The organism is Herbidospora galbida (assembly GCF_005233835.1).
In the GTDB taxonomy this organism is placed as follows: Bacteria; Actinomycetota; Actinomycetes; order Streptosporangiales; family Streptosporangiaceae; genus Herbidospora; species Herbidospora galbida.
This window is the reverse complement of sequence record NZ_SZQA01000016.1, coordinates 1-112780: the sequence shown is the minus strand read 5'-3', so window position 1 is coordinate 112780 and position 112780 is coordinate 1. Positions and strand designations below refer to the sequence as shown.

The window sequence follows — 112780 nt, the reverse complement described above, 5'->3', positions numbered from 1 at the left end:
GGGCAGGTCGCCGATCAGGGCGGGCGAGGTCGACAGGGCCACCGGCCGCTGGGCGATCCACCCCCGCGGATCTCTCTGTACGTTCTCCTTCAGCGTCCCGAGCGTCTCGTCGGCGGCCCGGGGGCCGATGACGATGCCCTTGCCGCCCGCCCCGTCGACGGGCTTGAGCACCAGGTCGCCGAGGTTGCCGAGCACCCATTCGAGGGTGTCGGCGTCCTCCAGCCGGTAGGTCTCCACGTTGGTGATCAGCGGCGTCTCGCCGAGGTAGTACTTCATCAGGTCCGGCACGTACGTGTAGAGCAGCTTGTCGTCGGCCACCCCGTTGCCGACCGCGTTGGCGATGGCGACCGTGCCGGCGCGGGCGGCGTTCAGCAGCCCCGGGCAGCCGAGGGTCGAGTCGGGCCGGAAGTGCAGCGGGTCGAGGTAGTCGTCGTCGACCCGCCGGTAGATGACGTGCACCGGCCGCTTGCCGTGCGTGGTGACCATGTAGACGCGGTTGTTCTCGCAGACCAGGTCACGGCCCTCGACCAGCTCCACGCCCATCAGCCGGGCCAGCAGCGCGTGCTCGAAGTAGGCGGCGTTGTAGACGCCCGGGGTGAGCACGACGACCGTCGGGTCGTTGATCGCCGTGGGCGCGGCCCGCCGGAGGGCGGCCAGCAGCCGGGCCGGGTATTCGTCGACCGCCCGCACCCGCTGCTCGGTGAACAGCGCGGGGAGCGTGCGCATCATCGCCAGCCGGTTCTCCAGGACGTAGCTCACGCCGCTCGGGGTGCGGACGTTGTCCTCCAGCACCCGGAAGGCGCCCACCTCGTCGCGGATGATGTCGACGCCCGCGATGTGGACGCGGACCCCGTTCGCCGGTCTGATCCCGTCGGCCATCCGGTGGAAGTGGGGGGAGCTGTGCAGGAGCGACCACGGCACGACCCCGTCGTGGAAGATCTGGCGGCCGCCGTACACGTCGGCGAGGAAGGCCTCCAGCGTGCGCACCCGCTGCCGGACCGCGCGGGCGATCAGGTCCCACTCGGCGGCGTCGATGACGCGGGGGATCAGATCGAGCGGGAATGGGCGCTCCTCGCCGGCGTAGTCGAAGGTCACCCCCCGGTCGGTGAACACCCGGGCCAGCTGGTCGGCCCGGAACCGGAGCTCGTCGGCCCCGAGGGGTTGCAGGGCCGCGAACAGCCCTTGATACGGCGGCCGGGGCGTCCCCGGCCGCTCGAACATCTCGTCCCATGCTTCGGCCAGGGCATATGAGTCGAATATGTCCGCCATGTCCGGAGCGTAGGAAACCGATGTTTCGCGCGATGCCGCCGGATGTTACGGCCGGGCGTTCACGTAGCCCGGCCAGGAGCCGTAACCCGTGATGTCCGGGGCGTCCGCGACCGCGTGGGCCTCGCAGAGGAACCCGACGACGTGGGTCCCGTCGTCGAGCTCGACCGAGCCGAGCCCGAGGGGTGGCGGGATCCTCGTGAGCAGCCCGCCCAGCCCGGCCGCGTCGAGGTGGAAGAGCTCGACCTCGATGGACGCGCCGTCCGTCGTCCGGACCATGCCGGGGCGGTCGCCGAGATCGTAGAGCCGGTAGGCCCCGGCCGTATGGGCGAGGCCCGCCGAGGTGGCGCCGAGCGCCCGCAGCTCCGGATGCAGCGGATGGCCGGTCCGGTGCGCCCCCACCACGGCCAGCAGTGTCCTGCCGGTCCTGACCCGGTACGGCGTGGCCCCCGCCCGGCCCGTGTGGAAACGTTCGGCCGCGTCCGCGAGCGGACCGTCGGCGCCTGCGGGGGCCAGCAGGGTGACGCCGTGCGGTCTGCCCGCGGACGTGAAGCCGGCCGGGACGGCGATCCCGGCCAGATCGAGGAGGTTGGCGAAGGTCGTGTAGGTGCCCAGGACGGAGTTCCTGGCGATCGGGTCTTCGGCCATCTCGGCGAGCGTGAACGTCCTCGGGACGGTCGGCACGGCGATGGCGTCGACCGCGGCCCAGGTCCGGCGGGTTTCGGCCATGAGCGCCCTGAGCCGGTGCAGGCCCCGGAAGGTCTCCGCCCCGGTGACGCCGCTCCCGCTCTTCAATACCGCCGCGGTGACGGGGTGCAGGGACTCGGGATGGGCCTCGACGAACGGCCCGAGCACGCTCCACCGCTCGGCCACCCACGGCCCCTCGTAGAGCAGCCGCCCGGCTTCGAGGAACGGCGCGATGTCGACGTCGACGAGCTCGTAGCCGAGGTCTTCGAGTCTGGTCAGCACCTCGGTCCAGTTCTCGTCACCCCGGATGACGCCGATCTTCCTGATGGGCGTCGTGTCGCGGTCGAATCGCCGGGACCAGGGGTCGTCCTGCTCGTACCCCTGGATGATCTCCAGGACCGTCCGGGCGTCGTGGACGTTCAGCGAGAACACGCTCGGACAGTCGAGCGACGCGCAGGCCGGGACCACCCCCAGCGTGCTGACCAGCCCCTTCGACGGCTTGAGCCCGACGGTCCCGGTCATCACCGCCGGCACCCGACCCGACCCCGCCGTGTCGGTCCCGATCGAGAAACTGACCAGCCCCGCGCTCACCGCCACCGCCGACCCCGACGACGATCCCCCGGAGATCAGCCCCTTCACCAGCGGCGACTCCACCGAGCCGTAGGGGCTGCGGGAGCCCGACAGCCCCGTGGCGAACTGGTCGAGGTTGTTCTTGCCGATCAGGACCGCCCCCGCGCCGACCAGCCGGTCGACGAGCGGCGCCGACCGCTCGGGCAGGTAGGCGAAGTCGGGACAGGCGACCGTCGTGGGCATTCCGGCGACGTCGATGTTGTCCTTGACGGCGAAGGGGATGCCGTAGAGGGGCAGATCGGGATCGTCGGGCAGGCCGGCGAGGGTCTCCTCCTCCGACCGGAGACTGATCCAGACGCCGTCGTCACCCCTGGCCTTGATCCTGCGATAGACCTCGGCGACGACCTCACGGGGGTGCAGGCCGTTCGCGTACGCCGCCTTCAGCGCCGGAATCTGCAGATCCACTAGCCCTCCAGTGCCTTGAGGAACGCCTCGGAGGAGGCGATCTCGACGGGCGCGACCTCCGGGACGATCTCCCAGCCCGGTTCGCCGCGCACGAGGATCCGGCCCTGCGGCCCCGGATCACCGATCGGCGGGCAGTCGGACAGGTCCGCGCGATGGCCCTCACGCGTGTGGATCACGGTGAAGCCCTTCTCCCGCGCCTGCGCGAGCACGCGCGCCGCGGGTTCGAGATACATCGGCTCGCCTTCCGTCGATTGTCGACAAAATGTAACTCAGGCGAACTTCCGTGCAACGCGTGACGTGTTAATTCCGTGTAGCGATAGTGGGGTGTGTCGAAGTTCTGGCGGACCGTCCTGCTGGTCCTGGCCGCGGCCGATGGCCTGGTCCTCTTACCGATTGTGATCAATTACGCGACGGGCGGTGAGGCTCCGGCATGGCTCAAGCCCTATGAAGGCTGGATCTGGCCCCTGGTGGGGCTGCTGGCCGTGACCGCGATCGTCTTCACCGTGCTTCAGTCACTGGAGAAGCGGCCCGAGGGCAGGATCGCGGGTTACGTTCACCCGGACTTCCGCTCCCGCGCCATCGCCAACATCCGCCGCTACGTGACCCAGCGGCTCGACCAGTCACTGGTCCGCGTCGCCCGCGCCCGGCTCGACCTCGACGCCGTGTCCGACGCGGTCGGGGCGCCACCCCGTACCTGGCATGTCACCCGAGGCGAGGACCCGTGGGAGCCGCCGCCGGGCGCGAGCCCGCTCGACGTCTACGACCATCTCGACGGGTCGATGCTCATCCTGGGATCGCCCGGCGCGGGCAAGACCACGATGATCCTCGAACTCGCGGAGGCCCTGCTGGCCCGCACCGACCAGCCTCGCGTACCGCTGCCGGTCGTCGTCGAACTCGCCGACTGGGCCGTCAGCCGCCAGTCGCTCTTCCGGCGTTCGTCGCTCCCCGAACTGGGCGACTGGCTGCTGCGCAGAATCGACTCCCTCTACGGCATCGGTGACGGCGTGGCCGACGCGTGGCTCAAGGACGGTCGCCTCGCCCTGCTCCTGGACGGGTTCGACGAGGTGCCGGAGGAGTATCGGGCCCGTTGCGTGGCCGGCGTGAACGCGCTCTACGACCGCTATCCGCAGGTACAGATCGTCGTCGGCAGCAGAGCGGCCGAATACGAGGATCTGCCGGAGTCCCAGCGGTTCCTGCTGCGCGGCGCGGTCGTCATCCGCCCTCTCACCTCAGAGCAGGTGCTGAGCTATCTGTCCCAGGGAGAGGGCCGGCTGCGGCTCGCCCACCAGGCCGTCGACGACGACCCCGCCCTGCTCGGCCTGATCACGGCGCCGCTCTGGCTTTACGTCCTCATCGTCGCCTCGAACAGTTCCGGGGCGACCGCGCCGGACCGTGACGCGCTGCTGAGCTCCTTCGTCGACCAGGTACTGAAGCTGCGCCGCAATCGCCGGCGCCGGTACCCGCCGGCCCAGGTGCTCACCTGGATCACGCAGGTGGCGCGGCTGATGACCTCGACCAATCGGCGTACTCTCGCCGGGCCCGCGCTGGTGGGCACCGAGTTGAGCTGGTGGACCGCGTTGGACCGGCCGACCCAGAGGATGATCAACGGGGTCGTGGTACCGATCGCGGTAGGCATCTGGTCGGCGATCGTGGCCGGGAAGATGGTCGGGAGCGTCGGGATCGGGTGGAGTCTGGCGGGTGGGCTGGTCCTGGCCGGGAGCGGGGTGTTCGTGCTGGTCGCCTCAGGACTGGAGGGCCCTCCGCGGTGGACGGCCGGACCTCCCCTGAGCCGCGTGCGCGCGGGCGTCGCCGGTGTCGTGCTGGGGGCGGGGGGAGGGGCGCTGATCTACGCCGCCGACATCATGATGGCGTCCGTGGGCGGCACCGGCCAGAAGATCCTTTTCGGCGCCCTGGGCGTGGTGTCCGCAGGGTCCGCGATCTACGCTCTCGGGACCGCGGGCGACGATTCCGACGTCCGCGCCGCGGGAGTCGCCCTGGCGTTGGGGCTGGTCTGTGTGGTCTTCGCACTTCTCACCGGCGACCCCGCCGGGCACGCCTGTTTCATGCTCGGGCTCTGGATCGGTGTCCCGTTGGCCTTCGTGCTGGCGAACAGGGACGAGAGCTCGCCACCGACCGGCGAGGTGAGTGGCGGGGGAAAGGTCTTCGTCGTGACCTTGACCGGTGCCGTCATCGGGATCGCGATCGGAGCCGCGTATGCGGAGACCGGGACGGTGTCGTTCTTCGGCGGGATGGGCGCGGTGGGACTGCTCGCGGCCGGCGTCGTCACTTCGGTGGTCCCGAGCTACATGATCTTCTTCTGGGTCGCCGGGCTCGGCGGCTGGATCGTGCAGGCCGTTCTGGGGCGGTTGCCCTTCCGCTACCGGGCGTTCATCTCCCACGCCACCGACATCGGCCTCCTCCAGCGGGACGGCAAGAGCTACCGATTCCCCCATGTGATCCTCTCGGACCATCTGGCTAAGGGAGTCGTGCCTCCACCTGAGCGAAGCTCGACAGAGTGAGGTCCCAGAAGCGGTCCACGTCGATCGACCTCGCCACGTTCGCGTTCGGCACGCGGCCGCGCAGGTTGAAGTCGATCACCGTCATCCCCGACGTGAACCGGCCCGCCGTCTCCACGTCGACCACGCCCGGCGTGAACTCGAACAGGCTCGGGTCGGCGACATGGGCGACCGCCAGGGCGTCGTGGACCGCTGGGCCGTCGTGGGCCGTCGTCATGCCGTAGAACTCCAGGCTGGGGATCAGCAGCTCGCCGCCGAGCCGTCCGAGGTCCCGCATCCGGTCGAGGATCGGCCCGTTGGCCAGGGCCGTCAGGCTGACGTCCAGGCCGATCTGGTTGACCGTCCAGCCGGCGCCGAAGACGATCGCCGCCGCTTCCGGGTCGGCCGCGATGTTGAACTCGGCCGCCGGGGTGCGGTTGCCCCGCGTGTACGACCCGCCCATGATCGTGAAGTCGCGGGCCCACTCGGTGATCCGGGGTTCCCTGCGCACCGCCAGGGCGATGTTGGTCAGAGGGCCGACGGCGACCAGGGAGATCTCGCCGGGGGAGGCCGAGAGGGTGTCGACGATGAAGTCGACCGCGTGCCCGTCGGTCGCCTTCAGGCGGGGTTCCGGCAGCACCGCCGCGCCCAGCCCGCCGAAGCCGTGCACCTCCGAGGCGTCGATGCGGCTGGCGACGAGCGCCCCGGCGGAGCCGGCGACCACGGGGACCGACGGGAATCCCAGGAACTCCCGCAGTTTGAGCGCGTTGAGGGTCGTCAGTTCCAGGGAGACGTTGCCGCCGACCGTGGTGATCCCGACGAGGTCGAGCGCCGGGCAGCCGTGGGCGAGGGTGAGGGCCAGTGCGTCGTCGATCCCGGGGTCGCAGTCAATGAGGATCTTCTTTGGTGCGGGCACGCCTCAGAGCGTAACCCTCTGTCGAATCTTGAGTGCCGTGTCGATCTGCCGGTGCATGATCCGGGCCCGTTCGAACTCGCCGCGCTCCGCGCTGGCCTCGGCGAGATTTCGGACCACACCGAGCACGGCCCCGGCGACTTCCCGCAACTGCGTTTCCCTGGCCCAGTGGGCGCTCATCGGATCGAGGCCGAGCACGTCGAGCATCGCCCTTACCTCGGCGCATTTCCGCGCCGCCTTGAGAACGTCGCCGGAATCGTGGGCGGCGTTCCCCTCATTGACGGCCGCGTGAATCAGCGAAACGGCCTGCGGGAGATTCAGGTCGTGGTCCATCGCCTCTCTGAACTGCGGCGGAAGCTCGCCCGGCGCACCGACGGCCACGCGGTGAACGAAGCGTTCGATCCGCCGGTACGCCACCGCGCTCTCCTCCACCGCCCCCACCGAGAATTCCATCGGCGACCGATAGTGGGCGGCGGCCAGGTAATAGCGCAGTTCCACCGGCCTGATCCGCCGCAGTAACGTGTGCACCGCCAGAGGGTTCTTCGCCACCTTGCGAATCTTCTCGCCCCGGTGGGTGACCGGGCCGTTGTGAATCCAGAATCGCGCGAAACCGTCGCCGGCGGCGCGCGACTGGGCGATCTCGTTCTCGTGGTGCGGGAAAATGAGATTGGCCCCGCCGCCGTGGATGTCGAATTCGGCGCCCAGATATTTCCGCGCCATCGCCGAGCATTCCAGATGCCATCCGGGCCGGCCGTCTCCCCATGGCGCGTGCCAAACGGGTTCTCCGGGGCGGCCTCTTTTCCAGAGCGCGAAGTCGCGGGGATCGCGTTTGCCGTGACCGGGTTCCTCGCCGCCGCGCATCTGGCTCGGGCGCTGTCCGGAGAGTTCGCCGTAGCCCGGGAAGGAGGAGACCGAGAAATACACGTCGCCGTCGGCGGTGTAGGCGTTGCCGGAGGCGAGCAGTTGCTCGATCAGCTCCAGCATCTCGGGGATGTGGCCGGTCGCCCGGGGCTCCACGCTGGGCGGAAGGCAGCCGAGGGCCTCGTAGGTGCTCTCGAAGGAGCGGTAGACCGGGTCGGTGATCCGCCACCAGTGGACGCCCTCGGACAGCGAGCGGCTGATGATTTTGTCTTCGATGTCGGTGACGTTGCGGCAGAAGAGAACGCGATATCCGGAATATAAGAGCCAGCGGTGCAGAATATCGAAGTTCACTTGTGAGCGTATTTGCCCGACATGGGGTGGGACGACGACGGTGGGGCCGCAGAGATAAATCGATGCGATTCCCGGAATTCGGGGGGAGAAATCGCGGACCGACCGGCTGAAAGTATCGTATAGGCGAAGTCCCACCTAGCCGAGGGTAAGCCAGAAATCCGCGTCCTGTCGATAGAAACGGGCAGACGTGCGGTGCACATCATGAATGCCACATTGTGAGACAGGTCAAACGGGTTGTCCGAGTAATGAACCACGCGTCATGGCGGGCGATCGGCTATGGACAAATCGGTCGGGTGGAGGTACGGCCCGCGCCTCGGTGGGTGGGCGTGGGCGGCCGGCGACAGCTGGTCCGGTTCGGCTTGTGGGCCGCGCCCCTCTCTTTGACGAGAGACGGGCGCGGGTGCCGCCTGACAGTCGGCCGCCGGAGGCGCGAGCCGTACCGGCTGAGGGGTGTCCGAAACTATCGGCGGATCACGTGCAGAACCGAGGCGATGCGCTCGGCGGCGGTCACGACGTCCGAGGCGTGCCCGATGCGACCGGCCCAGGAGAGCCAGTACCACCACTCTCCGTCGTTGGCGTTGGACGCCAGCACGTCCTCGGCCATGGCCGGGGCCATCGGGTTCACCACACGCAGCCGGGGGTAGAGGCCGGCCGGCGCCGACAGGCGTACCTGGAACGAGTGCGCCTCAAGTTGGGCGGCGAGCCGTTCGAGGTGGTCCATCGCCTCGCTGCGATCTGCCTTCATCGCCATGGTGGTCTCCAGGGGACGTTGCGACCTTTCTCCGGAAAGGGTGAACCTGGGATGACTGCCCGGCAATCGGGCGTACTAGCCGAATACGTGCAATAACCAGGGAACCCGCTGGTATTCAGTGGAACAGCCACGGGTCCCGGGTCGCGAACCCATAACGACGCTGGCAGTTGGGTGCGTGTCGGTTAACCTCGGGGAAATATCCGTAATAGCCGATCACGGCGGGTCCGAGGCAGACTGGGACCGGCGGGGAAGTCAGCAGCGGAAGGGCAGGCGGGATGGCCCGAGGAGAGCACTCTCCGGCATGTGCTCGTCGCTGGCGCGAGCAGGCCGAGGCACGGCAGTGGTCGATGTGGCAGACGGTCCAGGCGATCCACGGCTGCTGCGGCGTCAGCATGCTGAAGGCGCACCGGCTCGGCCGGGGATGGTCCGCGCGGCAGGCGATCGAGGAACTCGAATACCTCTGTGAGCAGCAGTCGCTGGGCCTGCCGAGGGCCAGCATCGACCTGCTCAACGCATGGGAGAACAACCGGGCGCGACCGCGCCCCCAGACGATCGACCTGCTGGCCCGGCTCTACAAGGCCAACGCGGTACGCCTCGGCCTCGCCGCCGACTACTGCGACGACCCCGGCGTGAGCCAGAAGGTCGTGGTCGTGGCCAACGGGTCCTCCGAAGACTCCGTCCACGTCGAGGACCTGGCCGACGACGACACCGACCGGCGGGCGCTGTTCCACCAGGCGATGCTGATGGGCACCCCCAACGGCAGGTTCTTCGCCGAGGTCGAGGGCACCCGGCACGATTTGGACCGGTCCTTGGCCACCACGACGGTGACCGAAGACCAGCTCGACCGGCTCGACGAGCAGGTGCTGCGCTACCGGCGCGAATACATGACCACCCCGCCCACGCCCATGCTGTGCCGGGTGATGCTGGAGCTGGCCGACGTGCGCAAACTGACCGGCGCCCGCCAGCCCGCCGGCGTGCAGCGCCGCCTCCTGACGGCCACCACGATGCTGGCCCTGCTCTCGGCCGACGCCCTGATGAAGCTCGGCGACACCCGCCAGGCCCACGCCTGGTACGGCACCGCCCGCACCTCCGCCGACGACGTCGGCGACCTGCGCTTACGCGCGCTGGTCCGGGCCAACCAGACGATGCTGCCCTACTACTACGGCGACCTCACCGAGACCGTCCGGCTGGCCCGCGAGGCCCGCATGCTGGCCGGTTCGGCCCCCAGTTCCCCCGCGGCCCTCGCGGCGGCGGCCGAGGCGCGGGCCCTGGCCCGGATGGGCGACCGCAAGGCCGCCCGCATCGCCCTCGCCGAGGCCGAGCAGATCTTCGCCCGCATGCGCGGCATGAGCCAGGACGACCTCGCCTTCGTCTTCACCGAGAAGCGCATGAGCTTCTATCGCACCGGCACCCTGATCGAGCTCGGCGACGACTCGCAGCTCCAGAACCTGGAGATGGACTCGGGGTTCCAGACGATCGACCCGGCGCTGATCCTGCTCGACCAGGCCACCCACCTGGCCCGCCACGGCGACTACGAGGAGGCCTGCCGCCTCGCCGCCCAGGCGCTCAGCCAGGTCCCGGCCGAGCACCGCACCTCGATCGTCATCACCCGGGCGAAGGCGCTGCTGAACGAGGCCGATCCGCGGCTCCCCGCCGTCCGCAACCTGAACCAGGTCCTGTCGGAGTCGTCCCTCCGGCTGGCCATATGAGCGCCTCACACGTGACGATCACGCACCTCGCCCGCGCCACGACCGCCCGCCCGCTCGCCGACGAGGCCTTCACCGTCCTGCGCGCGGTCTGCGACCGCATCGGGCTCGACGCGGGCGGGGCGAGGCTGATGCGGCTGCGCAGCAACGCCGTCTTCAAGCTGCGGGGCGACATGGTGGTCCGGATCGCCACCGCCCCCGACGCCCTCACCCGGCTCCCGGCCGTGCTGGCGGTGGCCCGCTGGCTGGCCGACCGGGGCTTCCCGACGGTCCGCCCGGTCGACGAGATCCCGCACCAGCCGATCGTGCACGGCGGCCGGGCGGTCACCTTCTGGCGGTACGTCCGCTCCAACGGCTCCCCGACCACCACCGAGCTCGGCCACGTGCTGCGCGATCTCCACCGCGAACCGGTGCCGACGTCGATCCCGCTCCGGCGGCTCACCGACCCGCTGGCCGAGGTCCGGCACGCGGTCGAGCACCGGGCCGAGGTGCTCACCGCCTACCAGCGCCGCTGGCTCGGCGACCGCATCGAAGAACTGACCGATCGTTGGCACACTCTTGATTCGGGACCGCCGGTTCTGCTCCACGGCGACGCCTGGATCGACAATCTGCTCCGCTGCCGCGACGGTAATGCGATTCTTTGCGATTGGGACGGCGTGGCCGTGGGTCCCCGTGAGTGGGACCTGGTGCACACCTACCACGGACAGCGGAGATTCGGCCTCTCGGCCGGCGACGTCGACGCCTTCGCCCACGCCTACGGCTCTGACCTGCGAGATTGGCCCGGCTACGCGACTCTGATGGAGATCAGGGACATGTACGCCGTCGGAATCCACATCAGGAACGCCCTTGGCGATCCGTTCTCCCGGCAGGAACTTCCGCGCCGTCTCGACTCTCTGACCAGAGGCGATGGGCACGCGAGGTGGTACATGGCTGCCCCCGCGCTCGGGGTGCGCTAGGCTTGACGTGTTGCAGTGGTGTTTTGTAAAGAACGCCTCCGGCCGCAAGGCCGGTAGCGGGCGTACTGCTTTTCCGACGTAGGCGGATGCAGGGCTGGTCCGCTAAGCAGCCCGTTCCGTTGACCTGACGGGACGGTGAGGCTCCGCATAAGGAGAAGCAGTTGTCTGAAGGCACCGTCAAGTGGTTCAACGCCGAAAAGGGCTTTGGTTTCATCGCCCCCGACGACGGCACCCCTGACGTGTTCGTGCACTACTCGGCGATCAACAGCGGTGGCTACCGCAGCCTGGACGAGAACCAGCGCGTCAGCTTCCAGACCGTGCAGGGCCAGAAGGGTCCGCAGGCCGAGAACGTGACGCCGATCTAAGTTCCATCCAGCACGAACCCGAAGCCGACCGATTGCCTCGTGCAACGGTCGGCTTTTTCGTGCGCAAAAAGTGGGTAGGGGCGCTGTCCATGCGGCTGACCCAGACCTCCGAACTGTGGTGGAAGAACGCCATCGTCTACTGCCTGGACATCGAGACCTTCGCCGACGGTAACGGCGACGGGATCGGCGACTTCCGGGGCGCGATCCAGCATCTCGACCATCTCGACCGGATCGGCGTGACCTGCATCTGGCTCATGCCCTTCTTCCCGACCCCCGACCACGACGACGGATACGACATCGTCGACTTCTACAGCGTCGACCCCCGCCTCGGCACCCTGGGCGACTTCGTGGAGTTCATGCGGGTGGCCCGTGACCGGGGCATCCGGGTGATCGCCGACCTGGTCGTGAACCACACCTCCGACCAGCACCCCTGGTTCCAGGACGCCCGCTCCTCACGGGACGCCAAGCACCGCGACTGGTACATCTGGTCGGACGAGGCCGAGCCCGACGACCCCAAGGGCGTGGTGTTCCCCGACCAGGAGAACAGCCTCTGGCAGTGGGACGCCCAGACCGAGCAGTACTACTTCCATCGTTTCTACAAGTTCCAGCCCGACCTCAACACCTCCAATCCCGAGGTCCGGGACGAGATCGCCCGCATCCTGGGATTCTGGATGGAGCTGGGCCTGTCCGGCTTCCGCGTCGACGCGGTCCCGTTCCTGGTCGAACGGGTGCTGGAACAGGACGACGCGCTGCCCGACCCCCACGAGTTCTTCGCCGACCTGCGGGCGTTCATGAACCGCCGCGACGGGACGGCGATGCTGCTGGGGGAGGTGAACCTGCCGTACAAGGACCTGATGGCCTACTTCGGTGACACCCCGCTCGGCAACGAGATCACGATGTGCTTCGACTTCATCGGGATGCAGCGGATGTACCTGTCGCTGGCCCGGGAGGACGCCCGTCCGCTCGCCGAGGCCCTGCGGGAGCGCCCCGCGCCGCCGAAGGACAGCCAGTGGGCCTCGTTCGTGCGCAACCACGACGAACTGACCCTCGACAAGCTGACCGACGCCGAGCGGGAGGAGGTCTTCGCCGCCTTCGCGCCCGACGAGGACATGCGGATTTACGACCGCGGCATCCGGCGGCGGCTGCCGACCATGCTCGACGGCGACCAGCGGCGGATCCGGATGGTCTACAGCCTGCTGTTCGCGCTTCCCGGCACCCCCGTGCTCTTCTACGGCGAGGAGATCGGGATGGGGGAGAACCTCGCGATCGAGGGCCGCCAGTCGGTCCGGACCCCGATGCAGTGGACGTCCGGCCGGCACGGCGGCTTCAGCACGGTCGAACCGGCGATCCCGATGCCCGGCGGCGAGTACGGCCCCGACGAGATCAGCGTCGGCGACCAGCGGCGCGACCCCGACTCGCTGCTCTCGTGGATCGGGCGGCTCGTCGAGCAGTACCGCGAGGCGCCGGAACTGGCCTGGGGCGCCTACGAGGTCCTGGACGGGGGAGACGACGCGGTCCTCGTGATCAGGAACGAGGGGGTCGTGACCCTGCACAACTTCGCCGGACGGGCGTCGTCGGTCACCCTCGACCTCGGGGAGCAGGAGGGCAAGGTGCTGGCCGACCTGTTCTCCGACGACACCGTCGACGTCAAGAACGGCAAGGCCGAGGTCGAGGTGGGCGAGTACGACTGCCGCTGGTTCCGCCTCTCCGACCCGGAGACCGCACCGTAGCGGTTACGCGTGGCGGGCGGCCGTGATCCGGGTGCGCAGCACGTCGAGGAAGACGCTGCCCTCTTCGAGCGGCAGCAGGTAGGAGCTCGGATCGGCCCCGAACCACTGGGCGTGCACCCAGACGCCGCCGTCGGCCGCGCGCAGGTCGGCGCCGGCCAGCCGCGCGCCCAGGCGGACCGACTCCCCGTCGGGCCGCACCAGGACGATCACGATCAGGGCCGGGGTCAGCACCGCCGCCGACAGGAACCCCGACGGCGTGCTGCGGGTCTGGCAGCACATGACGACCCGATCGTCGAGGTCGCCGAGAAGGTGCTGGTCGGCGTATCCGTCGACCAGCACCCGCAGCCGGACGTCGAGGTCGTCGAACGCGACGATGGTCGTCTCCGTCATGCCGACACCCTAGGCGGGACGTGGACGTCGAAGTGGATCGAGGCCTGCCCCAGCACCGAATGGGGTTCCTGCCCCGGCTCGACCAGCCCCAGCTCCTCGAACAGCCGGAACCTGGCGTGCGTCGCCGCCAGGAACACCGGCTCCATGACGGGATGCCACACGCTGTAGGTCCCGACCGACCGCCGCCCCTGATACCAGCCCGTGGTGGGATGGGTGAGCAGCGGCAACCAGCCGTCTCCCAGCCCGTCGGGCCGGTACGGCGCCACGCCCGCCGCCCGGCACTCCGCGTCGTCGGCGTCGAGTTCCCAGCGGGGCTCCGCCCCCCAGTCGCCGGAGATCCTGATCCGGGTGCGCCGCCACGGCATCCCCCACAGGTGCCGCGGCACCGCGACGAGCGGGTGGTCGAGGGCGGTCCGGAAGAACCACACCCCGGGCTCGCCGTCGCGGGTGACGTAGGCGCGGTAGTTGACCTGGCCGCAGGCGATCGCGACGCGGGGGCAGAACCGGAAGTGGAAGTCCCGGTCCCGGAACCCGACCGCCGACACCAGCCCGCCCGACCCTCCGGCCGCCCAGTCGAAGCGCACGGGCGCGAAACCGGGCGGCAGCAGGGCGGCCAGCCGCTCGGCGGGCACCCGGAAGCTCACGATGGCGAAGTCGTCGAGCTCGCTTTCGGCGTGGTGCCACCGCAGGGCGGGGCGGGGGGTTCCGGTGAAGGCCACCGGGTGACACTAGATCACGGGCCGTCCTGGTTCAAAAGGTTCTTGAGCGCGTCTTCGATGCCCCGGTGGAAGGTCGGGTAGGCGTACATCATCGACCGCAGGGTCGGCACCGGCACCCGGGCGTGCACCGCCACCGCGAGCGCGCCCATCACCTCGCCGCCCGCCGGGCCGACCGCCGTCGCGCCGACCAGGACGTCGTCCGCTGCCACCAGCTTGATCAGGATGTCCTTCGTGCCGTGGATCCAGTCGCGCGCCCCGGCCGTGGTGACGCCGATCGTCACGGCCAGGCCCTCGGCGCGGGCCTGTTTCTCGGTCAGGCCGACCGCGCCGACCTCCGGGTCGGTGTAGGTCACCCGGGGGACCGCGCGGTAGTCGGCCCCGGCGACCTCCTCGCCCAGGATGTCGAGGGCCGCGATCCGGCCCTGATAGTTGGCCACGTGGGTGAACCCGCCGTGGCCGGTGACGTCGCCCGCCGCCCAGACTCCGTCGGCGACGCGCATGCGGGGGTCGGTGGGAATGAACTTCCCGGTCTCGTCGATCCCGATGACCGACAGGCCCGTCAGGTCGGTTCTCCGGCCGGCCACCACGAGGAGGTTGGCCGCCTCGATCACCTCGTCGCCGACCGTCACGGCGAAACGGCCGTCGTATCGCACCCGCGACGCGGACACGCCGGTCAGCACGCGGATCCCCTCGTCGCGGAAGACCTTCGCGATCAGCTTCCCGGCCTCGGGCTCCTCGCCGGGCAGCAGGTGGGGGGCGGCCTCCAGGATCGTGATCTCGGTGCCGAAGCGGGCGAAGACCTGGGCCAGTTCGAGGCCGATCGCCCCGCCGCCCAGCACGATCATCGACTCGGGCACGCTCTCGGTCGCGACGGCCTCGTGGTTGGTCCAATAGGGCGTGCCGGCCAGGCCGTCGATGTCCGGGATCGCCGGACGGGTCCCCGTGGAGATCAGCAGGCCGCGCCGGGCGCGCAGCACCCGGTCGCCCACGGTCACCTCGCGGGGGCCGGTGACGACGCCGTGGCCGCGTACGAGATGACCGCCCTTCTTCTCGAAGCGGTCGGCGGCGGCCTGGTCGTTCCAGTCGTCGGCGGCCTCGGCGCGGATGCGACGGGCCACCGGCGTCCAGTCGGGGGAGACGGTCGCGTCTCCGGCCAGGCCGGAGACGCGCCGGGCCTCGCCCAGGACGTGGGCGGCCCGGATCATCATCTTCGACGGTACGCAGCCCCAATAGGGGCATTCGCCGCCGACCAGGTCTGCCTCGACCCCGGCCACACTCAGCCCGGCCTCGACCAGCCGGCCGGCGGCGTCCTCACCACCAGGGCCCATGCCGAGCACGATCACGTCGAATTCGTCCATGCCCGGCTACCTGCCCATACGGCGTCAGATCAGGCCGAGCTCCTTGACCGCGTCGCGCTCCTCCTGAAGCTCCTTGACGGAGGCGTCGATCTTGCCCCGGGAGAAGTCGTCGATGTCCAGGCCCTGGACGATCTCCCACTGGCCGTTCCGCGAGACCACCGGGAACGAGGAGATGATCCCCTCGGGCACGCCGTAGGAGCCGTCGGAGACGATCGCGGCGGAGGTCCAGTCGCCCTCGGGGGTGCCGTTCACCCACGAGTGGACGTGGTCGATCGCGGCGTTGGCGGCCGAAGCGGCGCTGGAGGCGCCCCGGGCCTCGATGATCGCCGCGCCGCGCTTGGCGACCGTGGGGATGAAGGTGTCCTTCAGCCAGTCCTGGTCGACCAGCTCGGCGGCGATCTTGCCGCCGACCTCGGCGTGGTAGAGGTCGGGGTACTGCGTCGCCGAGTGGTTGCCCCAGATCGTCATCTTCTTGATGTCGGTGACCGGGACGCCCAGCTTCGACGAGAGCTGCGAGAGGGCGCGGTTGTGGTCGAGCCGGGTCATGGCGGTGAACCGGTCGGCCGGGACGTCGGGCGCGTGCCGCTGGGCGATCAGCGCGTTGGTGTTGGCGGGGTTGCCCACGACCAGGACGCGCACGTCGTCGGCGGCGTTGTCGTTGATCGCCCGGCCCTGCGGGCCGAAGATGCCGCCGTTGGCCGACAGCAGGTCGCCGCGCTCCATGCCCGCCGTGCGGGGACGGGCGCCGACCAGCAGCGCGACGTTGGTCCCGTTGAACGCGTAGTTCGGGTCGTCGGTGATGTCGATGCCCTTGAGCAGCGGGAAGGCGCAGTCGTCGAGCTCCATCGCGGTGCCCTCGGCCGCCTTCAGCGCCGGAGTGATCTCCAGCAGGCTCAGCTGGACGGGCACGTCCGGCCCGAGCAGGTGCCCCGAGGCGATGCGGAAGAGCAGGGCGTAACCGATCTGGCCGGCCGCGCCGGTGACGGTCACTTTGACGGTCATGACGATTCCCCTTCGGGCGGTGTACGTGTCCTGCGGATGCTACTCGCCAGTCGAGCCCCACTTATGCTCAGGCCACGGGTTTGCGGCAATTCATGGAGACGTAGGCCGAGAACCCGGCCCGCTTGGCGAACCTGACCGGCCGCCGCCGTGACTCGCGGAAGCCGAGCTTGGCGTAGAGGCCCAGCGCGGGGGCGTTGGTGTCCTTGATGTCGCGGAGCACGAACTCCTCGTACGGCAACTCCATCACCTGGCGCAGGAGCGCGGTCGCGACGCCGCGTCCCTGGAACCGGGGCGCGGAGGTGACGAATCCGATCTCGGCGAGACCGGGCCGCGCGCCGTCGTGGCCGCCGAGGAACTGGCTCCGGACGATCAACCAGCAGATCGTGCCGTGGACCGGCCCGAGATGCCGTCGCAGCTCCGCCCGTCGCGGGGCGAAGCACTCCTGATCGGCTTCGGTGACCGAGGCGACGGCCGCCGGTTCGCCGTCCACGAGGGCGACGTGGAAGCGGTCGAGCAGGATCATGTGGGCGAAGGCGTCCGTGAGGATCCGGGGGTCTTCGGAGAAGAACGCGAAGTCGTCGGCGAAGCCGCGCACCAGCACCTCGGTGACCGGACGCCGGTAGGCCTCGCCCAGCCGGTCGGCGCGGCTGACCTCGATCATGTGAGGCTCCTCAGGACGAGGTCGGCGTCGGGCAGCGCGAGGCGCATCGTGGTGAGGCCCGACAGCGTGGCGAAGTACACGACCGTCATGGCCTCGGGGTCGCCGCCGGCGAACTCGCCGGCCTCCTGGCCGCGCCGGACGACGGCGGCGAAGGCCCGCCACAGTGATCGGTGCGGCTCCATGAGGCGGGCGGTCGTCCCGGCCGGGGTGTCGGTGCCGAACGCCTGGTTGACGACCACGAAGAACTCGGCCGCGCCGTCGTCGCGGGCCAGATCGGCCAGGTACTCGTCGGTGAACGCGCGGACCAGGTCGATCGGGCGGCCCGCTCCCGCCAGCCGCTTCGCCGCCGCGTCGAGACCGGTGGCGGCCTGGTCGAGGAACTCGTCGAAGAGGTGATGTTTGGTCGGGTAGTGGCGGTAGATCGAGCCGACGCTCAGCCCGGCCTCCGCCGCGATCCCGCGCATGTTCGCGGCGGTGAAGCCGTCTCTGGCGAAGACGCGGATCGCGGCCGTCCGCACCGCCTCCCGCGTGGTCGCCCGCAGGGCCTCGTTCTGTTCGTCGGTACGGGGCATCGCGTCCTCACCGGATTTTGGATGAACCGATGTTCAGTCTACAGAAAACCGGGCAAACGTGGCGATAGAGCTGAAACTTTCACGTTACAAACGGGGTTTTCGGCCGGTGACCGGGTGGCGTGTGCGCTGGTCGCCGCCGGTGCTGGTGTTTCGGCGGACGCACGGGGGAGGCTGAGGGCCGACGGTCTTCCTGTACGGCACGGGACCGCGCACCTAAGGTCCGTGGGAGCGCTCCCAGCGCGCAGTGAATCATCGCAGGAGGACCCCCGCAATGAGATCCACCCCCCGATCCGGAGCCGCGCGCTCCCGACTGCGCCGCGGCCTCGCCGCGGTCGCGGTGGCCGCGCTCGGATCCACCATGGCCGTCGTCACGGCCACGTCCGCGCAGGCGGCGGTCACGTGTGACGTGACGTACACCACCAACGACTGGACCACGAGCCCCGGCCAGGGCGGCTTCACCGCGAACCTGACGGTCCGCAACACCGGCGACGCGCTCTCGAGCTGGAACCTCGGCTTCACGTTCCCGAACTCGGGCCAGCGCGTGAGCCAGGGTTGGTCGGCGAACTGGACGCAGAGCGGCTCGAACGTGACCGCGGCGAGCATGCCGTGGAACGGGAGCCTGGCGTCCGGCGCCACCCTGAGCCTCGGCTTCAACGGGACGTGGAGCGGTAGCAACCCCAAGCCGACGTCCTTCACCGTGAACGGCGTGACCTGCGGCGGCGTGAACCCGTCTCCGTCGCCTTCCCCCTCGCCTTCGCCGTCGCCCAGCCCGTCGCCGTCGCCTTCTCCCTCCCCTTCTCCGTCTCCGTCCCCTTCTCCCTCGCCCTCGCCTTCACCGTCGCCGAGCCCGTCTCCGTCGCCGTCGCCTTCCCCGACGCCGTCGCCCGGACCTCGGGTGGACAACCCCTATGCGGGCGCGACCGGTTACGTGAACCCGGACTGGTCGGCCAGCGCGGCCTCCGAGCCGGGCGGTTCGGCCGTGGCGAACACCTCGACCGCCATCTGGCTGGACCGGATCGCCGCGATCAGCAGCGGTTCGGCCGGCAACAACAGCAAGGGTCTGCGTGACCACCTGGACCTGGCCGTCCAGCAGGACGCGGCCAACGGTTCCGCCCCGGTCGTGATCCAGGTCGTGATCTACAACCTGCCCAACCGCGACTGCTCGGCCCTGGCCTCCAACGGTGAGCTCAAGGTCGCCCAGGACGGCATCAACCGGTACAAGACCGAGTACATCGACCCGATCGCCTCGATCATGTCCGACACCGCGTACCGGAACCTGCGCATCGTCGCCATCATCGAGATCGACTCGCTGCCGAACCTGGTCACCAACCTCAACCTGGCCGCGTGCCAGGAGGCGAAGAACTCCGGCGCCTACGAGCAGGGTGTGGCCTACGCGCTGTCCAAGCTGTACGCGATCCCGAACGTGTACAACTACGTGGACGCCGGTCACCACGGATGGCTGGGCTGGGACTCCAACTTCGGTCCGTCGGCCGACCTGTTCGGCTCCACCGCCGACCTCGCCACCGGCGGCAAGGCCACCGTCCACGGCTTCATCACCAACACCGCCAACTACTCGGCTCTGGTCGAGCCGCACTTCTCGGTGAGCGGCACGGTCAACGGCCAGCAGATCCGCTCTTCGCGGTGGGTCGACTGGAACTTCTACATCGACGAGCTGTCCTTCGCCCAGGCCTTCCGTCAGCGGCTGGTCCAGGAGGGCTTCTCCTCCAACATCGGCATGCTGATCGACACCTCGCGTAACGGCTGGGGCGGCCCGAACCGGCCGACCGGGCCGAGCACCTCGACCGACCTGAACACCTTCGTCAACAACTCCAAGGTCGACCGACGCGTCCACGCCGGCAACTGGTGCAACCAGAGCGGCGCGGGTCTGGGTGAGCGTCCGCGGGCCAACCCGGCCACCGGTATCGACGCCTACGTGTGGGTCAAGCCTCCGGGCGAGTCCGACGGCGCCTCGACCGAGATCCCGAACAACGAGGGCAAGGGCTTCGACCGGATGTGCGACCCGACCTACGGCGGCAACGACCGTAACGGGAACAACCCGAGCGGTGCTCTGGCGAACGCCCCGCTGTCGGGTCACTGGTTCTCGGCCCAGTTCCGTCAGCTGCTGGCCAACGCCTACCCGCCCATCAGCTAGTACCTGAAATACGCGAGCCCCGGTGTCGGAAGGCGCCGGGGCTCTCGCGTTGCGGTAGGGGGTGTCAGTGCTGGTTCACGACCAGTCGGGCGACTTGCTCTTGCCGCGGGTCAGCTTCATGACCCCCATGACGGCGAGGCCGATGACGCCGATGATCAGCGCCCACTTGAGGAGACCGAAGACCAGCCCGATGAGCCAGCCGATGACGAAGAAGGCGGCGACCGCGATGACGGCGTACAGAAGAATGCGTCCCATAGGCTTCACGGTAAGTCTCATTTGCCGAGAAATCGCGGGTCAGGCGGCAACATCAGGGACAACTCAGGGGCGTCTCAGGGACAGTCGTTGACCCTCACACGGTGTCAGCCGATAAACCCGGAGGCGTCATGTACAGCATCGGAGACTTCGCCAGAATCGGCCGCGTGTCGGTGCGCATGCTGCGCCACTACGACGCGCTCGGCCTGCTCGCCCCCGCCCGGGTCGACCCCCTGACGGGCTACCGCTCCTACGAGGCCGCGCAGCTCAGCCGCCTCAACCGGGTCGTGGCCCTGAAGGACCTCGGCTTCAGCCTCCAGCAGGTCCGCCAGATCCTCGACGAGAAGGTCGACGTGGCCGAACTGCAGGGGATGCTCCGGCTCCGCCGGGCCGACCTGGAAGCCCGGGTCGAGGCCGACCGGGCCCGGCTGCGGGGGGTCGAGGCGAGGATCCAGATCATCGAGAAGGAGGGCGTCTTGCCTGCCGACGTCGTTGTGAAGTCCGTCCCCGCCGTCCGGGTCGCGGAGTTGTCCGCCGTGGCCGAGAGCTACGCCAGCGAGCACATCGGGCCCGTCATCCAGCCGCTCTACCCGGAACTGCACGCCCGGTTGACCAAGGCCGGGGTGGAACTGGCGGGGCCGGGGATCGCCTACTACGAGGAGGCGCCGGACGGGGGCGTGAAGATCCACGCCAGCTTCCCGGTCAACGTCGCGCCGGACCCGGCGTACGACTTCGACGTCGTGGACCTGCCGGCGATCGAGCGGGCCGCGACGATCATCCACCACGGACCGATGGACGGCGTGGACGCGACCATCCAGAACCTGCACCGGTGGATCGAGGACCACGGGGAGCGGGGTGCCGGGTTCAGCCGGGAGGTCTACCTGGAATACGGGATGGGCGACCCGGAGAACTGGGTGACGGAGATCCAGGAACCGCTGGCCTGATCCTTCCCCTGACCCTCAGAGGCGTCCGGCCGGGGGCGCTCCCCGGTTGCCCAGGATGCGGGTCACCCAGGCGATGGACGCACCGGCCACGATCAGGGCGACGGAGCCGAACCGCATCTCCCACAGCCGCCCGGGGCAGGCGGGGTTGAGCTCGCCGCTGTAGGCCGCCGGGAAGGAGAAGGCCCCGCCGCAGGTCAGCTCGCTGTGGCCGTCCCAGCCGTAGGGGTTGTGGTAGAACGCCACCACCAGCCCGCCGAGGAGCAGCACCGCGGCCGCAAGCCAGCCGATCCATCGCATGAGGCGATCTTCGGGGGGGCGAGGGCGGGATGGCAACTTGAGCGGCCCGGTGGGTGCGGCCGCGGGCATGCGGAAGACCGCAGTCGACGAGCCGGGGGCGGCGCCGAAGAGGCGCCGCCCTTCGGGCTAGTCGTTGGCGTGGAGGGCCGCGTTGAGTTCGACCTTGCCGCCCGTGCGGGCCTTGGCGACGACCGCGCCGGTCACCGAGTCGCGCAGGAACAGCAGGCCGTTCTGACCCGACAGTTCCTTGGCCTTGACGACGGTGCCGTCGGGCAGGGTCACCTTGGTGCCCGCGGTGACGTAGAGGCCCGCCTCCACGACGCAGTCGTCGCCCAGGGAGATGCCGATGCCGGCCTGGGCGCCGATGAGGCAGCGCTGTCCGACCTGGATGATCTCCTTGCCGCCGCCCGACAGGGTGCCCATGATCGACGCGCCGCCGCCGACGTCGGAGCCGTCGCCCACGACGACGCCGGCCGAGATGCGGCCCTCGACCATCGAGGCGCCCAGGGTGCCCGCGTTGAAGTTGACGAAGCCCTCGTGCATGACGGTCGTGCCGGTCGCCAGGTGGGCGCCGAGCCGGACCCGGTCGGCGTCGCCGACGCGCACGCCGGTCGGCAGCACGTAGTCGACCATGCGGGGGAACTTGTCGACCGAGTAGACGGTCACCGGCCCGCGGGCCCGCAGCCGGGCGCGGACGTTCTCGAAGCCCTCGACCTGGCAGGGGCCGTAGTTGGTCCACACGACGTTGGCCAGCAGGCCGAAGACGCCGTCGAGGTTGGCCTGGTGGGGCTGGACCAGACGGTGGGACAGCAGGTGGAGGCGCAGGTAGACGTCATAGGTGTCGGCCGGCGGGTCGGACAGCTTGCCGATCCCGACCGAGACGGCCACGACCTCGACACGCCGCTCAGGGTCTTCCCTGACCAGGCTCGCCAGGTCGCCCACCTCGACCGCGGCCAGGCGCCGGACTCCCGGCTCGCCGGGGTCGCCGAGGGCGGGGTTGGGGAACCAGACGTCGAGGACCGTGCCGTCGGGGGTGACGGTCGCGAGCCCCACACCGTGAGCACCGGATTCGATGAAAGTCACGGTTCAAGAACCTACCGCCCCCGCCCCGGCCCAAACGACGCGGGAACCGGCCTGTGGAAAACCGCGTTCGGCAGCCGGATATCCACAGGTGGCAACGTCGTGTTCGCTCTCCGTTCATCCCTGTGGTCACGTTGGGTAGCCAGGTCCGGGCGAGGGTCGCCATCGGAATTCACACGACGTCAACGGGAGTTCGCATGCGTCGGTTAGGTTGCTTCGACACCCTGCCGAAAAGATCGCTCACAGAGGGTGATTAGGTGGACAGGGGGAGATGCCGGGCAGGGGGGACATCTCGGGCATCGGGCGTTCACTGGAGGGTCGCGGGAATGTCGGAGGGCGTCGTTAGGCTCGGTGGGGTGACCGATTTTCCGCCCGATCCGGTGATCGTGGCCGGGCTGCAAAGTGGTGACGAAGAGGTCTTCGCGCTGCTCCTCGACGAATGGTCACGGGGAATGCTGCGGCTCGCCAGGTCATACGTGTCGACGGCGGCGTCGGCCGAGGAGGTCGTACAGGACACGTGGCTCGCCGTGATCCGGGCCGTCGGCACCTTCGAGGGCCGCTCGTCGCTGCGCACGTGGGTCTACCGCATCCTGGTGAACACCGCGCGGAGACGGGGAGAGCGGGAGAGCCGTACGATCCCTGTGAGCAGCGTGGGCGGCGAGCGGCCCGACGGCGTCCCGCCCGAACGGGCCGAGGGCGGTCCCGAGGGGGCGGCGCTGGCCGGCGAGGTCAGGGAACTGATCGACAAGGCGGTGGGCACCCTCCCGTCCCGGCAGCGCGCCGTGATCACGCTGCGCGACATGGAGGGCTACGGCTCCGACGAGGTCTGCGAGATCCTGTCGATCTCTCCGGCCAACCAGCGGGTGCTGCTCCACCGTGCCAGGGCGGCCGTCCGCGACCACCTGGCCGCCTATTACGACGGGAAAGGAGGGCCATGAACTGCGACGAGTTCGCCGAACTCGTGACCGCCTATCTCGACGACGCGCTCGACGACTCCTCCCGTCCCCTCTTCCTCGACCACATGGCCCGCTGCTCCGGCTGCACCGGCTACTACGGCCAGTTCACCGCCGCGATCACCGCCCTCGGTGAGCTCCCCGCCCCCGGCCTGTCCCCGCAGACGCGATCCCACCTGCTCACGGCCTTCCGCGAAGCGAGTTCAGAAAAGCCGGAGTGAGGTGTAACGCCGGGGCCGGTCGCGGATCTGAGTGTTCATGGCCGATGTGCTGGCATACGCGGAAGGCTGTTTCACCGGGAGCCCCGGCGATCAGGTCGGAGTCGAGCTGGAGTTCCTCGTCCACGATGTGTCCGACCCGGCGCTGACCGTCCCCATCGCGCGGACCACCGGCGCCCTCGCCGGGCTGACCCTCCCCGGCAAGAGCGTGATCACTTTCGAACCCGGGGGTCAGGTCGAACTGTCCGCCCCACCGGGCGCCCTCCCATCGGCCGTGGCCGCGCTCCAGGAAGACGTCGATCAGGTACGTTCCGCGCTCGCCGCCGCCGGCCTCACCCTCGGCCGGTCGGGGCTCGACGGCCACCGGCGCCCGCTGCGCCAGCTCCACACCCCGCGCTACGACGCCATGGCGGCCTGCCTGGGGGAGCCCTACGGCGCGTTGATGATGTGCTCGACCGCGTCGATCCAGGTCAACCTCGACTTCGGCGCCGACCCGTTCACCCGGTGGCGCCGGTCTCACCTGTTCGGGCCGGCGCTGGTGGCGGCGTTCGCCAACTCGCCGGGGCCGGTGCCGTGGTTCGGCTCGTGGCTGTCGGGCCGGCAGGCGGTCTGGCTGGCCCTCGACCCGTCGCGCACGGCTCCGGTCGCCGACGTGGCGCAAGCGCCGAAACCGCTCGCCGCGTGGAACGGCTCGGGCTCCCCGTCGACGCCCGGCCGGGGGCATCCGCCCGCCGACTGGGCGGCCTATCTCCAGACCGCGCGCCTGATGGGCGTCAAAGATCCCGACGGGTCCTACCGCCAGACGGCCCGAGGGCCGCGTTTCCGTGACTTCCGGCTCACCGCCGGGCGGCCGCCGACCCACGACGACCTCGCCTACCACGCCACCACGCTCTTTCCGCCCGTCCGGCCGCGCGGGTTCATGGAGATCCGCTACCTCGACGCCCTCGGGCCCGTCGCCTGGCCGGTCGCGGTCGCCGTGTCCTACGCCCTGATCGTCGACGACGAGGCGGCCGCCGCTGCGGCGCGAGACGCGCTGGCCGTCGCCGGGCAGTGGTCCGAGGCCGCCCGGTGCGGTCTCGCCGCCCCCGCCTTCCGGCAGGCCGCCGTCACGGCCTTCCGGGCCGCCGCCGCCGTGCTGCCGCGCTGGGGCGCGCCACCGAGCCTGATCGACCAGGTCACCGACTACGCCGTGCGGTTCGTCGAACCCGGCCGGTCCCCGGCCGCCGACCTCCTCTTGGAGACGCGATGAAGGAACAGATCGCCGCGCAGCTCCTGGCTGTGCGCGACCGATCGCTCAGCTACACCGACGCCGACGACCACCTCCTCGTCCGCCAGCACTCCCCGCTGATGTCGCCACTGGTCTGGGACCTCGCCCACGTCGGCAACTACGAGGAGCTCTGGGTGCTGCGCGAGGTCGGCGGCATCACGCCGCTGCGGCCCGAGATCGACGACATATACGACGCGTTCAAGACCCCGCGCCGCGACCGTCCGTCGCTGCCCATGCTGGGCCCGGCGGAGGCCCGCAAATACATCGAGGGTGTACGTGGCCGCGTGCTCGACGTCCTCGACAAGGTCGACTTCGACGACCCGAACCCGCTCAAGTCCGGCGGTTTCGTGTTCGGGCTGGTCATCCAGCACGAACACCAGCACGACGAGACCATGCTGGCCACGCTCCAGCTGTCCCGCGAGCCCGGCCTCGTCAGCGACGGCGACCTGCCCGCCGGGCGGCCGGTGGCGGGTGAGGTGTTCGTTCCTGGCGGCCCCTTCACCATGGGCACCGACGTCAACCCGTGGGCCTACGACAACGAACGCCCCGCCCACACCGTCGACGTGGCCGCGTTCTGGATCGACCGCGTGCCCGTCAGCAACGGCGACTACCTGGCCTTCGTCGAAGACGGCGGCTACCGCGACCCGCGCTGGTGGCACCCCGAGGGCTTCCGGCTGGGCCTCCAGGCCCCGTTGTTCTGGACCCGCGACGACGGCGGCAGCTGGTGGCGCACCCGCTTCGGCCGGGCCGAGCTGATCCCGCCGAACGAGCCGGTCCAGCACGTCAGCTGGTACGAAGCCGACGCCTACGCCCGCTGGGCGGGCAAGCGGCTGCCGACCGAGGCCGAATGGGAGAAGGCCTGCGCCTGGGATCCCGCGGCAGGCCATGCCCGCCGCTACCCGTGGGGCGAGGAGCCGCCGGCCCCCGGCCTGACCAACCTCGGCCACCGCGCCGCCCGACCGGCGCCCGTGGGCGCCTACCCGGCCGGGGCGAGCGCCTACGGCGTCGAGCAGATGATCGGCGACGTCTGGGAATGGACGTCGTCGACGTTCCAGCCCTACCCGGGCTTCCGCGCGTTCCCCTACCGCGAATACAGCGAGGTCTTCTTCGGGCCCGACTACCGCGTGCTGCGCGGCGGCTCGTGGGCGGCCGACCCGGCGGCCGTGCGCGCGACCTTCCGCAACTGGGACTATCCGCAGCGCCGCCAGATCTTCGCCGGTTTCCGCTGCGCCCGCGACGCTTCGCCGGGGGAGGCCCGCTGATGTGCCGCCACGCCGCCTGGCTCGGCGAACCCCGCCCGCTGTCGTCCCTGATCCAGCAGCCCGACCACGGCCTGCTGAAACAGTCCTACGTACCGAGACGCCAGCGCTGGGGCACCGTCAACGCCGATGGTTTCGGCATGGGCTGGTACGCCCACGACCGCGTCATCCGCTATCGCCGATCCATCCCGATGTGGGCAGACGCCAACCTCGAAGGCCTGGCCGCCTCGGCGATCTCCGGCTGCCTGATCGCGGCGGTCCGCTCCGCCACGGTCGGCATGCCGATCGAGGAGACCGCCACCGCCCCCTTCATGGAGGGCAAGTGGCTGTTCAGCCACAACGGCCGCGTCCCCGGCGAGGCGCTGACCGGCCTGAAGGCTCACGAGGCCGAGAGCACCTGCGACTCGGCCAAGCTCGCCGCCGGGGTGTTCGCGCTCGGCCGGCTCGGCTGGAGCCTCGGCGACGCCATCGCCGAGGTCACCATGGCCGCCGGGGGCGCCGACGCGGAGGCGAGGGTCAACCTCCTCGCCACCGACGGCCAGACGATCGCGGCCACCACGTGGGGAGACACGCTCTTCGTGCGGTCACTCCCCGAGGGGGTGCTGGTGGCCAGCGAGCCGCTCGACGACCGCGACGACGGCTGGGTCAGCGTGCCCGACCGGACGCTCGTGATCGTCACGCCCGACGGAATCGACTGGAGGGACCTGTGAACCTGATCGACGCTGACTACCTGCGGCAGGCGCTGGAGCACGACGTCCGCGCCGGCCTCACGGCGGCGCCGAAATGGCTGCCACCCAAGTGGTTCTACGACGCCTGCGGAAGCGAACTCTTCACCAAGATCACCCGCCTGCCCGAGTACTACCCGACCCGGCGCGAACTGGCCATCCTCAAGGCCCACGCCCGCGAGATCGCCACGGTCAGCGGCGCGGCGACCCTGGTAGAACTCGGCTCCGGCACCTCGGAGAAGACCGAACTGCTCCTCGACGCCCTGGCCTCGGCCGGGACCCTGCGCACCTACATGCCGGTCGACGTCGACTCGGTGACCCTGAAGGCCGCGGCCGACCGCCTGTCGGAGCGCTTCGAGGTGGTCGGCGTCTGCGCCGACTTCGAGAACCACCTGTCGCAGCTGCCGCAACGGCAAGGCCGGATGGTCGCCTTCCTCGGCGGCACGATCGGCAACCTGGAGCCACCGGCCCGCGAGGTCTTCTTCAAGGAGCTCCGCTCGACCCTGACCGACGGCGAGACCTTCCTGCTCGGCGCCGACCTGGTGAAAGACACCTCCCGGCTGATCGCGGCCTACGACGACTCGGCCGGGGTCACGGCGGCGTTCAACCGCAACGTGCTGCGCGTGATCAACCGGCGTCTCGACGCCGACTTCGTCCCGGCCGACTTCGCCCACGTGGCGATCTACGACACCGACAACGACTGGATCGAGATGCGCCTGCGCGCGACCAAGGACATGGTCGTCCACGTCCGGGCGCTCGACCTGACGGTGATGTTCGCCGAGGGCGAGGAGATGCGCACCGAGATCAGCGCCAAGTTCCGCCGATCGGGGCTGACCCGGGAACTGGCGATGGCGGGGTTCGAGGTGGAGCGGTGGTACACCGACCCTGACGACGACTTCGCCCTGGTGCTGTCGCGCGCGGTACCGCGCTGAGTTTTTATTGCGGAGGGTCGTCAACGCGGCCACGGCCGGCCGGACATTCGACGGCCGGCCGCCTGGGCCCCGCACATCCACGTCAACGCGGTCACCCAGCGTCGCTCGGCGACGGTTGGCAGGAACAGATCCCCTACCCTCGGCTGATCATGGTGGATGCGGATACGGGTGAGCTGGAGCCTGGCCCCCGCTCGACGGAGGCGGACAGGTCTGTCCGGGACGTGCGCGACAAGGTGCGGGGATTCCAGAACGGGCAGGTTCGCCGTGGCGTGGTGTCCGCCATCACGCGGTTCGGCATCTTCGTGGACATCGGCGGTGTGGACGGGATGGTGTCAGCGGCGAATGCGTCCTGGCTGCGCTTCGAGCGTTTCGAGGATCTCGTCCGGGTCGGACAGGACGTCCTGGTGATGGTCCTGGACGTCGATCCCGTCCGTCTGAGGGTCTCCGTGTCGTTGAAGGCGGTGCAGGAGGATCCTCTGATCGAGTTCGCCCGGACGCGGCTGGGTGAAGTGTTCACCGGGCCCGTGACGTTGATCACTCCACCGGGGGTGTTCGTCGAGCTGGCACCGGGCGTCGAGGGTCTCGTGCCCACCGGGGAGTTTCCGGACGGCTCACGCCCAGCCGAAGGTCAGGACCTCCGGGTCCGGTTATGTGACATCGATCTGGAGAATCGTCGATTGACGCTAGGTCTCGCCTGAAATAGACGTTTGTGAAAAGCAGGGATGTCTTTCCCGTCCGGCCCGCGGTTCGAATTCGGCGCCCCGTGCTCGTCCTCAGGCCGGGTTCTCTTCGATCGTCGGGGTCAGGCGGGTCCACGCGATGTGCGCCTCCGCCGCGTTCCCCCCGCGCGTGCCCATCACCCAGTGGCTCAGTTGGGCGGCCTCGCCGCTGTCCTGGATCACCCATGTCACGCCGGTGTCGGCGCCGTCGCGGAACAGGCGGGCCACGCCCGCGCTGTCGGTCACGACCTTCCACACCGCAGGCGCGGGCGACGTCGCGAAGACGCGTTCCCAGGTCGTCGATCCCTTCCGCATGGTCCAGACGCCGCCCTTCTGCACCGTCAGCATGAGCCGCCTCGCCCCGTTGCACACCTTCGTCCCCAGGCAGACGCCCTGGCCGGTCGCGGGGTCGAGCGCGCTGTCGTCCACGACCTGGCCCTGGAACTCCACCGTGAAGTCGCACATCTCGGCGATCGCCTTCCTGGCCCCGACCGCCCTGGCCGTCGTCGAGCGGAGGCGCAGGCCGCCGTCGGAGCCGACGGTCGCGCCCGCGTCCAGAGCCCAGCGGCCGGGGGCCAGGTCCTTGGGCAGGGGGGTGTTCAGGGTCAGGCGGGCGACCTTGATCTCGATCTGGTTGTGCTCCCAGACCACGGCGAGGACGCCGGGGGAGATCTCGGCGGCGCTCGGGTAGACGTCCCAGCCGCGCGCGGTCGTCTTCGTCAGGCGGGGGCCGTCGGCGAACAGGCGGCCGGGTTGCCAGGGTTCGCCCGGGTTGGCGACCTTGTAGTGGAGGACCTCGCGGAAGCGGTCGGGGCGGGGTTCCCTGATGGGGCCGGCGAAGGTGTTGTAGAGGGCGATCTCCCGGCCGGCTGAGTCGATCATGTAGAAGGTCTTCACGTAGTAGTTCGGCAGGTCGGGGTGGAGCCGCATCGGCGCCCAGGTCAGGCCGCCGTCGGTGCTCGTGGTGGTCGCGCAGTGGGCGGCCGAGACGCGGTAGTGGGGCTCGCGGTCCTCCGGCCGGGCGCGGCGGACGAGCGCCCGGGTCACCATCACCAGCGTGCCGTCGCGGCGCAGGGCGATCTGGGGTTCCTCGACGCCGATGCCGGGCGGGTTGGCCGCCAGCGCGCCCGCCTTCCACGTCTTCAGGTCGGTCGAGCGGAGCATCGCCGCTTGGGAGGCCCCGGCGCCCTGACGCCAGAACGGGACCGTCCACACGTCTCCGACCTTGACCGGTTTGCCGGCCACCACGACGCCTCGGGTGTTGGGCGGGACGTCGACCGTGATCGGCTGGTCGACCCAGGTCGTGCCGCCGTCGGGGGAGCGCTTCAGGGTCAGGTGGACGGGGAATCCATCGACGTCGGATTCCTCGCGGTCCTCGGCGACGGTGATCCGGCCGAGGAGGGCGTACACGAAGGAGCCCTCGGCGAAGAGCATCGCGTAGTGGTAGCGGTGGGTGGCGGTCGCCGCCGCGAGGGTGCCCTTCTTCCAGGTGGCGCCGCCGTCGCCGGTGACGGCGAACTTGATGGCGCCCTGGTCGGTGGGGGTGCGGTCGTGGGGGTCGGGTACGCCCGAACGCCAGCAGACGATCCACCGGCGCGCGTCGAGGGCGACGATGTCCGGCACCCGGTTGCCCTCGCGGGCCAGCTCTCCCGCCGCGTCGCGGACCACGGTCGCATCGACGACGACCGGGCGGCTCACGCCCGCGCCCACCATTTCACTCATGGGACACCACCGAAGCGAACTGTTTGTCTGCTTTCAATAGACAGAAGATGAAATATATGGCTTCGACCTGCTGATCAGTCGGGCGGCAAGCGAGCTGCAAGCGATGCCGAATACAACTAACTCACGCAAAACAGCGTTTTATCGGGGGATATTGACATGCGTACTACCCGGCTCACCATGCAGTGGACCGACCTTCTCGACGGCCCGCGCCGCGACGAGGAGTTCGACCGGACCGGCGAGTTCCGCCGTCCCTCAGCCGGCCACCGGCTGAAGGGAAGTCGGCGCGTTCGCGATTGATCGTCGGAGGCTCGGGAACTGGTCGGTCCCACGGTCAGTTCCCGCGCCGACGGCACCAGAACCAAACGGGAACAGGTATACCGTCCCGCCACCCGGCGGGTGGACGGGATCGTCGCGGATCTCGGCGAGTTTGGCGCACAGCTCGCCGAGATCCACCCGTTTTCCAGGTCTTTCGTGGACGAAATTCCGCGCGTCCCCGATACACCCTGCCCGCCGGGAAAGTCGATCGGCCAAATACGAAGAACGGCCAAGTCTGGGACCTGGCCGTTCTCTGCGTTCGCAGGGTCAGTGGTGTCCCGCCGGGATGGTCCCCAGGCGTCCTGCCTGGAAGTCCTCGAACGCCTGCTGCAGTTCCGCCTTCGTGTTCATCACGAACGGCCCGTAGTGGGCCACCGGCTCGCCGATCGGCTTGCCGCCCAGGATGATCACTTCCAGGTTCGGCGACCGCGTGTCCTGCGTCTTCGCCGCCGTCAGGGTGATCGTCTCGGCCTGGGTCGCGCCGAATCCCTCGTACACGGCCAGTTGCCCCATCTCAAGAGGCTGGCCGTCGCTCCCGGCGGTCCCCCGGCCGGACAGCACGTACGCGAGCGCGTTGAAGTCGGACCGCCACGGGATCGACAGCCGCGCCCCGGGTGTGATGCTCGCGTGGATGAGCGTGATGGGCGTGTGGGTGGCTCCCGGGCCCAGGTGCCCGGCCACGTCGCCGGCGATCACGCGGACCAGCGCGCCGCCGTCGTGGCTGCTCAGCAGGACCACGTTGGATCGCCCGATGTCCTGATATTTCGGTGCGAGCATCTTCGACTTGGACGGCAGGTTCACCCAGAGCTGGATGCCGTGGAACAGGCCGCCCTTCTGGACCAGCCACTCCGGCGGCGCCTCCTTGTGGAGCAGGCCGGATCCGGCCGTCATCCACTGCGTGTCGCCGTTGGTGATCGTTCCGCCGCCGCCGTGGGAGTCGGTGTGGTCGAAGACGCCGTCGATGATGTACGTCACCGTCTCGAAGCCCCGGTGCGGATGCCACGGCGTGCCCTTCGGCTCGCCCGGCGCGTAATCCACCTCGCCCATCTGGTCCATCATGATGAACGGATCGAGATACTTTGGCTTGATCGTAGCCAGCGCTCTTCTGACCGGGAACCCCTCGCCCTCGAAGCCGGTGGGCGCGGTGGCGACGGTCAGGACCTTGCGCTCGTGCACGGCCGCCATGGGCTCGGGCAGCCGGGGGAGGGTGAGCGGGTTGTCCACGGTTACGGCGGGCATCAGGGGGCTCCTTCCTGTTTCGAGCCAGGTTCGCACGACTATGCACCCACAACTTGGTTGAGGTTTCAACTATTCCGGAGGACGTTCCCGTATGACCCCTCACGAGGCCCGGAGCAGGTTCCGGGCCGGGCTGAAGACGCCCACCGCAGGGTGGTGTCCCGGGTACGCCCAGGCCAACCTGCTCGCCGTGCCCGCGGACCTCGCATACGACATGCTGCTCTTCGCGCAGCGCAATCCCAAGCCCTGTCCGGTCCTCGACGTCGGAGATCCTGGGGCCACCAGCCTGCCGATCTTCGCGGGTGACCTTCGGACCGATCTGCCGGGCTATGTCGTGTACGAGAACGGCGCCCCCGTCGCCGAGGTGACCGACGTGACCCGGTTCTGGCGCGACGATCTGGTGCCGTTCCTGATCGGATGCAGCTTCACCTTCGAAGACGCCCTGGTCAGGGAGGACATCCCGGTCAGGCATCTGGAGACGGGCGGGAACGTCCCCATGTACCGCACCTCGGTGCCGTGCCGGCCGGCCGGGCGGCTGTCGGGGCCGCTGGTGGTGTCGATGCGGCCGATCCCGGCCGGGCGGGTCGCCGACGCGGTCCGCGTCTCCGCGCGCTATCCGGAGGTGCACGGGGCGCCCGTCCACATCGGAGACCCGGCGGGGCTGGGGATCGACGACCTCGACGTGCCCGACTTCGGCGACCCCGTCGAGGTCCGGCCGGGGGAGGTGCCGGTGTTCTGGGCCTGCGGGGTCACCCCGCAGGCCGCGGTGATGGCGGCCGGGATCCCGTTCGCGATCGGTCACGCGCCGGGGCACATGGCGATCACCGACGTCAGGGACTCCGCCTACCAGACGTGACTAGAGGCCGTAGGTCTCCAGCAGGCGCAGCCACACCTCGCTCACCGTCGGGAACGACGGCACGGCGTGCCAGAGCTTGTCGAGCGGCACCTCGGCGGTGATCGCGATGGTGGCGGAGTGGAGCATGTCGGCCACCGCCGGGCCGGCGAAGGTCACGCCGAGCAGCACCTTGCGGTCTTCGTCGACCACGGCCTTCGCGCGTCCGATGTAGTTCTCGGCCGACAGGTAGGCGCCGGTGATGCCGCTCATGTCGTACTCGACGGAACGGACGTTGAGCCCCCGCTCCCGCGCCGCCTCCTCGGTGAGGCCGACCGCGGCCACCTGCGGGTCGGTGAAGATGACCTGGGGCGGGCCGTAGCGGTCGGCCTGGTCGCGCATCGACGGCAGGTCGTCGGGGCGGCGGTTGGCGCGGGCCGCGATCACGTCGCCGCACAGCCGGGCCTGGTACTTGCCCATGTGGGTGAGGAGCGCCCGGCCGTTGGCGTCGCCGACCGCGTAGAGCCAGTCGTGGGCGACCGAGCGCATGCTGTCGTCGACCTCGATCGGGCGGGCGTCCGGCAGGCCGACGGTCTCCAGGCCGATGTCGGCGCCGATCGTGCGCCCGGCGGCGACGAGGATCTCGTCGGCGGTCAGCGTCGTGCCGTCGGACAGGTGGGCCACGACCTCGCCGCCGGTCCGCTCCACCCGCTCGATCCGGGTGCCGAAGCGGATGTCGATGCCCCGGGCCACCAGCGCGTCGGCGACCATCGTGGCGGCGAAGCCGTCGCACCGCTCGAGCAGGCGGTGGCCGCGCACGACCATGGTCGTCTCGGTCGCGCCCAGCGCGTGCAGCGCCTGCGACATCTCGCACGCCACCACGCCGCCGCCCAGCACGATCAGCCGGCCCGGCACCTTCTTCACGCCGGTGGCCTCGCGGTTCGTCCAGGGCTTGGCCTCGGCCAGCCCGGGGATCGGCGGGATGGCCGCCAGGCTGCCCGTCGCCACCACGACCGCGTGCCGCGCGGTCAGCACCCGGCCGCCGACGTCGACCTTGCGCTCCCCGGCGAGCCGGGCCCGGCCCCTGATGTACGTCGACGGCAGCGACTCCAGCCAGCGCGCCTGGCCGCTGTCGCTGTAGTCGTTCACCGCCCAGTCACGCCGCGCCAGCACCGCCGGCACGTCGATCGGCTCGACCGTCAGGCCCGGCGCCCGCTCGACCTCTCCGGCCAGGTCGACGGGGCGCAGCAGGGCCTTACTCGGCACGCACGCCCAATATGAGCACTCGCCGCCGGCGAGCTCGGCCTCGATCACGGCCACCGACAGGCCGCCGCGTACGGCCCGGTCGACCACGTTCTCACCGACCGGCCCAGCGCCCATAACGATCACGTCGAAGACGTCAGCCATCTCTTCCTCCCGTTGATCTCCGCTCCGACCGTATCTCGCGGGCCGCTAGATCCGATCTAGCACGCGGTCTCGCGCCTAGAGGGCATGACAGAAACCGCGATCGAGACGAACGGTCTCGTCAAGGTCTTCGGCGACAACCGCGCCGTCGACGGGCTCGACCTGACGGTCCCGGCCGGCGCCGTGTTCGGCGTGCTCGGCCCCAACGGCGCCGGCAAGACCACCGCCGTCCGCATGCTGGCCACGCTGCTGCGCCCCGACGGCGGCACCGCCCGCGTCTTCGGCCGCGACGTGGTCGCCGAGGCCGACGCCGTACGCTCCCTGGTGGGCCTCACCGGCCAGTACGCCTCCCTCGACGAAGACATGACCGGCCGTGAGAACCTCGTCCTCATCGGCCGCCTGCTGGGCTTCCGCAAACCGGCGGCCCGCGCCCGCGCCGACGAGCTCCTGGAGGCCTTCGGCCTCACCGCCGCGGCCGAGCGGCAGGTCAAGAACTACTCCGGCGGCATGCGGCGGCGCCTCGACATCTCGGCGACGCTGCTGAACACGCCCCGGCTGCTCTTCCTCGACGAACCCACGACGGGCCTCGACCCGCGCAGCCGCAACCAGGTGTGGGACATCGTCAGGGCCGTCGTCTCCTACGGGACGACGGTCCTGCTGACCACGCAGTACCTCGACGAGGCCGACCAGCTCGCCTCCCGGATCGGCGTGATCGACCACGGGAAGCTGATCGCCGAAGGGACTCCGGGCGAGCTCAAGTCGTCGGTCGGCGCGGGCACCGTCCACGTGCGGCTGCGCGACCCCGCCCAGCGGGCCGACGCCGAGAAGCTGCTGTCGGCCGCCCTGGGCGCCACGGCGACCCCCGATCCCGACCCCCGCCGGGTCGTCATCCGGGTGCCCGGCCACGGCACCGAGCACGGCGCGGCCGAAGACGCCGCCCGCGCGCTGTCCGAACTGGCCGTCGCCGGGATCGTCATCGACGACTTCTCCCTCGGCCAGCCCTCCCTCGACGAGGTCTTCCTCGCCCTCACCGACCACCCCGCCACCGAGAAGGAGACCGCGGCATGACCGCCACCACCGCGACCGAGACGGCCGAGCCGGTCTACGTCCCCGCCGCCGAGACCATCGGCGCGGTTCTCGACCCCCGGGAGCGGCCGGCCCGGCCGAGCGCGCTGTCGGCGTCGCTGACCTTCGGGTGGCGGGCCGTCCTGAAGATCAAGCACGTGCCGGAGCAGCTGTTCGACGTGACGGCTTTCCCGATCATGATGACGCTGATGTTCACCTACCTGTTCGGCGGGGCATTGGCCGGTTCGACCGGGGAGTACCTGCAGTTCCTGCTGCCCGGGATCATGGTGCAGAGCGTCGTGATGACCACCATGTACAGCGGGCTGGCGGTGAACATCGACATCGCCAAGGGCGTGTTCGACCGGTTCAAGTCGCTGCCGATCTGGCGGCCCGCGGCCTTGGTGGGCAACCTGCTGGGTGACGTGCTGCGTTATGTGCTGGCGTCGCTGGTGATCACCGCGGTCGGGTTGATCCTGGGGTTCCGGCCGGGCGGCGGCGTGATGGGCGTGGCGGCCGGCATCGGGCTGCTGGTCGTCTTCTCGTTCGCCTTCTCGTGGATCTGGACGATGTGCGGGCTCTACCTGCGCAGTGAGAAGTCGGTCATGGGGGTCAGCATGCTCGTGCTGTTCCCGCTGACCTTCCTGAGCAACATCTTCGTCGACCCGTCGACCATGCCCGGCTGGCTGCAGGCGTTCGTCGAGGTCAACCCGATCACCCGGCTGGTGGCGGCGGTCCGGTCGCTGATGTCGGGCAACCCCGACATGGGCGAGCTCACCTGGGTGTTCGTCGCCACGGCGGCGCTGCTGGCCATCTTCGGGCCGCTGACGATGCGGGCCTACAACCGCAAGTAACCCGACCGTTCAGAGCCGCCAGCGGACCGGCGACCCGGGCCGGTAGCCGCACGACGAACCGGTGCTGATCGACTCACGCAGATGGGAGGCGAGAGACGGATGGCGTTCGCCGAGCTTGCGCAGGGTGTCGCGGATGCGGGCGGTCACCGTCTTGCGGGCCCGCTCGGCCTCGTCGCCCAGCCGCCGGTCGCGCCCGGCCAGCCCGGCGGCGGCGCGCAGTTCGTCGAGCAGGGCCTGCCGCTCCCGGTCGAGGGCGGCGGCCCGTTCGTCGTCGCCGAGCCCGGCCGCCCGGTCGATCTCCTCGTCGAGCCGGGCCAGGTGGCGGCGGTAGCGGGCCTTGGCCTCGTCGTCGAGGACGGCGTCGCCGCCGAAGCTGCGGGCCGCGACCGCCTCGCGGCCCCCTTCGGGGTTGAGCAGCCGGACCGCCGGGATGTCGGTGCCCGGCGCCCCCAGGAGGAGATGGAGGTCGCGCAGGCCCTTGGCGTCGGGCATGCGGACCACCAGGTCGTCGTAGGCCAGTTCCCAGACGTCGCCGTCGCGGCGGAAGGTGGGCGCGAGCCGGGGAGGCTTCGCGGGAGCGGCCGCCCGGCCGGGCCTGATCGCCTCGATCTTCCGGCCGATGTGGCGCATGCCGAGTTCGGCCGCCTCGGCCGCCGCCTCGTCGAGCGCCACCCGGCCGCGCAGCGGCTCGCCGGCGGCCAGCAGCGCCCGGCCGAGCTCGACGTTGGCCTCCACGACCCACGGCCGGGCCTGGAACGCCACGGCGGAGGCGCGGGCGGTGGTGAGGCGGCCGATCGCCTCGTCCCACCGGCCGCGCGAGGCGGCCAGCACGCCGAGCCAGTGGTCGACCGGACCGGCGATGTCGCAGCCGCCGATGCTGACCAGCCAGCCGCCCGAATGAGGGGTCAGCGTCTCGGCCGCCCACGCCGTCAGCTCGGCGTCGGCCGACTCGGCCGCCGCGTGGGCGATGAACCGCAGCCCGAGCGGGGCGAAGCTGCGGGGATAGGCCTCGACCCCGTCGTCGGGCAGCACGCTCAGCGCGGTGGCGAGGTCGCCGGCCTGCAGGGCGGTGATGCCCGTCAGCAGGTCGACCTGGGCGTGCCCCGACGACTCCAGGCGCTTCAGCACCGCCGGGATCTCGGCGAACCGGCCCTGGTGCAGCAGCGCCGCCCACAGGACGTGGTCGCTCATGAAGGAGAACGAGTGGCGGCTCTCCTCGGCGATCACCTCCATCGCGCCGCGCAGGAACTCCTCGGCCTCGGCGAACCGGCCGGCCAGGGTCATGATGATCGACTGGTCGACGCGGGCGGAGAAGATCATTCGTTCGCCGCCGACCCGCAGGGCGAAGGCGGTCGACTCGCTGAACTGGTTGAGGTAGGCGGGATCGCCCGCCTCCAGCAGCGCCACCCAGCGCAGCGAGGCGGCGAAGTGCGCGGTGTCGGTGTCGGAGGCGCGCCGGGCGACCGTCTCCATCTCGCTGGTCAGCTCGATGCGCTCGGCGGCCGTGCCCAGCCCGAACAGCACGTCGTGGCGGGCGGCCAGGCCGAAGGTCAGCGCCTCGTGGTCGTCGCCCGCGCGGGCGACCGCCGCGATGTGGACGGCGAGCTGGTCGGCCATCGCGTCGGGCGTGGTCGGCGGGCCGCCGAGCAGGGCCTGATAGGCGACCTGGACGACCTCGGCGCTGCGGCCACCGGCGAACCCGCCGATCATGCCGGGCCCGTCGATCCGGTAGTAGCTGATCGCCACCCGGGCCAGCACGTCGGCGTCGCCCGTCTGCTGGGCGAAGGTCCAGGCAGATTCGAGCGTGGCGCGGGTCTCGTCGACGTCGTCGAGGTGGAACAGGCAGGAGCTCAGCTCCATCGCGATCAGCGCCCGGCGGCGCGGTTCGAGGCCCTCGCCCCGGTCGGCGGCCCGCCGCAGATGGCCGATCGACTCGTCGATGGCCATCCGCCCGTGGGCCTCGCCGGCCGCCGACAGCAGCCGCTCGACCGCGACGGCCGGCGGCAGCTCGCGGCCCGCCTGATAGGCGTGGCGGGCCTGGTCGGCCGGCAGGAGGTGGGCCCTCAGCGCCGGATCGGCGTCGAGGACCGTGATCACCCGGGCGTGCCGCCCGGCCGCGCCCTCACCGAGCGACTCGTAAAGCGTCTCGCGGACGAGATCGTGGGCGAACGCCAGCCGCCCCTCGGGCAGCTGGACGACCAGCCGCGAGGCCACGGCCTGCCCGAGAAGCCCGTCGACGCGGGCGGGCGGCAGCCCGGCCAGCGCCGCCAGCACGTCGCGGTGGAACTCCCGCCCCAGCACCGACGCGTCGGTCAGCAGACCGGCCACCTGCGGCGGCAGCAGCGAGACGCGTCTCTGCAGCGCGTCGCGCACCCCCGGCGCGATCGCCGTCACCGACCCGCCGCCCTGCCAGAGCCGGGTGGTCTGCTCGACGAAGAACGGGTTGCCGCCGGTTCTCCGGTGGACCTCGTCGACCAGCGCCGGTTCGGGCACCCGCCCGGCGGTGCGGGCCATCAGTGCGCCGACCTCGTCGCGCTCCAGCCCGGTCAGCGAGATGCAGGTCGCCTTCGCCACCAGCGGCATGATCAGCGGCGCCAGCGGATGGTCGGGCGCCTCGGCCTCGACGTCGCGGTAGGTGCCGAGCAGCAGCAGCCGCTCGAACCAGGTGTGCTGCGCGGCGAACTCCAGCAGCCGCAGCGACGCCGTGTCGGCCCAGTGGAGATCGTCGAGCACCACCACGACCGGACGGCTCTGCGCCACCGACACCAGCGCCGTCGTCACCGCGTCGTAGAGCCGGAACCCGTCGAGCACCTCTTTGCCGCCGCCCGGCCGCTCGCCCAGCAGGATGGCCAGCACGTCGGCGGCCTCGGCCCCCACCGACGACCACTCGCCGGCCCGGCGCAGCGCCCGGATGACCTGCACCCACGGCCAGTAGCCGGGCGCGCCGCCCGACTGCCAGCACGACCCCCCGAGCACGAGGGCGCCCGCCCGCCTGGCCTCCTCGACCCCGCCGGTGACCAGCGTGGTCTTGCCGATCCCGGCCTCGCCGGTGACCAGCACCAGACCGCCGTGGCTGTCGAGGGCCCGGCCGATCTCGGCGCGCAGCACCCCCGCGGGATGGTCGCGCCCGATGAGCTGAGAGTCCATCAGATCCTCCGGACGGGGAGATCGGGAGCGGGCGGGCGGGAGAAACCGCCCCCTACGGGGAGCGGAGGAGTAGCTCCTCTACGCTATCGACCGACGCCGACATTTTGCGTTGTGAAACCAGTCCGGGGATCATGCAGAATGAGGCACTGAGCGCCCTTAGCTCAGCCGGATAGAGCAGTGGACTTCTAATCCACCGGTCGGGGGTTCGAATCCCTCAGGGCGCGCGCATCTTCGCTAAGCCGACGATTCCTCCTCGGGCTCGTCGGCCGGTTCCTCCCGGCCGAACAGCAAGGCCAGCACCTTCAGGGCCCTGGCGCTGTGCTTCTCGGAGAACGTCGCGGCCGACGCCTCGACGACCAGCAATATCGCGAGCACGGCCGCCACTCCGAGGGCGACCGCGAGAAACAGGCCGGTGGAATCCTCCGGGGCCATCGCGAATGACCCCGCGGCTGCGGCCGCGCTCGATGTGGGCACGACCCACCTGGCGTTCACGGGAGAGACATTTCGTGTCCGGGTCCCTTCGCTCAGCAGTGACTCAAAAGATCAAGCCCTTGCTTGCCGCGAGCCTACCCGACGGTAGTCACGCTCCGTAGCAGGTCGTCGCCGTTTTTTCCAGTGCCTCGTGTCATCAGGGCAGATTCCGAGCGCGAGATACGACGGCCTTCGGCCGCCGTATCTCGCTTTCCGCTACCCTCAAGCTGCATGTTCGTTGTGTCGCGGGCCGACGAAGTCCCGCTGTCCGGCGGCGACGTCACCGAAGGCGTGGTCCGGGTCGGTGACACGGTCCGCCGCCCGTTGAAGGCCACCTCGCCCGCCGTCCACACCCTGCTCCGTCATCTGGAGGCCGTCGGGTTCGACGGCGCGCCCCGTGTGCTGGGCATCGACGAGCTGGGGCGGGAGGTGCTGACCTTCGTGCCGGGCGACGTGCCGGGGCGGCCCTTTCCGGCCGGTGAGGACGTGCTGGCCGAGCTGGCCCGGTTGCAGCGGCGCTACCACGACGCGGTGGCGGGGTTCCGGCCGAGGCCCGACGCGGTCTGGGAGACGGGGTCGGCCGACGACGCCGCGCCGGAGGTCGTGGGGCACTGCGACGTCACCCCCGAGAACGTCGTCTTCCGCGACGGGCTGCCGGTGGCGCTGATCGACTTCGACATGGCGCGGCCGGTGTCGCGGCTGTTCGACGTGGTGACCACGCTGCGTCATTGGGCGCCGATCGCCGATCCGGTCGACCGGGACCGGCCCGATCTGGACACCGGGCGGCGCATCCGGGTGTTCGCCGACGCCTACGGGCTGAGCGCCGCCGAGAGGCTGCGGCTGCTGCCCACCGCGCGGTTGCGTCTCGATCGCTCGTACGTGGCCATGAAGCGTAAGGCCGAGACCGACGGCGGCGGATGGGCGGTCATGTGGGAGTCGGGCATCGGGCAGCGCATCCGGCGGGCCGCCGCGTGGCTTGATGCGAATGAGGATGATCTGCACCGTTTCCTCCAATAGGAGACAATGCGTGCGTGATGGGGGAGGAAGCGCGGGGGATCGCGCTCGGGGTGGCACTGGACGCACTGGTCGGTGATCCCCGGCGGGGGCACCCGGTGGCGCTGTTCGGCACCGCCGCAGGTGGGCTGGAGCGGCGGGTCTATCGCGACTCCCGTACCCGAGGACTGATCTTCACCGCCGTCTGCGTCGGCTCGGTGACCGCCCTGGGAGCTCTGCTCCCCAGGAAGACGCTGGTCACGGCGGCCGCCACCTGGGCCGTTCTCGGCGGCACCACGCTCGCCCGCGAGGGCGCCGCCATGGCGCGGCACCTGGCCGACGACGACCTCGCCGCCGCCCGCCGCCGGCTGCCGCACCTGTGCGGCCGCGATCCGAGCGGCCTGGGCGAGGACGAACTGGCCCGCGCGACCGTCGAGTCGCTCGCCGAGAACACCTCCGACGCCGTCGTCGCCCCCCTCTTCTGGGGCGCGGTCGCGGGCGTGCCCGGACTGCTGGCCTACCGGGCGATCAACACGCTCGACGCGATGATCGGCCACCGCTCGCCCCGCTACGAGCGGTTCGGCTGGGCGGCGGCCCGCCTCGACGACGCCGCCAACTACGTTCCGGCCCGTCTCACGGGGTTGCTCACCGCGCTGTGCTCCGGTCGCGTCCGGCCGACTCTCAGAGCCGTCTTCCGGTACGGCTCCCGCCACCCCAGCCCCAATTCCGGCCAGTGCGAAGCGGCCTTCGCCGGAGCCCTGAACGTGACCCTGGGCGGCGTCAACGACTACGGCGGCCGCCTGGAGCACCGCCCCGAGCTCGGAGACGGCCCCCGGCCCACGAAGGCGGACATCTCCCGGGCCGTGACGCTGACCAGGCGGGTGGCCTGGGCGGCGGCGGCCCTCGCGGTGCTGGCGAGGCGGCGATGAAGGGCGCGCTGCTGGTCGCCGGGACCACCTCCGACGCCGGGAAGAGCGTCGTCACCACCGGGATCTGCCGCTGGCTGGCCCGCCAGGGCGTGCGGGTCGCGCCGTTCAAGGCGCAGAACATGTCGCTCAACTCCTACGTCACCGCCGACGGCGCCGAGATCGGGCGGGCGCAGGCCACCCAGGCCGCCGCCTGCGGGATCGAGCCGACGGCCGACATGAACCCCGTCCTGCTCAAGCCGGGCAGCGACCGCCGCAGCCAGGTCGTGGTGAAGGGCCGGCCGCTCGCCGACGTCGACGCGCTGACGTACCCGAATCTGAAGAGGCACCTGAAGTCGGTCGCGCTGGAGTCGCTGGCGCGGCTGCGGGCCGAGTACGACGTGGTCGTGTGCGAGGGCGCGGGCAGCCCGGCGGAGATCAACCTGCGGGCCAACGACATCGCGAACATGGGGCTCGCGCGGGCGGCCGGCCTGCCGGTGATCGTGGTGGGCGACATCGACCGGGGCGGGGTGTTCGCCCACCTCTACGGCACCCTGGCGCTGCTGGAGCCCGAGGACCAGGCGCTCATCTCCGGGTTCGTGATCAACAAGTTCCGGGGCGCGGTCGAGCTGCTCGAACCGGGGCTCGACATGCTGCGCGGGCTGACCCACCGCGAGGTCTACGGGGTGCTGCCCTGGCTCGACGGGCTGTGGATGGACGTCGAGGACTCCCTCGCGCTGGACAACCGGCCGGAAACCGGCGACGGGCACATCGACGTCGTGGTGGTGAGATATCCGCGCATCTCCAACTTCACCGATATCGACGCCCTGGCGGCCGAACCGGGGGTCAACGTCCGGTTCGTCACCTCGCCCCGCGAGATCGGGAGCGCCGACCTGGTCGTGCTGCCCGGGTCGCGGGCCACGGTGAGCGACCTCGCCTGGCTCAGGGAACGGGGCATCGCCGACGCGCTGGCCAGGAGACGGGGCCCGATCGTCGGGATCTGCGGCGGCTACCAGATGCTCGCCGAGACCATCCACGACGATGTCGAATCCCGGCGGGGCACGGTGCCGGGGCTGGGCCTCCTCCCGGCCACAGTCCGGTTCGCACCGGAAAAAGTGCTGGCCAGGCCGACGGGTGAGGCATACGGTCACCGCGTGGCCGCGTATGAGATCCACCACGGCGTCGTCACCCCCGCCCCGGGTGCCGAACCGTTCCTCGACGGGTGCCGCCGGGGCGACGTCTGGGGCACCACCTGGCACGGGGCCTTCGAGAACGACGGGTTCCGCCGGGCGTTCCTGGCCGAGGCCGGCCTGCCGGTCGAGAGCGCCGTCGACTTCGCCGGGCTGCGCGAGCGGCGCCTCGACGCCATCGGCGACCTCGTCGAACAGCACATGGACACCGGCGCGCTCAGGGAGTTGATCGACCAGGGCGCGGGCGCGGCGAAGCCGGTCATCCCCCCGGGAGGTCCCGCATGGTCGTGATCGCGGCGACGGCGGCCGTCGCGGCCGTGGGGCTACTGGTGGGCATCGCCCTGCTCACCACGGCGCGGCGGCACCACCGGCGGCGACCGCCGTCAGATCACTGAACCTCAGGAGTCCTTCTCCTTCTGGGCGCTGATCCACTTGTCGATGGCCGTCCACTGGTCGAACAGCCAGGAGATCTGGGCCTCGCGCTCCCTCGGCACGTCCTCGGCCGCCCAGCGCCACCACTTCGCCGTGATGCGGGCCTCTTCCGGCAGGTGCTGCCACACGTCGCCGAGGGTGATCAGGTCGTCGAGGCCGGTGTGCGCGACGAAGATCACGTCGGCCTCGGGGCAGGCGGTCATGGCCGCGATGGCGCCGTTGGGGCGGGGCGGCAGCAGGTGGTCGAGGCGCTCGGCGCGGGCCGCCTCGGCGGGCAGGCCGCGTTCGCGCAGCCGCCTGATCGCCCGGAAGCGGCGGGCCGGGGTGAAGTTGCCGCCCTCGGGAAAGATCACGAGGGCGTCGTCGGCGTCCATGTCGGAGGCCAGGCGGGAGATCTCCGCCACGATCCCGCTCTCGGCGATCTTCTTCGGCACGAACGCGTTGGGCAGCCGGTTGATCATCACGTCGACCGACGGGTCGAACTGCAGCGCCGCCTTCATCACGATGCGCGGACGCCGCTGGTAGCGGGCCAGCAGGTGGTAGACGAGCAGGAACGAGTCGCCGGGGCCGGCGTGCCGCGACAGGACGATGATCGGCCGGGTCAGCCTCCGGGCGACCTCCTCGCCGGTCAGCGCGGGCTCGTCGATGGTGACCGACAGCCGGAAGATCGCCACCGCCGCGCCGTAGACGTTCGTCAGCAGCCAGCGGATCAGCGCGTAGTGACGTTCCTGGTGGCTGGCCTCGCTCAGGCGCCCCCCGAAGCCCGACGCGACCCACAGTTCGAGGCTGGCGATCAGCGCCGCCGACTCGAGCGCGAGCCACACCACGGCGAACACGACCAGCCGCAGGCCCCGTCGGCGCGGCGGCGGCAGGCGCAGGCCCACGATGAAGCCGAAGACGAGCCACACGGGCAGAGTGAGGATGACGGCGACGGTCAGCACGATCACCAGCGGCGCGAAGATCAGCCGCCGGACGATCCGGGGAGGGAGCATGACCGACTCCGTTTCTTCTGGGCAGATTCTCCACGCGAGCCACGGCCGTCCTTCGGCCGTCCGCGTCTCGCTTCAGTTCATAGTTCTGCCAAATAGGCGGCGGAGGCCTCGTAGGCGCGGCCCGCGTGGCGGGCGATCCGGGAGGCGTCCCGGTAGCGGAGGTCGGACAGGCCGGGACGGCCCCCGAAGGCCGCCGGCATCACGTGGACCTCGATGTCGTCGGACAGCGAGGCCATCTCTTCGGCGAAGCGGTGGCGGCGGGCGATCTCGAAGGCGACCAGGCCGACCTCCCACGGCTTCGCCGGGGGTTCGAGCGGCCGCTCGATCCGGCCGACGTGCAGGACGAAGATGCGGGTCGCCCCCATGGCCACCGCCCGGCCGACGGGGATGCTGTGCACCAGCCCCCCGTCGACGAAGTGCTCGCCGTCGATGCGCACGGGCGGCAGCAGGCCGGGCACCGCGCAGGAGGCGAGCACCGCGTCGGCGAGCGGGCCCTTGGTGAACCAGTGGGCGCGGGCCTTCTGGATCGACGCGGCGACGCACTGGAAAGGGACTTCCAGCTCCTCGAACGTGTCGGGCAGATGGCCCCCCAGCAGGCGGCGCAGCGGGTCGATCGGGTGGAGGTGGGTGCCGGTCCGGGCCAGGGTGGACAGGCGGGTCATCCACGAACCGGCGAACGCGGTCCGCACGATGTGGGTGCTCCAGAGCTCGCTGAGCCGGTCGACGGCGTCGGTCGGGTTGGCCGCCAGGACGACCCCGTTCAGCGCCCCCACCGAGGTGCCGACGATGAGGTCGGGCTTGATCCCGGCCTCCGCGAGGGCGCGCAGCATGCCCACCTCGTGGGCGCCGAGGACCCCGCCGCCACCGAGTACGAACGCCGTCTGGTTCACGTCTTCCAACCTAAATCAGGGAATGAGGAGCAATTTGCCGGTCGTCCGGCGGCCTTCCAGGTCGTCGTGGGCCCGGCGGGCCTCGGCCAGGGGATAGCGGTGATAGATCGTCACGTCGAGCGACCCGTCGGCGACCCAGCCCAGGACGTCTTCGGCCCGCTCCAGCAGTTCGGCGCGGGTGGTCACGTAATGGCCCAGGGTCGGGCGGGTGACGAACAGCGACCCGGCCGCGTTCAGGCGCTGGAGGTCGAACGGGGGGACCGGGCCGCTGGCGGCGCCGTAGAGGGCCAGCAGGCCCCTCGGGCGCAGGGCCGCCAGGGAGTCCTCGAAGGTGGCGGCGCCGACGCCGTCGTACACGACATGACAGCGCTTCCGCACGTTCGCGGCCACGTCTTCGTAGCGGAGGACCTCGTCGGCCCCGGCCGCGCGCGCGAGCTCCTCCTTGGCGTCGGAGGAGACGGTGGCGATCACGTGGGCGCCGCGCATCTTGGCCGTCTGGGTCAGCAGCAGCCCCATGCCCCCGGCGGCGGCGTGGACCAGCACGACGTCGCCCTCGCGCACCTCGTGGGTCGCGTGGGTCAGGTAGTGGGCCGTCATGCCCTGGAGCAGCACCGCGGCCGCCAGGTCGAGGTCGAGCCCGTCGGGGACCGGCACCAGCCGTTCGGCCGGGACGAGCTGCTTCTCGGCGTAGCTGCCGATGATGTTGGCCCAGGCCACCCGGTCGCCCACGGCGACCTCGGTGACGCCGGGGCCGACGGCGAGGACCGTGCCGGCCCCCTCGGAGCCCGGGACGAACGGAGTGGGAAGCGGGTAGCGGCCCTCGCGGTGGTAGACGTCGATGAAGTTGACGCCGCTCGCGGCGACCTCGACCAGCGCCTGGCCCTCCCCGGGCACGGGGTCGGGCACCTCCGCGTAGTCGAGAGCCGATGAGCCGCCTGGTGTGGTGACGATGATCGCTTGCATGGCGCCTTTTCTACCCGTCCAGCTCGCCTCGGAGCACGAAGTTGTCGATGGTCAGCCGGAGCGACGACTCCCCGTCGGGCTGCACCCGGCCGACGACGCCGACGTCGCCGCTGGGCAGGCCGTTGGTGTCGGTGGCCGACAGCACCGGGTTCCCGTTGACCCACATCTGCAGCTGGACCGACTTGCCCTCGCCGGGCTCGCAGGAGACGTACAGGTTGAGCTTGTCGGTCAGCCCCTCGACGACGCCGTCGGCGATGATCCCGCCCGAACCTCCGGAGACCCGGCGGATGCGGGCCTCGCCGGAGCTGGTCAGCAGGAACTCGTAGCGGTTGTCCTTGTAGTTGTCCTTGGTCGCGCGGCAGAAGAGGCCGTATTCGCCGCTGCCGACCGGGTCCTGGGTCTGGACGTCGACGCCGATGAGCAGGCCGAGCGGGGTGACCGGGGTCGGCGACGGGCCGGGGGTCGCCTCCTGCTTCGCGACGAACGGGATCGGCGCGGCGGTGAGGCTCTCGGGGTTGTCGGCGTTCAGGTCGATCGCGTAGGTGCCCTGGGGGGTGTAGCCGTAGCCGTAACCGGAGTCGGGGTCGTAGGTGCCGGGCCAGTCGCCGTTGGTGGTGAAGTCCTCCTGGTAGAGGGTGCCCAGGCCGGTCGGCGGGCCGCCCGGTCCGGCCAGGGCGCGCACCCCGATGACCCCGGCCGTCACCGCGATCGCCGCCGCGACGGCGACCCCCGCGACCAGCCGGCCCCGGTTGGCCGGGCGGCGGCGCAGCGGCGCGCTCTGCTTCCAGGTCTGGGCCACCGTGTGCTGGGCGATCTCCGGGGTGACCCGGCCGACCATGCTGTCGAGGAGCTGCTGGGCGGACGGGCGGTTGCGCGGGTCCTTGTCGAGCGCGGCCAGCACCAGCTGGCGCATCTGCGGTTCGAGGTTGTCGAGCACCGGCTCGGCGTTGAGCACCTGGAAGATCACGGCGGGCAGCGCCTCGCCGTTGAACGGGGCCCGGCCGCTGGCCGCGAACGCCACCAGGCAGCCCCACGAGAACACGTCGCACGCGGGTGAGATCGCCTCGCCGCGCAGCACCTCGGGCGCCATGTACCGGGGGGTGCCGACGAGCTCGCCGGTGTGGGTGACCCCGCCGAAGGTGTCGAGCGCGCGGGCGATGCCGAAGTCGATCACCCGGGGGCCGACGGGGGACAGCAGCACGTTGGAGGGCTTGAGGTCGCGGTGGACGATCCCGGCGGCGTGGATGGCGGTGAGGGCGGTGGCCACGCCGACCGCCAGGGCCTCCAGGCTCGACCCGGTCAGCGGGCCCGACCTCTCCACGGCCTGTTCGAGGTTGGGGCCCTCGACGTATTCGGTGACGACGTAGAGCTGCTCGCCGTCGAGGTCGGCGGCGAGCACGGCGGCGGTGCAGAAGCGGCGTACCCGCTGGGCCGACTCGGCCTCGCGGCGGAACCTCACCCGGAAGTTCTCGTTCTGGCTGTACTCGGTGTTGATCACCTTCACGGCGACCTTCCGGCCGGATTCGTCCTGGCCGAGGTAGACGGTGCCCATGCCGCCCCGGCCGAGCCGGCCGGTGATGCGATAAGGCCCTATCTGCTGAGGTTCGTTCGCCACGACGACCCACCGTACAGAAACCGGGGGAAATGAACTACGTCATACCCTGACGTTCGAACTTGCGTTCAACGCCCTGAGAACATATGTTCGATACAGCACCGCCCGCCCCTTCCCCCGGGTGGCGATCGCAGGCAACTGGGAGCCATCGGGAGAAGGTCCGTGAGCAGACTGTATGGCGATCCGATCGAGGTGTGGGTCCGAGACGGCCAGCCCGTCAGGTTCGTCTGGCGTGACCGGCTTTATGTGGTCCGGCAGATCCTCGACCACTGGGTGGTCGCCCGGGAATGGTGGAAGACCTCCGCCACCGACCCCGGCGAACGCCGCTTCTGGCGGGTGGAGGCGCAGTCGGGCACCTACGAACTGCGCTACGACACCGCCACCGACGCGTGGCTGATGCTGCGGGCGTGGGACTGATGGGACCGTTCCAGCACCTCCACGTCGCCTCCGCCTATTCGCTGCGCTACGGCTCCGCCTTCCCGCCGGCCCTCGTGAAGAGGGCGGTCGAGCACGGCATGGACGCCCTCGCGCTGACCGACCGCGACGGCCTCTACGGCGCGATCAAGCACGTCCGGGCCTGCCACGAGGCGGGCATCGGCGCGATCGTCGGCGTCGACCTGGCCCTGTCCGGCTCAGGGTCCGGCTCAGGGGCCGGCTCAAGGTCCGGCTCAAGGTCCGGCTCAGGGTCCGACGAGGACGACCGGATCGTCGTCCTGGCCAGACGCGACGGATGGTCCGATCTGTGCCGCCTGGTCACCGCCGCCCACTACGCGGGCGAGCGCGGCACGCCCCGGGTCACCATGGACCTGGTCGGCCGCCACGCCGCCGACGGCCGCCTGATCGTGCTGCTCGGCCCGCGCTCCGAGGTCGGCCGCGCGGTCGCCGCCCGCCGCGACCAGCAGGCCCGTGACCTGCTGCAGCGCTGGCGCGCGGCGGTGCCGGGCACCGCCGTGGAGATCGTCGACCTCTACGGCTACCGCGACGTCAACACCGCCACCCACCTGCTCGCCCTGGCCGACTCCCTCGGGCTGCCCGCGATCCTCACCAACGCGGTCAGGCACCTCGACCCGGCCGACTACCAGGTCGGCAACGTGCTCGACGCGGCCAGGAAACTCGTCCCGCTGCACGGACGGCACGTGGAGTCGTCGTCGCACGCCTACCTGAAGAACGCCGAGGAGATGGGCCGCGTCGCCCTGCGCGTGTGCGGCGGCGACGGGGCGCGGGCGACCCGGCTGCTGGGCGTGACGCGGCGCGCGGCCGAGGCGTGCGTGCTCGACCCGGTCGAGATCGTGCCGCTGATCGACGAGGTCGACCCCCGGCTGCACCTGCCGGAGATCGGGAGCGACCCGGTCCCACTGCTGCGCCACCGCTGCGAAGACGGCCTGCTCGACCGCGGTCTCGGCCGGTCGCGGGAGGCGCGCGAGCGCCTGGCCGCCGAACTGGCCATCATCGAGAAGAAGCGCCTGTCGGGCTACTTCGTCGCGGTCGCCGGGATCACCGACATGATCCGCGGCATGGGTATCCGCTGCGCGATCAGGGGCTCGGGCGCGGGCAGCCTGGTGAACTACCTGATCAAGATCGGCGAGGTCAACCCGATCGACCACGGCCTCCTGATGGAGCGCTTCCTGTCCGAGGGCCGCGTCGGGCTGCCCGACATCGACGTCGACGTCGAGTCGGCCCGGCGCCTCGACTGCTACCGGGCCATCCTCGACCGGTACGGGGAGTCGCGCGTCGCCTGCGTGTCGATGATGGAGACCTACCGGGCCCGCAGCGCCATCCGCGACGTGGGGGCCGCGATGGGCCTGCCGCCGCACGAGATCGACGCCATCGCCAAGGCGTTCCCCCATGTCAGGGCCAAGCAGATCCGGGCGGCCCTGGACGACCTGCCCGAACTGCGCGACAGCGGCCTGGGCGGCCGGGCCCTGGAGACGGTCTTCCGGCTGGCCGAACGCCTCGACGGCCTGCCCCGGCACATCGCCCTCCACCCGTGCGGCGTGCTGGTCGGCAACATGGGCCTGCGCGGCCGCACCCCGGTCGAACGCAGCCTGCTGGAGTTCCCCATGTCGCAGTTCGACAAGGACGACGTCGAGGACGCCGGGCTGCTGAAGCTCGACGTCCTGGGGGTGCGGATGCAGTCGGCCCTGGCCTACGCGCTCGGCGAGATCAAGCGGGTCGACGACACCGACGTGGCCCTCGACGAGGTCCCGCACGACGACGCGGCGACGTACGACATGGTGCGCGAGAGCCGGACCATCGGCTGCTTCCAGATCGAGTCGCCCGGCCAGCGCGAACTCGTCGCCAAGCTCGAACCCCGCACCATGCACGACCTGATCGTGGACATCTCGCTGTTCCGCCCCGGCCCGGTCAACTCCGACATGGTGACCCCCTACCTGGAGTCGCGGCACGGCTTCCGCGCGGCCGTCTACCCCCACGCCGAGCTGCGGTCCGCGCTGGCCGAGACCAACGGCGTCGTGGTCTTCCACGAGCAGGTCCTGAAGATCGTCGACATCATGACCGGCTGCGGCCTGTCCCAGGCCGAGAAGATCCGCCGCTCACTGTCCTCACCCGAGGGCCGCACCCGGGTCCGGACCTGGTGGGAGATGAACGTACGCCCCGAGTTCGACGCCGCGACGGTCGAGGCGACCTGGCGGGTCCTCGACGCGTTCGGCGCCTTCGGCTTCTGCAAGGCCCACGCGGCGGCCTTCGCCCTGCCGACCTACCAGTCGGCCTGGCTGAAACGCCACCACACGGCGGCCTTCTTCGCCGGCGTCCTCACCCACGAACCGGGCATGTACCCCAACCGCGTCATCCTCGACGAAGCCCGCCAGTGCGGCGTGGAGGTCCTGCCGCTCGACGTCAACCGCTCCGCCCGCGACTGGCGCGTGGAGAAACTGGGCCCGGCCGCCGGCGACCCGCCGCTCTTCGGCCGGGGCTACGGCCTCCGCGTCCCGTTCTCGGCCATCAAGGGCATCAGCGAGGCCGAGGTCGACCGCATGATCGCCGGCCAGCCGTACGTGTCGATGGCCGACTTCTGGGAGCGCGCCCGCCCGTCCCGCCCGGTGGCCGAGCACGTCATCGAGGTCGGCGGCCTCGACGCCCTCCACGGCCTGCGCCCCGGCGAGCCCCGCTGGCGCCCCGGCCGCCTGACCCGCCGCGACCTGATGGCGCAGGTGGGCGCCCTCGACCGGGCGGGCGGTCAGGGCTCGGGCCAGCTGCCGATGGGCTTCGCCGACCACGTGGCGCCCGGGGAACTCCCGGAGATGAGCGAGGCCGAAGCGGTCGAGGCGGAGCTGAGCGTCCTGGGCATGGACGTGACCCGCCACGTGATCGCCTTCCACGACGACTTCCTCGACGCCCTGGGGGTGGTCCGGTCGCGCGACCTTCTGAAACAGCGCAACGGGGCGGAGATCCTGGTCGCCGGGGTGAAGGTGGCGACCCAGACCCCGGCCGTGCGGTCGGGCCAGCGGGTCATCTTCACCACCCTGGACGACTCGACGGGCCCCGTCGACCTGACGTTCTTCGAGTCGGTCCAGGCCCACACGGCGGCGACGGTGTTCGGGTCGTGGCTGCTGGTGGCGCGGGGGGTGATCCGGCGTACCGGCCGCCGGGGGATCTCGATGCGCGCCCTGCACGCCTGGAACCTGACGGACCTGGACCGGGTGTGGCGGACGCGCGGCGTCGAGGCGGTCAGGGAGATCCTCGCCGACCGTCCAGAGGAGGGACGCGGGGTCATCGGCGGCAAGAAGATCACCTACGAGAACGGGTACGAGCTGTCGCCCTACGCCGACCTGGGGGTCAAGGAGCCGCAACGGGTGCTGTGGCACGCCAGCATGGGCAGCTCGGGCAAGGTCGCGTGATCAGCGGATCGCCGAGATCGCCTGACGGGGGAGGCGGACGGTGCGCGGGGAGGACACCTCCCAGACCGTCGCCGCGCACAGCAAGGCCGTCACCGCCGCCGCCGTGAGTTCGCGCACGCCCAGGCCCGTCAGGTTGGTGTGGGAGGCGTGGCTGTCGACGATCAGGGAGATCGTCGTCAGGCCCGTCACCCACCAGGCGCTCACCAGCACGAGCCAGCGCAGGCGGGAGTCTTTGGCGCGTTCCCGCCACGCCTGGTCGGCCAGCAGCACCGGGGCCACCAGGTTCACGAGAGGGACCAGCCACGCCGCCGTCGCGGTCAGCTTCCGGACGCGGGCCGCCGACGCGAGCCAGTTCAGGTAGGCCGCCGCCGCGGCCGCGGTCGTCACGACCACGGCCATCACCAGGACGGCGAAGACGGTCACGTCGCCGATGACGGCCTCGGCTCCCGGGGCCTTCGGGTCGCCGCCGAAGGCGGCTATCTGGAGGGCCAGGTCGCGGCCCCGGAGTTCCTCGAAGGCCACCAAAGCCGCGAGGGAGGCGATCTGGCCGGTCAGGGCGGCATAGACCCCGAACGCGGATCTCTGTGGCATGCGCACGGAACTCTCCCCCCGGTGTTACCTGACCCCTTCGTTTCCAGGGAGAACCTCCGCTAATCCGGTCAACTCACGACACCGGACTCCCAGGCCCACGCGGCGACCTCGACGCGGTTCCGCAGGCCCAGTTTGGTCTGGACGCTGGCCATGTGCGTCTTCACCGTCGACAGCGAGACGAACAGCTCGGCGGCGACCTCCTGGTTGGTCCGCCCACGGGCGACCAGGCGCACCACGTCGAGTTCCCGGTCGGTCAGCGATTCGGGCGGGCTGACCGGCTGGCGTGGACGGGCGAGGTGGGCGAGGAGCCGTACCGTCACCGAAGGGGAGACCAGCGCGTCGCCCGCCGCCGCGGCGCGGACCGCTTCGATGAGCAGGGCGGGGCCGCTGTCCTTCAGCAGGAAGCCGCAGGCTCCCGCCCGCAGCGCGCCGTAGACGTAGTCGTCGAGGTCGAACGTGGTGACGATGACGACCCGCATGGGGTCTTGGACGCCCGGACCGGCCAGCAGGCGGGTGACCTCGATGCCGTCGAGCTTCGGCATGCGGATGTCGAGCAGGCACACGTCGGGGCGCAGCCGGCGGGCCTCCGCGACGGCCGCCGCGCCGTCGGCCACGGTCGCCACGACCTCGATGTCGGGCTGCGCGTCGAGGATCATGCGAAACCCCGTGCGGACCAGCTCCTGGTCGTCGGCTATCAGCACCTTCACGCCCGAAATGATGTCATGTGTAATCCGGGCTCCACTGGCGGGACTACTGGGTGTGGACGATCCAGAGACACGATTCACCGACCTCTACGACCGGCACTACCGGGCCGTCCTCGGGTACGCGCTGCTGCGCGCCGACCGGGCCGCGGCCGAGGACGTCGTGGGGGAGACCTTCCTGATCGCCTGGCGGCGGCTGGCCGACCTGCCGCCGGAGCCGCTGCCGTGGCTGCTCGGCGTGGCCAGGAACCTGCTCCGCAAACAGCGCGACTCGGGCATCCGGGCCGAACGGCTGCTCGCCTACCTGCCGGCCCGTGCCGCCCCCGACGTCGCCGACCAGGTCACCGAACGCGAGGCGGCGCTGATCGTGCTCGCCGCGATGGCGGAGGCCGACGCCGAGGCGCTGATCCTCACCAGCTGGTACGGCCTGACGCCCCGCGAGGCCGCGAAGATCGCCGGCTGCGCCACCGGCACGTTCACCGTCCGCCTGCACCGCGCGCGCCGCCGCCTCACCGAGGCCCTGCGCCCCCGAACCCTCCAGGAGCAATCATGATCGACGACCTCGTGAAGAGCCTGCGGCCCGACGACGTGACCGAGGAGTCCTACCGGGCCAGGCGTGCCGACGACCTGACGAGGGCCTTCGCCGAGCGGCCCGCGCGCAGGCGCCGGACCCCGCTGCTGGCGGCGTCGGGCCTGCTCGCGGCGGCGGCCGCCGCCTTCGTGGCGTTCGCGCCCTCGACGACGGTCGCCCAGCGGCCCGCCCCGGTCCCGGCGGCCACCCCCGTGCTGACCGCGCGCAGCGTGCTGCTGGCCGGGGCCGAGACGCTGGAGCGGACGCCGGCGGAGACCGGGACGTACTGGCACGAGAAGATCCGGACCTTCACCTCGCCGATGGACGGCGTGGTCGTCGCCTCGACGGCCGAGACCTGGTACGACGGCCGCGACGGCAGGATCGGCCCGGTCCGGGACGTGGCGACCACCTTCGCCGACGAGCGCGCCGGGAAGGCCTGGCGGGCCGAGGGCAAACCCGGCCTCCCGGTCGGCGCGGAGCGGTCGTTCAAGGGGATGGTCCTGGCCTGGGGGATCGGGACGAAGGAGGTCCGGCAGGAGGATCTGAAGAAGCTCCCCGCCGATCGCGCCGCCCTCCAGAAGTGGCTCGACGAGGCCCGGCCCGAAGGGACCGGTAAGGGGGCGTTCGCCTTCGCCGCCGCCCGCCACATTCTGACCTCGCCCGCCTCCAACGCGACCCGGGCCACCCTCCTGCGCATCCTCGCCGACCAGAACGGGCTCCGCCTCGACGAGAACGCGAAGGACCCGGTCGGCAGACCCGGCCTCTCGATCACCGACGCGACGGGGGACCACACGCTCGTGGTCGACCCGGCCACCGCGAAGCTCCTCGCCTACGTCTACGACGGCGAGGACGAGCGGCCGGTCGACACCCCGCCGGGCACGACGATGATCCCGGCCCAGAAGGGGACGGCTTACGCCTACCTGGAGTCGGGCTGGTCGGACCTGCCCGGCTAGGACAGGATCGCGTGGGCGTTGGCCAGCCACCGGCGGGTCACCTCACGTGACGGGCCGAGGCGGTCGCGGTTCGCGTCGAGGCTGCGCCGCTCGTAGGCGGCGCGCAGGGTGGCGTACACCCCGGCCACGTTGCTCGCCGCCTGGCATTCGGCGTCGGCGCGGGCGGTGCGGCGTTCCTCCTTGCCCGCCGGCTGGTCTTCCGTGCGGGACTCCCAGGCGGGATTCATCGCCGGCAGGCGCGGGTCCTGGTAGGCGAAGCCCCGGCGGCCCATGCAGATCCGCCACGACTCGACCGCCTGGATGAACCGGGTGTCCCTGGCGGCGCTCAGCTTGGCGTCGGTGATCAGGGCGCGGACGTCCACGTCGAGCTGTGGCGGGTCGTAGATCCGCTTTCTGGCCGACTCGTGACATCCGTCGGGGCCGTTGTAGGCGGCCAGTTCGTCGGCCGTGGCCGCCCGTGACGGCCGGACCGAGGCCTTCTCGACCAGTTCGGGATCGAGGGAGGTCCGGGGGTAGCCCTTCTCGGCCGCGCGGGCGGGGTCGAGGTAGGGGTAGAAGGGGGACTCGTTGAAGTCGTGCGGGCTCCAGTTCCTGATCATGCCCTTCTCCCAGCCCGTCCGGCCTCGCTCGTGCATGCAGTCGTACGCCGCCTGCTCGACCGCGAGGGCCAGTTCGGCCATGCCGTCCATCGGGATCACGTAGGGGTCGAACGGCATCGGGACCGGGTCGGAGCCGGTGAGCGTGCGGAACTCGGCCACGGGCGGTGGCTCGGCGGCCGGGGGAGCCGGCCCGTCCGAGGCCTGGGCGACCGGGATTCCGGTCTGGGGCGGGATCTCCTCGCCGCATCCCGCGACCAGCAGAAACAGTGCCGCCACCGTCGCCCACCTGGATAACACCCGGCCACCACCCCTATTCGGCGACCAGATCCCTGATCGTCCGCAGGTCGTCCTCGTCTCTGGGGCCCATCACGAGCAGGCTCGTCACCGGGCTGTCCCGCCATGGTGCCAGGCGTTCCCTGATCCGTCCCGGCGGGCCGACCAGGGAGATCCCGTCGGCCAGGGCGTCGGGGATGGCGGCGAAGGCCTCCTCCCGGCGTCCGTCGAGGAAGAGGCTTTGGATGTGGGCGGCCTCCTCGGCGAACCCCATGCGGCCGATGATGTCGGCGTGGAAGTTCCGCTTGGACGACCCCATGCCGCCGATGTACAGGCTCAGCATCATCTTGACCACGTCGAGCCCCGCCCTGACGTCGTCGGTGATCAGCACCATGACCATGGCCGCGATGTCGAAGTTTTCCGTACGGGCGGCGAGCGCGTCCCCGTACATGGACTCGATCATGGAGGGGATGGCGAACAGCGGCAGCCAGCCCTGCCCGATCTCGGCGGCCAGCGCGACGTTCTTCGGCCCTTCGGCGCCCAGGTAGACCGGGATGTCCGCGCGCAACGGGTGCGTGATCAGCTTGAGCGGCTTGCCCTGGGGGAGCGGCAGCGGGTAGTGCGGCCCGTGGTTGGTCACGGGTTCCGCCCGCCGCCAGATCTTCCGCATGATCTCGACGTACTCCCGGGTCCGGGCCAGCGGCCGGGCGAACGGGACGCCGTACCACCCCTCGACCACCTGCGGCCCCGACGCCCCGATCCCGAGCAGCAGCCGGCCGCCGGTGAGGTGGTCGAGCGTCATCGCGGTCATCGCGGTGGCGGCGGGGGTACGGGCGCTGAGCTGCACCACCGAGGTGCCCAGCTTGATGCGTGAGGTCCGGGCGCCGTACCAGGCCAGCGGGGTGAAGGCGTCGCTGCCGTAGGCCTCGGCCGTCCACACCGAGTCGTAGCCGAGCCGCTCGGCGGCCTGGACGAGGGCGGTCGCGTCGGAGGGGGTGCGCTGCCAGTAACCGAGGTTCAGACCCAGCTTCATACCGCGAAACTAGAACACGTTCTGAATCGGCGAAAGGCCGGGATAGGCGCGGGCCAGGTGAGCGGTCACCGCCTCGACCGCCTCCTCGCCGTCGCCCGCTTCGACGGCCGTGTGGATCCGCCGGTGGTCGGCCTGGAGGTCGTCGGTGTGGCCCAGTCTCCGCACCGCCTCGACCGCGTTCGACACCAGCGCGTCCCGCAGCGCCCGCAGCACCGCCGACAGCAGCCGGTTGCCCGCCGCGTCGGTCAGCGCCACGTGGAAGGCGATGTCGTGGGTCACGAACTCCTCGGGCGAGGCCGCGAGGTCCATCGCGGCCAGGGCCTCCGTCATCGCCGGGGGCGCCCAGGTCACCCGAGCGGCCGACCAGCGCTCGATCATCAACCGGGTGTCGAGGACCTCCCGCGCCGACATCGTCGTCAGCCCCAGGTTCAGCCGCAGCAGGTCGGCCAGCGTCCCGTCGGGCCGTGAGATCAGCACCGCCCCGGCGTCGGGACCCCTTCCGACCTGCGACGACACCACGCCCAGCGTTTCGAGCACCCGCAGCGCCTCGCGCACCGACGACCGGCTCACCCGCAGCTGCTCGGCGAGTTGCCGCTCCCCGGGCAGCCGGTCGCCGACCGTCAAACCGTCGGCCGCGATTCGCTGTTCGATTTGGGCCAGAACCGTTTCGAAGGTCCGCACCGTGATCCTTCCGCCGGAAAGGTGTATGGTCTGACCATATTTGGTCTGACCATACCTGCGGGAGTCCCGGTGCGGGTCGCGCTCTTCATCACCTGTGTCAACGACACGATCTTCCCCGGCACGGGGAAGGCGACGGTCGGGCTGCTGCGGCGGCTCGGCGTCGAGGTCGACTTCCCCCTCGCCCAGACGTGCTGCGGCCAGATGCACCTGAACACCGGCTACCGCGACGAGGCGGTCAAGCTGGCCAACCGGTTCACTGCCACGTTCGCCGGATACGACGCCGTCGTCGCGCCGAGCGGCTCGTGCGCCGCGATGGTCCGCGAGCAGTATCCCCATCTGGACATCGAGAACGTCCCCAAGGTCTACGACCTGTCGGAGTTCCTGGTGGACGTCCTGAAGACGACCGACGTGGGCGCCTACTTCCCCCACAAGGTCACCTACCACCCGACGTGCCACTCCCTGCGCGGGCTCAAGGTCGGCGACAAGCCCTTCACGCTGCTGGAGAACGTCCGGGGCCTGGAGCTGGTACCGCTCCCGGGCGCCGAGGAGTGCTGCGGCTTCGGGGGCACCTTCGCCGTCAAGAACCGCGACGTCAGCGCGGCGATGTGCGCCGACAAGATCGGCAACGTGATGAAGACCGGCGCCGAGGTGCTGTGCGCCGCCGACAACTCGTGCCTGCTGCACATCGGCGGCACCCTCAAACGCCAGAAGTCGGGGGTACGCGTGCTCCACCTCGCCGAGATCCTCGCGTCGACCGAGGAGAACGCCGGATGAGCGGCGTCTTCGTCGGCATGCCCGCGTTCCCGAAGAACGCCGCCAAGGCCGTGCAGAACAGCCAGCTCAGGTTCAACCTGCGCAAGGCCACCCACACGATCCGGGGCAAGCGCGCCGCGGTGGTGGGCGAGGTCGACGACTGGGCCGAGCTCCGCCAGGCCGGAAAGACCATCAAGGACCACACGCTGCGCAACCTCGACCGCTACCTGATCGAGCTGGAGGAGAAGGTCACCGCGGCCGGGGGCGTCGTCCACTGGGCCCGCGACGCGGCCGAGGCCAACCGGATCGTCGCCCGCCTGGTCAAGGACACCGGCGAGACCGAGGTCGTGAAGGTCAAGTCCATGGCCACCATGGAGATCGGCCTCAACGAGGCGCTCGCCGAAGAGGGCATCGAGGCGTTCGAGACCGACCTCGCCGAGCTGATCGTGCAGCTCGGCGACGACTTCCCGTCGCACATCCTGGTCCCGGCGATCCACCGCAACCGGGCCGAGATCCGCGAGCTCTTCCTCAAGAAGATGGCCGGGGCGCCGAAGGACCTGACCGACGAGCCGCGCGCCCTCGCCGAGGCGGCCCGGCTCTACCTGCGCAAGCGCTTCCTGGAGGCCAAGGTCGCCATCTCGGGGGCCAACTTCATGATCGCCGAGACCGGCACGCTGGTGGTGCTGGAGTCGGAGGGCAACGGGCGCATGTGCCTCACGCTGCCCAAGACCCTGATCAGCGTGGTCGGCATCGAGAAGCTGCTGCCCACGTGGCAGGACCTGGAGGTGTTCCTCCAGCTGCTGCCGCGCAGCTCCACGGGGGAGCGCATGAACCCGTACACCTCGATGTGGACCGGCGCGACCGAGGGCCAGGAGTTCCATCTCGTGCTGCTCGACAACGGGCGCACCTCCGTGCTGGCCGACAAGGTGGGACGCCAGGCGCTCCGCTGCATCCGCTGCTCCGCCTGCCTCAACGTCTGCCCCGTCTACGAGCGCGCCGGCGGGCACGCCTACGGCTCCGTCTACCCGGGGCCCATCGGAGCGATCCTGACGCCGCAGCTCAGGGGCATGGACACCGAGCTCGACCGGTCGCTGCCCTACGCGTCGTCGCTGTGCGGCGCCTGCTACGAGGTCTGCCCGGTCGCCATCGACATCCCGTCGGTGCTCGTCGACCTGCGCGCGAAGGCGCGGCACCCCCGTACCGAGAGGGCGGGCATGGCCGCCGCCGGGTGGGTCTTCAACCGCTCGAAGCGGCTGGCCAAGGCGCAGCGGTTCGGCGGGCGGATGCGCAGGCTCGTGCCCAAACGGTTGCCCGGCCCGCTGTCGGGCTGGACCGACACCCGCGACATGCCGGAGATCCCCGCCGAGTCGTTCCGCGACTGGTGGGTCAGGGAGGGCGGCGCGGACGGCCGAAGGCCGGCCGTGGCTCCCGATGTGAATCTGCCTCAGGAAAGCAGGGAGTCATGAGCGCGGCGGCACGCGAGGTCATCCTGCGGCGCATCCGCTCGGCCGTCGAGGGCGCGCCCGACGCCGAGATCGTCCGCGACTACCGGGGCGCGACCGGCGAACCGGGCGACGTGGAGCTGTTCGCCGAGCGGGTCCGCGACTACAAGGCGATCGTGCACGTCGTGCCGCGCGCCGAGGTGGCGGCCACGATCGCCGAGATCACCAAGGGCAGGGTGCTGACCGTTCCGGCAGGATTTCCCTCCGACATGTACGCCCCCTCGCAAGGCGAAGCCGACGGAGTCATCTCCACCTGCGCCGTCGCCGTCGCCGCGACCGGCACGATCGTCCTGGACGCCGGCCCCGGCCAGGGCACCCGCGCGCAGACGCTCATCCCCGACTACCACCTGTGCGTGGTCCGCGACGACCAGATCGTGCCGAACGTCCCCGACGCGATCGCCCGGCTCGACGCGACCCGGCCGCTCACCTGGATCAGCGGGCCGTCGGCGACGAGCGACATCGAGCTGAACCGGGTCGAGGGCGTGCACGGTCCGCGCACGCTCGAGGTCGTCATCGTCATCGGGTAGTCGTACGGTATGGGGCGTGTTCGACGAGCGCCTGTCCATCGCCACCGATCGGCTCGTCCTGCGGAACTTCCGCCCCTCCGACCACGACCAGGTCAGGGCGATCGTGCAGGACGGCGCCCACCCGACCGCGCTGCCGCCGGGAGCCCCCGGTTACGCGGGCGGGATCGTCTCGTGGCTCGTCAACGGCGTCCACGAGCTGCGCCGGTCGGGCCAGGGCATCCACCTGGCGATCGAGCGCCACGGCCGCATCGTCGGGGCGATCAGCCTGTTCAAGACCCACTGGGGGGCCGGCACGACCGAGGTCGGCTACGGCGTCCACCCCGCCCACCGGGGCAACGGCTACGCCCCCGAGGCCCTCGGCGGGCTGGCCTCCTGGGCGCTCGGCACGGCCCGGCTGCGGCGGGTCGAACTGCGCGCCATCGCGGGCAACGCCGCCTCGATCAGGGTCGCAGAGAAGGCCGGGTTCACCCGCGAGGGCCTGCTGCGCGGCGCCGGGTTCGAAGACGACGGGCCCCACGACGTGGTCGTCTTCGGGTTACTGCGCGGCGACCGGCCGGGCGGGTTCCCCTCCCGGCTGGCGGGCGAGCGGCTGGAGCTGCGGCCGTTCGCCAAGCGCGATGCGTTCGACGTGCTGGCCGCCGTGCGCGACGACCCCGAGATCGCCCGCTGGATGCCGTGGGCGGTCGACTACACGCTGGAGAAGGCGCTCGACTGGAGCACCCGCCAGGCCCACACCGACCGGCGGCAGAGCGTCACCTACGCGCTCGAACCGGTCGAGGGCGGGCGGCTGGCCGGGGCGGTGTCGGTGGTGCGGGCCGACCGCGAACGCGGCGACGCCGAGGTCGGCTACTGGATCTCGCCGTGGGCGCGGCGGCAGGGATACGCCGTCGAGGCCACCCGTACCCTCACCGCTTTCCTGTTCGCCCAGGGGTTCGCGCGGGTGCAGCTGCTGATCGCCGAGGGGAACACGGCGAGCCGGAAAGTGGCCGAGAAGGCCGGTTTCGCCGAGGAAGGCGTCCTGCGCGGGGCCATCCCGATTCCGGGCGGAAGAGCCGACACGGTGGTTTACGGTCTCTTGATCGGTGAGCTCTGAGCTGGGCAAACCTAGGAAGAATGCCCCATTGCACGACAAGCTCGGCTATCTTTGCGGAGCAGGTCAAGCCAGGGGAGATCGTTGAGATGAGACCGCCGCTGCTGCTCATCGGGCACGGCACGCATGACGATACCGGCGTAGCCGAATTCGGCCGGTTCGTTCATCGGCTCCGGTGCCGCCTCGACGGCGACGTCGCGGACGTCTCCGGTGGCTTCGTCACCGGGGCCCGCCCACCGCTGGCCGACTCGGTCGCCTCGCTCGTCGCGCGCGGCCACCACCACCTCGTCGCGCAGCCGCTGAGCCTCACCGGCGACCGCGCCGCGCTGGGCGACATCCCCGGCACGCTGGCGCTGGCCCAGGAACTCCACCCGACGCTCGGATACGACCTGGGCCGCCCGCTCGGCCCCGACCCGCGCATCCTGGAACTCCTGGCCGAACGCCTCGCCGACGCCGCAGCAGACATGCCCACCTTCGTGCGCGGCACCTTCGTCGAGGAGCCCGAGCCGATCGCGCCCGGCGAGACCGCCGTCGTCCTGGTGGGCCACGGCTCGCCGAGCACGTCCGCGAACGCCGAGGTCCACCGCGTGTCGCGGCTGTTCTGGGAGACCCACGCGGCCGACTACCTGACGGTCGAGACGGCCTACGTGTCCCACGCGCGGCCGGGGGTCCCCGGCGGCCTGGAGCGCTGCCGCCGCCTGGGCGCCAAGCGGGTCATCGTGCTGCCCTACGTGCTGTTCGCCGGTGGCGTGCTGGAGCGCGTCTGGGCCCAGGCCCTCGCCTACGGCGCCAACCACGAGGGCCTCGACATCCGCTGCGCCGAGGTCATCGGCGACTGCGAGGGCCTGGCCGACGTGGTGATCGACCGCTACGAGGAGGCCCTGGCGGGCGCCGCCGCGACGACGGCCCGACAGCGCTACGCCCAGGCCCTGGCCACCGAACGGCTCCAGGAGATCTTCCCGGTCCCGGCCCGCGTCTGATGCCCGTCGATCTCCGCCACCACGGGGACAGCGAGATCGGGCCCGGTCTGGTCGACCTGGCGGTGAACGTCCGGCAGGGCATGCCGCCGACGTGGCTCCGCGAGCTCCTCGCGACCTCGTTGTCGGACATCTCGGCCTACCCGAACGCCGACCGAGCGACCCGGATCGTGGCCGGGCACCACGGGCGGGACCCCGAGGAGGTCCTGCTCACGGTGGGCGCGGCCGAGGCGTTCACCCTGCTGGCCCGAGTCCTCGCCACACCTGGGCGGGCATGGTCCGAGCCGGCCGGGTACGAGCCGGGCGGGTCCGGGTCGGCATTGGCCGCGCCGTCACCGGCCGGACTTCCCGTATCCCGGCCGGTCGTGGTGCACCCGCAGTTCACCGAGCCCGAGGCGGCGTTGCGGGCCGTCGGTTTCGTGCCCGATCGGGTGCTGTTGCCCGATCCGTTCGTGCTGGATGCCTCGCTCGTTCCCGACGACGCCGATCTGGTGATGATCGGGAATCCGACCAATCCCACGTCCGTTCTGCACCCCGCCGCGACGATCGCCTCACTCGCCCGCGAAGGCAGGTATCTGGTCGTCGACGAGGCGTTCGCCGACTGTGTGCCCGGAGAGCCGGAGTCGCTGGCCTCGGTCAGGTTGCCCGGTCTGGTGGTCATCCGCAGTCTCACCAAGACCTGGGGGCTGGCCGGGCTCCGGATCGGCTACGTCATCGGCCCGCCGGAGCTCGTCGCCGCCATGCGGGAGGCGCAGCCGCTCTGGGCGGTCTCCACGCCCGCGCTGGCCGCCGCCGAGGCGTGCGTCTCGCCGCGCGCACAGGCCGAGGCCTTCCGCTGGGCCGGGGAGATGGCCGATCGGCGGCGGGTTCTGGTCGACGGCCTGACCGCTCTGGGGGCCTATGTCGTGCCGGAGGCACAGGGCTCCTTCGTCTGTGTACGCCTCCCGCACGCCCTCCAGCTCAGAACGCTCCTGCGCGAGAGGGGCTTCGCCGTCAGGAGGGCCGACACCTTCCCGGGCCTGGGCCCCGAATGGCTGCGGGTGGCCGTGCGCGACGATGAGACGACGGCCGCCTTCCTGGCGGCCCTGAAGGAGGCCCGCGATGATCTCCCCGCTTGACCACGCCGCCATGGCCGAGGCCAGGGCCCACCACGACCGCCTGACCAAGCCGCGCGGCGCCCTCGGCGCTCTGGAGGACGTGGCCGTCCAGCTGGCGGGCATCGCGGCGGTCTCACCGCCCCCGCTCCCCGAGCCGGTGGCCCTGGCGATCTTCGCGGGCGATCACGGCGTACACGACCAAGGGGTCTCTCCCTGGCCCCAAGAGGTGACCCAGCAGATGGTCGCCAACTTCCTGGCCGGCGGCGCGGTGGCGAACGCCTTCGCGGGCCAGGTCGGCGCGTCGGTGACCGTGGTGGACGTGGGCGTGAACGGCGACCTGCCGGAGGCGCCCGGCCTGGTGTCGCGCAAGGTCAGGAGGGGCACCGCCGACCTGTCGCTCGGCCCCGCGATGACCGAGGCGGAGGCGCTGCGGGCGCGGGAGGCCGGGGCCGAGGTGGCCGAGCGGCTGGTGGCGCAGGGAGCCCGGTGCCTGGTCACCGGAGACATGGGCATCGCCAACACGACGGCGTCGGCGGCGCTGATCTGCGCGTACACGGGGAAGCAGCCGGGCGAGGTCACGGGACGCGGGACCGGGATCGACGACGCCATGCTCGCCCACAAGATCGCCATCGTCACGCGGGCGCTGGAGGTCAACCAGGGCCGCGACCCGCTGGCCGCGCTGGGCGGGCTGGAGCACGCCGCCATCGCCGGATATCTGCTGAAAGCCGCTGAGTTGCGGATCCCCGTCATCCTCGACGGCGTGATCGCCGGATCGGCCGCGCTGGCCGCCGCCGCGATCGAGCCCGAGGCCGCCGGTTACTGGATCGCCGGCCACCGTTCGGCGGAGCCCGGCCACACCGCCGCGCTGGCCCATCTCGGCCTGCGCCCGCTCGTCGACCTGGAACTCCGGCTGGGCGAGGGCACGGGCGGCCTGCTGGCCCACCCGCTCGTCGTCGCCGCCGCCCGGGTCCTGCACGAGGTCGCCACCTTCGACGCCGCCGGAGTGACCGACAAGGAGGCCCTCGCATGACCCGCTACGGCCCGATGTACGGCCCCGACATCACGTTTCTCGGCGTCGACCGCTGCGACCTGACCGACCCGGCCTCGTTCGAGGGCGCCGACGTCGTCATCCTGGGCGCGCCCTTCGACGGCGGCACCAGCCACCGCCCCGGCGCCCGCTTCGGCCCGTCGGCCATGCGCCAGGCCTGCTATCTCGCCCACGACGGCTCCCGCCCGAGTCTCGCCCTGCGGGTCGACGGCCTTCGCGATCTCACCGTCCGCGACGCGGGCGACGTCGAGTGCTTCTCCGGCGACCTGGAGACCTCGATCCGCGACATCGAGGCGGCCGTCCACACGATCGCCGCCGCCGGCGCCATCCCGGTCGTCCTGGGCGGCGACCACTCGATCGCCCTGCCCGACGCCCGGGGCGTGGCCCGCCACCACGGCTTCGGCCGGGTCTCGATGATCCACTTTGACGCCCACGCGGACACCGGCGACATCGAGTTCGGCCACCTCTACGGCCACGGTCAGCCCATGCGCCGCCTGATCGAGTCGGGCGCCATTCGGGGCGACCGGTTCCTCCAGATCGGCCTGCGCGGCTACTGGCCCGGCCCCGAGGTCCTGTCGTGGATGGCCGGGCAGAACATGCGCTCCTACGAGATGACCGAGATCGTGCACAGAGGTCTCCCCGAGTGCCTGACCGAGGCCTTCGCCATCGCCCTCGACGACTGCGACGGCATCTTCCTGTCCGTCGACATCGACGTCTGCGATCCGGGCCACGCCCCCGGCACCGGCACCCCCGAACCGGGGGGCCTGTCGGCCAGGGAGCTGCTCGATTCGGTCCGGCGCATCTGTTACGAACTTCCGGTCGTCGGCCTGGAGGTCGTGGAGGTCGCGCCGCCCTACGACCACGCCGACATCACCGCCCTGCTGGGCAACCGGGTAGTGCTGGAGGCCCTGTCGGCGATCGCCCGGAGACGGTCGGGCGAGCCGTGGGACCCCCGTCAGCCCCTGCTCGACGGGCGTTGACCCAGGGCAGTTTCCATGACGCGAGCTCTACCAGCCGCCACCGTGCAGCTGGCCGCGGACCGCGCCGCCGGGGAACTCGCTCGTGTGCAGGTTGGTGTACCAGTTCTTCGGGTTCTTCTTGATGCCCTTGGCCACCGAGGAGGAGGCCGTGCCGGTGCCGGCGATGCCGTTCACGCCCGCCGGGAGGCCCGTGGGGGCGGCGAAGAAGTCCACGACGACCGGGCCGTTCTTGCCCTTGGGCGCCTTGTGGATGTGCGCGAGGGTCGGCTGGGCGATGTTCTTCCAGACGGTCGCGAAGTGGACCTTGGTGCCCTTCACCCAGACCAGCCAGACGGCCTTGCCGTTCTTGTCGCCGACCTTCGTCCCGGGCGCCGGGACCTCCTGGCGGCCGTCGGCGATGGCGGTGAGCGTCGAGCGCGAGCCGGTGGCCAGCACCGTGTCGAGGTGGACGGGCTTGATGCGGTGGAGCTGGGCGCGCACGGCGCCGCCGGGGAACTCGCCGGTGTGCAGGTTGGCGTACCAGCCGCCGGGGTTGTTCCTGATCCGGTTGAGCAGGCCGGCGTCGTTGACGGTCACGCTGCCCTTGACCGCGCTCAGCGTGCCCGGCAGCGCCGACCCCATGAAGAAGCCGATCTTCACGTCGCCGTTCTTGCCCTTCACGCCCTGGTGGATGTGGAAGGCGGTGGGGGCGGCGGTGTCCTGCCAGCGGACGGCGTACTCGACCTTGTTGCCGTGGATGCGGAACACCGCGATCGCGATGCCGTCCTTGTCGCCGACCTTCGTCCCGGGGGCCTTGACCTCGTTCTTGCCGAGCAGCGTGGCCGCGAAGTAGGCGTCGGGAGCCTGCTGTACGGACTGGGCGCCGCCCTGCGGGGAGGAAGAGGAGCCGTGGCCGGGGTGGGCGGCCGCGGGGGCGGCGGCGAGGGCGGTGACGGCGAGGGCGAGACCGGGGACGATGAGCTTGCGCAGCATTTCGGGTAACTCCTGTTTTGTCGTTCCTGGGTGCTTGCGGATGACAGTAGGAGTTGCGATAAGCCCCGTTCTGTGGTCAATTACCCACTCGGCGGCAGTGTGACCGACGTCACTCCTTTGGGTGGGACAAGACCGATACCGGCGATCTCTTGAGCCGCGTCACAGGTCAGCCGGTAGGTTTACTGCCTAACGAAACCTGTGCCACAACGAGGGAGAAATGGCCCCCTATCTGCTCGGCCTGCGGCTCGACGGGCGGCGGGTGCTGGTCGTCGGTGGCGGCCGGGTCGCCCAGCGCCGCATCCCCGCCCTGCTCGACGCCGGCGCCGCGGTCACCCTGGTCTCGCCCAGCGCGACGCCCGCGCTCGACGACCTGATCGCCGACGGCCGCGTCACCTGGGAACGCCGCCGCTACCAGCGCGGCGACGTCGACGACGCGTGGCTGGTCCACGCCTGCACCAGCGACCGCGCCGCCAACGCCGCCATCGCCGAAGAGGCTGAGGCCAAACGCATCTGGTGCGTCCGCGCCGACGACAAGGACGCCTCCGCGGCCTGGACGCCGGCCAGCGGCCGGGTCGACGAGATCGGCGTCGCGGTCACCGCCGGGGGAGACCCGCGCCGGGCGGCCGGCATCCGCGACGCGGTCGTCGACGCCCTCCGCGACGGCGCCATCGACGCCCGCCGCCACCGCGACAAGCCCGTCGGCGTCGCCCTCGTCGGCGGCGGCCCCGGCGACCCGGGCCTGATCACCGTCCGGGGACGCCAGCTTCTCGCCCAGGCCGACGTCGTGATCGCCGACCGCCTCATCCCCCGTTCCCTCCTGGACGAACTCTCCGCCGACGTCGAGCTCATCGACGCGGCCAAGGTTCCCTACGGACGGTTCCTGGCCCAGGAGAAGATCAACGAGCTGCTGGTCTCGCGGGCCCTCGAAGGGAAGTTCGTGGTCCGCCTGAAGGGCGGCGACCCGTTCGTGTTCGGCCGTGGCGGCGAGGAGATGCTCGCCTGCGCCGAGGCCGGGGTGCCCGTGACGGTCGTACCGGGGATCACCAGCGCGGTCGCGGTGCCCGCCTCCGCCGGGGTCCCGGTCACCCACCGGGGCGTCAGCCAGGACTTCCACGTCGTCTCGGTGCACGTCGCGCCCGGACATCCGGCCTCAACCGTCGACTGGAAGCTCTTGGCGGGATCAGAGGGAACCCTGATACTGCTGATGGCCGTGGAACGCATCGCGGAGATCGCCGACGCTTTGCAGCGTGAGGGACGTTCACCGGAAACTCCCGTAATGGTGGTACAGGACGGTACTCTTCCCACCCAGCGGGCGGTGCGCGCCACCTTGCGCGACGTGGCTGAGCGCGTCACCTCCGCGGGCGTACGGCCACCGGCGATCGTCGTCGTCGGCGACGTCGTCAAGGTCGGTCAGGAGATCGAGATGGTGCGAGCGGAGCGAGCCCGATGAAGGCTGCCAACCAGACACCGCGGTCCGAACCCGCAGACGAGGCCGCCATGCCCGAGGAAGAACCAGAGTCGCCCGGCGAGCAGACACTCAGCTTCCGGGCCATCAAAGACGACGACCAACCTCCAGATGCCATACCGGAGGAGGAACCCTCCTCCGAGGCCGAGGAAGCCGGGGAAGCCGAGGAGGACGACCCCTACGACGAGGAGTTCGCCCTCCCCGAGCAGGTCTCCGGCGCCCTCACCGACGCCCTGAGCCAGCTCCGCGAGGCCGTCACCGGCCTCCACCTGGGCCTCGACGTCCCCGGCGCCGACGAGGCCCGCAAGTCCCAGGCGGCCGTGCTGGCCCAGCTCGACGACTACGTCATCCCCCGCGTCCACATGAGCACCGCCCCCGCCCTGATCGTCATCGCCGGATCGACGGGGGCCGGGAAGTCCACCCTGGTCAACACCCTCGCCGCGCAGACCGTCAGCGCCACCGGCGTCCGCCGCCCCACCACCGGCACCCCCGTCCTGGTCTGCAACCCCGCCGACGAGCGCTGGTTCACCAAGGGCACCCTGCTGAGCGGCCTCAACCGCATCGACGAACCGGGGGAGGGCCCCGGCGCCGACTCGATCGTGGTCGCCTCCACCAAGTGGCTGCCCCACGGCGTCGCCCTGCTCGACACCCCCGACATCGACTCGGTCGTCGAGGAACACCACGACATCGCCCACCGCATGCTCGACGCCGCCGACCTGTGGGTCTTCGTCACCAGCGCGGCCCGCTACGCCGACGCCCCCTCGTGGGGCCTGCTCAAGCTGGCCAAGGAGCGCGGCGCCCGCCTGGTGATCGTCCTGTCCCGCGTCCCGGTCCGCTCCCGCGAGGTCGTGGCCAAGCACTTCACCCGCATGCTCGACGAGTACGGCCTCGGCGAGGTGGAGCGCTTCATCATCAACGAGACCACCGTGACCAACGGCCGCCTGCCCGACGAGGAGGTGGCCGACCTGCGCATGTGGCTGTCGGAGCTGTCGGTCGACGAGCAGCGCCGGGCGCTGGCCGTCCAGGCGACGCTGAACGGCGTCCTCAACAGCTTCCGCGCCCGCGTTCCCGCGCTGGCCCGCCACCTGGAGACCCAGGTGGCCCTGCGGGCCGACCTGCGCTCGGACATCGACGCGGCGTTCTCCGGAGCCCTGGCCGAGATCGAGGAGTCGACCCGCGACGGCTCGTTGCTGCGCGGTGAGGTCCTGGCCCGCTGGCAGGACTTCGCCGGGTCGGGCGACCTGATGCGCACCCTCCAGATCCGCCGGGCCAAGAACCACGGCCCCGAACGCCTCGGCGCGCTCCGCAACGCCCTGCGCAGCGGCCTCGAATCGGTCATCAGCACGGCCGTCCACCGCGCCTCGGAAGAGGTCGTCACCCGCTGGCGCCAGCGCGCCGGAGCGGGCGACCGCCTGGCCGCCCTCCCCGGCCTGGGCCGCCCCGCCGACGACGTCGACCGCCGCACCGCCCGCATGGTCACCTCGTGGCAGGACCACGTGACCGAGCTGGTCCGCACCGAGGGCGTCACGAAGCGCTCGGTGGCCCGCCTGGTCTCCTTCGACGTCGAGTCGCTCGCCCTGATCTTCACCGTCGGCCTGCTCGGCTACGGCACCGGCGACGCCCCCGGAGGCAACGGAGCCCTCCCGCAGCGGCTCCTGCGCGGCCTGCTCGGCGCCGAGTCGCTGCGCAGCATCAGCGCCAAGGCCCGCTCCGACCTGCGCGCCCGCGTCGGTTTACTGTTCGACGACGAGACGCTGCGCTACGTCGACGCCCTCGACGGCGCCGGGATCCCCGACGAGTCCGCGGCCACCCGGCTCTACCAGGCCACCTACAACCTCGAGGTCGCCCGATGACGATCACCGCCGAGCCCAGGCACGGCCTCGGCACGCGGCTGGCCGCCCTGACCCGGGTGGTCGATCTCGGCCAGGGCCGCGAAGACGCCGACCTGCTGACCGAGGCGACCCAGCTGATCATCCGGGCCGGCAACCGCCTCAAACTGTCGTCCGACCACACCGTGGTGGCCCTGGCCGGCGGCACGGGCAGCGGCAAATCGTCCCTGTTCAACGCCATCTCGGGCCTCGACCTGTCACCCACGGGCGTCCGCCGCCCCACCACGGCCCGCACCCACGCGTGCGTCTGGGGCCTGGAGGGCGCCGCCCCCCTGCTCGACTGGCTCCAGATCCAGTGGCGCCATCGCTTCTCCAGGAACAGCGCCCTCGACAAGGCCGACGACCAGCTCAACGGCCTGATCCTGCTCGACCTCCCCGACCACGACTCCATCCGCGCCCTGACCGACACCGAGGCCGACCGCCTCATCACCGGGGCCGACCTGATCGTGTGGGTCCTCGACCCCCAGAAGTACGCCGACGCCTCCACCCACCGCCGCTACGTGACCGAGCTCGCCGGCCACGACGCCGTGACGGTCTTCGCCCTCAACCAGGCCGACCGCCTGACCCCGGAGGAGGTCGAGGAGTGCCTCGCCGACCTCCGCGACCTGCTGGCCCGCGAGGGCGTCGAGCAGCCCCGCGTGGTCGCCACCTCGGCCGTGACGGGCGGCGGCGTCGACGACCTGCGGGCCGAACTGGCCGAGTCGGTCAGCGCCCGCCGGGCGGGCTACCTCCGGCTGGAGGCCGACCTCGACCGCCTGATGCTCCGCCTGGCCAAGGACATGCCGGCCATGCTCAAGGTCGACCCCACGATCGACCCCGCCCGCCGGGCCGGCCTGACCGACGCCCTGTGCGACGCCGTCGGCGCCCCCGCCGTGGGCGAGGCCCTGGAGAACGTCTACGGAACCCGCTCGATCGACTGGGTCGGCTGGCCGTGGGGCCGCTGGGCCTCCCGCTTCCGCGGCGACCCGTTGAAGCACCTGAAGCTCGGCGACGTGAAAGACGAGATCCGGACCCTCGTCTCCGACTCCGTCCGCGCCCAGCCGGCCGAGGTCGACAACGCCGTCCAGGCCCTGTCCGACGGCCTGACCCAGGGCATGCCCGAACCCTGGCAGGACGCCGTCCGCGACGCGGCCCGCTCCCGCTCGGGCCAGCTCCCGAAGGTGCTGACCGACGAACTGGCCGAGATCGCGCCGCCCCTTGACCGGGTGCCGGGGTGGTGGCGGCTGGCGAAGGTGTGGCAGCTCCTCCTCGTGCTGCTGTTCGTGGCGGGCCTCGGCGTTGCCGGGTCGATCGTGGCCTACGGGATTCTGGAGGTTGGCGAACCTCCCGCGGAGCTGCTGGGAGACGTGGCGGCGCTGCCGTGGGTGGTGCTGATGATGGTCAGCGTGCTCGGCGTGGGCCTCCTGTCGGCGATCGCGAGCCGGAACTTCGTCGTGATGGCCGCGGGCAGGGAACGCGACCAGCTGGAGAGGGACATGCGCCGCCGGGTGGCGGGGGTGGCCCAGGACCTGGTGATCGAACCGGTCGAACGCGAACTGACCCGCTACAACGACTATTTCGCGGCACTGAACACCTCACGACGCTAGGGCCCGGCCCTTGAGGGGCTGACGTGCATGCTCGGCGGCCCCTGACTCTTGCGTGCGGTCATCGTCGGCGTCAGCGCGGACCGTGCGGGTCCTCAGCACAGCCTCACCACCCGACTTCGAGACCCGGCCTGACTTCGTGCGGGGCGACGCCAGACGCGCCTGGTCTTCGCGGCGCCGTCTCGCACATGGCAGAGCGCGTGTCCGACGGGCCGGCCTGCTCGGGGGAGATGAACAGGCCGGCCCTTCGACGGTGGGGCCGTCGGGTTGTCAGGCGGCGGCCGGGACCGCCTCGGCGGGCCACGACTCGGTCTCTTCGGTCTCGGCCGGGTCGTCCTGGCCCGCGCCGCCCTCCAGGACCCGCAGCCCGGGAGTGTTGAGCTCCCAGTCGCGGGTGTCGTCCTCCATCGCACGCAGGTCGTCGTCGGTCATGGCACCCCGCGAGGCGCCCCGGGCCGGACGCTCGAAGCTGGAGATGCCCCACTTCAGGTCATGGCCGACGGAGGTGGCCTCCACCTCCACCCAGAAGCGCTGCTCGCCCTCGCGTTCGAACTGCTTGACCCGGAGCTTCCCGACCACCACGACCGGATGCCCCCGCCGGACCGACTGGGCGACGTGGTCGGCCAGCCCCCGGTAGGAGCGGACGGTGTAGAAGGTCGTCTCCCCGTCGCGCCAGGTCTGCGTCTGGCGGTCGAGGACGCGGCGGTCGACGGCCACCCGCATGGAGGTGGCCCGGGACCCGTCGCCGAACGTGAACTGCTTGGGGTCGTCGGTGACGTTGCCGGTCAGCGTCACGTAGATCTCGCTCATAACTCTCTGTCCTCCGTTTGCCCGGACCCTCGCCGGGCTCGGGCACAACAGTGGCCTGACCTCCACCTCGGCGACCGGCGTGAAGCCGCCCCTGTGGATAACCCGGATACCGATCGAAGCCCTGTGGACAAGCGGAGGGGCTCCGTCATCAAAGCCCGCGAACCCTCCAAGCACACCAAGAACCAGACCTGGCCGTCTTGCGCCAGATCTGGTTGGTGATCTTCGGGCCCCCGAAAAAGTTGGGGGCCCCGGTCAGCCGTCCCGGCTGGGGAGAGCCGGAGGCGGCCATCTAGTGGTTGGACATCTGGGAGACGGACGCTGGTGCGCGATGGAGGGGGCATCGGCCGTGCGCGGCCGATATCCCACGCGCTGTTTCACCAGCGTGGGGAGGACGGCCGATGGCGACTAAACGTGTCGCTGCGAGAGCACCAGACTGGTCAGGTCCAGACAACGCCCCGAGCCATGGCTGCTCCTTTCCACACACGACCCGCTCCGGGTGAGCGGTAACCTCCGTGCCGGCCATCGGAATGTGATGACCACCTCGCCCAAGGTAGCGGTTCCCGTCGCGCGTCGCACACTCCGCAACTATTGTGTTACACATCGTGAGACGCTGGGTTCAGCGGATGAGAAGGCGTTTGGGGGAGCGGATGACAGCGCCCAGTCAGACCTCGGCCAAACCAATCGGGGGGCCTCCGTCGCGGGCGGGCCGCTGGCCTTTGATGGCACAGCGACGCCCGTTGGTCGGCTATCTCTTTCTGATCGTCACCATCGATCTCGTCGCGATCGTCGGGTTGTCGCTCGTGACCGTCCCGTCGGTCGGCGATCTGCTGGTGTTCTGCTCGCTGATGGCCTGTGGCGCCGTGTGCATCGAGGCGACCCGGCGGCTCGGGATGCCCGCGGGGGTGTCGCGCGACCTGCTGTCGGCCTGGTGGCTTCCGGTGGCGCTGCTGTTGCCGCCGGTCTACGCGCTGCTGGCGCCGATTCCGCTGCAGATCCTTCTGCAGCTCAGGGTGCGGGCCACCGTCGTCTATCGGCGGGTGGTCACGTCGGCGGCCATCGGGCTGGCGGCGGGGGCCGCCTCGCTGGTGTTCCACTCGCAGGTCGACGATCCCGCCCGGCTGACCGAAGGGGTGGGGTGGCCGATCGCGCTGGCCGTCGGCTGCGCGGCGCTGTTCACCATCCTCAACACCGCTCTGATCGCAATCGCCGCGCACACCGCCGACCCCGACGTCCGCTGGCGCGACGTGCTGTGGGATCGGGAGAGCCTGCTGCTCGACGCCGTCGAGCTGTGTCTGGGGCTGATCGTCGCGATCATGTGCGGGCTCAACATGCTGCTTCTCGTCCTGGCGCTGCCGCCGGTCATGCTCCTCCAGCGCAGCCTGATGCACGCGCAGTTGCAGGCCGCCGCCCGCACCGACCCGAAGACCGGCCTGCTGAACGCCGCCGCGTGGCAGCGCGAGGCCGACACCGAGATCGTCCGGGCCCATCGCACGGGTGAGATGCTCGCGCTGCTGATCGTCGACATCGACCACTTCAAGCGGGTCAACGACACCTACGGGCACCTCGTCGGCGACCAGGTGCTCATCGGGGTGGCCGCCACGCTGCGCAGTCAGCTGCGCGACTACGACGTGGTCGGGCGGTTCGGCGGCGAGGAGTTCGTGGTGCTGCTGCCGCGGGCCGATCTGGCCGAGGCGCGCCGGGTGGCCGAGCGGCTGCGCAGCCGCGTCGGGCGCATGGCGGTGCCCGCCGACGACGCCATGATCACGGTCACGATCTCGCTCGGGGTCGCGATCATGAACGTGCACGGGCATGATCTCATCGAGCTGTTGGCCGCCGCTGACCTGGCGCTTTACCGGGCCAAGGAGCTCGGGCGCGACCGGGTCTGCCTGCCGGCGCAGCAGATGCCCCCGCCCGGTGGCAAGCCCGCAACCGCGTGCTGAGTTGCCACTAAGCTTGACCGCATGGCCGAGTACATCTACACGTTGCAGCGCGTGCGCAAAGCACACGGCGACAAGGTGATCCTTGACGACGTCACGCTGTCCTTCCTGCCCGGAGCGAAGATCGGGGTGCTTGGCCCGAACGGAACGGGCAAGTCCACCCTGCTGCGCATGATGGCCGGGCTCGAACCGACCTCCAACGGCGAGGCCCGCCTGATGCCCGGTTACACCGTGGGCATGCTGCAGCAGGAGCCTCCGCTCAACGAATCCAAGACCGTTCTCGGGAACGTCGAGGAGGGCGTCGCCGAGACCAAGGCGATGCTCGACCGCTTCAACGCCATCGCCGAGCAGATGGCCACCGACTACAGCGACGCGCTGCTCGAAGAGATGGGCAAGCTGCAAGACGAGCTCGACCACCGCAACGCGTGGGACCTCGACGCCCAGCTCGAACAGGCGATGGACGCACTGCGCTGCCCGCCGCCCGACGCCGACGTCACCACCCTCTCCGGTGGTGAGCGCCGCCGCGTCGCGCTGTGCAAGCTCCTGCTGGAGCAGCCCGACCTGCTGCTCCTCGACGAGCCCACCAACCACCTCGACGCCGAGAGTGTCAACTGGTTGGAGTCCCACCTGGAGAAGTACCCCGGGACCGTTCTGGCCGTCACCCACGACCGCTACTTCCTCGACAATGTGGCGACGTGGATCCTCGAGCTCGACCGGGGCCGCTGTTTCCCCTACGAGGGCAACTACTCGACCTACCTCGAGGCCAAGGCCGCCCGACTGAAGGTCGAAGGCCAGAAGGACGCCAAGCGCAAGAAGCGCCTGGAAGGTGAGCTCGAGTGGGTCCGGTCGAACGCCCGCGCGCGTCAGACCAAGAGCAAGGCCCGTCTCCAGCGCTACGAAGAGATGGCCGCCGAGGCCGACAAGTTCCGCAAGCTCGACTTCGAGGAGATCCAGATCCCGCCGGGCCCGCGTCTGGGCACGACGGTCATCCGGTCCGAGCACCTGACCAAGGGCTTCGAAGACCGCGTCCTGATGGACGATCTGAGCTTCGACCTGCCGCGCAACGGCATCGTCGGCATCATCGGCCCCAACGGCGTCGGCAAGACGACCCTGTTCCGCATGATCACCGGCAGCGAGACCCCCGACAAGGGCGCGATCGTCATCGGCGACACCGTGAAGATCTCCTACGCCGATCAGTCGCGCGGGGGCATCGACCCGAGCAAGAACGTGTGGGAGGTCGTGTCCGACGGGCTCGACTTCATCAAGGTCGGCAACGTCGAGATGCCGTCCCGCGCCTACATCGCGGCGTTCGGGTTCAAGGGCCCCGACCAGCAGAAGAAGGCCGGCGTGCTGTCCGGCGGCGAGCGCAACCGCCTGAACCTGGCGCTGACCCTCAAGCAGGGCGGCAACGTGCTGCTGCTCGACGAGCCGACCAACGACCTCGACACCGAGACCCTGTCGTCGCTCGAGAACGCGCTGCTCGACTTCCCGGGCTGCGCCGTGATCACCTCCCACGACCGGTGGTTCCTCGACCGCATCGCGACCCACATCCTGGCCTGGGAAGAGGGTTCGAACTGGTTCTGGTTCGAGGGCAACTTCGCCGACTACGAGAAGAACAAGATCGAGCGCATGGGCGCCGAGGCGGCCCGCCCGCACCGGGTGACCTACCGGAAGCTGACTCGCGACTGAGGCGGCGCGTTCGGGAGAAGTGGCCGTGGGCTCCAACCGGCCACCTCTACTCGACTGAAAAGGCCACTTGCGATCACCGCAGGTGGCCTTTCCCGTCTGAGCAGGCCAACCCGCCGAGCGCTGCCGTCTGTGGAGGGTGAAACGCACCGTGCCGGTGTCCCGCGGTAGCGGGAGCACCGGCACGGTGGTTCAGCGGGGGAGAGTTACTTCTTCCAGCCCGGCGTGACGCCGCACTTGGCCTTCTGGTTGATGCAGACCTTCACGAGCGCGCTCAGGGTGTCCTGCTCCCAGGCGTTCATGAAGTCGCCGTGGATCGAGGACGCCATGCCCGACGACAGCGCGAGGCCGTCGCCGCCGAGGGAGTCGTAGCCGAGCATCATCGAGATGTTCGGGACGGCGACCGGGTAGTCGCCGGTGCAGGTGCCGTTCTTGGCGGGACCCATGTGGGACTTGTGGTCGGGCGAGTCGATGTGCTTGCCGTCCCAGCAGTCCTGGAAGGTGAGCTGGTAGATCAAGTTGCCGCCCGGGGCGCAGACGGGCCAGTTGCCGTCGGCGCTACGGCCGGTCTCGGCGCTGCCGGCGCACCAGAACTGGCCGGAGGCGCCCTTGGGGGTCGCGACCTGACGCTTGGCGTCACCCTGGACGACGCGCAGGCCCGGCGGGAACGGCTTGACCTCGGACGGGTCCTTGAGGCGCGAGCCGTAGTAGGCGCGGAAGTTCTTCATGGGGACCGGCTTGCCGTTCTTCAGCAGGGTCGGTGCCCAGTAGGCGCTCTTGTCGCCGGGAGCGTCACAGGTCGTGGTGCTCTTGAGCAGGTCCTCGGTAGTGGTCTTCGCGGAGACCTTCGGGCCGAAGAAGGTGTGCAGGTGCGAGGCGCCGACCAGGCCGGGCAGGACGATCGGGTCGTCCGCGGCCTCGTTGGCCACCGTGCAGTTGGTGTGGAACTCGGGCACCCGCACGATGTTCGCGGGGACCGTCTCGAACGGGATCTTGTTGTACGCGTCCAGCGTCTTCTTCCACGCGGCCTGGTCCACGGGCACCCAGCCGGTGGCGGGCGGGTTGGTGGTCGGGTTGCTGGTGGGCGTGGACGTCGGCTTCGTCGGGGTGGGGGTCGGGGTCGGGTTCGTCGGGTTGGAGGTGCCCCCGCCGGTGCCGAAGACCTGGAACTCCCACAGGGAGACGCCGTACTGGCTGGAGCGCTTGGTGGCGTACAGGCGGACGAAACGGCCGGTGGTCGACAGGTCGATCGTCTGGACACCGCCCTTGTTGGCGGTGGTGTTGTACACCGTCTTCCAGGGGCCGCTGCTGGTGGCGGCGGTCTGGATCTGGAAGGCCGTGGCGTAGGCGCGCTCCCAGTTGATGACGATCTTGTCGATGGCGGTGGACTTGCCGAGGTCGACGGCGAGCCACTGCGGGTCGCTGAACTTGCTGGACCAGCGGGTGCCGGTCTTCCCGTCGAAAGCGGCCGCGGGCGACAGGTCACCGCGCTCCGACGACGAGGCGATGGCGGTACGGCCCTGAGAGACGGGCGCTTCGGCTGCGATGGCCGGGGAGGTGACGCTCACCACGGAGGTGCCCAGGAGGCCGACGAGGGCACCGGCCAGCGCCAGGCTGCGGACCTGACGTGCACCGGACTGGCGTCCGGCTCGGATGCCGCGCGAGGCGGGTGTGCTCATGGTGGATGGGGTCCTTGTCCTGTTGAGGAGACGTGGAGGGGGGCGCTCACTACGCGCCGCCACACAGGAGACCCGCAGGTCGCGGGGGGATAACGAAAACTTCCGAGAAGTCGGGAAGTTTTTTGGCGATCTGGTCCAGAGAGGGGATGACCTGTCGGGTGAGAACAGTCACCTTCGACGGCGACGAGACGCTGTGGGACTTCCAGGGGGCGATGCAGCGGGCCCTCACCGTGGCGGCGGGGCTCTTCGGCCCGCCGGTCACACCGGAGTGGCTGAGGCGGGTCCGCGACGACGTGGCGGCGCGGCCCGAGTTCGCCGACGCGCCGATGGAGGACATCCGGCGGGCCGCCTTCGAGGAGTGCGCCCGGCTGACCGGGGCGGGCGACGGGTTCGCCGGGCGGGTGCACGCCGAGTACATGCGCGCCCGGCACGCGGGAGTCACGCTCTATCCCCACACCCTGCCCTGTCTGCGGGAGCTGCGGTCGCGGGGCCATCGGCTGGCGTTGATCACCAACGGGAACTCGCGCCCTGACCTGATCGGGGTGGCGGATTTCCTCGCCTGTACGGTCGTCGCGGACGATCTCCAGCCTCGCGGAGCTTGCCGCGCTCTGGTCGCCGACGCGGGCTCAGCCGGGCGGCAGGGCGAACGGATCTTCAGGGAGGAAGCAGCCGTAGTCCTGCAACGCCATCGGATCGTCGAGCACGATCTCCTGTAACTCGCCCGCCGGGGACAGGCCGTCGGGACGGTCCAGGACGCGGTGGCCGGGCAGCGGGCCGCCGCGGCCGATCAGCGTCTCCGGCGCGTCGGGCGCCAAGCGGCCGAGCCGGTCGAGGAGGACGTGGACCGCGTCGTACACGTCCACGACGTTGTCGGCCGCCTCCTCCTCGCTGACGCCGGGGTGGAGATCGCGGTAGGCCGCCCGCGCCGCCGCCATGAACCGCGCCGGATCGACGACCACTACGTCCCGGCGGGTGCGGACGCTGATCGTCATGCCCTGTCGTAACAGCCTCTGCTCGTCCATGGTCCGAGTCTGGTCGAGGTTCGCCGGGTTGAGTTCTTTCCTCCTGCGTACAAGGTGGCGGGAGAAAAGAACGGGTGGAAATCTTTCCTACTCGGAGAGCAGCCAGGCCCCGCCGTCGGCCGGCAGGAGGTCGTCGATCAAGGGCGCGGTCGCCAATACCAGCTCTTTGTGTTCGGGCAAACGGACCGCAACGTCGCCGCAGTTCACCGCGCAGATCACCGAACCCCGCCGGAAGAACAGCGTGTCGGGAGGCCCGGCCAGCCATTCGATCTCGTCGCCGGACATGATCTGCTTCCGCCAGGCCAGCGCCGCCTTGTAGAAGGACAGCGTCGAGGCCGGGTCGGCGGCCTGACGCTCGGCCGACAGCAGCGCCCAGCTCGACGGCTGGGGGAGCCACGGTTCGCCCGTGCCGAAGCCGTAGGGGCTCGCGGAGCCCGACCAGGGCAGGGGGACCCGGCAGCCGTCGCGGCCGGGCAGTTCGCCGTTGGTCTGGAAGAAGGTGGGGTCCTGGCGCTTGTCTGGGGGAATTTCCTGTACCTCGGGGAGGCCGAGTTCCTCCCCCTGGTAGAGGTAAGCCGAACCCGGAAGGGCCAGCATGGCCAGAAGTGCGGCTTTCGCCCGGTCTATCCCCCCGGAGGGGGTAAGGGATCCCTCTCCATAGCGGGTCACGTGGCGGACCACGTCGTGGTTCGACAGCACCCACGTCGGCGCGGCGATCTCGGTCAGGGTCTTGTCGATCACCGCGCGGAACGCGTCGGCCGACCAGGGGGCTTTCAGCCAGGCGAAGTTGAAGCTCTGGTGGAGTTCGTCCGGGCGTACATAAAGAGCGAGGTCTTCGGGAGTGTCGGTCCACACCTCGCCCACGAAGGCACGTTCGCCGGGATAGGAGTCCATGAGCGCCCGCCACTCCCGGTAGACCCCGTGGACCTCGGGCCGGCTCGACATCGGGCTGCCGGACACGAAGCCGGCGGTGGTGTCGGGCAGGCCTTCCTCTTTGTAGAGGCCGTTGGCGACGTCGATCCGAAAGCCGTCGACGCCCCGGTCGAGCCAGAAGCGCAGCACGTCGAGGAACTCGGCGTGGACCTCCGGATTGCGCCAGTTGAAGTCGGGCTGCTCGGGGGCGAACAGGTGCAGGTAGTAGGAGCCGTCGGCGACGCGGGTCCAGGCCGGGCCGCCGAACACCGACTGCCAGTTGTTGGTCTCGGTGCGGAACAGGTAGCGGTCGCGCTTGATCCCGCGCAGCGCCTCCTGGAACCACGGGTGCTCGATCGAGCTGTGGTTCGGCACGACGTCGATCATCACCCGCAGGCCCAGCTCGTGGGCCTTCGCGACCAGTGCGTCGAAGTCGGCCAGGGTGCCGAACGACGGGTCGACGTCGCGGTAGTCGGCCACGTCGTAACCGCCGTCGGCCATCGGCGACCGGTAGAAGGGCGTCAGCCAGACGGCGTCGACGCCCAGCTCGGCGAGGTAGGGGAGCCGACTGGTCACCCCGGGGAGGTCGCCGACGCCGTCACCCGAGGCGTCGGCGAAGCTGCGGACGTAGATCTCGTAGACGACGGCGTCACGCCACCAGGGGGAGGTCATCTCATGCGTTTACCAGGCTGTGGGCGGCGTAAACCAGGTATTGCCACAGCTTGCTCTCCTGCTCGGCGGGGAGCTGGAGCTCGTTGACGGCGTCGCCCATGTGCTTCAGCCAGGCGTCGCGCTCGGCCTCGCCGATCACGAACGGGGCGTGGCGCATGCGCAGCCGGGGGTGGCCGCGCTCCTGGCTGTAGGTGTTGGGGCCACCCCAATATTGCTTGAGGAACATCCGCAGCCGGTCTTCGGCGCCCTCGAAGTCGTCTTCGGGATAGAGGGGTTTGAGCACCGGGTCTTCGCGGACGCCTTCGTAGAACCGCCGCACCAGCCGGTCGAAGGTCTCCTCGCCGCCGACGAGGTCGTAAAACGTCTGCTCGCTGCTCACCTTCTCAGGTTAAAACAGCTCCCGAGTGCCGGTGTCACGCGATCGTGGCGATGGCCAGCCCGCGCTCGTCGAAGGCCCTCTTGATCCGGGTACGCAACTCGCGCGCCACCTCGTGCTGCTTGCCCGGGGCGGTCTTGGCGACGACGCGGAAGACGATGGCCGTGCCGGAGATCTGCTCCATGCCGAAGACCTGGGGCTCCTCGACGATGATGCTGTCGCGGTAGGACTGGTCGTCCCACATCTCGGTGGCCACGGTGACCAGGATCTCCCTGGTCCGGGCCACGTCGGAGTCGTAGGCCACGGGGATGTCCACGAGGGCCCGCGACCAGCCCTGCGACTCGTTGGCGACGCGGGTGATGGTGCCGTTGCGGACGTACCAGACCTTGCCGTCGGCGTCGCGGAGCCGCGTGATGCGCAGGCTGACCGCCTCGACGGTGCCGGTGGAGACGCCGACATCGATCACGTCGCCGACGCCGTACTGGTCTTCCATCAGCATGAACATGCCGGCGATGAAGTCCTTGACGAGCTCCTGGGCGCCGAACCCTATGGCGACGCCCAGGATTCCGACGCTGGTCAGCAGGGGCGCGAGGTCGAGGCCGAGGCGAGAGATGATCATCAGCAGGGCGGTGCCGAGGATCACTATCGAGGTGACGTGCCGCAGGACCGAGCCCAGGGTCTCCGAGCGCTGGCGGCGGCGTTCGGCGAGGATCGCGTCGAGGCCCTCCTGGGGGCCGCCGAACCGCGACCGCAGCCGCTCCGGCATGGACACGGAGGAAGCGCGGGTGGAGACGCGCTTGATCAGGCGGTGCACGATCGCCCGCAGGACGATGGCGACCGCGAGGATCAGCACGATCGCGATGCTCGCGCTGAGGAGGCCTGCGATGATCTTCGCCCAGTCCGCGTTCCCTATGAGACCGCTCACCAGATTGCAGATCCCGAAGTCGTCACTGCTGCACAGTGCGTTCGCCGCCGCCTTCGGGTCAGGTATGAAGCCTGACGGGGTGGGTGTGGGAGACGGGGAAGGGCTCGGGGAGAGCAGGAACACGGAGTGGATCCCCCTCGGATCGGCTCGTCGGTTTCGGGCAGGCTGCACCCATATTGCCGATCGAACCGGCTGTCGTCACATTCACGCCGGGGGACGTGAGCACCGTCTCACCGGGCCGCGGAGGGCGGCGGGACCGGTGCTCCTGTGACGTTCAGCGGGGCGGAGACGCGCACCCGGAAGCGTGTCTCGTGCCTTTCTCCGAGAGGGGGATCCCCCCCAGTGCCGCCCGCGCCGGCGGGCGGCAGACCAGGGAAATCCATGGAAGACGGGGAATTCGGAGCCGGCGGGCCGACCACAACGTTCCCTCGGGAACGTTCCGCACCGGGCCGCCCGCCGGCTCCGTGAAGCCGCGGCGGTGGCGACGGGCTCAGGGTGACTGCGCTTCACCCGGCCCGTCGCCGTTTCGATCTACTCGCCCACCGCGGCGAGTACACGGGCGACTTTCGTGGCGGCTCCGGCCGGATCATCCGCGCGATGCATCCGTTCCCCCCAGGACCACCAGTAGTCGGCCGACTTGCAGACGACGTTCTCGGTGAGACTCGTCGCCTTCGGGTTGATCACTCGCACGAAGGCCCGACCCGATTGGGTGGTTACGACCCGTGCGAGGAGACCTCGCGAGTCGAGCTCCGAAGCGAGTCGCTCCAGATGCCCGAAATCGTCCTCCCCCAACGTTCGTCCTCCTCCTCCCGCAATCTGAACCCTGCGTTCGTTGCTGGTCGGCCCAAGATGACTCACTGAGCGGGATGGGTCAACGAGGTGATAAGTGGGCGTTGGATGCGGTTACCACCAAGTGGGTTGAAGAATGTCGCCCGCCGGTGGACGATCCTCTATCAGCACGTTCTATTGCAGGTCCGGGCCGCACCAAAACTGGTCCATTATTTCTTCTGGGCGTAGTGCAACCCCGAGGTTACGCTGTGTCAACGAAATGTGGACCGGTCGGGACATGTGGACGGCGCATTCGGCCGGCCACGGAGAGGGGCCGGTATGTCCGGCAGGCAGCACAAGGAAACGGAGACCGCCCGGCGGGTGCGGGCCAGGGGCCTGGCCGCAGGGCGGAGTCTGGCGAGCATCGCTGAGGAGATCTTCGAAGCGTGCTCGGTTCAGTTCGGTACGTCCCGGATCAAATGCCACCGCCTCTCGCACGGCATAGCGCTCGCCGACGTCATCGAACAAGTACGCGCTCTCTTCGAGCGAGACGGCAAGAACCCTCCGGGGATCGGGGAGACCCTCCTGTCGGCGTACGAGTCGGGGCTCAAGCGGCCCGGGCCCGAATACCTCCACTACCTGTGCACCGTCTACCGGGTTGAACCGGTCGCCCTCGGATACGAGGGTCCGTGCATCTGTGGCCACGGCCACCGCATGCCGGGCGTCGTACGCGGCGGCGACCCACAAGAGGCAAGACCCGACGTTTCCCCGGTCCCGCGCGAGCTGCTGCTCCAACCGGAGAGTGGTGTCACCGCGCAGGGCAGGGGCGAGGAGGACGAGAACGTGCTACGGAGGACGCTGCTGCAGCTCCTCGCCGGAGGTGCCGCCGTACCGGTGACCGGGCTCGATGCCCAGGTACTGGCGGCCACCGAGAACATTCGCCGCAAGATGGACGACGTCATGGTGTCGGCGACGGTTTCCCCGGCGATGCTCGACCAGTGGGAAGAGGCCACCATCGGCTTCGGCAGGCAGTACATGAACACCCCGCCCTTACGCCTGCTCTGTGACGTGCTGCTGGAGTTCTCCGCGGTCCGCACTGCGCTGGAGCGGCGGCAGCCGGTCGACCTGCAGGAGCGGTTATGCCGCATGGCGGCCCAGTTATCGGGCCTGACCGGCATGATCCTGATCGATCTGGGCGACCACCGGCTGGCCCGGACCTTCTTCCGCACCGGCCGCACCGCCGCCGACGAGACCGGCGACCGCGCGCTGCGGGCGTGGGTGACCGCCCGCGAATCCCTGGTGCCGCTCTACTACGGCGACCCGCGTGAGGCCCTGACCCTCGCGAAGAAGAGCCGCGACCTCGCGGGCCAGACCCCGTGCGCGGCCAAGACGATGGCCCCGGTCGTGGAGGCCCGCGCCCTGGCGATGCTCGCCGGGGCGACCGGCCAGAAGAAAGACGTCGTCGAGCAGGCCAAGCGGGCCCTGTCGAGGGCGCGGGCGGCCTTCGCCCAGATGGTGCCCTCGGAGCAGGAGGACGCCGCGTTCGGCTACACCGAGCGGCAGCTCTACTTCTACCAGGGCGACGTCCTGGTGAAGCTGGGCGAGACGCTGGAGGCCGACGTGGTCCTCGAACAGGCCCTCGGCCAATACGCCGGCGAGCCCCTCGACCAGACGCTCATCCGCGTCGACCTGGCCATGTGCCGGCTGCTCGAGGGAGATCCGGAAGAGGCGGTCAAGCAGGGTCTCGACGCCCTTCACCGCATCGAGCAAATCCACCGGACCGAATTGGTCATGGGCCGTGTCAACGACCTGATCAAGGCGATCGTCGCCAAGAACGGCGAGAATGTGCCCGGTCTCGCCGAGCTGAGAAGCGAGGCGCTGAACCGGGCTCAGCTCTCCGTCGGCGACCTGCCGGGGGCCAAATGACGGCCCCTTTGCGGGTGCGCCGCTACCGCTGGTCGGATCTCGACGAGGTGTGGGCGATGCACCAGGCCGGTCTGGCGCAGGTCGGGCTGGTCCCCGGCGACGGGGTCTACTACGACGACGACTTCCCCCGCATCGACGAGGTCTACCTCGAGGATCGGGGGGAGTTCCTGGTCGGTGAGGTGTCCAGTGGGCGGCTGGCTGCGATGGGCGCGCTGCGACGGGTCGACGACGAGGTGGCCGAGATGTGCCGCCTGCGCGTCCACCCCGATTTCCAGCGGCGCGGCTACGGCGCGCTGATGCTGGAGACGCTGGAGGAGCGGGCCCGCGAACTCGGCTACTCGGCGCTGTGCGCCGACACCACACTGCAGCAGAGCGCCGCGGTCGCGCTCTACCGGAAGTACGGCTGGCGCGAACTACGCAGGGAGGAAAGAGGAGTTTCGGTTGTTCTTTATGTGGAGAAAGTCCTGACTTCTGCCCGTTCTTCGCTATTTCCCCCGAAATAGTCGGTCTCCACTATTGGCGAGACGCACATTCGTACTAATAATTGTGCGTTGTTGCCCAAAGTGGGGAACCCTTTAGCGGGGAAAGAGGCACGATGAAGAAGATCATTGTCCGGAAGCCCGGCACGGTGAAACTCACCGGCACCGCGAGCGTCATCCACAAGGGGTGAGGCCGGGGCCTCGGCAGATCTGGGTTCGGGGAGATCTCTCTCGTGACCGTATGGCGGCGCTCCGCTCTCTTGGGGCGCCACCGCTCTTCATGGCCGCCGTCAACGCGCATCGGCGGCTGCGCGGGCCCTACACGTTCGGTGGAGCTCTGCTCCGCGTTCTCGTGACCGAGGCCTTGGAGCGTTCCCCCGGCCTAGCCGACCGATTCGACATCGAGATCGACGCCGTCCTCCCGGGATCATGCAAGCGTGTCCCCGGGAGGCGGCGTCCGATCGACGCCACCCTGCCCGACGACGAGCGCATCCTGGTTCCGGCGCCGCGCCGCACGCTGCGGCTGGCCAACGGGATCGCCGAACTGGCCCTGGCGGTCATGCCCGAAGGCGTCTCGCTGGTGGCCGACAACGTCCACGAAGCCGACCCCACCGATCTGGAGTTACTCCAGGTGCTGTCCCGGCGGCTGCCCGGCGTCTCCGTGATCATGTTCGACACCTCGTCGGCGCCCGCCGACGTGATCGCCTCCGACGGGACCACCGACGATCCCGCCGCCTGGGCCGCCTACGAGGCCCTCGATCCGGACGACCGCAGAAGCCGTCACGACCGCCGCGCCGCCGAGCTGGGGACGGCGGAGATGCTCGGCGCGCTGCCCTGGCACCTGGAGCGCGGGAGCGACCCCGCCGCCGCGGTGGAGGCGCTGTGGGCCGCCGTCGACCGCTGCGTGGGCGAGGGCTTCCTGCACGCCGTCGTGGACCTCGGGCGCCGGGGACTGGCGCTCTCCGAACCGGGTTCGCCCGGCTGGTGGCGGTTCGCCCAGCGCACCGCGACCGCCCTCGGCGGCCTCGGCCGCCGATCCGAGGCCCTGGAGGTGTACGACCAGGCGCGCCGCACCAGCCTCGATCCCGCCGTGCACGCGGCCTCGGCCTACGGCACCGCGATGCTGGACGCCCGCCACCCCGACCCCGCCCAGCGCGACCTGGGCCGGGCGACCGCCTGGATCAACCAGGCCATCGCGATCTCCACGATCCTGCCCGACCCCTATGAACGCGCCTTCAAACTGGGCTTCGACCAGAACGGCAAGGCCCTCATCGAACTGCGCCAGGGCCGCCTCGACGCCGCCCTCGACCTGGTCGAGTCGGCCCTCACCCTGGCCGAGGAACTGCCCGTGGGCGCCCACCCGCTGCACCGCATGGTCCTGCTGGCCAACCGCGCCCAGCTGCTGGCCACGATGGGCAACCCGAAGGAGGCCCTGCACGACCTCGACCGGGCCATCGCCTACGACCCCGCCGTCCCCGACCACTACCTCGACCGCGGCAACCTGCGGCTGCGCCTGGGCCAGACCGACGCCGCCCTGGCCGACTACGAGGCGGCGATCGAGGTCAGCCCGCCCCTCCCGGAGGCCTTCTACAACCGGGGCGAACTGCGCCTCGGCCAGGGCGACCTGGCGGGCGCGAAGGCCGACTTCGACCACGTCCTGGAACTCGACCCCGGCTTCCTGAACGCCTACGTCAACCGCGCCGGCATCCTCGAGATGCTCGACGACCACGAGGCCGCCCGTGCCGACGTGACGGCCGGCCTGGCCCTCGACCCGCGCAACCCCCACCTGCACGCCGTGCTCGGCCAGCTGGAGACCGCCGAGGGCGACCACCTGGCGGCGATGGCCGCCTTCGACACGGCCCTCGAAGGCGCCCCCGACCTCGCCGCGATCTGGGCCAACCGCGGCATCCTCCGGTACGAGACCGGCGACCCCGCCGGCGCGATAGCCGACCTCACCAGAGCCCTGGAACTCGACGAGGACGCCGCCGTCTACTTCAACCGCGCCGTCGCCCACCGCGCCCTGGGCGAGGAGGAGGCCGCCCTCGACGACCTCAGGAGGGCCCACGACCTCGACCCGGCCGACCCGGACATCCGGCACGCCCTTGGCTCATGATCCGTGACTACGTCCTGTTCTGGACGGGTTCGACGGTCTCGTTCCTCGGCACCAGGGCGACCGCGATCGCCTACCCCCTGCTGGCCCTGGCGGTCTTGGACTCACCGGTCGCGGCCGGCCTGATCGCCTCGGTCGGCATGATCCCCTACCTGGTGCTCTACCTGCCGGGAGGGGTGTACGCCGACCGCCGCGACGCCCGCACCCTGATCATCGGCGCCGAGACCGCCCGGCTGGCGACCGCGTTGGCCATGGTCGTCGCGGTGGTCACCGGGCAGCCGGGCTTCGCCCTGTTCGCCCTGGTCGCGATGGCCGACGGGACGGCGGCGGTGATCTACTCGCTGGCCGAGGTGAACCTGCTGCGCGGCATCGTCGACCAGCCGAGGATCGCCGGCGCACTGGCCGGGAACGAGGCCAGGACCAGCGTCGCCGGCCTCCTCGGCCGCCCGGTCGGCGGCTTCCTGTTCGGCCTCGGGCACGCCGTGCCGTTCGCCGGCGGGGTGGTCACCTCGCTGGTGTCGATCGGCACGCTGGCGTTCCTGCGGCGGGTGCCTCCGGGGCCGCGTACGGAGAAGGCCTTGCTCGCGGAGATCTCCGACGGCCTGCGCCTGCTCGCGCGCGACCGCTTCCCGCGCGCCACCACGACGCGTGCGCGATCACGTTCTCCACTCTTCATCGTCTACCTGGCCGCCATGCAGGACCGGGGCGTCACGGCGGCGGCAACCACCGCCGATGGCTGTCCCATCCTGCTCGCCGGCATGCTGCTGATCGCCGCAGCCGGGCTCCTGACGGTCTGGAGCCCCTAGACCAGGCGTTCGATGACATCCCGCAGGTTCGGCGGCTCCACCCGCTCCGGCAGCGTGTCGAGCGAGTCGGGCGTGTGCCAGGCGTGCCCCCGGTAGGTGCCCGTCTCCTCGGCGGTGAACTCGACGCTCCCGACCTTCGGCGTGCCGGGGAACCTGGCCAGGAAGAACGGCTCGGTCTTCATGTAGTGGACGCCCAGCCAGTGGAAGTCGCGCTCCACCTGCACCCAGACGTCTTCGACCGCGTCGCCGGGCAGCCCGGTCTCCTCGGTCAGCTCCCGCCGGGCCGCCGCCAGCGCCGACTCGCCCGGGTCGATGCCGCCGCCGGGCGGTTCCCAGAAGACCTCGTCGCTGACATGGTCGTGCCAGCGGAGCAGCAGCACCCGCCCGTCGCCGTCGAGGCAGATGACGCGCGCGGCCGGTCTGGTCTCAGCCACTGTGCCGTCCCCCATTCGCCAGTGCCGGTCCGGGTATCATTCTCCGTCCGAGTCACCCCGTCGACTGAAGGTTTGCGGATTATGACCGCCGAATACGTGCTGACGCTCTCGTGCCCCGACCGCCCCGGAGTGGTCGCCGCCGTCTCCGGGCTGCTGGCCCGCCACGGCTGCAACATCACCGAGAGCCAGCAGTTCGGAGACCCCGTCTCCGAACGGTTCTTCATGCGCGTGCAGTTCACCGCCGGGACCGCCGCCGACGTGCTGCGCGGGGACTTCGCCGCCCTCGCCCCCGACTTCGGCATGGAACTCCAGCTCTTCGACCGGGCCGTGCTGCCGAGGGTGCTGGTGCTCGTCTCCAAGTTCGACCACTGCCTGAACGACCTGCTCTACCGGGTCAGGTCGAAGTCGCTCGGCATCGACATCGTCGCGGTGGCCTCCAACCACCCCGACCTGCGGCCCCTCACCCAGTCACACGGCATCGACTACCACCACCTGCCGGTCACCCCGGCCACCAAGGAGCGCCAGGAGCAGGAGATCCTGACCCTGGTCGACCACTACCGGGCCGACCTGGTGGTGCTGGCCCGCTACATGCAGGTGCTCTCGGCCGACCTGTGCGGCAAGCTGTCGGGCCGGGTGATCAACATCCACCACTCGTTCCTGCCGTCGTTCAAGGGCTCGCGCCCCTACCACCAGGCCCACGCACGGGGCGTGAAGCTGATCGGCGCGACCGCCCACTACGTGACCGCCGACCTCGACGAGGGCCCGATCATCGAGCAGGAGGTCGCCCGCGTGAACCACACCCACTCTCCGGAGGACCTCGTGGCCATCGGCAAGGACCTCGAATGCCAGGCCCTCGCCCGGGCGGTCAAGTGGCACGCCGACCACCGGATCCTCCTCGACGGCCACAAGACGGTCATCTTCCCCCGCTAGGGCCCGACGGCCCGCCCGGTTCGCGGGCGGGCCGTCAAGGTCAGAGCTTCAGGCCCAGGTGGGTCGCGAAGAAGGCGAGCTGGTCGGCGGCGAGTTCCACGCTCTTGCTGACCGCGCGCGCCCCGTGGCCGGCCTCGGCCTCGTTGCGCAGCAGGATCGGCCGCTCGCCGCTGGTCGCGTGCTGGAGGGCCGCCGCGGTCTTCCAGGCGTGCAGCGGGTGGACGCGGGTGTCGCTGGCGAAGACCGTGAACAGGGTCGCCGGGTAGTCGACGCCCTCCTTCACGTGGTGGTAGGGCGAGTAGGCCCACAGCCAGCCGAACTCCTCGGGGTCGTCGGCCGAGCCGTATTCGACGTTCCAGGTCGCGCCCAGGCCGAACTTCTCGTAGCGGATCATGTCGAGCAGCGGCGCCGAGCACACCACGGCGGCGAACAGGTCGGGGCGGCGGGTCAGCGCCGCGCCCACCAGCAGGCCACCGTTGGAGCCGCCGGAGATGCCGAGCATCTCGGGCGTGGTGACGCCCTCGGCGATCAGGAACTCGGCGGCGGCCTCGAAGTCGCGGAAGGTGTTCTGCTTGTTGGCCAGCATGCCGTCGCGGTGCCACTCCTCGCCCTGCTCGCCGCCGCCTCGCAGCTGGGCGATCGCATAGACGCCGCCCGCCTCGACCCAGCTCAGCACCGACGCCGAGTAGCCGGGCGTCATCGAGATGCCGAAGCCGCCGTAGCCGTTGAGGATGGTCGGGCGCGGGCCGTCGCGGTCGACGGGGGAGATCACCAGCAGGTGGACCTCGGCGCCGTCGGCCGACGGGTAGACCAGGTGCTCGGTCTTCACCGGCGGCACGTCGACGGTGCCGGGGGAGGCCGCCCACAGGGTGGTCTCGCCGGTGCGGGCGTCGAAGCGCTGGATCGTCGGCGGGGTGGTGTTGTCGGTGTAGCCGAACCAGGCCTCGTGGCCGCCCTCGGGGCGCTCGGAGATGCCGCCGATCGTGCCGATGCCGGGCGTGGGCACCGAGCCGATGCGCTCGCCGGTCTCGAGGCGGTGGATGGTGATCTCGGAGATCGCGTGGCGGGTCCAGCCCGCCAGCATGATCGGCTCGTCGAGGTCGTCGAGGATGGCGTAGTCGCTCAGCACCGCCTCGGGGTCTTCGGGGAGCAGGTCGCGCCACGACTCGTAGCCCGGCCGGTCGGGGGTGGTCACGCACACCCGCGCCCGGGGCGCGTCGCGGTCGGTGAAGACGTAGAGCCGCCCGTCGCGCCCGAAGTGGAGCCCGGTCTGGGCGTCGACCCCTTCCTGTACGGTCACCAGCGCCGGCGCCGCGATGTCGCCCTCGCGCAGGTCGGCCAGCCACAGGTCGTTGCGCGGCGCGGTGCCCCGGGACGCCGAGATCGTCAGCCACGAACCGTCGCGCGAGACGGAGACCCCGTAGTAGTTGGTCTTCTCCAGCCCCTCACCGAAGATCAGGACGTCGTCGTCGGGCGAGGCGCCGACCGTGTGCAGGTAGACCCGGCGGTGGTACTGCTCCTCGTCTTGGGGCACCAGCTCGGGGGCGAGCCGGCGGACGTAGTAGAACCGCTCCCCGCCGGGCAGCCAGGCCACGGGGGAGTAGCGGCAGCGGTCGATCGGACCCTCGACGATCTCGCCGGTGCCGACGTCCATGACGTAGAGCTTCGACTCCTCGTCGCCGCCCACAGAGATCTGGTAGGCGAGCAGCCGGCCCTCCTTGTCGGGCTGCCAGGTGTCGAGGGTGGTGAGGCCGCTCGGGTCGAGCGCCATCGGGTCGAGCAGGGCCCGCTCGGCGCCGTCGGCGTCGACGACGTAGAGGACCGAGTGCTCCTGCTCGGGGGTGCGCCGCATGAAGAAGCGCCGCTCGCCCCGCCAGGCCGGGACCCCGATCGAGCCCGACTTGAGCAGCTCGGCCACCCGGCCGCGGAACCGCTCACGCCCGGCCAGCTCGGCCTCGCCGAAGAGCTTGGCCTGTGCCGCGAGCCAGTCGGCGACCTCGGCGGACGCCGGCTCCTCCAGCCACCGGTAGGGGTCGGGCACGGGGGTGCCGTGGAGCACGTCGGACACGTCGGCACGCCTTGCGGCGGGGTAGGAAGGTCGCGTCATGCCTGGCACTCTAAGGCAGCCCGCCGACAGCCCGACACCGTAGGCCGACCCGCCTGGCGGGGGGAGTAAAAAGATGATCGCCGGGGCATAAAGAGCATCAGGCGTACCAGTTGCCCAGGTTATGGGGTGGCGGACTTGTCTTCGCAAAGGACACACTTTGGTTGAGGGCGGTGCCGTGGTGACCATCCGCTGGGCCGTCCGGCGGAGGTCCGTGTGAAAGAACGACCTGAGTCCCAACAGACGGGGCCACAACTCCGGCGCACAGCCATGGCCGGGGAGGTCGGCTGATGCGCCAAGTCCTACTCCTCAATGCAACCTACGAGCCACTGACGACTCTCTCGATGCACCGGGCCATCGTGCTCGTGCTCCGCGAGAAGGCCGACATCATCCACCGTGACGGCCGCGGCGGTGTGCTCCGCTCCGCGACCCGGACCCTCGACATCCCGTCGGTGATCCGGCTTCGCCGCTACGTCCGCATTCCGTACCGGTCGAGGATCCCGCTCACGCGGGCGGCGCTGATGCGCCGCGACGACTTCCGCTGCGCCTACTGCGGCCAGCGGGCCGAGACGATCGACCACGTCATCCCCCGCTCCAAGGGCGGCCCGCACACGTGGGAGAACTGCGTGGCGTCCTGCATGCCCTGCAACCATCGCAAGGCCGACAAACTCCTTGAGGAGATCGGCTGGCAGCTCCGGGTGCTCCCGGTGGTCCCGCGCGGGCCCCACTGGAGGCTGATCGGCGCCCAGCTCGACGGGGACCCGCAATGGGCTCCCTACCTTGAGGAGTCGGCGGCCTAAGATCCGGTGCATGACCTGGGTTCTGAGCGACGATGTCACCGCTTTCCCCGGTGACGCCGAAGACTGGCTGCTCCGCGACCCCGTGCGCAACACGGTTCCGCTGACCGTGCTGCGGGGGTTGCGGAGCGGCGTCTTCGGCGACGGCATCCTCTGCGGATGGTTCGTCGAAGACGACGAGATCGCCGGGGCGATGCTGCACACCCCGCCCTACCCGCTCCTCCTGGGCGCGGTGCCGGTCGGCGCCCTCGGGTCGCTGGCCCGGGAACTGATCGCGCTCGACCGCGCGATCCCCGGCATCTCCGCCCCGCTGGAGGTGGCCGATGCCTTCACCCGCGTCTGGTGGCGCCCGGAGACCTTCCGCCGCAGCGAGCGCCTCTACCGTCTGACCACCCTGGCCCCACACGGAACTCCCGGCTTTTCGCGTACGGCCACCGCCGCCGACCGCGACCATCTCGTCAGCTGGTTCCGCGCCTTCCAGACCGAGGCCCACGTCGACCGCGACGCCGACCCGACCCCGCTGGTCTCGGCCCGCACCAACCGGGAGGAGCTCGTCTACTGGTACGACGGGGGGTCGCCCGTCTCCATGGCCGCCTTCTCCCAGCCGATCGCCGGCATGTCGCGGATCGGCCCGGTCTACACCCCGCCCGAGCTGCGCGGCCGGGGCTACGGCTCGGCGGTCACCCACGCGGCCACCGCCGCCGCCCAGGCGGCCGGCGCGTCCGAGGTGCTGCTCTTCACCGACCTGTCGAACCCGACCTCGAACTCGATCTACCAGAAGCTCGGCTACGTCCCGGTGGGCGACTACGCGTCGGTGTCCTTCGCCTGAGCGCGTCGTAGGCTGGTGCCATGCCGCGTTATGACTACCGCTGCCGCGCCTGCGGTTCGACCTTCGAGCTCAACCGCCCCATGGCCGAGGCCAACGCCCCCGCTCCCTGCCCCGGCGGCCACGACGACACGGTGAAGCTCCTCTCCACGGTCGCCGTGACCGGCACCGCCTCCGGTTCTGCCCCCCGCCCGTCGTCGGGCGGCGGCGGTGGCTGCTGCGGCGGGGGTTGCTGCGGCTGACCCCGGGAATCGATCAGCGGCGGATCGCCGAGATCACGAGGCCGGCCAGTTCCTCCGTGGTTCTGATGCCGGTCTCCTTGTCGGGGTTGCCCTCGGTCAAGACCGCGATGAGCAGGTCGGAGTCGGCCGACGACAGGCGGCCGACGCTGTTGACCACCCACCTGCCGCCGTCGGCGGTCACCGGCATCCAGCCGTTCTTGATCGCGACCTGCTCTCCGGGCCGGGCCGCCGCGCTGACGCCCCAGGTCTGCGAGGGCTCGACCGAGGTCATCAGGGCGTGGGCGTAGGCCCGGTTGGCGGCCGTCAGCGGCCCGGCCGGTGAGGTCAGCAGGTCGAGGAGTTTGAGCTGGTCGGCCGGGCAGCTGCGGGTGGTGCCCCACGCGGGGGCCGGCCAGGTCTGGTCGACGCCCAGGCCGCGCAGCAGGCGGGTGAGGCCCTCGCTGCCGCCCAGTTCCACCGCCAGCTCCTGGGCCGCCGCGTTGTCGCTGCGGCGCATCATCGCCTCGGTGCGCACCCGCTCGGCCGGGGTCGGCTCGCGCAGCGCCGACTGGGCGTTCAGCAGGGTGCCCAGCAGGATGCCCACCTTCGCGACGCTGGCCAGCGGGAAGGCGCCCGGCGCCGGTTCGACCGTGAACCTGGTTCCGGCCAGCCGGTCGTGGACGGCCACCGCCCCGCGCCCCGGGCGGGTGCGCAGGTAGGCGGCCACCTCACGCGTCAGCGTGAGCCGGTCGGCCGGGCAGAACGCCCCGTCAGACCTCATGGGCACCTCGCGGGTCTGTCTGACCTGCGTGCACGCCGCCGGTAGGGACCTCAGCTTCATGATCACAGAGTCGGCCGAGGGCCCTGACCGGCGGTTTCACGACACGCGGGTTATGCCGCAGTCTTACTCCGGCGCTGGAACGGCAGGAATCGTTCCGGTAAGTGGGGGCGCGCCGGGATGTCGGTGGACTCGACCGAGATGATCCGGTCGAAGCGGAACGCGCGGATGCCGCGGCGCATGCGGCACCAGCCCGCCAGATACCAGTGTTCGCGGTGGACGAGGCAGGTCACCGGCTCGACGTCGCGGACGCTGAGGTTGCCGGCGGCGTCGAGGTAGTGGATGCGGACGACGAGCCGGGAGGTGATGGCCTGGGCGACCGCGCGGGCGCGGCGGGCGACGTCGGGAGACAGGGGAGTCGTCAGGGTGGACAGGGTCGTCGCGATCACATCGTCGTCAAGCTCGATGTGGTCGAGCGCGTGGCGCAGACCCCGGCGCGCGGTCACGGACTGCGGACCGGCGCCGAGGTGGGCGAGTGAGAGCGCGAGCGCGGCGAGCTCGGCGGTCGTCAGGGACCCGTTGTGCCGAATGACAGTGGCCATACCTTGATTTTAGATAAGCCCACTGACATTTTCTCGAACTAGTTCGCGAGCTGGGAGAGGTCTCGTGAGGCTCCGGTGCTGGCTGAGGTGGTCAGCGCGGCGTACGCCTGGAGGGCGGCGGTGACCGGGCGCTCGCGGTCGCGCGGGCGGTAGCGGCCGAGCTCTGCCAGCAGCTTCTCGCGGCGGGCGGCCAGGTCGGCCTCGGCCACCTTGAGCTCGATCGAGCGGCCGGGGATGTCGATCTCGATCAGGTCGCCGTCTTCGACCAGGGCGATCGCGCCGCCTTCGGCCGCCTCGGGGGAGGCGTGGCCGATCGACAGGCCCGAGGTGCCGCCGGAGAAGCGGCCGTCGGTGACCAGCGCGCAGGCCTTGCCCAGGCCGCGTCCCTTGAGGAAGGACGTGGGGTAGAGCATCTCCTGCATGCCGGGGCCGCCCTTGGGACCCTCATAGCGGATGACGACGACGTCGCCCTCCTTGACCTTGCCGCCGAGGATGCCGTCGACGGCGGCCTCCTGCGATTCGAACACCACGGCCGGGCCGGAGAACTTCCAGATCGACTCGTCGACGCCCGCCGTCTTCACGACGCAGCCGTCGACGGCGATGTTGCCGTAGAGGACGGCCAGGCCGCCGTCTTTGGTGTAGGCGTGCTCGACGTCGCGGATGCAGCCCTCGGCGCGGTCGACGTCGAGCGTCTCCCAGCGGTTGTCCTGCGAGTAGGGCTTGACCGTGCGGACGTTGCCGGGCGCGGCGTACCAGAGATCCACGGGGTTGGCGAGCACGTCCCACTTGTCGAGCAGGTCGCCGAGCGTGCCGCCGTTGACGGTGGTGGTGTCGCGGTGGAGCAGGCCGCCGCGGTCGAGCTCGGCCAGGATCGCGGGGATGCCGCCGGCCCGGTGGACGTCTTCGATGTGGTACTTGTTCGTCGCCGGGGCGACCTTGCACAGGCACGGCACCCGCAGCGAGATCTCGTTGATCTCCTTCAGGCCGAAGTCGACCCCGGCCTCGCGGGCCGCGGCCAGGATGTGCAGGATCGTGTTGGTCGAGCCGCCCATGGCGACGTCGAGGGCCATGGCGTTCTCGAACGCGTCCTTGGTCGCGATGGAGCGCGGCAGCACCGAGAAGTCGTCGTTCTCGTAGTGGCGCCGGGTGATTTCGACGATCGTCTTCCCGGCGTCCTTGTAGAGCTGCTCGCGGGCCTTGTGGGTGGCCAGGATCGTGCCGTTGCCGGGAAGGCCCAGGCCGATCGCCTCGACGAGGCAGTTCATCGAGTTGGCGGTGAACATGCCGCTGCAGGAGCCGCAGGTCGGGCAGGCGTCTTCTTCCATCGCCAGCAGCTCTTCGTCGGAGACGCTCTCGTCGGCGGCGGCGATCATCGGGTCGATCAGGTCGAGCTTGCGGCCCTTGCCGGCGATCTGGGTCTTGCCGGCCTCCATCGGGCCGCCCGACACGAAGACGGTCGGGATGTTCAGCCGCATGGCGGCCAGCAGCATGCCCGGGGTGATCTTGTCGCAGTTGGAGACGCAGATCAGCGCGTCGGCGCAGTGGGCGTTGACCATGTATTCGACCGCGTCGGCGATCAGCTCGCGCGAGGGCAGCGAGTAGAGCATGCCGCCGTGGCCCATCGCGATGCCGTCGTCGACGGCGATGGTGTTGAACTCGCGGGGGATCGCGCCGGCCTCGCGGATCGCGCCGGCCACCACGTCGCCGACCTCGCGGAGGTGGACGTGGCCCGGCACGAACTGGGTGAAGCTGTTGGCCACCGCGACGATCGGCTTGCCGAAGTCGCTGCCGGCTACGCCGGTCGCCCGGAGCAGGGCCCGGGCACCGGCCATGTTCCTGCCGTGGGTGACCGTTCGAGACCTGAGGGCGGGCATGGCCAGACTCCGATCAGAAGACGTTCGACGTCCATACATGGTAAGTCCGTCGCCCGAGCGCTGAGACACGGGTCCCAGAACGTGAAACGGCCCGTGCCGCCCCGGGCACGGGCCTGATCGGACGATGGATGGGAACGTTCCTCTGTCAGACCTCGCTGTAGCGCGAGGGCAGGACCTGCTCGGCGGCCTTGAAGATCGATTCGACCTCCGAGGTCGTGAGCGACTTCTCCCGCTTGGTGATCCACTTGCGGACCATGCTGCCGGAGAACACGTCGACCTCGCGGATGTTGAGGATCCGCCAGGGGATCGCCGGCCCGTAGATGGCCAGCGACGGCACGACGGTGATCTCCCGGCCGAGCGCCTTGCTGATCAGGTCGCCGGCCTGGGTGGCCTCCCAGCGCGCCTCGTCGAGGCGCGGCTTCTGGTTGAACGGTCCGTGGAAGAGCTTGCGGTGTGACTGCACGCGTACGGGAAGACGCCGGTCCCACTTCTCGGAGTCGACGGCGTAGACCCCTGTCGGGCCCACCACCAGATGGTCGATCTGGGCGTCGCTGCCGGGGATCGACCGGGCGTGGAGCGTGCGGTAACCACCGCGTTCGAGCTTCTTCAACTGGGCCTCGGTCCGCCGCTCCGCGACCGACGGCCGCCGCCAGGCCGGGACGGACGACGACGTCCGTGCCCGGTAGACGGTCAGCCCGATCGCGGTCAGCACCAGGAACACGAGACCGGTCCGGACGCTCCCGAACAGCAGGCCCGTCACGATCCCCACCGCGACGGAGATTGCTGCTCGGCGTACCAGATCCTGATATCTGGGTTGCTGCAAGGTGCTCCGCAGAGACGCGCGCTCTACTGGCGCGTAGGTCGACGCGGGCGTGTCGGGTCGCGTCGGGGGGCGCTCCTCACGATCGCTCACCCAAATAGGTGACGCATCGTGACCCTCTTCGGGCGCTAGACGGCTATCCACATAACAGACCGTAGTTGAGGCGCCAAGCTGTTGCCTAGTGGAGCCTGGTTCATACTTTTGTGGCCAACATTTGCTGATTCGCGCGTGCTGGTATAGGGCATCATCTCTAGATATCTTCCGGCAGTGGCCGGCATTCATGATCTCACCGCTCTCGAACTCGCCTCTGCGGTTCGCGCCCGCGAGCTGTCGCCCGTCGAGATCGCGGAACACTATCTCGCCCGAGCCGACGAGGTCGGCGCCTACGTGACCCCGACCCCCGATCTGGCCCTTGAGCAGGCGCGACGCCTCGAGAACGAAGATCCGGGAGACCGGCCGCTGTTCGGCGTGCCGGTGCCGGTGAAGGACCTGAACTTCGTGAAGGGCGTGCCCATCAGGTTCGGTTCGGGCACGTATGAGGGCTTCACGGCACCGGTGGACGATTCCATCGTGACCCGCCTTCGCGAGGCCGGGACCGTTATGACCGGTAAGACCAATTCGCCAGAGTTTGGTTTGCCCTGTTACACGGAACCTACCGTCGCGCCACCGGCCCGCACCCCCTGGGATGTGACCCGGTCGGCCGGTGGGTCCAGTGGGGGCGCCGCGGCCGCCGTGGCCGCCGGGCTCGCCCCGCTCGCCCACGGCAGTGACGGAGCGGGGTCGATCCGCATCCCGGCCGCCGCGTGCGGGCTGTTCGGCATCAAGCCGAGTCGCGGACGCGTCTCGCTCGCCCCGATGATCCCCGACCTGGCCGGGCTGTCGGCCAACGGGCCGCTGGCCCGCAACGTGGCCGACGCGGCGGCGCTGCTCGACGTGCTGGCCCACCACCAGCCGGGCGACCTCTACCGGACGCCCGACCCCGGGACGTCGTTCCTCTCCTACGCCAGGCGGGAGCCCGGCCGCCTGCGGATCGCCCGCCACCGCGACCCGGTGATCCCCGGGGCCAAGCTCCACCCCGAGGTCGTGGCGGCGTACGAGAAGGCCTCGGCCCTGCTCGAACGGCTCGGACACGAGGTCGTCGACATCGACAACCCCTACGGCGCCGACGTGGTGCCGCTCTTCGAGCGCATGTGGTTCGCCTTCGCGTGCATGCACCCCGTCGCGCCGGAGAAGGAGCACCTGCTGCGGCCCATCACGGCCTGGCTGCGGGAGCGCGGGTTCGCCACCCCCGCGCCCGACTTCCTCAAGGCCTGGTCGGCGCTGCAGCTGACGACCAGGTTCGCGCTGCTGGTCACCGACGCCTTCGACGCGGTGCTCACGCCCACCGTCACCGGCCTGACCCCGGAGATCGGTTGGTTCGAGAACGTCGACGACCCCGTGGAGACCTTCGAGCGCATGAAGCAGTTCGCGCCCTTCGCCGCCGCCTACAACCTCAGCGGCCAGCCCGCGGTCAACCTGCCGATCCACTGGACGCCCGAAGGGCTGCCCGTCGGGGCCATGCTGGCCGGCCGGTGGGCCGAGGAGGGCACCCTGATCATGCTCTCGGCCCAGGTCGAGGCGGAGGTGGGCGGCTTCTGGGGAGATCGCCGCCCACCGGGGTGGTGAACCGTCAGGTCAGCAGCGAGACCACGTGTTCGGACACGTCGGCGAGCAGGCCCGCCGGTCGTACCTCGGTGCCGGCGATGGCCGACACCAGGCTCGGCAGCCCCTCCAGGGGGAAGCCGTCGTTCTGGGTGACCTGGTGGCCGATGCCGTTCTTGTCGAGGACGGCCCTGCTGCGCCGCCAGGCCTCCAGCACCTCTTCGGGTGAGGGCACGCCGAAGCCGTGGCCGACCGGGGCGGCGTGGCGCAGCCGCACGAGCGGGGTGTCGGCGAAGGCCAGGGCCGTGCGGCAGCGGGTGGACAGGGTCTCCTTGTCGGGGACCCAGTCCATGGCCGTACAGGGGGTGCGGCACTTGGCGACGCACACGGCCATCGCTCCGGCGACCTGGCTGTGCTGGCGGTCGAAGTAGGCCCGCCAGCCCTCGGCCGGCTCGGAGGCCACGCGCAGGGAGCGCTGGGTGGCCGACTGTTCGGAGCGGGTGTGGTCGCACTCCTTCTCGCCGATGACGCCGAAGCGGCTGCCCGGCGCCTGGAGGCCCTCGGGCCAGCGGGCCGGGTCGCCCGAGTGGCCCAGCGCCTCTTCGAAGGCGAGCAGAGGGAGGTATTCGGAGGTGATGTGCACCGCCGCCATCATCGCGCTGAGCTCGCGCTGATCCCAGCGGACCTTGATCACCTCAAGGAGCAGGGAGTAGGCCGGCCGCAGCGAGTCGAGGGCGCCGCGGGGGCGTTCCTTGGGGGTCTGCGGCATGTGGCAGGCACGGGCCCGGCGGCGCAGGTCGGCCGGGATCACCGGCGCGTCGAGTTCGCTGGCGAAGTCTTCGGCGTCAAGGGTCAGCAGGCGCTGGCCGAACTCGCAGACGGCGGCGACCAGCGCCGCGCGCGACTCGTCGGACAGCACGGCGCCGGACAGGGCGCCGACGTCGCCGAAGGAATAGCGGCGGGCCAGCGCGATGAGCAGGTCGTGGGCCGACTCCATCCATTCACTTTCTCACGGGGTACGGGGAAGGCCGGGCGCGGGCCCGGCCTCCCCTGAACCTACGTGACCTTTCAGGCCGATGCGGCGTCCTTCGCCCGAGCCCGCAGGGCCCGGTTGATGCCGTCGGCGCCTTCGAGCAGCAGCCGCTTCAGGCCGTGGGGCGGCTGGGCGGAGGTGATCAGCTCGTGGGTGGCCTCGGCCGTCTCGGGGCGGATCAGGTGGGTCGGGTAGCAGCCGATCGCGAAGTTCTGGGCCGAGTCGCTGGTCCAGTTCTTCCAGATGCCGGCGACCTCGGCGAAGAACGCCGGGCCGTAGGGCTCCAGCAGGTCGACGCGGCGCGGCTCGCCGAAGCCGAGGATGGTCGAGCGCAGCACCGCCCCGCTCAGCTCGCCGCCGACGATGCGGGCCCAGGCGCTCGCCTTGGCCTCCTCGGTCGGGATCGAGGCGCGGGCCTGCGCGGCCGAGCGCTCGCCCGTCGCGGTGGCGTCGCGCACCAGCTCGGCGTCGATGTCGGCGGCGCCGAGCACGCCACCGACGACCAGGGCCCGGGTGAGGGTCCAGCGCAGGTCGGCGTCGACGGTCAGCCCGGCCGGGACGTTCAGGCCCAGCAGGATGGCGTGGAGCAGGTCGAGGTCGGACTTGGAGGTGGCGACCTCGGCGAACGCGTTGAGGTAGGCGAGCTGGTGGTCGGACCCGGGCTCGGCGCCCTCGAAGAGGCGGCGCAGCGTGGCGGCCAGCGTGGCCATGCCGGTGTCGCGCCACTCGGGGGCGGCGTACTGCTGGACGGCCTGGCGGGCCTGGCGCAGCACCGTCTGGAGGACGGTCAGGTCGCGGACCGAGTGGATGCCCGACTCGACCAGGGTGACGTAGTCGCGGGTGGCCATCTCGCCGTCGCGGGTCATGTCCCAGGCGGCCGACCAGCACAGGGCGCGCGGCAGCGAGTCGGCGAACTTGACGATGCCGCCGTTGACCACGGTCGCGAGCGAGCGCTCGTCGAGGCGGACCTTGGCGTAGGTCAGGTCGTCGTCGTTGACCAGGACCAGGTCGGGCCGGAGCTCGCCGACCAGCTCGGCCACGGTGGTGCGGGCGCCGACGACGTCGAGCTCGACCCGCTTGACCCGGGTCAGCACGCCCAGGACGTCGGAGTAGAGGCCGATCGCGACCCGGTGGGAACGCAGCGTCGGGTAGTCGGCCGGGGCCTCCTGGAGCACCTCGAACCGGGTGAACCGGCCCTCGGCGTCGACGTCGAAGGAGGGACGCAGGGTGTTGACCCAGGAGGTCTCCAGCCACTCCTTCGACCAGGACGACAGGTCGCGGCCGGAGGTGCGCTCCAGGGCGCCGAGCAGGTCTTTCAGCTCGGTGTTGCCCCAGGCGTGCTCGTTGAAGTAGGCGCGGACGCCCGCGAGGAAGTTGTCGAGGCCGACGTAGGCCACCAGCTGCTTCAGGACGCTGGCGCCCTTGGCGTAGGTGATGCCGTCGAAGTTGACCTCGACGGCGTGCATGTCGGGGATGTCGGCGGCGATCGGGTGGGTCGAGGGGAGCTGGTCCTGACGGTAGGCCCAGGCCTTCTCGACGTTGGCGAAGGTCGTCCAGGCGCCCTGGCCCCAGCGGGTGGCCTCGGCCTGGCAGAGCACCGACATGTAGGTGGCGAACGACTCGTTCAGCCACAGGTCGTCCCACCAGCGCATGGTCACGAGGTCGCCGAACCACATGTGGGCCATCTCGTGGAGGATCGTCTCGGCGCGGCGCTCGATCAGGGCGTCGGTCACCCGGGAGCGGAAGACGTAGTCCTCCAGGAAGGTGACGCAGCCGGCGTTCTCCATCGCGCCCGCGTTGAACTCGGGGACGAACAGCTGGTCGTACTTCCCGAACGGGTAGCGGAGCCCGAAGACGCGGTGGAAGAAATCGAAGCCCTGCTTGGTTACCTCGAAGATGTTGTCCGCGTCGAGGTGCTCCGCCAGGGACTGGCGAACGTAGATGCCCAGGGGAATGCCGTCGTGCTCGTCGTGGACCGAGGCGTACGGACCGGCCACGAGGGCGGTGATGTACGTCGACATCACCGGCGTCGCCGGGAAGTGCCAGCGCTTGGCCGCCTGGAGCGTGCCATGACGGCCTTCGTGCTGGTCCAGCTCCAGCGACTCGTCGGGGGCGGAGTTGGAGATGACCTGCCAGTCGGCCGGGGCCAGGACCGTCAGCTCGAAGGTGGCCTTGAGGTCGGGCTGGTCGAAGCAGGCGTACATGCGGTGGGCGTCGGCGGTCTCGAACTGGCTGTGCAGGTAGACGCGCTTGTCGACCGGGTCGACGAACCGGTGGAGGCCCTCGCCGGTGCGCATGTAGGTGCAGTCGGCGTCGATGCGGAGCTCGTTGTGCTCGGCCAGGCCGCTGAGCGGGAAGCGGCCCGCCTCCTCGTCGTAGGCGCCGGCGTCGAGCCGGGCGCCGTTCAGGACGACCGACCGCACGTGGGCGTTGTGCAGGTCGATGAAGGTGTCGGCGCCGGGCTGCGCACACGTGAAGTGGACCGTCGTGACGCTCTCGAACCGCTCGTCGCCCTCGGTCAGGTCGAGCTCGACCGAATAGGACTGAACGGTCAGCAGCCGGGCGCGCTCCCGGGCCTCGTCACGGGTCAGATTCCCTGCCACATCCGCTCCTCACACACGGCCCGCCGCGCCGTCGCGACCGGGATGACCGCATCCTGCCACGACGACCGGACAAAGCCGCAATCAAATGTTTCCCTACCTGGAATAGGTAGATCCCTGACTCCGGTTGTCGATCGATGGAACCACATTCCTGTCGGGAGAGTGAACAAATGTCCGAACGCAAGATCGCCGATTTCTGGTTCGACCCATTCTGTCCGTGGGCCTGGCTGACCTCGCGCTGGATGCTCGAAGTGGAGAAAGTGCGGCCGGTCGACGTCCGCTGGCATCTGATGAGCCTCACCTTCCTCAACGAGGGCCGCGACATTTCCGCGGATTATCAGGCACGTTTGAGCAAAGCCATCGGGCCGGTCCGCGTGGTGGCCGCCGCGCGGCGCAAGTACGGCGACGAGGTCGTCGGCGAGCTCTACACCCAGATCGGCACCCGGTTCCACCCGGGCGGGCGCAGCAAGACCCCCGACGCGTTCCCCGAGGTCGTCGCCGAGGCGCTGCGGGCCGCCGGGCTCGACCCCGCGCTCGCCGGTGAGATGGACTCCACCGAGTACGACGACGACATCCGCCGCTCCCACCACGCGGGGATGGACCAGGTCGGCATGGACGTCGGCACGCCCGTCATCTCGATCGAGGGCAACGCCTTCTTCGGCCCCGTCATCACCCCCGCCCCCAAGGGCGAGGAGGCCGGCCGGCTGTGGGACGGCGTGCTGCTGGTCTCGTCGTTCGACGGCTTCTTCGAACTGAAGCGGACCCGGACCAGGGACCCCATCTTCGATTGAGTGGAACAATGGCACCGATCACGCCAGGATGGGGCGCATGCGTCAGCTCTTCGTGAACGGTGCCTGGGTTCCCTCCGCGTCCGGCGAAGGCGTCGACGTGGTCAACCCGGCGACCGAGGAGGTCGTCGACCGGGTGCCGGCGGGGGCGGCCGACGACGTGGCCGAGGCGGTCAGCGCCGCCCGGCGCGCCTTCCCCCGCTGGGCGGCCACCCCGCCCGGGGAACGCGGCGCGTTACTGTCCCGCGCGGCCGAGCTGATCGAGGCGCGCGCGCGGAAGATCGCCGAGATCATCGCCACCGACATGGGCGCGCCTCTCGGGTTCGCGCTGCGGACGCAGACCCTGATGCCCGCCGGGGTGCTCAAGACCTTCGCCGGCATGGCCGGGCGGCAGGCCGAGACCACCCGGGTGGGCAACTCGCTGATCCTGCGCGAGCCGGTGGGCGTGGTCGCCGCGATCACGCCCTGGAACTACCCGCTGCACCAGGCCGTCTGCAAGGTGGGCGCCGCGCTGGCGGCCGGGTGCACGGTGGTCTTGAAGCCCAGCGAGGTGGCGCCCCTGGCGGCCTACGCGCTGGCCGAGGTGCTGGAGGAGGCCGGGCTGCCGCCGGGCGTCTTCAACCTGGTGAGCGGCCACGGCCGGACCGTCGGCGAGGCCCTGGCCGCCCACGTCGACGTCGACATGGTCTCCTTCACCGGCTCCACCGCGGCCGGGCGCCGGGTCGCCGCGCTGGCGGGCGACACCGTGAAGAGGGTCGCGCTGGAGCTCGGCGGCAAGTCGGCCAACGTGATCCTGCCGGGCGCCGACCTGGAGACGGCCGTCAAGGCGGGCGTCGGGCAGGCCTACAGCAACGCCGGGCAGACCTGCTCGGCCTGGTCGCGCATGCTCGTCCACTGGGACCAGTACGACGAGGCCGTCCAGATGGCCGTCGCCTTCTCCCGCAAGTACGTCGTGGGCGACCCCTTCGCCGACGACACCCGCATCGGGCCGCTCGTGTCCCGAATCCAGCGCGACCGGGTGGTCCGCTACCTCAACGTCGGCCAGGAGGAGGGCGCCCGGCTGGTCGCCGGGGGCACCGAGCCGGTCCACGAGCGCGGCTACTACGTCGAGCCGGCCGTCTTCGCCGGAGTCGCGCCGGGCATGACGATCGAGCAGGAGGAGATCTTCGGCCCGGTGCTGTCGATCGTCCCCTTCGGCGCCGTCGACGAGGCCGTCTCGATCGCCAACGGCACCCCCTACGGCCTGGCGGGAGCCGTCTGGGCCCGCGACGAGGAGCAGGCCGTCGCCGTGGCCCGCCGGCTCCGGACCGGCCAGGTCGCGATCAACGGCGGCCGGTTCAACCCGCTCGCGCCGTTCGGCGGCTACGGGCAGTCGGGCGTCGGCCGCGAGCTGGGCGAGGCCGGGTTCGACGAGTTCCTCGAGATCAAGTCTTTGCAGATGTGAGCTTTCCGGCTTGACCCGGGCACCGATACACAAAGTCATGCACGTGTTGATCGTGGGCCTGGGCTACGTCGGGCTGCCCACCGCGCTCGCCTTCCTGGAAGCGGGCTGCCGGGTCACCGGCTACGACGTCAGCGCCACCCGGCTCGCCGCCATCGCCAAGGGCCAGGTCGACCTGTCGCCGCTCGACCACGCGCGGCTGCGCTTCCACCGCCTGGAGACCACCGCCGACCCGGCCGCGATCGCCGCCGCCGACGCGGTGGTGATCTGCGTACCGACGCCGGTCGACGAGCACCACGTGCCCGACCTGAGCGCGCTGCGGGCCGCCTGCGGCACGGTCGTCGCGCACGCGGTCCCCGGCCAGCTCGTCATCCTCACCTCGACGACCTACGTGGGGTCGACCCGCGACCTGCTGATCGACCACCTCGGCGGGGTCGACGTCGTGTTCAGCCCCGAACGGGTCGATCCGGGGCCCGGCGGGCGTCCGCTGGAACACTCGCCGCGCGTGCTCGGGCCCGCCTCCGCGAAGGCGGGCGACCGGGCCGAGGAGCTGCTCAAACGGGTCGCGCCCTCGGTCCATCGGGTCAGCTCGCCGGAGGCGGCCGAGCTGTGCAAGCTGCTGGAGAACTCGTTCAGGGCGGTCAACATCGCGCTGGCCAACGAGTTCGCCGACATCGCCCGGGAGGTCGGGGTCGACCCCGTCGAGGTGATCGAGGCGGCGGCCACCAAGCCGTTCGGGTTCATGCGGTTCGACCCGGGGCCCGGCGTGGGCGGGCAGTGCGTGCCGTCGGACCCCTACTACCTGCTGTGGCGGCTGCGGCGGGCGGCGCCGACCGTGCTGACCGCCGCGATGGGGGCCATCGCCGCCCGGCCGCAGGCGGTGGTGGGCCGGGCGCTGGAGATGCTCGCGGCGGCCGGGCGGGACATCCGGGACGCGAAGGTGCTGATCGCGGGGGTGTCGTACAAGCCGGGGGTGGCCGACGCGCGCGAGACGCCGGCCATGCCGATCATCGCCGCGCTGCGGCGGCTCGGCGCGCGGGCCGAGTTCACCGATCCGCTGGTGGAGGAGCTCGTCGTGGGGGAGGAGTTCCTCAAGCGCGCGCCCGACCCGAGGACCGAGCCGTGGGACCTCGTCATCGTGCACACGCTGGGCGGCGACCTCGGGTGGCTGCGGCCGGAACAGCCGGTCCTGGACGCGACCTACCGGCTCGAACGGCCCGGCGACAGCCGCTGGGAGGTGCCCTAGGGCGCCTGGAGCATGATGCGGCGCGCGGCGTCCTTCGGCAGGCGGTCGAGGTAGAGGCCGCCGTTGAGGTGGTCGAACTCGTGCTGGAAGCAGCGGGCCAGCATGCCGCGCGCCTTGATCTCCAGCGGACGGCCGAGGCGGTCGAAGCCCTTCAGGGTGACCCCGGACGCGCGGGGGGTGGGCGAGTAGAGGGGCTTGCTCGTCTCCTTGTTCGGGACGGACAGGCACCCTTCTTCTTCGACGATCTCGGCGGGGTCGTCGACGGTGAGCTCGGGGTTGACCACGGCGCCCTTGCGGTTGCTGATGTCGTACACGAAGAGGCGTTTCGGGACGCCGATCTGGGGGCCCGCGAGACCGACGCCGTCGGCCAGGTACATCGTCGCGAACATCTCGTCGATCAGGCGGCGCAGGTCTTTGTCGAACGCCGTGACCGGCTCGGCCGGGGTGCGCAGCACCGGATCTCCGACATACCGGATCTCGCGCATTCTGATCTCCGCTGTAAGGGTCGACGGGGGTAGCTGGCCGTTACTTTAGTCGACCTGAGAAGCTCTCCGTATGCGCGTCTACATCGGTTCCGACCACGCCGGCTACGACCTGAAGAATCACCTGGTCGGCTGGCTCAAAGACAACGGCCACGACGTGGTCGACTGCGGTCCTTTCGTCTTCGACGCCGAAGACGACTACCCGCCCTTCGTGCTCCGTGCCGCCGCCGGGGTGGTGGCCGAGCCCGGCTCGTTCGGCGTGGTGATCGGCGGCTCGGGCAACGGAGAGGCCATCGCCGCCAACAAGGTGAAGGGCGTGCGGGCCGCGCTGGCGTGGAGCGACGACACCGCCACGCTCGGGCGGCAGCACAACGACGCCAACGTGATCAGCATCGGCGCCCGGATGCACACCGAGGCCGAGGCCACCCGTTTCGTCGAACTGTTCCTGGCCACGCCCTACTCGGGCGCCGACCGCCACACCCGGCGCATCGACATGCTGAGCGACTACGAGCGGACCGGCGACCTGCCCCCGCTGCCTTAGGGCTTCTTGCGGGTCTCCTTGCGGGGGATCTCGTCACGCAGGGGCCGCCGGTCGGCGGCCTCCTGCTGTTCCTTCGACGGACGGGACACGTCGCGGGCGCGCATCGCGGTGATCGCCGTGATGGTCAAGCTCTGCAGGGCCATGCCTCCGAGCTTAGAAGACGAGTCCGCCCCAGGGGAGCGGGCTCCACGACATGGCCGCCGACAGCTCCCGCACCGCGCCTTCGCGGTGCTCGGCGATCTGCCCGGCCAGTCGGTACGACTCCAGCGACCGCCCCCCGAGATACGCGGCGCCCAGGATCCGGACCGGCAGGCTCAGGTCGGGCGCGTCCTCGGTCCGCTCGCACGTCTGCTTGGCGGTCGACAGCCGCCAGCGCCCGGCGTTCCACGGGCACACGTCGTCGTCGACCTCCACGACCAGTTCCACCGGCGCGCTGTAGGCCCGCTGGGTGAGCGCGCCCGGCACGTCGACCAGGCGGATCCACAGCTCGTCGAGGGTGCCCGCGTTCAGGTGCCGGGGTTCGGCCAGCAGGTGCATGACCGGGTCGTCCAGGGGCCGGTTGGCGGCGAACACGCGCGAGCAGAGGTCGCGGTCGAGGAGGCTGCGCCACAGGGCCGCGTAGGCGGCCGGGTCGACGGCGAACAGCTCCTGCAGCAGCACCTCGCCGTCGGGCACGTCGTGGTCGGTGACGGCGCGCTTCACCCGGAACAGCGCGTAGCCGCGCACGCCGTCGTCGTCCTCGGCCAGCACGCAGCGCAGCCGCCCCGCCGAGCCGCGGGCGTTCTCGTCGTCGGCCAGCGTCGCGTCCCAGCGTGCGGCGGTGCGCGAGTAGAGGCCCGGCCGGGTGGGCCTGACCTTGTCGAAGAGCCGTACGAAGTCCTCGCGGGCCCGTTCCGGCGGTTCGATCCGCAGGCGCAGCGCGGGGTCGGCCGGCGCGTCGGCGCGGAAGGCGCTGGAGTGCTTGGGGATCGTGTAGAAGACGTTGTCGACCGCGCGGCCGTATCCGTAGCGGCCGTAGATGGCGGCCTCGGAGGCGTAGAGCGCGGCGAACACCTCACCCTTGGCGTGGACGTCGGCCAGCTGCCGCCGCATCAGCGAACTGAGCACCCCGCGCCGCCGGTGGGAGGCCAGCACGCCGACGGAACTCACCCCCGCCACCGGGAGCACGCCGCCCGGCACGGTCATGTCGAAGCTCATGACCTGGGTGAAGCCGACCATCCGGTCGCCGTCGAAGGCGGCGAGGGACCGGTCGAACTCCGTGACGCCCTTGAACCGCTCGATCTGACCGGGGGCCCAGGAGGACACGAACGCCTCGTCGAGCAGGTCCAACGCGGCGGGGAACTCGGATTCGGCGATGGGGCGAATGGGGTGATTCACGGCACCACCGTAGGGCCGGGCAAAGAGGGACGGCCACCCAATATACGTGCTAAATGATCAAGGTGTTGGTCAAGACAGCGCCTCACCACGAAGCCGACCGATACAGTCGGGACATCATGAGTTCCCGTCCGGTGCCGCTCATTCCCCCTCGGCTCCGCGCGATTTTGGTGCGGGTCCCGTTTCTGGTGCCGATCGTCCGGTTCGTAAGGAAGAGTTCGTCGAAAGATAGCCATCTGCTGATCGCCCTGGTCGTCGTGAGCCTGCTCATCGGAGTGCTCGGCGTCCAGATCTCGACGCGTTGGTTCTCGCCCTCGCTGCTCATCCTGGTGACCCTCGTCGCCGGTCTTCAGCTCCGGTTCCGCAGCCTGATGACGCTGCTGGTCGCGGTGGCCGCGTCGGTCACCTACCTGGGGATCACCTACGGCGCCCGGCAGGTCGGGCCCGGCTACCTGCTGACCATGGCGTTCACGGTCGTGCTCGCCGGGCTGATGTCGCGCACCCGGGGCACCCTCGGCGTGCAGGGGCTGCGCGGCGACGCGATGCTGCTGGAGCTGCGCGACCGGCTCAAGAGACAGAGCGAGCTGCCCTCCTTCCCCAAGGCGTGGGGCGGCAAGGTCGTGCTCAAACAGGCCGGCGGGTCGTCGTTCGGCGGCGACTTCGTCGTCTCCATGCGCGAGGGCACCAGGGTCGAGCTGGCCGTGGTCGACGTCTCGGGCAAGGGCGTCGACGCGGGAACCCGGGCTCTTCTTCTCTCCGGTACGTTCGGCGGTCTCCTCGGCTCGGTGAGCGACTTCCTCGGCGCCTGCAACGCCTACCTGCGCCGCCAGCGCGAGGGCGAGGGCTTCGTGACGGCCGTCCACCTGAGCCTCGACCTGGCCACCGGCGCCTACGAGATCACCTCGGCGGGCCACCCGCCGGTCGTGAAGTTCGACTCGGGCACCGGCACCTGGCGGGTCTCCACGGCCAAGGGCGTCGTGCTCGGGGTGGTGCCCGACCTGGCCTGCGAGCCCGACCGGGGCACCCTGCGCAAGGGCGACGCGCTCATGCTCTACACCGACGGGCTGATCGAGCAGCCCGGCCGTGACATCGACGCCGGCCTCGACCGGCTCCTCGGCGAGGCCGAACGACTGCTGCCCGGCGGGTTCTCCAAGAGCGCCCGCCAGCTCGTGAACTCGATGTCGTCGGGCCACAACGACGACTGCGCCCTGGTCTTGATCTGGAGACCGTGACGTTAGTCACTGGTCGTGCGCTGATGCGGGTTGAGACCCTTTATCCGGTCACCGGCGGTACGGGGGTGTCGCCGGAGAGCGACCCCATTCAGGGTCCCCGGGCCTTCTCAGGTTGGCGGCGCGGCTCACCTGCGGAGGCCCGGCCCTTCTTTCATAACCAGCCAGAATCGGCGGCGATGCGCACCGCGTCGACCCGGTTCCTGGCGCCGGTCTTGCACATGATGCGCGACAGATGGTTGCGGACGGTGCCCACCGAGAGATAGAGCTCCTCGGCGATCTCCTTCGAGCGCGCACCCTGCGCCGCGATGCGCAGCACGTCGAGCTCACGCCGGGTCAGCGGGTTCTCGGCCGTCTGCAGCGCGGCCACGGCCAGGTCGGAGTCGACCGCCCGGCGCCCGGCCGCGATCAGCCGGATGCCCTCGGCCAGCTTCTCGGGCCCGGCGTCGGTGCCCATGAAGCCCAGCGCGTTGGCCGCGAACGCCCGGCGCACCTGGCCCGGGTTGGCCTGGGAGGACAGGATCATCACCCGGCAGGCGGGCACCTTCTCGAGGAGCCGGGCCGCGGCGGTCAGGCCCCCCATGGCGGGCAGGTCGATGTCGATCACGGCGGTGTCGGGACGGTGTTCGACGGCGGCCGGGATGGCGTCCTCCCCCGAGGCCACCCCGGCCACCACTTCGAGGTCGCTCTCCCCGTTGAGGGAGGCGACCAGGCCATGCCGGACGAATGGTAGGTGCTCGGCCACCAGGATCTTGATCATGAGGCCCCCCATTTCATACCTCAGGGTGATCGACCAGACGCACAGTGTCACTGAAGTCTCTCCATTCGGCAAACTCACCGCAAGCTCCACAGGGGAACCGGAGTGGAAATGCCCGCGAATACGGACACGGCCGGACGCCCGACGGCGTGGGCTACTCTCAATGCGACGACCGATTTTCCGCCTGCCGGGGGTATGCGCCGATGAGCTGGCAGTTCATTGCCGGATTCGTGATTCTCTTCGTCGGCCTGCTGGTGTCGATCGCCCTCCACGAGATCGGCCACCTCGTCCCGGCCAAGATCTTCGGCGTGCGCGTGACCCAATACATGGTGGGCTTCGGCTCCACCATGTGGTCGCGGCGGCGGGGCGAGACCGAATACGGCATCAAGTGGATCCCCATGGGCGGCTACATCCGCATGATCGGGATGCTGCCGCCGCGTCCGAGCGACGACCCGACCAAGCTGCGCTCGGTCTCGACCGGGCCCTGGCAGGGCCTCATCGAGAACGCCCGTCAGGTCGCGTCCGAGGAGATCAGGCCCGGCGACGAAGACCGCGTCTTCTACCGCAAGCCGTGGTGGCAGAAGGCCATCATCATGTCCGGCGGCCCGTTCATGAACTTCGTGCTGGCCTTCGGGCTGTTCGCCGTCGTCATGATGGGCTTCGGGGTGACCGTGCTGAAGCCGACGGTCAACGCCGTCAGCCCGTGCGTGGTGCCGGCCTCGCAGGCCAACCGCGAGTGCACCTCCGCCGACCCGAAGACGCCCGCCCTCGCGGCCGGGCTGCAGAAGGGCGACCGGTTCGTCTCCATCGACGGCAAGCCGGTGACCTCGTGGGAGTCGGCCACCTCGACCATCCGGGCGCTCGGGGCCGGGCCGGTGCCCATCGTCATCGAGCGGGCCGGGCAGCAGCAGACCGTCACGGTCAACCTGATCGCCACCGAGCGGCCCGACCTCGAAGACCCCACCAAGATCGTCAAGAACGTCGGCTTCCTCGGCGTCGAGCCGACCCAGGTGACCGAGCGCCAGGGCCCCGGTTACGTCGTCTCCGAGATGTGGGACATGACCTCCCGCACGGCCGTCTCGATGCTCGACATCCCGGGCAAGATGGTCGGCGTCTGGCACGCCGCCTTCTCGGGCGAGGAGCGCGACCCCAACGGCCCGATCGGCATCGTGGGGGCCGGGCGCATCGGCGGCGAGATCGCCGCCTCCGCCGCCCCCATCGAGAACAAGATCGTTATCTTCATCAACCTGCTGGCGGGCCTGAACCTGGCGATCGGCATCTTCAACCTGATCCCGCTGCTGCCGCTCGACGGCGGCCACATCGCGGGCGGCCTGTGGGAGGGCCTCAAGCGCGGCTTCGCCCGCGTCGCCCGGCGGCCCACGCCCGGCTACGTCGACGTGGCCAAGGCGCTGCCGCTGACCTACGCGATGGCGACCGTGCTCATCTTCATGGGCGGCCTGCTGATCTTCGCCGACATCGTCAACCCCGTCAGGCTGAGCGGCTAGCTACTCGCCGGTCACGCCGTCGATGCGCTCGCGCAGGAAGTCGGCGTGACCGTTGTGGCGGGCGTACTCCTCCAGCATGTGGGCCAAAATCCACCGGTGCGACATGAGCTCGCCGGCCCGGTTGGGCTTCTTCATCAGGGCGTCGAGCGAGGTCTCCGCGCTGATCTTCCGGGCGATCTCGATCTCGGCCTTCCAGGTGGCGAAGACCTCCTCGACCGGCGCCGAGTCGACGGCGTCGAAGTCGTCGTCGGGGGCGGCGTCGGTGAAGAAGATCGGTGCCAGGTCCTCGCCGTTCAGGCGGATGCGGAACCAGGCCCGTTCGACGTCGGCCAGGTGCCTGACCAGGCCGAGCAGCGACAACGACGACGGTTCCACGGCCCGCCGGCGCAGCTGCTCGTCGGTGAGGCCGGCGCACTTCATGGCCAGGGTGTCGCGGTGGTAGTCGAGGAAGGCGACCAGGGTGTCGCGCTCGTCGCCGGCGAGGGGCGGGTCGATTCTCATGGGGTTATGGTGCCAAACGATTACCAGAAGCCCGACATCCTGCGGGAACAAGTCATTCATGACACTTGACGGGAAAGTCGCGATTGTCGCCGGGGCGAGCCGGGGCATCGGTGCGGTCACCGCGCGGGCGCTGGCCCGCGCGGGGGCCGCCGTCGTCCTGGCCGCGCGTGATTCCACCGCCATCGAGACCGTCGCCGCCGACATCCGGGCCTTCGGCGGGCGGGCCCTGGCCGTGCCGACCGACGTGGGCGACTCCGACTCGGCCGAGCGGCTCGTCGCGATCACGCTGGAGAAGTTCGGGCGGCTCGACGCGGCGTTCAACAACGCCACCGACGGGCCCGTGCCCGCGCCGCTGGCCGAGATCGACCCGCTCGACTTCGACCTCGGCATCCGTACCAACGTCCGGGGGACCTTCCTCGGGATGAAGTTCCAGATCCCCGCCATGCTCGCCTCCGGCGGCGGGTCGATCGTCAACATGGCCTCGGTCGCCGGGGTGCAGGGCACCGCGAACATGGCGGGGTACGTCGCCGCCAAGGCCGGGATCATCGGGCTCACCAAGGTCGCCGCGCTCGACTACGCCGACCAGGGGATCAGGGCCAACGTGCTGGCCCCCGGGCCGATCCTGACCTACCACCTGGAGGCGGCGGGGGAGGACGTCCAGCGCCGGGCCGGGAACGCCGCGCCCATGCGGCGGGTCGGGCTGCCCGAGGAGGTCGCCGCCACCGTGATCTGGCTGTTCTCCGACCAGTCGTCGTACATCACCGGGGTGACGCTGCCGGTCGACGGCGGGATCGGGGCCGGGACCAAGCCGCCGCAGATGGTGAAGGCGGCCTCGTCATGAGGCGCCGATCGCCGAGAACGACCACCCGGTGGCCGGGTCGGCCGACCGCCGGGCGTCTCTGAGGGCCTGGGCGCAGGTCAGCCCGGCGCGCAGGCCGTCGTGCAGGGCGACCATGAACGGGACCGCCGCCGCGTCGTTGACGGGCACCACGCTGGCCACCAGCCCGGCGGTGCCGAGCGGCAGCAGGGCGGCGGCCAGGCCCAGCAGCTCGTCGGCCCCGGCGGGCGCGAGCCGCCCGCCCTCGCAGCTCGACAGGATCATCCGGTACGGCGCCGCCCGCAGACCCTCGACGTCATGGACGGTCAGCGGCCCGTCGTCCATCCGCAGCGCCGAGAACATGGGGCTGTCGTCGCGGAACACGCCGTGGGCGGCGATGTGGGCCAGCCGCGACCCGTCGAGCGCCGCCAGCACGGCCCCGGCGGTGGCGGCGCCGTCGGCCAGCACGGTCGCGGTGCCGTAGCCCCGGGCCAGGGCGGGCACCTCGGCGCCGCCCGAGACCAGGCCGGGCCCCCTGACCAGCACCACGCCG

104 protein-coding genes, 1 tRNA gene and 1 pseudogene (1 of these 106 cut by a window edge) are annotated in these 112780 nt (G+C 70.7%); 56 read left to right on the top strand and 50 right to left on the bottom strand.

All coding sequences use genetic code 11. From position 1 onward, the window contains the following. The 3 genes and pseudogenes from FDA94_RS18050 to FDA94_RS18040 form a co-directional block, all read right to left on the bottom strand. A protein-coding gene (locus FDA94_RS18050; RefSeq protein WP_137248237.1) for a circularly permuted type 2 ATP-grasp protein crosses the window boundary here: on the bottom strand, positions 1-1269 show its 5' portion. Its footprint begins 261 nt before the window's first position; 1269 of the gene's 1530 nt are visible here — the first part of the coding sequence; its start codon is at positions 1267-1269; the stop codon falls past the left edge of the window. A 45-nt stretch (positions 1270-1314) separates the two neighbouring features. Next, positions 1315-2988, bottom strand: a complete 1674-nt coding sequence (gene atzF / locus FDA94_RS18045; RefSeq protein WP_137248236.1) for an allophanate hydrolase — start codon at positions 2986-2988, stop codon at positions 1315-1317. Continuing rightward, a pseudogene (locus FDA94_RS18040) lies at positions 2988-3236 on the bottom strand (cysteine hydrolase family protein); the annotation flags it as partial. The pseudogene FDA94_RS18040 and the gene atzF, both read right to left, overlap by 1 nt. Before the next feature lie 78 nt (positions 3237-3314). Here FDA94_RS18040 and FDA94_RS18035 point away from each other — a divergent pair. Further along, positions 3315-5507 (top strand): NACHT domain-containing protein, encoded by a 2193-nt coding sequence (locus tag FDA94_RS18035; RefSeq protein WP_137248235.1) that lies wholly within the window; start codon positions 3315-3317, stop codon positions 5505-5507. Here FDA94_RS18035 and FDA94_RS18030 read toward each other — a convergent pair. From FDA94_RS18030 to FDA94_RS18020, 3 genes are all read right to left on the bottom strand, one after another. Further along, positions 5464-6399 (bottom strand): nucleoside hydrolase, encoded by a 936-nt coding sequence (locus tag FDA94_RS18030; RefSeq protein ID WP_137248234.1) that lies wholly within the window; start codon positions 6397-6399, stop codon positions 5464-5466. The genes FDA94_RS18035 and FDA94_RS18030 overlap by 44 nt on opposite strands. A 3-nt stretch (positions 6400-6402) precedes the next feature. After that, positions 6403-7743 (bottom strand): cysteine--tRNA ligase, encoded by a 1341-nt coding sequence (cysS, locus tag FDA94_RS18025; protein ID WP_137248233.1) that lies wholly within the window; start codon positions 7741-7743, stop codon positions 6403-6405. 325 nt (positions 7744-8068) lie between these two features. After that, positions 8069-8359 carry a hypothetical protein gene (locus FDA94_RS18020; protein WP_231515630.1) on the bottom strand — a complete coding sequence of 97 codons (291 nt, stop codon included), beginning with the start codon at positions 8357-8359 and terminating at the stop codon, positions 8069-8071. A 275-nt stretch (positions 8360-8634) separates the two neighbouring features. Between FDA94_RS18020 and FDA94_RS18015 the strand changes: the two genes are divergently transcribed. The 4 genes from FDA94_RS18015 to FDA94_RS18000 all read left to right on the top strand — a co-directional run bounded on the left by FDA94_RS18015 (position 8635) and on the right by FDA94_RS18000 (position 13116). Continuing rightward, positions 8635-10068, top strand: coding sequence for an NsdA family TPR-like regulatory protein (locus FDA94_RS18015; protein WP_137248232.1), 1434 nt, complete (start codon positions 8635-8637; stop codon positions 10066-10068). A gap of 11 nt (positions 10069-10079) precedes the next feature. Continuing rightward, positions 10080-11021, top strand: a complete 942-nt coding sequence (locus FDA94_RS18010; RefSeq protein WP_246060021.1) for an aminoglycoside phosphotransferase family protein — start codon at positions 10080-10082, stop codon at positions 11019-11021. A gap of 161 nt (positions 11022-11182) precedes the next feature. After that, positions 11183-11386 carry a cold-shock protein gene (locus FDA94_RS18005; protein ID WP_030455889.1) on the top strand — a complete coding sequence of 68 codons (204 nt, stop codon included), beginning with the start codon at positions 11183-11185 and terminating at the stop codon, positions 11384-11386. An 89-nt stretch (positions 11387-11475) separates the two neighbouring features. Next, positions 11476-13116 (top strand): alpha-amylase family protein, encoded by a 1641-nt coding sequence (locus FDA94_RS18000; RefSeq protein ID WP_137248230.1) that lies wholly within the window; start codon positions 11476-11478, stop codon positions 13114-13116. Between the two features lie 3 nt (positions 13117-13119). Here FDA94_RS18000 and FDA94_RS17995 read toward each other — a convergent pair whose 3' ends face one another. From FDA94_RS17995 to FDA94_RS17970, 6 genes are all read right to left on the bottom strand, one after another. Further along, positions 13120-13506, bottom strand: a complete 387-nt coding sequence (locus FDA94_RS17995; protein ID WP_137248229.1) for a hypothetical protein — start codon at positions 13504-13506, stop codon at positions 13120-13122. After that, the gene (locus FDA94_RS17990) at positions 13503-14225 is read right to left on the bottom strand and encodes a DUF2071 domain-containing protein (protein ID WP_137248228.1); all 723 of its coding nucleotides are present in this window, start codon (positions 14223-14225) and stop codon (positions 13503-13505) included. Before FDA94_RS17990 ends, FDA94_RS17995 begins: the two co-directional genes overlap by 4 nt. Before the next feature lie 14 nt (positions 14226-14239). Next, positions 14240-15583 (bottom strand): dihydrolipoyl dehydrogenase family protein, encoded by a 1344-nt coding sequence (locus FDA94_RS17985; protein WP_137248227.1) that lies wholly within the window; start codon positions 15581-15583, stop codon positions 14240-14242. Between the two features lie 24 nt (positions 15584-15607). Beyond that, positions 15608-16585, bottom strand: coding sequence for a malate dehydrogenase (locus tag FDA94_RS17980; protein WP_137248226.1), 978 nt, complete (start codon positions 16583-16585; stop codon positions 15608-15610). 67 nt (positions 16586-16652) lie between these two features. Continuing rightward, complete coding sequence (locus tag FDA94_RS17975; protein ID WP_137248225.1) at positions 16653-17246, bottom strand: GNAT family N-acetyltransferase; 594 nt, start codon at positions 17244-17246, stop codon at positions 16653-16655. Further along, positions 17243-17818 carry a TetR/AcrR family transcriptional regulator gene (locus FDA94_RS17970; RefSeq protein ID WP_137248224.1) on the bottom strand — a complete coding sequence of 192 codons (576 nt, stop codon included), beginning with the start codon at positions 17816-17818 and terminating at the stop codon, positions 17243-17245. Before FDA94_RS17970 ends, FDA94_RS17975 begins: the two co-directional genes overlap by 4 nt. Before the next feature lie 271 nt (positions 17819-18089). Here FDA94_RS17970 and FDA94_RS17965 point away from each other — a divergent pair, with 271 nt between their 5' ends. After that, positions 18090-19970 (top strand): glycoside hydrolase family 6 protein, encoded by a 1881-nt coding sequence (locus tag FDA94_RS17965; protein WP_137248223.1) that lies wholly within the window; start codon positions 18090-18092, stop codon positions 19968-19970. Positions 19971-20045: 75 nt separating this feature from the next. On the opposite strand, the gene FDA94_RS17960 is transcribed toward FDA94_RS17965, so the two are convergent. After that, positions 20046-20225, bottom strand: a complete 180-nt coding sequence (locus FDA94_RS17960) for a hypothetical protein (RefSeq protein ID WP_137248222.1) — start codon at positions 20223-20225, stop codon at positions 20046-20048. Positions 20226-20353: 128 nt separating this feature from the next. Between FDA94_RS17960 and FDA94_RS17955 the strand changes: the two genes are divergently transcribed. Then, positions 20354-21166: a MerR family transcriptional regulator gene (locus tag FDA94_RS17955; RefSeq protein WP_137248221.1), complete on the top strand. Its 813-nt coding sequence runs from the start codon at positions 20354-20356 to the stop codon at positions 21164-21166. Positions 21167-21181: 15 nt separating this feature from the next. Here the strand turns inward: FDA94_RS17955 and FDA94_RS17950 are convergent, their stop codons facing one another. Then, positions 21182-21463, bottom strand: coding sequence for a hypothetical protein (locus FDA94_RS17950; RefSeq protein WP_137248220.1), 282 nt, complete (start codon positions 21461-21463; stop codon positions 21182-21184). 126 nt (positions 21464-21589) lie between these two features. Further along, positions 21590-22546: a 2,3,4,5-tetrahydropyridine-2,6-dicarboxylate N-succinyltransferase gene (gene dapD, locus FDA94_RS17945; protein WP_246060007.1), complete on the bottom strand. Its 957-nt coding sequence runs from the start codon at positions 22544-22546 to the stop codon at positions 21590-21592. A gap of 353 nt (positions 22547-22899) precedes the next feature. Between dapD and FDA94_RS17940 the strand changes: the two genes are divergently transcribed. From FDA94_RS17940 to FDA94_RS17910, 7 genes are all read left to right on the top strand, one after another. Next, positions 22900-23481 carry an RNA polymerase sigma factor gene (locus FDA94_RS17940; RefSeq protein WP_246060005.1) on the top strand — a complete coding sequence of 194 codons (582 nt, stop codon included), beginning with the start codon at positions 22900-22902 and terminating at the stop codon, positions 23479-23481. Next, the gene (locus FDA94_RS17935) at positions 23478-23717 is read left to right on the top strand and encodes an anti-sigma factor family protein (protein WP_137248218.1); all 240 of its coding nucleotides are present in this window, start codon (positions 23478-23480) and stop codon (positions 23715-23717) included. Before FDA94_RS17940 ends, FDA94_RS17935 begins: the two co-directional genes overlap by 4 nt. A 37-nt stretch (positions 23718-23754) precedes the next feature. Beyond that, positions 23755-24963: a glutamate-cysteine ligase family protein gene (locus FDA94_RS17930; RefSeq protein ID WP_137248217.1), complete on the top strand. Its 1209-nt coding sequence runs from the start codon at positions 23755-23757 to the stop codon at positions 24961-24963. Continuing rightward, the gene (gene egtB, locus FDA94_RS17925; RefSeq protein ID WP_137248216.1) at positions 24960-26243 is read left to right on the top strand and encodes an ergothioneine biosynthesis protein EgtB; all 1284 of its coding nucleotides are present in this window, start codon (positions 24960-24962) and stop codon (positions 26241-26243) included. The genes FDA94_RS17930 and egtB overlap by 4 nt, the downstream gene beginning before the upstream one ends. Next, the gene (gene egtC / locus FDA94_RS17920) at positions 26243-26950 is read left to right on the top strand and encodes an ergothioneine biosynthesis protein EgtC (RefSeq protein WP_137248215.1); all 708 of its coding nucleotides are present in this window, start codon (positions 26243-26245) and stop codon (positions 26948-26950) included. Before egtB ends, egtC begins: the two co-directional genes overlap by 1 nt. Further along, complete coding sequence (egtD, locus tag FDA94_RS17915; protein ID WP_246060004.1) at positions 26947-27897, top strand: L-histidine N(alpha)-methyltransferase; 951 nt, start codon at positions 26947-26949, stop codon at positions 27895-27897. Before egtC ends, egtD begins: the two co-directional genes overlap by 4 nt. Before the next feature lie 221 nt (positions 27898-28118). Then, complete coding sequence (locus FDA94_RS17910; protein ID WP_170990998.1) at positions 28119-28595, top strand: S1 RNA-binding domain-containing protein; 477 nt, start codon at positions 28119-28121, stop codon at positions 28593-28595. Positions 28596-28670: 75 nt separating this feature from the next. On the opposite strand, the gene FDA94_RS17905 is transcribed toward FDA94_RS17910, so the two are convergent. Beyond that, on the bottom strand, positions 28671-30338 hold the full coding sequence (locus FDA94_RS17905) for a sialidase family protein (protein WP_137248213.1): 1668 nt from the start codon (positions 30336-30338) through the stop codon (positions 28671-28673). 156 nt (positions 30339-30494) lie between these two features. On the opposite strand from FDA94_RS17905, the gene FDA94_RS39260 reads away from it, so the two are divergent. After that, a complete protein-coding gene (locus FDA94_RS39260; RefSeq protein WP_170990997.1) occupies positions 30495-30635 on the top strand; it encodes a hypothetical protein in 141 nt (46 codons plus the stop codon). Positions 30636-30920: 285 nt separating this feature from the next. On the opposite strand, the gene FDA94_RS17900 is transcribed toward FDA94_RS39260, so the two are convergent. Beyond that, positions 30921-31892 (bottom strand): pirin family protein, encoded by a 972-nt coding sequence (locus FDA94_RS17900; RefSeq protein WP_137248212.1) that lies wholly within the window; start codon positions 31890-31892, stop codon positions 30921-30923. A 91-nt stretch (positions 31893-31983) separates the two neighbouring features. Here FDA94_RS17900 and FDA94_RS17895 point away from each other — a divergent pair, with 91 nt between their 5' ends. After that, positions 31984-32745: a putative hydro-lyase gene (locus FDA94_RS17895; protein ID WP_137248211.1), complete on the top strand. Its 762-nt coding sequence runs from the start codon at positions 31984-31986 to the stop codon at positions 32743-32745. On the opposite strand, the gene FDA94_RS17890 is transcribed toward FDA94_RS17895, so the two are convergent. After that, on the bottom strand, positions 32746-34128 hold the full coding sequence (locus FDA94_RS17890) for a dihydrolipoyl dehydrogenase family protein (RefSeq protein WP_137248210.1): 1383 nt from the start codon (positions 34126-34128) through the stop codon (positions 32746-32748). 84 nt (positions 34129-34212) lie between these two features. Here FDA94_RS17890 and FDA94_RS17885 point away from each other — a divergent pair, with 84 nt between their 5' ends. After that, positions 34213-35193: an ATP-binding cassette domain-containing protein gene (locus FDA94_RS17885; protein WP_137248209.1), complete on the top strand. Its 981-nt coding sequence runs from the start codon at positions 34213-34215 to the stop codon at positions 35191-35193. Then, positions 35190-36041 carry an ABC transporter permease gene (locus FDA94_RS17880; RefSeq protein WP_137248208.1) on the top strand — a complete coding sequence of 284 codons (852 nt, stop codon included), beginning with the start codon at positions 35190-35192 and terminating at the stop codon, positions 36039-36041. The genes FDA94_RS17885 and FDA94_RS17880 overlap by 4 nt, the downstream gene beginning before the upstream one ends. Before the next feature lie 9 nt (positions 36042-36050). Here FDA94_RS17880 and FDA94_RS17875 read toward each other — a convergent pair whose 3' ends face one another. Further along, positions 36051-39188: an ATP-binding protein gene (locus FDA94_RS17875; RefSeq protein ID WP_137248207.1), complete on the bottom strand. Its 3138-nt coding sequence runs from the start codon at positions 39186-39188 to the stop codon at positions 36051-36053. A gap of 150 nt (positions 39189-39338) precedes the next feature. On the opposite strand from FDA94_RS17875, the gene FDA94_RS17870 reads away from it, so the two are divergent. Further along, positions 39339-39412 (top strand) — tRNA-Arg (locus FDA94_RS17870). A gap of 10 nt (positions 39413-39422) precedes the next feature. On the opposite strand, the gene FDA94_RS17865 is transcribed toward FDA94_RS17870, so the two are convergent. Continuing rightward, positions 39423-39620, bottom strand: a complete 198-nt coding sequence (locus tag FDA94_RS17865) for a hypothetical protein (protein WP_030456723.1) — start codon at positions 39618-39620, stop codon at positions 39423-39425. A gap of 270 nt (positions 39621-39890) precedes the next feature. On the opposite strand from FDA94_RS17865, the gene FDA94_RS17860 reads away from it, so the two are divergent. The 3 genes from FDA94_RS17860 to FDA94_RS17850 are packed head-to-tail and all read left to right on the top strand — an operon-like array spanning position 39891 to position 43038. Then, the gene (locus FDA94_RS17860; RefSeq protein ID WP_137248206.1) at positions 39891-40676 is read left to right on the top strand and encodes a phosphotransferase; all 786 of its coding nucleotides are present in this window, start codon (positions 39891-39893) and stop codon (positions 40674-40676) included. A 17-nt stretch (positions 40677-40693) separates the two neighbouring features. Then, positions 40694-41581, top strand: a complete 888-nt coding sequence (locus FDA94_RS17855; RefSeq protein WP_137248205.1) for a cobalamin biosynthesis protein — start codon at positions 40694-40696, stop codon at positions 41579-41581. Further along, complete coding sequence (locus tag FDA94_RS17850; protein WP_137248204.1) at positions 41578-43038, top strand: cobyric acid synthase; 1461 nt, start codon at positions 41578-41580, stop codon at positions 43036-43038. The genes FDA94_RS17855 and FDA94_RS17850 overlap by 4 nt, the downstream gene beginning before the upstream one ends. Before the next feature lie 107 nt (positions 43039-43145). Here the strand turns inward: FDA94_RS17850 and FDA94_RS17845 are convergent, their stop codons facing one another. The 4 genes from FDA94_RS17845 to FDA94_RS17830 all read right to left on the bottom strand — a co-directional run bounded on the left by FDA94_RS17845 (position 43146) and on the right by FDA94_RS17830 (position 47639). Further along, complete coding sequence (locus FDA94_RS17845) at positions 43146-44171, bottom strand: 1-acyl-sn-glycerol-3-phosphate acyltransferase (protein WP_137248203.1); 1026 nt, start codon at positions 44169-44171, stop codon at positions 43146-43148. A gap of 77 nt (positions 44172-44248) precedes the next feature. Further along, on the bottom strand, positions 44249-45061 hold the full coding sequence (locus tag FDA94_RS17840; RefSeq protein ID WP_137248202.1) for a patatin-like phospholipase family protein: 813 nt from the start codon (positions 45059-45061) through the stop codon (positions 44249-44251). 15 nt (positions 45062-45076) lie between these two features. Then, on the bottom strand, positions 45077-46024 hold the full coding sequence (locus tag FDA94_RS17835; RefSeq protein WP_137248201.1) for a quinone oxidoreductase family protein: 948 nt from the start codon (positions 46022-46024) through the stop codon (positions 45077-45079). 10 nt (positions 46025-46034) lie between these two features. Further along, positions 46035-47639 carry a serine/threonine-protein kinase gene (locus tag FDA94_RS17830; RefSeq protein WP_246060002.1) on the bottom strand — a complete coding sequence of 535 codons (1605 nt, stop codon included), beginning with the start codon at positions 47637-47639 and terminating at the stop codon, positions 46035-46037. Positions 47640-47798: 159 nt separating this feature from the next. Between FDA94_RS17830 and FDA94_RS17825 the strand changes: the two genes are divergently transcribed. Further along, positions 47799-48053, top strand: coding sequence for a DUF6504 family protein (locus FDA94_RS17825; RefSeq protein ID WP_137248200.1), 255 nt, complete (start codon positions 47799-47801; stop codon positions 48051-48053). Further along, entirely contained in the window at positions 48053-51493 is a 3441-nt protein-coding gene (locus tag FDA94_RS17820) for a DNA polymerase III subunit alpha (protein WP_137248285.1), read from the top strand. Before FDA94_RS17825 ends, FDA94_RS17820 begins: the two co-directional genes overlap by 1 nt. Here FDA94_RS17820 and FDA94_RS17815 read toward each other — a convergent pair whose 3' ends face one another. Both FDA94_RS17815 and FDA94_RS17810 read right to left on the bottom strand, forming a co-directional pair. Next, entirely contained in the window at positions 51494-52084 is a 591-nt protein-coding gene (locus FDA94_RS17815; protein ID WP_137248199.1) for a hypothetical protein, read from the bottom strand. Between the two features lie 68 nt (positions 52085-52152). Next, positions 52153-52785 carry a response regulator gene (locus FDA94_RS17810; RefSeq protein WP_137248284.1) on the bottom strand — a complete coding sequence of 211 codons (633 nt, stop codon included), beginning with the start codon at positions 52783-52785 and terminating at the stop codon, positions 52153-52155. Between the two features lie 58 nt (positions 52786-52843). On the opposite strand from FDA94_RS17810, the gene FDA94_RS17805 reads away from it, so the two are divergent. Both FDA94_RS17805 and FDA94_RS17800 read left to right on the top strand, forming a co-directional pair. Continuing rightward, a complete protein-coding gene (locus tag FDA94_RS17805; RefSeq protein WP_212735373.1) occupies positions 52844-53338 on the top strand; it encodes an RNA polymerase sigma factor in 495 nt (164 codons plus the stop codon). Further along, positions 53335-54309 (top strand): CU044_5270 family protein, encoded by a 975-nt coding sequence (locus FDA94_RS17800; RefSeq protein ID WP_137248197.1) that lies wholly within the window; start codon positions 53335-53337, stop codon positions 54307-54309. Before FDA94_RS17805 ends, FDA94_RS17800 begins: the two co-directional genes overlap by 4 nt. Here FDA94_RS17800 and FDA94_RS17795 read toward each other — a convergent pair. Genes FDA94_RS17795 through FDA94_RS17785 form a run of 3 tightly spaced genes read right to left on the bottom strand, consistent with a single transcriptional unit; the run spans position 54306 to position 56895 of the window. Continuing rightward, complete coding sequence (locus tag FDA94_RS17795; RefSeq protein WP_137248196.1) at positions 54306-55184, bottom strand: hypothetical protein; 879 nt, start codon at positions 55182-55184, stop codon at positions 54306-54308. The two genes, FDA94_RS17800 and FDA94_RS17795, sit on opposite strands and share 4 nt — an antisense overlap. Before the next feature lie 34 nt (positions 55185-55218). Continuing rightward, complete coding sequence (locus FDA94_RS17790; protein ID WP_137248195.1) at positions 55219-56214, bottom strand: LLM class F420-dependent oxidoreductase; 996 nt, start codon at positions 56212-56214, stop codon at positions 55219-55221. 9 nt (positions 56215-56223) lie between these two features. Further along, a complete protein-coding gene (locus FDA94_RS17785; protein ID WP_246059999.1) occupies positions 56224-56895 on the bottom strand; it encodes a FadR/GntR family transcriptional regulator in 672 nt (223 codons plus the stop codon). A 69-nt stretch (positions 56896-56964) separates the two neighbouring features. Between FDA94_RS17785 and FDA94_RS17780 the strand changes: the two genes are divergently transcribed. From FDA94_RS17780 to speB, 8 genes are all read left to right on the top strand, one after another. Then, positions 56965-57669, top strand: coding sequence for a (Fe-S)-binding protein (locus FDA94_RS17780; RefSeq protein ID WP_137248194.1), 705 nt, complete (start codon positions 56965-56967; stop codon positions 57667-57669). Further along, entirely contained in the window at positions 57666-59114 is a 1449-nt protein-coding gene (locus FDA94_RS17775; RefSeq protein ID WP_137248193.1) for a lactate utilization protein B, read from the top strand. The genes FDA94_RS17780 and FDA94_RS17775 overlap by 4 nt, the downstream gene beginning before the upstream one ends. Next, entirely contained in the window at positions 59111-59677 is a 567-nt protein-coding gene (locus FDA94_RS17770) for a LutC/YkgG family protein (protein WP_170990996.1), read from the top strand. Before FDA94_RS17775 ends, FDA94_RS17770 begins: the two co-directional genes overlap by 4 nt. A 16-nt stretch (positions 59678-59693) precedes the next feature. After that, positions 59694-60770, top strand: coding sequence for a GNAT family N-acetyltransferase (locus FDA94_RS17765; protein WP_137248192.1), 1077 nt, complete (start codon positions 59694-59696; stop codon positions 60768-60770). Positions 60771-60856: 86 nt separating this feature from the next. Further along, positions 60857-61747, top strand: coding sequence for a sirohydrochlorin chelatase (locus tag FDA94_RS17760; RefSeq protein WP_137248191.1), 891 nt, complete (start codon positions 60857-60859; stop codon positions 61745-61747). Further along, positions 61747-62862, top strand: coding sequence for an Rv2231c family histidinol phosphate aminotransferase CobC (cobC, locus tag FDA94_RS17755; RefSeq protein ID WP_137248190.1), 1116 nt, complete (start codon positions 61747-61749; stop codon positions 62860-62862). The genes FDA94_RS17760 and cobC overlap by 1 nt, the downstream gene beginning before the upstream one ends. Beyond that, positions 62846-63871, top strand: a complete 1026-nt coding sequence (gene cobT, locus FDA94_RS17750) for a nicotinate-nucleotide--dimethylbenzimidazole phosphoribosyltransferase (protein ID WP_137248189.1) — start codon at positions 62846-62848, stop codon at positions 63869-63871. The genes cobC and cobT overlap by 17 nt, the downstream gene beginning before the upstream one ends. Then, positions 63868-64869: an agmatinase gene (gene speB / locus FDA94_RS17745; protein WP_137248188.1), complete on the top strand. Its 1002-nt coding sequence runs from the start codon at positions 63868-63870 to the stop codon at positions 64867-64869. Before cobT ends, speB begins: the two co-directional genes overlap by 4 nt. Before the next feature lie 27 nt (positions 64870-64896). On the opposite strand, the gene FDA94_RS17740 is transcribed toward speB, so the two are convergent. Next, positions 64897-65841 (bottom strand): CHRD domain-containing protein, encoded by a 945-nt coding sequence (locus tag FDA94_RS17740; RefSeq protein ID WP_137248187.1) that lies wholly within the window; start codon positions 65839-65841, stop codon positions 64897-64899. Positions 65842-66058: 217 nt separating this feature from the next. Between FDA94_RS17740 and cobA the strand changes: the two genes are divergently transcribed. From cobA to FDA94_RS17725, 3 genes are read left to right on the top strand one after another with little or no spacing between them, the layout of a single operon-like run. After that, the gene (cobA, locus tag FDA94_RS17735; protein ID WP_137248186.1) at positions 66059-67291 is read left to right on the top strand and encodes a uroporphyrinogen-III C-methyltransferase; all 1233 of its coding nucleotides are present in this window, start codon (positions 66059-66061) and stop codon (positions 67289-67291) included. 47 nt (positions 67292-67338) lie between these two features. Further along, positions 67339-69159 carry a GTPase gene (locus FDA94_RS17730; RefSeq protein WP_137248185.1) on the top strand — a complete coding sequence of 607 codons (1821 nt, stop codon included), beginning with the start codon at positions 67339-67341 and terminating at the stop codon, positions 69157-69159. Next, positions 69156-70781, top strand: a complete 1626-nt coding sequence (locus FDA94_RS17725; protein WP_137248184.1) for a GTPase family protein — start codon at positions 69156-69158, stop codon at positions 70779-70781. The genes FDA94_RS17730 and FDA94_RS17725 overlap by 4 nt, the downstream gene beginning before the upstream one ends. Positions 70782-71048: 267 nt before the next feature. Here the strand turns inward: FDA94_RS17725 and ssb are convergent, their stop codons facing one another. Beyond that, positions 71049-71588, bottom strand: coding sequence for a single-stranded DNA-binding protein (gene ssb / locus FDA94_RS17720; protein ID WP_137248183.1), 540 nt, complete (start codon positions 71586-71588; stop codon positions 71049-71051). A gap of 719 nt (positions 71589-72307) precedes the next feature. Between ssb and FDA94_RS17715 the strand changes: the two genes are divergently transcribed. Both FDA94_RS17715 and ettA read left to right on the top strand, forming a co-directional pair. Further along, complete coding sequence (locus tag FDA94_RS17715) at positions 72308-73528, top strand: GGDEF domain-containing protein (RefSeq protein WP_246059996.1); 1221 nt, start codon at positions 72308-72310, stop codon at positions 73526-73528. Positions 73529-73549: 21 nt separating this feature from the next. Beyond that, positions 73550-75214, top strand: coding sequence for an energy-dependent translational throttle protein EttA (ettA, locus tag FDA94_RS17710; RefSeq protein ID WP_137248181.1), 1665 nt, complete (start codon positions 73550-73552; stop codon positions 75212-75214). A 203-nt stretch (positions 75215-75417) separates the two neighbouring features. On the opposite strand, the gene FDA94_RS17705 is transcribed toward ettA, so the two are convergent. After that, the gene (locus FDA94_RS17705) at positions 75418-76890 is read right to left on the bottom strand and encodes a DUF1996 domain-containing protein (RefSeq protein ID WP_137248180.1); all 1473 of its coding nucleotides are present in this window, start codon (positions 76888-76890) and stop codon (positions 75418-75420) included. Positions 76891-77048: 158 nt separating this feature from the next. Here FDA94_RS17705 and FDA94_RS17700 point away from each other — a divergent pair, with 158 nt between their 5' ends. Beyond that, a complete protein-coding gene (locus FDA94_RS17700; protein WP_137248179.1) occupies positions 77049-77606 on the top strand; it encodes an HAD family hydrolase in 558 nt (185 codons plus the stop codon). Here FDA94_RS17700 and FDA94_RS17695 read toward each other — a convergent pair. The 4 genes from FDA94_RS17695 to FDA94_RS17680 form a co-directional block, all read right to left on the bottom strand. Continuing rightward, positions 77517-77912 carry a hypothetical protein gene (locus FDA94_RS17695; RefSeq protein WP_137248178.1) on the bottom strand — a complete coding sequence of 132 codons (396 nt, stop codon included), beginning with the start codon at positions 77910-77912 and terminating at the stop codon, positions 77517-77519. The two genes, FDA94_RS17700 and FDA94_RS17695, sit on opposite strands and share 90 nt — an antisense overlap. Positions 77913-77999: 87 nt before the next feature. Further along, positions 78000-79496 (bottom strand): glycoside hydrolase family 13 protein, encoded by a 1497-nt coding sequence (locus FDA94_RS17690; RefSeq protein WP_137248177.1) that lies wholly within the window; start codon positions 79494-79496, stop codon positions 78000-78002. 1 nt (position 79497) lies between these two features. Then, a complete protein-coding gene (locus FDA94_RS17685; protein WP_062354566.1) occupies positions 79498-79875 on the bottom strand; it encodes a globin in 378 nt (125 codons plus the stop codon). Positions 79876-79909: 34 nt separating this feature from the next. After that, on the bottom strand, positions 79910-80797 hold the full coding sequence (locus FDA94_RS17680) for a mechanosensitive ion channel family protein (RefSeq protein ID WP_246059995.1): 888 nt from the start codon (positions 80795-80797) through the stop codon (positions 79910-79912). A gap of 1107 nt (positions 80798-81904) precedes the next feature. Between FDA94_RS17680 and FDA94_RS17670 the strand changes: the two genes are divergently transcribed. From FDA94_RS17670 to FDA94_RS17655, 4 genes are all read left to right on the top strand, one after another. After that, the gene (locus FDA94_RS17670; RefSeq protein WP_137248175.1) at positions 81905-83491 is read left to right on the top strand and encodes an NsdA family TPR-like regulatory protein; all 1587 of its coding nucleotides are present in this window, start codon (positions 81905-81907) and stop codon (positions 83489-83491) included. Beyond that, the gene (locus tag FDA94_RS17665; RefSeq protein WP_137248174.1) at positions 83488-83994 is read left to right on the top strand and encodes a GNAT family N-acetyltransferase; all 507 of its coding nucleotides are present in this window, start codon (positions 83488-83490) and stop codon (positions 83992-83994) included. The genes FDA94_RS17670 and FDA94_RS17665 overlap by 4 nt, the downstream gene beginning before the upstream one ends. A 217-nt stretch (positions 83995-84211) precedes the next feature. Next, positions 84212-86083, top strand: a complete 1872-nt coding sequence (locus tag FDA94_RS17660; RefSeq protein WP_137248173.1) for a tetratricopeptide repeat protein — start codon at positions 84212-84214, stop codon at positions 86081-86083. Then, positions 86080-86886 carry an MFS transporter gene (locus tag FDA94_RS17655; protein WP_137248172.1) on the top strand — a complete coding sequence of 269 codons (807 nt, stop codon included), beginning with the start codon at positions 86080-86082 and terminating at the stop codon, positions 86884-86886. The genes FDA94_RS17660 and FDA94_RS17655 overlap by 4 nt, the downstream gene beginning before the upstream one ends. On the opposite strand, the gene FDA94_RS17650 is transcribed toward FDA94_RS17655, so the two are convergent. Then, positions 86883-87320, bottom strand: coding sequence for an NUDIX hydrolase (locus FDA94_RS17650; RefSeq protein WP_137248171.1), 438 nt, complete (start codon positions 87318-87320; stop codon positions 86883-86885). The two genes, FDA94_RS17655 and FDA94_RS17650, sit on opposite strands and share 4 nt — an antisense overlap. Before the next feature lie 81 nt (positions 87321-87401). On the opposite strand from FDA94_RS17650, the gene purU reads away from it, so the two are divergent. After that, positions 87402-88250: a formyltetrahydrofolate deformylase gene (purU, locus tag FDA94_RS17645; protein WP_170990995.1), complete on the top strand. Its 849-nt coding sequence runs from the start codon at positions 87402-87404 to the stop codon at positions 88248-88250. A 40-nt stretch (positions 88251-88290) separates the two neighbouring features. Here purU and FDA94_RS17640 read toward each other — a convergent pair whose 3' ends face one another. After that, positions 88291-90357: a prolyl oligopeptidase family serine peptidase gene (locus FDA94_RS17640; protein ID WP_137248170.1), complete on the bottom strand. Its 2067-nt coding sequence runs from the start codon at positions 90355-90357 to the stop codon at positions 88291-88293. A gap of 287 nt (positions 90358-90644) precedes the next feature. On the opposite strand from FDA94_RS17640, the gene FDA94_RS17635 reads away from it, so the two are divergent. Genes FDA94_RS17635 through FDA94_RS17625 form a run of 3 tightly spaced genes read left to right on the top strand, consistent with a single transcriptional unit; the run spans position 90645 to position 92219 of the window. Continuing rightward, positions 90645-91154, top strand: coding sequence for an HNH endonuclease (locus FDA94_RS17635; protein ID WP_062342319.1), 510 nt, complete (start codon positions 90645-90647; stop codon positions 91152-91154). A 10-nt stretch (positions 91155-91164) separates the two neighbouring features. After that, on the top strand, positions 91165-91980 hold the full coding sequence (locus FDA94_RS17630) for a GNAT family N-acetyltransferase (RefSeq protein WP_137248169.1): 816 nt from the start codon (positions 91165-91167) through the stop codon (positions 91978-91980). A gap of 20 nt (positions 91981-92000) precedes the next feature. Further along, positions 92001-92219, top strand: coding sequence for an FmdB family zinc ribbon protein (locus FDA94_RS17625; protein ID WP_137248168.1), 219 nt, complete (start codon positions 92001-92003; stop codon positions 92217-92219). Between the two features lie 13 nt (positions 92220-92232). Here the strand turns inward: FDA94_RS17625 and FDA94_RS17620 are convergent, their stop codons facing one another. The 4 genes from FDA94_RS17620 to FDA94_RS17605 all read right to left on the bottom strand — a co-directional run bounded on the left by FDA94_RS17620 (position 92233) and on the right by FDA94_RS17605 (position 96221). Continuing rightward, entirely contained in the window at positions 92233-92979 is a 747-nt protein-coding gene (locus FDA94_RS17620; RefSeq protein ID WP_170990994.1) for a serine hydrolase, read from the bottom strand. A 110-nt stretch (positions 92980-93089) separates the two neighbouring features. Then, a complete protein-coding gene (locus FDA94_RS17615; protein ID WP_030456772.1) occupies positions 93090-93578 on the bottom strand; it encodes a helix-turn-helix transcriptional regulator in 489 nt (162 codons plus the stop codon). 38 nt (positions 93579-93616) lie between these two features. Then, positions 93617-95452, bottom strand: a complete 1836-nt coding sequence (gene ilvD, locus FDA94_RS17610) for a dihydroxy-acid dehydratase (protein WP_137248166.1) — start codon at positions 95450-95452, stop codon at positions 93617-93619. Positions 95453-95597: 145 nt separating this feature from the next. Further along, positions 95598-96221: a nuclease-related domain-containing protein gene (locus FDA94_RS17605; RefSeq protein WP_246059993.1), complete on the bottom strand. Its 624-nt coding sequence runs from the start codon at positions 96219-96221 to the stop codon at positions 95598-95600. A gap of 318 nt (positions 96222-96539) precedes the next feature. On the opposite strand from FDA94_RS17605, the gene FDA94_RS17600 reads away from it, so the two are divergent. After that, entirely contained in the window at positions 96540-97937 is a 1398-nt protein-coding gene (locus FDA94_RS17600; protein WP_137248164.1) for an amidase, read from the top strand. A 4-nt stretch (positions 97938-97941) separates the two neighbouring features. On the opposite strand, the gene FDA94_RS17595 is transcribed toward FDA94_RS17600, so the two are convergent. Continuing rightward, positions 97942-98910, bottom strand: coding sequence for a hypothetical protein (locus tag FDA94_RS17595; protein ID WP_137248163.1), 969 nt, complete (start codon positions 98908-98910; stop codon positions 97942-97944). Positions 98911-98981: 71 nt separating this feature from the next. After that, a complete protein-coding gene (gene pepN, locus FDA94_RS17590; RefSeq protein WP_137248162.1) occupies positions 98982-101549 on the bottom strand; it encodes an aminopeptidase N in 2568 nt (855 codons plus the stop codon). A 167-nt stretch (positions 101550-101716) separates the two neighbouring features. On the opposite strand from pepN, the gene FDA94_RS17585 reads away from it, so the two are divergent. The 3 genes from FDA94_RS17585 to FDA94_RS17575 are packed head-to-tail and all read left to right on the top strand — an operon-like array spanning position 101717 to position 105021. After that, positions 101717-102337 carry a mycothiol-dependent nitroreductase Rv2466c family protein gene (locus FDA94_RS17585; RefSeq protein WP_137248161.1) on the top strand — a complete coding sequence of 207 codons (621 nt, stop codon included), beginning with the start codon at positions 101717-101719 and terminating at the stop codon, positions 102335-102337. Positions 102338-102374: 37 nt separating this feature from the next. After that, positions 102375-103778 (top strand): aldehyde dehydrogenase family protein, encoded by a 1404-nt coding sequence (locus FDA94_RS17580; protein ID WP_137248160.1) that lies wholly within the window; start codon positions 102375-102377, stop codon positions 103776-103778. A 43-nt stretch (positions 103779-103821) separates the two neighbouring features. Continuing rightward, entirely contained in the window at positions 103822-105021 is a 1200-nt protein-coding gene (locus FDA94_RS17575; RefSeq protein WP_212735371.1) for a nucleotide sugar dehydrogenase, read from the top strand. Here FDA94_RS17575 and def read toward each other — a convergent pair. Further along, entirely contained in the window at positions 105018-105506 is a 489-nt protein-coding gene (gene def, locus FDA94_RS17570; RefSeq protein WP_137248158.1) for a peptide deformylase, read from the bottom strand. The two genes, FDA94_RS17575 and def, sit on opposite strands and share 4 nt — an antisense overlap. 70 nt (positions 105507-105576) lie before the next feature. Here def and FDA94_RS17565 point away from each other — a divergent pair, with 70 nt between their 5' ends. Then, entirely contained in the window at positions 105577-106044 is a 468-nt protein-coding gene (locus FDA94_RS17565) for a ribose-5-phosphate isomerase (RefSeq protein WP_137248157.1), read from the top strand. Here FDA94_RS17565 and FDA94_RS39255 read toward each other — a convergent pair. Together FDA94_RS39255 and FDA94_RS17560 are read right to left on the bottom strand one after the other, a co-directional pair. Further along, positions 106041-106187: a hypothetical protein gene (locus FDA94_RS39255; RefSeq protein ID WP_170990992.1), complete on the bottom strand. Its 147-nt coding sequence runs from the start codon at positions 106185-106187 to the stop codon at positions 106041-106043. The genes FDA94_RS17565 and FDA94_RS39255 overlap by 4 nt on opposite strands. Positions 106188-106197: 10 nt before the next feature. Beyond that, positions 106198-107421 (bottom strand): GNAT family N-acetyltransferase, encoded by a 1224-nt coding sequence (locus tag FDA94_RS17560; RefSeq protein WP_137248156.1) that lies wholly within the window; start codon positions 107419-107421, stop codon positions 106198-106200. A 116-nt stretch (positions 107422-107537) separates the two neighbouring features. Between FDA94_RS17560 and FDA94_RS17555 the strand changes: the two genes are divergently transcribed. Continuing rightward, positions 107538-108650, top strand: a complete 1113-nt coding sequence (locus FDA94_RS17555; RefSeq protein WP_137248155.1) for a PP2C family protein-serine/threonine phosphatase — start codon at positions 107538-107540, stop codon at positions 108648-108650. Positions 108651-108801: 151 nt separating this feature from the next. On the opposite strand, the gene FDA94_RS17550 is transcribed toward FDA94_RS17555, so the two are convergent. Further along, complete coding sequence (locus tag FDA94_RS17550; RefSeq protein ID WP_137248154.1) at positions 108802-109407, bottom strand: response regulator transcription factor; 606 nt, start codon at positions 109405-109407, stop codon at positions 108802-108804. Positions 109408-109634: 227 nt separating this feature from the next. Here FDA94_RS17550 and FDA94_RS17545 point away from each other — a divergent pair, with 227 nt between their 5' ends. After that, on the top strand, positions 109635-110909 hold the full coding sequence (locus FDA94_RS17545) for a M50 family metallopeptidase (protein ID WP_342778491.1): 1275 nt from the start codon (positions 109635-109637) through the stop codon (positions 110907-110909). Here the strand turns inward: FDA94_RS17545 and FDA94_RS17540 are convergent, their stop codons facing one another. Beyond that, positions 110910-111410: a DinB family protein gene (locus tag FDA94_RS17540; RefSeq protein WP_137248152.1), complete on the bottom strand. Its 501-nt coding sequence runs from the start codon at positions 111408-111410 to the stop codon at positions 110910-110912. Between the two features lie 58 nt (positions 111411-111468). Here FDA94_RS17540 and FDA94_RS17535 point away from each other — a divergent pair, with 58 nt between their 5' ends. Next, complete coding sequence (locus FDA94_RS17535) at positions 111469-112251, top strand: SDR family NAD(P)-dependent oxidoreductase (protein ID WP_137248151.1); 783 nt, start codon at positions 111469-111471, stop codon at positions 112249-112251. On the opposite strand, the gene FDA94_RS17530 is transcribed toward FDA94_RS17535, so the two are convergent. Further along, positions 112246-112780 (bottom strand): CHAT domain-containing protein (locus tag FDA94_RS17530; RefSeq protein ID WP_137248150.1); only part of this gene is annotated, 535 nt, incomplete at its 5' end. The two genes, FDA94_RS17535 and FDA94_RS17530, sit on opposite strands and share 6 nt — an antisense overlap.

What these genes read in the sequence shown, in the direction of transcription:
- FDA94_RS18020 (WP_231515630.1), bottom strand. Translation starts at nt 8,359, where the DNA reads ATGGCGATGAAGGCAGATCGCAGCGAGGCGATGGACCACCTCGAACGG.
- FDA94_RS18015 (WP_137248232.1), top strand. Translation starts at nt 8,635, where the DNA reads ATGGCCCGAGGAGAGCACTCTCCGGCATGTGCTCGTCGCTGGCGCGAG.
- FDA94_RS18000 (WP_137248230.1), top strand. Translation starts at nt 11,476, where the DNA reads ATGCGGCTGACCCAGACCTCCGAACTGTGGTGGAAGAACGCCATCGTC.
- FDA94_RS17995 (WP_137248229.1), bottom strand. Translation starts at nt 13,506, where the DNA reads ATGACGGAGACGACCATCGTCGCGTTCGACGACCTCGACGTCCGGCTG.
- FDA94_RS17985 (WP_137248227.1), bottom strand. Translation starts at nt 15,583, where the DNA reads ATGGACGAATTCGACGTGATCGTGCTCGGCATGGGCCCTGGTGGTGAG.
- FDA94_RS17980 (WP_137248226.1), bottom strand. Translation starts at nt 16,585, where the DNA reads ATGACCGTCAAAGTGACCGTCACCGGCGCGGCCGGCCAGATCGGTTAC.
- FDA94_RS17975 (WP_137248225.1), bottom strand. Translation starts at nt 17,246, where the DNA reads ATGATCGAGGTCAGCCGCGCCGACCGGCTGGGCGAGGCCTACCGGCGT.
- FDA94_RS17970 (WP_137248224.1), bottom strand. Translation starts at nt 17,818, where the DNA reads ATGCCCCGTACCGACGAACAGAACGAGGCCCTGCGGGCGACCACGCGG.
- FDA94_RS17965 (WP_137248223.1), top strand. Translation starts at nt 18,090, where the DNA reads ATGAGATCCACCCCCCGATCCGGAGCCGCGCGCTCCCGACTGCGCCGC.
- FDA94_RS17960 (WP_137248222.1), bottom strand. Translation starts at nt 20,225, where the DNA reads ATGGGACGCATTCTTCTGTACGCCGTCATCGCGGTCGCCGCCTTCTTC.
- FDA94_RS17955 (WP_137248221.1), top strand. Translation starts at nt 20,354, where the DNA reads ATGTACAGCATCGGAGACTTCGCCAGAATCGGCCGCGTGTCGGTGCGC.
- FDA94_RS17950 (WP_137248220.1), bottom strand. Translation starts at nt 21,463, where the DNA reads ATGCGATGGATCGGCTGGCTTGCGGCCGCGGTGCTGCTCCTCGGCGGG.
- FDA94_RS17935 (WP_137248218.1), top strand. Translation starts at nt 23,478, where the DNA reads ATGAACTGCGACGAGTTCGCCGAACTCGTGACCGCCTATCTCGACGAC.
- FDA94_RS17930 (WP_137248217.1), top strand. Translation starts at nt 23,755, where the DNA reads ATGGCCGATGTGCTGGCATACGCGGAAGGCTGTTTCACCGGGAGCCCC.
- egtB (WP_137248216.1), top strand. Translation starts at nt 24,960, where the DNA reads ATGAAGGAACAGATCGCCGCGCAGCTCCTGGCTGTGCGCGACCGATCG.
- egtC (WP_137248215.1), top strand. Translation starts at nt 26,243, where the DNA reads ATGTGCCGCCACGCCGCCTGGCTCGGCGAACCCCGCCCGCTGTCGTCC.
- FDA94_RS17905 (WP_137248213.1), bottom strand. Translation starts at nt 30,338, where the DNA reads ATGAGTGAAATGGTGGGCGCGGGCGTGAGCCGCCCGGTCGTCGTCGAT.
- FDA94_RS39260 (WP_170990997.1), top strand. Translation starts at nt 30,495, where the DNA reads ATGCGTACTACCCGGCTCACCATGCAGTGGACCGACCTTCTCGACGGC.
- FDA94_RS17900 (WP_137248212.1), bottom strand. Translation starts at nt 31,892, where the DNA reads ATGCCCGCCGTAACCGTGGACAACCCGCTCACCCTCCCCCGGCTGCCC.
- FDA94_RS17895 (WP_137248211.1), top strand. Translation starts at nt 31,984, where the DNA reads ATGACCCCTCACGAGGCCCGGAGCAGGTTCCGGGCCGGGCTGAAGACG.
- FDA94_RS17890 (WP_137248210.1), bottom strand. Translation starts at nt 34,128, where the DNA reads ATGGCTGACGTCTTCGACGTGATCGTTATGGGCGCTGGGCCGGTCGGT.
- FDA94_RS17885 (WP_137248209.1), top strand. Translation starts at nt 34,213, where the DNA reads ATGACAGAAACCGCGATCGAGACGAACGGTCTCGTCAAGGTCTTCGGC.
- FDA94_RS17880 (WP_137248208.1), top strand. Translation starts at nt 35,190, where the DNA reads ATGACCGCCACCACCGCGACCGAGACGGCCGAGCCGGTCTACGTCCCC.
- FDA94_RS17875 (WP_137248207.1), bottom strand. Translation starts at nt 39,188, where the DNA reads ATGGACTCTCAGCTCATCGGGCGCGACCATCCCGCGGGGGTGCTGCGC.
- FDA94_RS17865 (WP_030456723.1), bottom strand. Translation starts at nt 39,620, where the DNA reads ATGGCCCCGGAGGATTCCACCGGCCTGTTTCTCGCGGTCGCCCTCGGA.
- FDA94_RS17860 (WP_137248206.1), top strand. Translation starts at nt 39,891, where the DNA reads ATGTTCGTTGTGTCGCGGGCCGACGAAGTCCCGCTGTCCGGCGGCGAC.
- FDA94_RS17855 (WP_137248205.1), top strand. Translation starts at nt 40,694, where the DNA reads ATGGGGGAGGAAGCGCGGGGGATCGCGCTCGGGGTGGCACTGGACGCA.
- FDA94_RS17850 (WP_137248204.1), top strand. Translation starts at nt 41,578, where the DNA reads ATGAAGGGCGCGCTGCTGGTCGCCGGGACCACCTCCGACGCCGGGAAG.
- FDA94_RS17845 (WP_137248203.1), bottom strand. Translation starts at nt 44,171, where the DNA reads ATGCTCCCTCCCCGGATCGTCCGGCGGCTGATCTTCGCGCCGCTGGTG.
- FDA94_RS17835 (WP_137248201.1), bottom strand. Translation starts at nt 46,024, where the DNA reads ATGCAAGCGATCATCGTCACCACACCAGGCGGCTCATCGGCTCTCGAC.
- FDA94_RS17820 (WP_137248285.1), top strand. Translation starts at nt 48,053, where the DNA reads ATGGGACCGTTCCAGCACCTCCACGTCGCCTCCGCCTATTCGCTGCGC.
- FDA94_RS17815 (WP_137248199.1), bottom strand. Translation starts at nt 52,084, where the DNA reads ATGCCACAGAGATCCGCGTTCGGGGTCTATGCCGCCCTGACCGGCCAG.
- FDA94_RS17800 (WP_137248197.1), top strand. Translation starts at nt 53,335, where the DNA reads ATGATCGACGACCTCGTGAAGAGCCTGCGGCCCGACGACGTGACCGAG.
- FDA94_RS17790 (WP_137248195.1), bottom strand. Translation starts at nt 56,214, where the DNA reads ATGAAGCTGGGTCTGAACCTCGGTTACTGGCAGCGCACCCCCTCCGAC.
- FDA94_RS17775 (WP_137248193.1), top strand. Translation starts at nt 57,666, where the DNA reads ATGAGCGGCGTCTTCGTCGGCATGCCCGCGTTCCCGAAGAACGCCGCC.
- FDA94_RS17770 (WP_170990996.1), top strand. Translation starts at nt 59,111, where the DNA reads ATGAGCGCGGCGGCACGCGAGGTCATCCTGCGGCGCATCCGCTCGGCC.
- FDA94_RS17760 (WP_137248191.1), top strand. Translation starts at nt 60,857, where the DNA reads ATGAGACCGCCGCTGCTGCTCATCGGGCACGGCACGCATGACGATACC.
- cobC (WP_137248190.1), top strand. Translation starts at nt 61,747, where the DNA reads ATGCCCGTCGATCTCCGCCACCACGGGGACAGCGAGATCGGGCCCGGT.
- cobT (WP_137248189.1), top strand. Translation starts at nt 62,846, where the DNA reads ATGATCTCCCCGCTTGACCACGCCGCCATGGCCGAGGCCAGGGCCCAC.
- speB (WP_137248188.1), top strand. Translation starts at nt 63,868, where the DNA reads ATGACCCGCTACGGCCCGATGTACGGCCCCGACATCACGTTTCTCGGC.
- FDA94_RS17740 (WP_137248187.1), bottom strand. Translation starts at nt 65,841, where the DNA reads ATGCTGCGCAAGCTCATCGTCCCCGGTCTCGCCCTCGCCGTCACCGCC.
- cobA (WP_137248186.1), top strand. Translation starts at nt 66,059, where the DNA reads ATGGCCCCCTATCTGCTCGGCCTGCGGCTCGACGGGCGGCGGGTGCTG.
- FDA94_RS17730 (WP_137248185.1), top strand. Translation starts at nt 67,339, where the DNA reads ATGCCCGAGGAAGAACCAGAGTCGCCCGGCGAGCAGACACTCAGCTTC.
- FDA94_RS17725 (WP_137248184.1), top strand. Translation starts at nt 69,156, where the DNA reads ATGACGATCACCGCCGAGCCCAGGCACGGCCTCGGCACGCGGCTGGCC.
- ssb (WP_137248183.1), bottom strand. Translation starts at nt 71,588, where the DNA reads ATGAGCGAGATCTACGTGACGCTGACCGGCAACGTCACCGACGACCCC.
- FDA94_RS17715 (WP_246059996.1), top strand. Translation starts at nt 72,308, where the DNA reads ATGGCACAGCGACGCCCGTTGGTCGGCTATCTCTTTCTGATCGTCACC.
- ettA (WP_137248181.1), top strand. Translation starts at nt 73,550, where the DNA reads ATGGCCGAGTACATCTACACGTTGCAGCGCGTGCGCAAAGCACACGGC.
- FDA94_RS17705 (WP_137248180.1), bottom strand. Translation starts at nt 76,890, where the DNA reads ATGAGCACACCCGCCTCGCGCGGCATCCGAGCCGGACGCCAGTCCGGT.
- FDA94_RS17695 (WP_137248178.1), bottom strand. Translation starts at nt 77,912, where the DNA reads ATGGACGAGCAGAGGCTGTTACGACAGGGCATGACGATCAGCGTCCGC.
- FDA94_RS17690 (WP_137248177.1), bottom strand. Translation starts at nt 79,496, where the DNA reads ATGACCTCCCCCTGGTGGCGTGACGCCGTCGTCTACGAGATCTACGTC.
- FDA94_RS17670 (WP_137248175.1), top strand. Translation starts at nt 81,905, where the DNA reads ATGTCCGGCAGGCAGCACAAGGAAACGGAGACCGCCCGGCGGGTGCGG.
- FDA94_RS17665 (WP_137248174.1), top strand. Translation starts at nt 83,488, where the DNA reads ATGACGGCCCCTTTGCGGGTGCGCCGCTACCGCTGGTCGGATCTCGAC.
- FDA94_RS17660 (WP_137248173.1), top strand. Translation starts at nt 84,212, where the DNA reads ATGGCGGCGCTCCGCTCTCTTGGGGCGCCACCGCTCTTCATGGCCGCC.
- FDA94_RS17655 (WP_137248172.1), top strand. Translation starts at nt 86,080, where the DNA reads ATGATCCGTGACTACGTCCTGTTCTGGACGGGTTCGACGGTCTCGTTC.
- purU (WP_170990995.1), top strand. Translation starts at nt 87,402, where the DNA reads ATGACCGCCGAATACGTGCTGACGCTCTCGTGCCCCGACCGCCCCGGA.
- FDA94_RS17640 (WP_137248170.1), bottom strand. Translation starts at nt 90,357, where the DNA reads ATGACGCGACCTTCCTACCCCGCCGCAAGGCGTGCCGACGTGTCCGAC.
- FDA94_RS17635 (WP_062342319.1), top strand. Translation starts at nt 90,645, where the DNA reads ATGCGCCAAGTCCTACTCCTCAATGCAACCTACGAGCCACTGACGACT.
- FDA94_RS17630 (WP_137248169.1), top strand. Translation starts at nt 91,165, where the DNA reads ATGACCTGGGTTCTGAGCGACGATGTCACCGCTTTCCCCGGTGACGCC.
- FDA94_RS17625 (WP_137248168.1), top strand. Translation starts at nt 92,001, where the DNA reads ATGCCGCGTTATGACTACCGCTGCCGCGCCTGCGGTTCGACCTTCGAG.
- FDA94_RS17620 (WP_170990994.1), bottom strand. Translation starts at nt 92,979, where the DNA reads ATGAGGTCTGACGGGGCGTTCTGCCCGGCCGACCGGCTCACGCTGACG.
- FDA94_RS17615 (WP_030456772.1), bottom strand. Translation starts at nt 93,578, where the DNA reads ATGGCCACTGTCATTCGGCACAACGGGTCCCTGACGACCGCCGAGCTC.
- ilvD (WP_137248166.1), bottom strand. Translation starts at nt 95,452, where the DNA reads ATGCCCGCCCTCAGGTCTCGAACGGTCACCCACGGCAGGAACATGGCC.
- FDA94_RS17595 (WP_137248163.1), bottom strand. Translation starts at nt 98,910, where the DNA reads ATGGAGTCGGCCCACGACCTGCTCATCGCGCTGGCCCGCCGCTATTCC.
- FDA94_RS17585 (WP_137248161.1), top strand. Translation starts at nt 101,717, where the DNA reads ATGTCCGAACGCAAGATCGCCGATTTCTGGTTCGACCCATTCTGTCCG.
- FDA94_RS17580 (WP_137248160.1), top strand. Translation starts at nt 102,375, where the DNA reads ATGCGTCAGCTCTTCGTGAACGGTGCCTGGGTTCCCTCCGCGTCCGGC.
- def (WP_137248158.1), bottom strand. Translation starts at nt 105,506, where the DNA reads ATGCGCGAGATCCGGTATGTCGGAGATCCGGTGCTGCGCACCCCGGCC.
- FDA94_RS17565 (WP_137248157.1), top strand. Translation starts at nt 105,577, where the DNA reads ATGCGCGTCTACATCGGTTCCGACCACGCCGGCTACGACCTGAAGAAT.
- FDA94_RS39255 (WP_170990992.1), bottom strand. Translation starts at nt 106,187, where the DNA reads ATGGCCCTGCAGAGCTTGACCATCACGGCGATCACCGCGATGCGCGCC.
- FDA94_RS17555 (WP_137248155.1), top strand. Translation starts at nt 107,538, where the DNA reads ATGAGTTCCCGTCCGGTGCCGCTCATTCCCCCTCGGCTCCGCGCGATT.
- FDA94_RS17550 (WP_137248154.1), bottom strand. Translation starts at nt 109,407, where the DNA reads ATGATCAAGATCCTGGTGGCCGAGCACCTACCATTCGTCCGGCATGGC.
- FDA94_RS17540 (WP_137248152.1), bottom strand. Translation starts at nt 111,410, where the DNA reads ATGAGAATCGACCCGCCCCTCGCCGGCGACGAGCGCGACACCCTGGTC.
- FDA94_RS17535 (WP_137248151.1), top strand. Translation starts at nt 111,469, where the DNA reads ATGACACTTGACGGGAAAGTCGCGATTGTCGCCGGGGCGAGCCGGGGC.